Below are 113934 nucleotides of genomic sequence, written 5' to 3'. Positions count from 1 at the left end.
GAGCCGCACTGAGAAGCGGGTCAACGCCGACTATTTGACAGAGCTGATCCGGAAGGGTCCGTTCACTGAACGACTTCCGATCGGCTTGCGGGTTGTCGGCTTCAAGGACGTTCTTATCAGCGAGCCTGCCCCGAGGGCTGGAGCTGTGGCGATGAGTATCCGCTGGCCCCCGCCGCCTGAAAAGCCCTTCGATGACCCCGGGGAGGGTGAGGCTGACCCGAGTGCGCATTTCGAGATCTATGAGAATCCGGGTGACGCCGCCCGTCGTGCGGATTCACGGATGGCTCAGCTGAAGCGACAGTACAAAGAGTTCGATCCCCAGATACATGGTGACCGGAAGTCTTTCTTTAAATTCGGTAACAATGAAATTATCGCTGGTGGAGCTCGGGGGCATGTGTACGTAGAAGCCTATAGTTTCCCTCATGCCAACTTCTATATTTCCCTGGCGACCGGTACGGTGAATTCGATGCTGAAGTACGCGGGGAAAATGGAGAAGCTCGCCGCAACTGAAGGAAACTGATACCGCACATGGCTCACCACGGGGGCGAAGCACTGCGCTCTCCGTCCACGGCCGAGCGCCGTCCTCCGTCCTGCCCTGGCCAGGCAGGTCCGTATCGTAGGCGCGAAGGCTGTTCGCATGTTCGGGGGTTGGGTGCACATCGCAGGTCACGCCACGTGGGACCGGGACTTTCCGGTGAAGTACGTCCTGGTTCAGGAGGACGAGGACGGTGTGGAGCGGCTCTGGGGGAGGTGCGCGGGTGTCGAAGGGCTGTTCGTCGAGCCGGTCCCGCCGTCACGGGAGTTCCTCACCCTCCGCGGCTGCCGCCCCGACGGTCTCCTGAGCCAAGTCCTGGCCGAGCCCGACGTCTCACCGCGGAGTCTGGGCGACGTGTGCGTCGAGGTCTGGGACGGCGCGCGGCCCGTGCAGTGGTGGACTCTCGGTGATGCGGTCGTGGTGGCCTCTCAGCGTTGCTCGGCTGATCTGGCGCGGTACGACATCGTGCTCGGCGCCGACGTCAGGAGCGAGGAGAGCTTCTTCGAAGTGCCCGCGGCGCCGCGCTTCGAGCTCTTCGCGGGGACGGCGGCCGCCGCGGCACGTGCAGGGCGGTGCTCCGCCGTGGACGGCCTGTTCAAGCCGCGAGCGGATCCGGCCCCCGTTCCGATGGAGCTGATCGGCTGCGAGCCCGCGGAGCCCCTGCTCGCGGCGCTACGGCGACCGCGTCGGGTGGAGCGGGACTGGGCCTACCTCCTGATGCTGGATCGCCATGGTGCCGTGATGGCCTCCCGCATCGTGGGCCTGGCCATCACTGGAGCGCGCCCGTCCGTGCTCGGCGGCACGCTCGTCGACATCACCCTCACCGATGGCGGAGACGATCGGCCAGCGCCGTCGGCCCGCCCGATCTGGGCGCAGTGGTATCAGGGCCCGCCGACAGAGCCCAACCTATGGGCGCCGTATGACGCGCGGGGCAGAGCCGAGTGGCTGGACCTCACCACTCGCGCCTGGCGGGTGCCCGCGCCCCAGCCGGATCGGTCCGGCGGTGAGCACCATCTCGACGGCCGGTTCGTCACGGACGTTCCCGGTCTGCACTGCGCGATCGCCGAGGCCCTGCTCGGGCCCGGCCGTTACTTCGGCCGGGAGTGGAACGCGTTCAAGGACTGCCTGGCCGGTGGCTTCGGAGTGGCCCCGCCCTTCACCTTGACCTGGCACGACTCCGAGATCGCCCGCCGCGCGCTGGCGGGCGTCGTGGAGGATCCGAAGGACGGGCTCTCCTACTTCGAGGACATCGTGCGGCTCCTCGAACAGCGCGGCGTCACAGTCCGGCTCCGGTGAGCCGCAGGTGCCCGAGCGAATGACCTCTGGACAGGCTGAACGGGTTGCGGCGCCTGGTGTGTAGGGTGGCCCGCCATGACTGAACTCGGGTCCGTCCCCTGGCCGCCTGCCCCGATCAAGACCGATCGGCTCGTACTCCGCGAGCTCGAGGCCAGGGACCGTGCGACGTTCATCGAGCTGCTGGCGTCGCCGGAGGTGCACACCTACCTCGGCGGCCCTCGCCCGCGTGAAGGGCTTGAGCGCGAACTGCCCGGGGTTCCTGAGCGGCGGCCCGGGAGTTTCGTCGTTGACCTCGACGGGGCGATGATCGGCCAGATCCTCCTCAGGAGGGCACCGGAGCACGGTCGCCCGGCTGCCGTGGGGAAGGTGGACCTCGGCTACCTGTTCCTGCCGCGGGCCTGGGGCTTCGGGTACGCCGCCGAGGCGTGTGCGGCGGCACTGGACTGGTTCGGCGGCGCCCTTCCCGGCGAGCCGGTCGTGCTCCACACCCAGACCGCCAACGCAGGCTCGATGCGCCTCGCCGCGAAGCTGGGGTTCACCGAAGTAGAGCGGTTTCATGCCTGGAACGCCGAGCAATGGCTGGGCCTGCGGTCCCCGGGCACGCCCTCCGACGCGTGAGCGAAGAGCACTGCGGCGACGGGGAGCGGGTCTCTGGGGCCCGCGCGGTCGGGCCCCCAGAGAACCGGTCCCCGAATGGTCAGGCCAGGTCGAGGAAGCTCCACCGGGCGTCCGGCTGGGCGCCGCTCAGCCACTTGCCGCAGTTCTGGAGCACGACCGGGTTCGACGTGATGTGCTGCGTCCCCGTCCCGAGGTCGCGCAGGAAGCGGTCGATCGGGCCGCGGCGGATCGCCGCCGAGCCCGCCCATCGGTGTACGGTGCGGCCCACCTCGGACACGGTCGAGGTCGTGTGGTTCAGGACGAGACGGATGAGAGTGTCCTGCTCCGGGCTCGGCAACTCGCCCTGGTCCAGGGTGTGTTCGACGTTCCGCCAGACGTCGTACGCCCAGGCCCGGGCTGCCCGTAGCCTGGCCTCCGCCATCGCGTACTCGGCGTGGAACTGGGAGGTGTCGACCGGGGCGCCTCGTGAACCGGTCCGCGCCGCGGCGACCCGCTTCAGCTCGTCCAAGAGCCGTCGGCCGACGCCCAGGGCCCAGCCCGTGTGGCCGATCGCTGACATGTTGACCAGGCCGAGACGGTAGAGGGCACCGCCGTTGACCGGGGTGTCCGTGGTCGCGACGTAGGTGTACTCGTGCGGTACGTACACATCGGTGCAGTGGTAGTCGATGCTGTGTGTCGCGCGAAGGCCGAGCACGTCCCAGTTGCCGTCGAGGGTCACCTGCGACTTCGGCATCGCGAGGACCCGCAGCTCGCCGGTGTCCTCGACCTGGATCGCGCTGTGGATGTGGGTGGCATGTGCCATCCCGGAGGCGAACTGCCATTGGCCGCTGACCCGGTAGCCGCCCTCCACGGGGACGGCCCGGCCCGGTCGGGTGCCGTGCCCGGAGAGCAGCGCGTACTTGCCGTTTCGCACGTCGGGGAACAGTTCGGCCGCCGCGTCCGCGGCGAGGTACGCCGCGGTGGTCCCGGTCATCATCTGCAGCGCGAACGTGGTCCACCCGGCCGAGGCGTCGTGGTAGCTCGCCCGCTCGGCCGTCTCGATCAGCTGCCGCGGCGCGAACTCGTATCCGCCGAGGCTCAGCGGGAGTTCGGCCCGGATGATCCCGGTGTCAAGCAGCGCCCGCGCCGTGTCCTCCGGGAGCCGCCCCAACTCCTCGGCGGCGTCGGCCCGTTCGTCGAGCATTCCGCCGAGCGCGTCGATCCGCTCCAGTACCCCCGCCAGTTCCGCACTGACATGCAGCTGACCCGTGCCCCCCATGAGATCCCTCTCCCTGTGGTGTGTTTCCCGATCGTCTCACGCGCGTCTCACGCACCCGCCTTGAGGTCCGGTTGGCAGGGTCCAACCAGTCGCCTCAGAACGGGTGTTGAAGCCACTGCCGCCCGCACGTACCCGCGTGGCGGCGACTATGGCATCGACCCGCTCAAGGCTCCGTCTGGAGAACGGTCCCTCGCAGGCCACGGGCAGACACTCGTGCGCGTCGTCACCGTCCGGCCCGCCGGATCGAGGACCAGCGTGACCAGGCAGGGGCGGGCGGACAGGTCAGTGAGATACGGGGCCAGGCCCAGCAGCCCCTGAGGGTGGCCGGGGAACAGGGTGCGGGCGGTCACGAACAGCGCCAGTTCCAGCGGTCCTTCGGCGGCCCAGGCGATGCTGAGGCCGAGACGGCGGCCCGACAGGCGGCGCACTCCGTCGGGCAGGCCCTCCTCCAGCCCGCGCGGTGCCTCGATGTGGCCGGTCGAGCGGAGGAAGGGAAGCAGGTCGTCGAGCCCCGAGGCAGGCAGCCGGAAATACAGCTCGGTCCGCCGCCGGGTCGGCTCCACGCCGAGCAACCGGGGGATCGTTCCGTACGGCAGCCGTGCCAGCCCGGACACCACGCGCTCCGGCAGGGGCAGGCCGGGCGGCAGCACCGACAGAGGAACGCCGGGGTGGTCGGCCGTCGCGGCCGGTGACGTGCCGGACGGCCTGGGGGAGGCCCGGTCGCTTCGGGGGACGGCGGCGTCGGGAGCTGCGCGTTCGGTGGTGAGTTCCGCGTACACCTTGAGGCGCTCGCCGCGGCCCGCGATCCAGGCGCCGAAGCGCAGGTCCCGCCCGGCCTGGTGGGAGACCAGCGCCTGCCGGGTGGCGGCGGGGAGCGGGGGCCCGGTCCGCTCAAGCAGGCGCAGTGCCCGGTCGAGCCGGGCGGATTCCGGCAGTTCAGGCCCGGCCACCTCGGCGGCCCACTGCCACGTCCGGTCGGGCAGTACGGTCACCTCGACCGGGAAGCCCGACGGGGTGAGCCGACTCCACGATGCGGCCACGTCCGGCCACGCGCTCGCCTCAAGGCGGGCCACCGCTTCGTCCAGCGCCACGGGCAGCCGGGGCTCCGTCGGGCCGGACGAGCGGGCGGATCCCGGGGAAGGACCGGCGGCCCTCGCGCCCGCCAGCGGGGCGACCAGCGACTCCACGGCGGAACGGATACCGGGAGCGCGGACGTGGGCGGGTGTCATGCCAAGCCGATCCCGATGATGGTCTCCTCACCGTCCACAGGTGCGTGCTGGATGAGGCTGCCGTCGGCGGTGACGACGGTGACCCGGTGGCGGAAGGTGCGACGGGCCGGGTCGAGCAGCGCCAGGCGCAGGGTCACCGGTTCGGTGGCGGTGCCTGGAATGTCGATCCGTTCCGTGCGGGCGTAGGAGTGGGCCGGGTCGTGGTACTCGACGTCGAGGAAGGCCTCCCGGACCTCACCCGGTCCGAACAGCGGCACGGCACGGATGTCGAGCGCGTCGGTGAAGGGGTCGTCGACGGGCAGGAACGACGCTTCGCCGGTGAGCGGGGGACCGGAGCGGGAGGTGCCGTTCCTGAGGTGGTGGGTGAACCTCGCGCTCCAGACGCGTTGAGCCGGGTCGCTCAGCCGCAGCTGCCACAGCTGGGTGTCCCCGCCGGGGACCACCCGGAGGGTGTCGGTGTGGGCGAAGGACGCCCCGTCGTCGTAGTCGAGCTGTACGTCGATCGCCTCCACGATCCCGGCGTCGATCCGGCCCGGGAACACCCGCAGGGTGAGGAACCCCAGGTCGTCGCCCGGGTCCACGGTCAGTGTCCGGTCGACGCTGGCCCGCGGCGGCAGCTCGTAGCCGAGTTTCTCGCCGACCCAGCCGGAACCCGCGTCGAAGTGGTACTGCACTCCGACCCGGAAGCCGAGCTCGTAGGTGGCGTTGAGGAAGGTCTCGAACCGTTTCGGGCCGCGGTCGTTGGCGGTCAGCCGGAACTCCTCGTGCCGGAGGTGAGCGGCGTCGGCGGGATCGCCGTAGTCGATGGACACGTCGGCGGACGAGAGCCCGACGCGCTCGAAGTCGGCCGGCGAGACGATGTCGACGTTCAGCTTGCGGAAGAACGGGTCGTCCAGGTCCACGTCGATGAGATGGCTGTTCTTGTTGGGCAGTTGGTCGAGGAGCAGCCCGATGAAACCCTGCGGCGCGTAGGTGCGCTGCACGGCCTTCTTGCGGTCGTAGACGAGCTTGAGTGTCTTGCGCTCCTCCTGGCGGACGAATCTCAGCCGGAAGGACACCAGGGCGGGTGTGGAACCGCTCTGCGGGTTGGTGGGGTTGGTGGGATCAGTCGGGTTGGTGGGGTTGGTCGGATCGGTGGGGGTGGTGGTCGGGCGGGGTTCGCGGGAGAGCGTGGCCTGGAGGGAGACGGCCTGGCCCGGCGCTGCCACCAGGCTGGTGATCTCGGCGACCCGGTCCTGGACCCGCTGCTCCTCCGGCTTGACCCCGCCCGCGGCCCGCCCCCGGCTGAAGCCCGCGGCCTGCGCCGCCGTGACCGTCGCCCGGTTGGCGATGATCCCCTTGGCGACGGCGAGGCGGCGCTCGGAAAGACGCTGGTTCAGCGCGACGATGTGCGGCGCGTCGTTCCCGTCGTAGCTGGCGTGCGCGCTGACCGTCACCGCCTTGGCCCCGGACAGCCGGTCCAGCCAGGCGTGCAGGGCGGCCGCTCCGCCCGGTGGAGGGCTCTGGCCGGGCGCGGCGCTCTGGCTGAACTTGGGGTCGGGCGGGAGCGGGGAGTTGAGCAGGTAGGAGGAGTAGACGGGGTTCGAGGGGGAGGGGGAGAAGCCCTGCTCGTGCGGTTGGTCGAAGGTGAAGAGCAGCTTGAACGTCTCGGTGACCGGGGCCGGGGCGGGCCAGTGGACGGTGACGGGATGCGTGGTGCCCGGTTGTACGTCCACGGTGATGTTGCCGTTGGCGTCGGCGCTGCGGGGCTGGCCGTCCACGGTCACCACGGCGCCTGCCGGGCCCTGCACGCGCAGGGTCTCGGTGGTGCCGGTGGCCGCCGGGGTGTGGCTCAACGCGTGCCCGGCGGGCAGGGGGCTGGGGCTGGTCGTGGTGGTGACCAGTTTCGCGGCGGGCAGGGGGCCGGGGGTGCCGCCGCCTGCGGGGGAACCGGTCCCAGTGCCGGTCCCAGTCCCGCCGCCGCTCGGCGTACCGCCGCCCCCAGTGGTCCCGCCTCCCGCCGGAGTCCCGCCGCCCTGGAGTTTCTTCAGCCGCTCAAGGACCGCGTCCAGACCCTCCGGCGGATCCGCGCCCTTGAGCTTGCCCAGGTCCAGTGACGGCTCGAACCACTTCGACAGCAGCTCGCTCTTGAAGAAGTCGAGGGCCCACTTCTCCTTCTCCTGGCGGTCCTGCGCGGTGTCGTAGTCGATCACGTTGATCTTGATGGCGCCGTCTTGTACGAGCTTCTCGAACCCGGCGTCGATACCGGCCCGCAGCCAGTAGATCTGCGCCTCGAGACCGGCGGAGAAATGCGTGTAGACCCGCTCGAAGTCGGCGGTGATCTCCACGTGCAGGTCGGGGGTCAGCGCCGAGTACTGCAGCTCGTAGATCACCCCGACCGGCGTCGCGCCCTTCTCGAAGGCCTGCTTGAGGATGGTGGCGCCCTGCTGGGACAGGGCCAGCGAGAAGATGGCCGTCTCGTCACCGACCAGGGAGGGTTTGGTGGCGCCGAGGATCGTCGTGACGGGGACGAAGGCTCCGGGCGGGGGTTCGGTGGTGGTCCCGCCGGGGCCCGAGAGGTTGAGCGCGACGCAGCGCACGGTGCCGGTGTCCACCGGGGCCGGGGCCAGCCTCGGCTCGGCGCCACGGAGCAGACCGGACGCCCGCGCGAGGATCTTGGCCCGGGTGGCGGCGGGGAGCGTCACCACCGACTGGAACATGAGGAACCCGCCGCCGGTGATCCCGGCGTCGCCCACGGCGGGCCGGTAGCGGATGAACGTGAACGCGGGCGAGCCGTCCGGCAGGGTGCCCAGGGAGACCCTGGAGGGCAGGTACCAGAACTGGGTGGGATCGGCGGAGTCCCTGAGGACCTGGACGCCGTCCTCTTCGAAGGTGTCGTTGCCGAGTTGCAGCACGGAGGCCTCCCGGGTCAGGTGGTCGCGGGGACGGTCACCACGTCGTCGTCGAAGCGGGTCCAGTCCTGCTGTTCGGACAGGCCGTTGCGGAAGAACCTGCGGACCTTCAGGTCGTAGGAATCCCGCGCCGGATCGACGAAGTCGAACTCGAACACGCCGGTGGTGCCGGGGCCGGTGAAGTCGAAGGCGTCGGCGAACGAAAGGCCGGAGAGCGGATCCTGCGCCCGTGCCTCGACGTGGATGCGCTCAAGGCCCTTGGTGGCGAAGTCGGCCGGTGAGCGCAGGGTCACCGCGCGGTGGCCGCGCAGGTCAGCCCGGACGAAGACGCGTGGCCGCAGCGTGGTCGACCACGGGCCCTCGAACACGGTGGAGTCGCGCATCAGCAGCGTCATCCGGTAGCGGACCAGAGCGGCCCGCGGATCGACCCGGTCCACGACGAACGGCCGGACGACGGGGGTGTCCTCGCTGATCTCCACGGTGTCCTCGGCGTGGACGCCGTGTGCCGCGTCGTCGTAGGAGAAGTCCACCCACGCCCGTTCCACCTGCGTGAAGTCGAGTGCCGACACCACCGTCACCCTGAGCCGCGCCGGGAACGGGTCGGCCACGTCCACCTGGGGCGCGGCCAACGGGGCCGACGGCAGGACGTGGTCCCGCTGGTCCGCGCCCCGGTAGGTGATCTCGGCGAGCACCGGGCCCGCGGGCTCACCCACGAGGAACCTGTGCCAGGTCGCGTCCGGTCGCTGGGCGCTGAGGCGGACGACGTCGTCCTGGCGGATGCGGTGGCCGGGGTCGTCGTAGCGCAGTCGTACGTCGATGTGCGGGTACCGGTCGAACGGGAAGCCGGGGCGGGTCAGCAGGGGGATGGGCTCCTGGGAGAACAGGTCGCGCGGCTCCAGGGCCACCGTGTCGCCAAGGACCTGGACCGGCGGGGATGACAGTCTGCCGGGCCGTTCCCCGCCGTCCGCGGGCACCAGGTCCACGGTGAACGTGAGGTCCACCGGCTGGACCATCGCCCCGCCGGAGAGCGTGGAAGGCCAGCTGAGTTCGTCCTCGGTGTGCTGGGCGTCCAGGCGCACCGTCTTGACGGTGCCGCCGTACGTCGCGGACGCGGTGAGGGCGCGTACGGGGTCGCGGACGAAGTCGGCCTGGGAGACGACCTTGAGCCGGCGGCGCTTGAACCAGGGGTCGTCGGCGTCGACGCTGATGATCAGCCGGTCCGGATCGAGGCCCGCGCCGAACTCCCGGAACAGGCCGCTGAGATGGCCCTGCGGATAGATGGTGCGGCGCACGGTCGTCCGCTCCGACAGGTCCACGTCGAGGCGCTTCTTGTCGACCCGGTTGTAGTGCGTGCGCTTGTAGGTGAACGCGCCGGACGGGGTGCTGCGGCTCGGGGCGAACGCGCTGACCACCTCGCGGGCCCGGTCCCACCCGTCGGGCTCCTCGCGCAGCGGCGCGAGCGAGCTCTCGAAGAACGCGTCGGTGATCATGTCGCGGGCGCGGGCCGCGGCCGCGTCACGGCGCTGGGTGAACGTTCCGGTCTCGTCGTCCTCCGGGATGAACGTGTCGACCTCGTAGACGATCGCGCGCTCCTCCTCGAGGCGCTCCATCACGTCCTGGATCTGCAGCGAGTCGAACAGGCCCTCATGGCCGAAGGACGTGTCCAGGATGTCCTGCACCCGGTCCCAGTCGATGCTGAGCTTGACGTGGTAGGCCGGGCGCAGCGCCAGGTAGTCGAGGCTGTACACGACCCCGATGGGGGAGAGCTCACCGCGCATCGCGCGGTCCAGGATGGTCGTGCCGCGTTCGTCCAGCTCGACGGAGAACGCGGCCCTGTTGTCCCCGTACAGCGAGGGTTTCGCGGCGTGCAGGGCGGTCCGTACGAAGATGGGATCGCCGCCCGCGCCCCCACCGCCCTCGTCGCTGTGACCGAACAGCATCAGCGACACCGACCCGTCGATGACCGGCAGCGGCGACACCAGCGGAGTCTGCGACAGGCCGGACAAGCTCTTCAACGCGGCTGTCACGTCCGCCTGTTCGGCCGCGGTCATGCCCAGGTGCACGTCGAAGTCGGCGAAGCCGCCGCTGAGGGTCTCCGACCGGAACTTGATGAGCTGGAACGACGGCACCTCCATGGCGCCGTCCGCGCGGGTCACGAAGCGCGGTGCCAGCGGCATGGAGTAGAACTGCCGGGGGTCGGCGTGGTCACCGAGGATCAGCTTGTCGTCGATCCGGTAGTACGGGGGCTTCTCCTGGAGCATGTGCGCGGCCCTCTCAGGCGGGGTTCTCGAGGATGAGGACCTCGTCGGTGCCGGTGCCCTGGGTGTGGTGGGGGGTGCCGCCGTCGAGCGGGAAGTAGTCGGCCTGCCACTCGTAGCGCTTCAACGTCCGGTCCAGGACGACCCGTTCGTACGTCTTCTCCGTGTCGCCCTTGCGGAAGACGAAGGTCTGCGTGTCGTCGATCTGGTTGCCGGGGTCGGTGTAGTGGAGCGTCACCTTCGCCAGCTTGGTGGCCGTCCAGTCGACGAGGTCGGGCACCACGGTGACCGTCAGGGTGTCCGAGGCGGGGCCCACGAGCAGCAGGGAGCCGGTGAGCGTCTGCTCGCCCGAGTCCTTGTCACTGCCGTCGCGGAACGTGGTGACGGTGCGCCAGACGACCTTTCCGCCCCGCTCGTCGATCACCGGGAAGCGCCAGTCCAGGAACCGCTTGTCCTTCGACAGCGCGACCGATTCGGTCTGCCGGTAGCCGTTGACCTGGTCGTCGTAGGACAGGTCCAGGAAGATGGTGTCCACCGACCGTTCGAAGTCGCCCCGGGTGCGCACCTGGACCGTGCGGTTGGCGGAGAACGGGTCGTCCACGTAGAACCGCTGGCCGGTCAGGGCGCTCAGGTTCCTGACGAACTCGCGGCCGTCCTGCATGAAGTACTTGACCGACCCGCCGTAGGGCTGCACGGGCTGGAGCAGCACCTCCTTGATGGCCAGCTTGGTCGTCTGCGCGTCGATCTGGAAGCGCTGGACGAGCGGCGCGCCGTTCACCGCCGGGTGCTCCAGGGTCAGCACGGCCCGCTTGACCTGGTCGAAGTTCATGTCGCCGAGCTCCACGTCGACCAGCCAAAGGCCCAGCTCGTCGATGTTGATGATCAGGTCGGTGGTGGTGTCGGTGACCCACGGCGAGGTGAACGTCCGGCTCTCGCCGACGTAGTTGACCACGTACTGGTACGTGAACTCGGTCGATCCGCCGTCGATGAACGCCGTGAACTTGCCCACGTCCTCGGGCCCCCGGAACGTGAACGTCTGGATGCCGTGCCGCGCGGTGTGCGGAGGGTAGTCGATCTTCACTTCGACGCTGAAGATCGGCAGTTCCGCGAAGTCGGCGTTGACCAGGATGTTCAGGTTGAGCTGGCGGAAGAACGGATCGTCGGTGTCCACCTCCTGCATGTAATCCGGCCAGTTGTAGCCCTGGCTGGGCAGGGACTGCATGTTGCCCTGGGGGTACACGTCGATGCCGAACACCTGGTTCCGGCTGACCTCGATCCGCACGTCGGCGATCTTGTTGGTGGTGACCGAGCGGTGGATGTTCTCGAAGTCCTCGTCGCGGATCTTGGAGAAGTCGCGGTTCTCCGGCGGGATCGTCTCCAGCAGGTTCCGCTTGACCGCGTCGTCGAGCTGCTGGCCGACCGAGGCCTCCAGCGCGGTCAGCATCTTGGCGACCTCGGGGTCGTTGGTCTCCAGGGCGCCGGGATCGGTGCGCACGATACGGGACTCGGAGTTGACGAAGAGCTCGGAGACCGTCTCGCTGAAGTCGTCCTCGGACCAGAAGTTCTCCTCGAAGTCCACGTCCTGGACGAAGCTGTAGAACTTCTGGGCGGTCCAGGTGCCGGTCACCGTGACCGGCGGCATCCGGCCCGCGAAGCGCAGGTGGTACACGACCCGGACGCCCCCGGCGCCCTGGCCGCTCATCGCCGCCTCGAAGACGGGCACGCCCAGCTGGCTCAGCTCGGCGGAGATCGCCACGACGTTGTTGCCGTACATCGACGGTGTCCCGGCGTGGTTGACCTTCTGCACCAGCGCGCCGCTGCTCGCCAGGATGTCCACGACGACATCCGCCTTGGTGACCGTGGGCTTGGAGAGGGTGACCTGCTCGGGTGCGACCGGTGGGGCGCCTGGCCCGCGGCGCGCGGTGACGTGCTGGGCGAACCGCACCCGGACGGCCTGGTCCTGTTCCGGGGTCAGGGACAGCTCGACGTCCATGAAGACCAGCCCGGCCCCGACGTCGCCGTTGGGCATCGGCCTGGTCGTGCGGTACTTGAGGAACTTGAACACGGCCTTGCCGCCGGTGTCTCTGCGCAGCACCACGTTCTTGGGCAGGACGTAGCCCAGCGTGTCGTCACTGTCGTCCAGGTAGACGGTGGCCTCGGGGAGGTCCAGGGCTCCGAGGAACTGCAGCATGTCGATCTCCTCAGTCGTGTGAGTCGTGTGAGTCGCGTCAGCCGTGTCAGTCGTGGGGGGTGTCGATGAGTGCGGCGATGTCCCGGGTCCGGCGGACGGGCCGCCCGGAGACGGTCAGCTCGGCGACGAGTGCCATCCACCCCGCCGTCCCGCCAAGGGCGGCCCGGGCCGCGGTGCGCCGGTCGCCGTCGAGCGACGCGGACAGGGCGGTGGTCCAGGGCGGGATGCCGGAGCTGGTGCCCTCGGCGACAGCCGTCCAGACGCCGTCCGGTGACTTCGTCTCGACGCTGACCCGGGTGACCCGGACCTCGGCCGGGTGGATGTCGATGCCGGGTCCCAGGCCGCGCCGGACCGCGTCCCGTCGCTCGTCCGGCAGGTCGATGCGGCTGGTGACCTGCAGGAACGAGGCCGGGCCCGCGTCGATGAGACTGATGGCGTTCGGGTGGTCGAGGAACGGCCCGGGCGGGACGTAGGTCCAGCTGCCCGGCCGGTCGGGATCGGGCCGCAGCTCGATGCCGTCCACGACGATCGGCGGGTCGACGTCGATGACGAGGAAGTCCCGGGGAGCCACCGGGGCGGACCAGTCCGCCGAGCCGGTCCGCCAGAGCACACCCGGCTGGAACGGTGAGGTCGCCGTCCAGCGGATGTCCGCCTGCGGCCGGTCGGCGTCGAGGCGTACGGTCCCCGGCTCCGCCTCGCCGCCCTCCGGTCGCCACTGCACGGTCAGCGGGCCGCTCACCGGTGCGTGCCGCAGCCGGGCCAGGTGGGTGCCGAAGCCGGGCAGCGTGGCCGGGTCCAGCTCGATCCGCCGCCGGTCCACCGGCACCTGGACCGCCTGGCCGGGGCCGAGCGGCCGTACCGTGATCGTCGCCGGGGGGTCGTTCTCCGTGACCGGGACAGCGAGCACGGGGCCCGCGGCGTCCACCCGCCCGAGTGTCGTGCCACCGGCCGTGCGCACCTCGGCGACGGCGAGGGCGGTGAGCGCGCGGGTGGCGCGGACCACGGTCAAGGGGACGGGGAACGCGTCGGGGGCGAGCGTCAGGAGGGTGGTGTGCGCGGGCCGCCAGGGGCCTTCCAGCTCGCCGATGCCGTCAAGGACCGCCCGCAGGCGTACCTCGCCCTTGAGCCGTTCCCCGGGCGCGAGGGTGATCGTCGTGGAGGTCACGCCGCCGGGTGCGGTCAGGGGCACGCTCGCGGTGACCTCCTGGGGCCGCGCGGCGGTCGGCGGGACCCGTAGGTCGGCGAGGAGCAGGGCGAGGCCCGCCACCGGGGCGGGCAGGTTCGCCGCGAACGTCACCGCGGTCCGGCCGGTGGGCAGTGCGGGCGCGTCGACCTCGCGGACGTAGCGCTCCGGATCGCTGGCGGCCAGCGCGCGGGCCGCCGCGTCGAGGTCGAGGGTGAGGACCTGGTCCATGTCGACGGCCGTGGCGTCGGCCAGGTCCAGGGTGAGGGCGGCCGCCGGGACCTGGTCGAGGAGCCGGTGCAGCGGCCTGGCGACCGGCTCCGGCCGGGACACGGCGGGCCGCAGCCGCAGGGCGAGCGCCGCCGCCCGGTCGGGTTGCGAGGGGGCGCCGAACACGGCCTCGTCGAGGGCGGCGGTGAGGCTGTCGAAGGGGACCGTCGCCCCTGGGCCGAAGCGCCTGGTCAAGGTGGCGAGCAGGGCCTGGGGATCGACGGTCGCCCGCAGCGGCAGCGTCGGCGCGACGGCCTGGAAGGTGAGCCGCAGCGCCGCGTCCACCGGCACGGTTCCCTCGCGCACCAGGCGGGCGGCCAACACCGCGGGATCGGCGGGGAGTTCGGCGACGACCCGCGTGGTGGTCAGCGTGTGCGGGCCCAGGGCGAGGGGCGGGGCCAGCGCCGCGCCGGGGGTACCGAACCTGGCGGACACCTCCAGGACTCCGCGCAGCGGTTCGGCCGCCGAAAGGAGCAGAGGGGTTCCGCTGGTGGCGGCGACGTCACCGGCTTCGGTCAAGGGGGTCCCGACGGCGAACCCCGCCTCGATCCGGCCGCTGGCCTTGAGCCCTTGGCGCAGGAGGGTGACAAGGAGGGCGACGCCGCCCTCCGGCAGGGGCTCCAGGGTGAGCGCGGAGGGCAGGAGCACCCCGAGGCCGAGACGGTCACGTGCCTGGTAGGCGGCGCCCGGCAGGGTGTCGAGGGGTCGGCCGAGATCCGGGAGGCCGGTGAGCTGCGTCATGGCGTCGGCACCGACCGCACCGGCACGAGGATGGTCGCGGACGTCTGTCTCCACGCGCTCTCCCCGACGCCGCCGCTCTGCCACCAGGTCTCGGTCCGGTAGCGCAGCGGCGGCACCGGTACACCGGTCAGCAGCGGCTGGATCGGCGTACGCACGGTGGTCGCCGCCGCCAGCTCCGACTCGGTCAGCCGTACCGTGCCGCCGTTCTCCACCATCACGACGAACGCGGCCACCCGGTCCGCGGGCCGGTCCGGGGCGGTGAACATCGACGCCACCGCCTCCACCTGGATCTTCCGGGTGAGCTGCGGGTTGGCCGTGCGGTCGAAGACCCGGTCCCACACGGCTTGCCGGTCGGGCTCCGTCACCACACCGCTCTGGTCGAGGACGATCCGGTCGGGTCCGCCCGCGGGCAGCGTCTCGCCGGGCACCAGAACGATCTCCGCCCGCTCTGCCGCGGCCAGCCTGCGGCCTGCCGCAAGGCCGTCGACGCGCAGCGGCACCTCCCGCTCACCGAGTACGGCGCTCACGCCGAGCCGGTCGACGCGGGCCGGGCTCTCGGTGTCGTTGGCGAGGGTGCCGGTGATCCGGTCCGGCTGCACGTCACCGAGGGTGAGGCTGAGGGCGTCGCCCACCATGTTCTCCAGGCGCAGCTCCAGCGGAATGTCCTCGGGCTGGTCGCCGCCCGCTCCGATGCGCACCTCGCCGCGCAGCAGGCTGAGCGAGGAGCCGAGCAGCGCTTCGTAGACGAGCCGGAAGTCGTCGTACTTCAGCGTCTCGGCGTGTGTCACGCCCAGCTCCAGGTCGATCAGCGCGCCGGGCCGGTACGTCAGCGCCGAGGGCGCGGCGCCGCCCTCGGGCAGGGCGAGCCGGAGCACGGGCTGTGCCTCCGACAGCACCTCCAGGCGGACCGGGGCGGTCGCCCCGTCGGTCCTGGCCCGCTCCTCCAGGGTCGGACGGGCCTGCTGCAGCCTTCGTGGGTCGGTCACGGCGCGGGCGAAGAACTCCGCCGTGATCCGGATGTCCTCCTCGCTCTCGGCGTCGGCGGCACGCACCCGCAGCGCGGGCCCGGTGGGGGTCCGGGCCAGCAGGAACCGGTCGGGTACGAAGTAGAACTGCTCGGGGCGGACCGGGTCCTGCCAGTAGGGGTGTCCGCGTCCGTTGAAGGAGATCCGCAGCCGCCGCATCGGGGACACCGGGCCCGCCGCGCCGCCGAGCCGCTCCAGCTGGGCCGCGGAGAGCACCAGGGGCGTCGGCGGTGAGACGTAGTCGAGCCGCAGGACCTGTTCCAGATAGCCGATCTCGCCGGTCTGTTCGAACCGGTAGTCGGTGGGGACTCCCACGGCGATCCTGCGGATCACCACCAGGTTCACGTGGTGACGCGGCGACGACATCGCCGCCAGGAGCTGTTCGCGCAGCCCCGGGGCGGTGAGGGGCATCTCGGCGATCACCCGCGGGCCGTCCCAGGTGACCTTGGTGAACTCCAGCTCGTGCGTCATCTCGCCGCCGCCTCCGGTCACCGGCAGCAGGTAGGTGAGCGCGACGACGATGGAGTGCGACAGCGTGCCGATGCCCCATCCCGCCGAGGGCGGAATGGTCATCAAGGTCACCAGGAGGGTGTCCACGCCCTCGCGGTCGGTGATGCTGATCCGGGGTTCGTCGGCCTCGCCGACCCGGTCGTAGACCAGCACGTAGCCGGGCAGGGCCAACCGGAGCTGGCCGTCCGGGCTCTCGAAGACGTCGCTGTCGGTGGGGGCGGCGTTCGGCGCGACCGGCACGGTCAGCTCGGCCCGGCGCAGGTACGGGAACGGTTCGAAGACGAGGTCCGGGTGCCACCGCTTGATCTTCGGTCCGGCCCACGTGGGAAGCAGGTCCTTCGGCACGATCCGCGGGCGCGGGGGCACCGGTTGGGGACCCGGCCGACGAAAGGGGGCCCGGAAGACATCGCGGAACCGCAGCCCGTCCGGCGGGTCGACGAACTCGTCGCTCACGTCCACCACACCTTCGTCCCGCCACGGGATCCGCCGCTCCGATTTCCGCAAGTCGGACTTGCAGAAATTTAAGGCCATTTCTCAACATACAGCGCACGGGCGTGGGGTGCCCGGTGACATGGTGAGGAAGACCCCTTTAGGGGAATGGGCGGTGTCGGGGGAGGCGAACGGGGCGCCAGAGCTTCGGTGTTGCTCCAGGTGCTGCCCGGACCATTGACACGCAACGGACCGTTGACACGCAAGGGGTTCGATTCCGCGGCCCGTCCGAAGCTCTGGTCGTTGATCGTGATACTCGCCAGTAGTTCGAGGGTTTCGCCAGGAGGCCCGCGGGATCGCGCCTACTGCCGAGCAGCCGCCCGGCAGGTCAGGTCCTTGGCGGGGAGCCTGCCCGTGGTCAGGTAGAGCGTGGTGCTCCTGTCCGCGCAGGAGTTGGTGCCGTGGACGATGTGCCCCTCTCCTCCGGCGACCGTGACCATCCGGGAGCCGCGCAGGGCCCGGTGCAGGGCCAGGGCGGCGGCCAGGGGCGTCTGGGAGTCCCACTCGTTCTGCACGATCAGCGCTCTGCCGCTGTTGTTGACCGTGGTCGCGGGCTCGCTGCCGGGCGTCCAGAAGGCGCACGGCTTGATGGTGGACGCGAAGTCGCCGTACAGCGGATACCGGGCCTTGTCGCGGATGGCGTCGCGGCGGTACCGCTCGGGATCGCGTGGCCACGACGCACGGGTGTCGGCGCACAAGATGGCCCAGGTGCTCGCGGTCCCGTTGTCCGGGGGAACGTCGCGGGCGAACGCCGACGGGGCGGGAGCCGGGGCCGACCGGGGCGTGCCAGACGGGTCCGGCCTCCCGCGCGCGGCCGCCCGCTTCAGCCCGGCGACCCATGCGGCGGCCTTCCGGACGCGGAAGAACGTGGCGCGCCCGGCGCGGATGCCGTCCCCGGTGAGGAGAGTCCCGTTGTCGTCGATGGGCCTGCGGTCGGCCCGGGCGACCAGGTCCCAGAAGGTCGCGCGGACCTCGGCCGGGGTGCGGCCCAGGTGGTACGTCGTGTGCCGCCGGGCGGTCCACTCGCTCCACCGCGTGAAGGCGGGCTCGGTCGCCCGCGCCATGCTCAGGAACATGCCCCGCCCGTACCGCGCCGGGTCCGCCGCGCTGTCCAGTACGAACCGGTCGGCGCGCCGGGGGAACATCCGCGCGTAGACGGCGCCGAGGTAGGTGCCGTACGAGAAGCCCAGGTAGGAGATCTTCTCCTCGCCCAGCACGGCACGGATGACGTCCATGTCGCGCGCGGTGTTGCGGGTGGTGAGGTGCCGCAGCCTGTCGCCCTGCCGGGCCCGGCACTTGGCGGCCACCGCGCGTGCCCACCGCACGTCCTTGGCGAAGGTCTCGGCCCGGTACGCGGGCTCCGCGTCCTGCTCCTCGCGCGTCAGACCGCAGCCGACGGGGGAGCTCTGGCCGACCCCCCTCGGGTCGAATCCGATGAGGTCGTACTGCCTCTTCACGGCCCGGGAGAGGCTCAGCTCCGGCCCGACCGGCAGATTCAGTCCCGGCCCGCCGGGGCCGCCGGGGTTGAGCAGCAGAACACCGCGACGCTCCTGCGCGCTGCCCGCCCTCAGCCGGGATATCGCGATGCCGATGCTTTTGCCGTCGGGATCGGCGTAGTCCAGGGGCACTTGGACGGTCGCGCACTGAAAGGCGGCGGGGTTTTTCGCGTGGCAGCGCTGCCAATGGGGCTTCTGGCGCGTGTATTTCCGCAGCGTGTCCTTGGACGCGGAGGCTCGAGCCAAGGAAGGCGAAGAAGCCGGGGGAAAGGTCGTTTGGGGTGTCAGCGTTGAGATGAAAGTCGCCGCGATGCCTATGGCCAGGAAGGCAGCTGATCGCCCATTTCGCAGATTTCGCACAGTGGTCCTCGTCCTCGTCCTCGTCCTCGTCGCCGGTTGCCGGTCACTCACCGGAGAGCTGCTGGCGGACGCACTGCGTGTACTGGTGGAAGCTGTCGGGCTGGTAGCACTCCTGTGTCTGGTTGGCGTACCAGGCCATGAAGACGACGACCAGTACGGCCACCACGATCGCCAGGGCCGACGCCACCAGGCCGGCGATGGCCTTGCCCCGGCCAGTACCGGCTGGTCCCGCCTTCGCCAGGGCGACGATGCTCAGGACCAGGCCGATCACGCCGAGCACACCGCCGATGAAGAAGACCGAGGTGCTCAGGCTGATGATGCCGAGGACCACGGCGGGCCCGGCCGCGCCGTTCCGGCCGGCCGGGGGCCGTACGGCAGGGGTGGAGCCCAGCGGGCCGGGGAAATACGGGTCCGCCGTGTGATTCGGCTGCGTCGACATGGTCTGTGTCCCCCGCGTGTTCAACGGCTGCGTGTTCATCAGCTGTCCTCCGGTCAACTGGGCAGGCCACGATCCTGACTTCCGGAGCCCGGTACGCACATCGCGGTAAGGCGGGAAAAGGGCCTCCCTCGATCGGGGGAGGCCCTCGGAGAGACACCCGGTGATACTGGTCGACTCATGATCAGGGGAATCCGGCCGCTGCTGAGCGGCTCCACGTATTCGGGCACGCTGTTCGCCTATTGCGGCGCATTGGCGAGCCTGCCGCTGCTGCCCGCGCACTGCTGAGCGGACTGCTGCTCTTCGAGGGCCTGTCCCTGCCGCTCGACGCCGAGGCGGGGCTGAGTCTCTTCGGCCGGTCGGTGCGGGTGGACGGGGCCTGGAGCGGGGTGGCGGCGCGGGCCGCCTTGCGCAGCATCGAGGAGTCGTCCCGGGCCGCGTACCGAATCCTCCAGGAGGGTCTGACGAACGCGTTGCGGCACGGGACGGGCGGGCCGATCAAGGTCCGGGTGGCGGTCGCGCCGGACGGGCTGGAGCTGGGTGTGGTCAATGAGGCGAGCGCGGGCCCGGGCTCGGGGGCCTTCCCGACGTCCGGGCACGGCCTGCCCGGCCTCGCCGAGCGGGTGCGGCCGCTGCATGGCGCGTTCGAGGCCGGGCCGGACGGGCCGCGGCACTGGCGGCTTGCGGTCCGGCTGCCGGTAGGGAGGTCGACATGACCGGCTCCGAGGCGGACCCAGCCGCCATGACGGTCGCCAGCTCGGCCCCGCGGCCACGCTAGTGCTGCATCAGCCCATGTCCGCCCTGTAGTGACTCAGATCGGCGATGGCGCAGGTCTCGACGAACTCGACGTCGGAAATCCGCCAGCATGCTCGCGGCCGTGCGGTCGAGAATCCGCTCATGATCGCTGAAACGCAGGGAATCCTTATCCGGCATCGCGGGCATGAACCGCAGGTCCATCCCACCGCCTACGTCGCCCCGACGGCCACGCTGGTCGGTGATGTCCGCGTGGGGCCAAGGGCGCGGGTGATGTACGGCGCGGTGCTCGATGCCGAGGGGTCCCGGATCGAGGTCGGGGAGGCGGCGGTGATCTGCGAGAACGCGGTGCTGCGCGGGTCTGCGGTCGCCGGTGATCAGCCGGTGCTCGTAGGCGACCACGTTTTCGTGGGGCCGCATGCCACGCTGCTGGGCTGTGAGGTCGGCAGGTGCGTCTACGTGGCGACCGCGGCGACGGTCCTGCAATGCGCGCGGTTGGGGGCCGGATCCGTGGTCGCTGTCGGCGCGCTCGTCCATGCGCGCACCGTTGTGCCGGACGAGTACTTCGTGCCGCCGCACACCGTGGCGCTTGGCGCGCCGGTGCGGCTGCTGGCCGCTGGCGATCCGGGCCTGGCCGAGGCCGTCGGCCGGGTGGGCTTCGCGCAGGTGGCGTTCGGTGTCGAGGCGGAGTGGACCGACCGCATCAACCGGTACGAGCACATCGCGGAGGTACGCGTCGCCGAGTTCGGCGCGCATGCGGACGACGAGGTTCTGAGATCCGGATCGCGATCGTGCTCGACCACTTCTCCCCAGCCTGACCACGCTCAATAGACCGCCCACATCGCCCACATCACCCGGGCCCCTAGTACCGGGCCCCTAGTCCCGGCTCACATTCACCCGCCCCCCACTCGCCAGCTCCGGAGTCAGGTCGACCTGGACCTGATGGGTGGCCTGCCGGTCGACGTTGCCGCCGAGTTCGGCCGTCACCACGCCGATGCGGATTCCGCCGCGCCCCGTTCCGGAGTGGTGGACCTGGACGGTGAAGGTGAGGCTCACGTTCTCCACGGTGAAGCCCAGGTCCTCGCCCTGGCTCTCCAGGCGGGCCGCCTCCAGCTCGCCCCTGATCTGACGGATCACATCGGCCAGTCCCACGAACCCCGGTTCGTTCGACAACTCGCCTCCCCAGAAGGCCCGTTGATCTCGTATCGCATCAGTATGCGACAGGGGCAGGCGCCCGTATAGTTGCGAAGTATGGCTGCTGGCGGGGGAGTCCAAGCCGCCTCGTCGACGGAGACGCCGAGCTGGGCCGTGCGGATCCGAGGCGCTGACGGGGAGATCGCGGGGGCCGGCATACTGCTGAGCCCCGACCAGGTCCTCACCTGTGCCCATGTGGTGGACCGGGCGGCGGCCCGGGTCACCGCGGAGTTCGTGGGCGCCGCCGGCCACCGCGTGCCCGCGGTCACCGCCTGGGTGGACGGGGACGCGTACGCACCGGAGACACGGGACGCGGACGGCGACCCCAGCGGGGATGTCGCGCTGCTGCGCCTCGAGCGGCCCCGGCCCGTCGAGGAGGCGGTCCGGCTGCACCGGCTCTCCGCGCCGGGCCGCGCGGTGCGGATGTACGGCTTCCCGTACGACCACAACGGCGGCATCTGGTTCCGCGCCACCGTCGTCGGCGGCTGCGGACGCGACGGGCAGGTGCAGCTCAGCCCCACCAGCCCCGGCGAACTGGCCAGCCCCGGCTGCAGCGGCGCGGGCGTCGCCGACAGCGCCACCGGTGAGGTCATCGGCATGGTGCTCACCGGGCAGAAGGACCAGCACGGCAACCGGTTCTCCTTCATGAGCCCCGCCGAGACAGTGGTCCGGCACCTGCCCCAGGTCGAGCCGTTCCTCGAGGGGCCCACCGCCGTCGACGACCGGCTGCGCTCCACCGAGGACGACGCCGCGGAGGCGCTGCTCGACGAGCCGTTCGCCCAGCGTCTCGCCGCCTGGCTCCGGGACGACGGCCGACAGGTGAAGATCAGCGTCGTCCGGCACGTCGACGCCGCCCGCGGTGCCACGCTGCGCCGCGCCATCACCCTCGCCGACCGGGAGTTACGCACCGCGGCATCCGTCGGCCGTGCCTCCCTCGACCCGCCGGGCACCGTCCCGTCGGCAGGCGGCCACGATCTCGCCGTGCACGCGGGCGGACTCACCTCCGCGGAGATCGCCGAGCGGATCGCCGAACGCATGGGCCTGTGGCCGGGGCCCGGGGACTCGGTCCTCGACCGGATCCGGGCCGCGAAGGTCACCCTCAACCTGGTCGTGGTCGGCGTCGACGAGGCACTCGACCCGCCCGCCCTGCTCGACCTCCTTGAGGTGCTGCACGCCGGGGGCAGCAGGCTGCTGCTGGTCTTCCGCACGACGGACAGCTGCTATCACCGCGCCCGCCGCGAACTCCTCGTGCGGCCCGCGCGCGAGCGCGGGGAACGGCTCGTCGCACGGCTGCGAGAGATCACCGGGCCGCTCGCCGGGGCCCTGAGCGAACGCCGGGCGGCCGTGGTGCCGTACGGCGTCCGGCCCGTCGACTCGGACCTGGTGGCCGCCCACGCCGCCCTGGCCGACCTGCTCCGGGCGGAAGGCCGCGCCCCGGACCGCGATCCAGCCCCCGACCGCGGCCCCGACCTGGCCCGCTACGAGCGCCTCGCGGAACGCGTCGCCGCCCGCCTCACCCGCCACCTCGCCCGGCTCGACCGCCTGCGCGAACGCCGCGACGAACTCGCGGGCCGCCTGCGCAGCTACCACGTCCTGCACCAGCACGCCATCCAAGGCGAGGAGGACCCGGCGGTGGACGCCCTCTATCTCCGGGCACACGACCTGCTCCAGGCCCGCCCCTGCGACGTACCCGCGGCCGAGGCGGCGGTCGACGCCTACACCCACCACGTCGACACCCACCGCGGCCGCCCCGGCCAGGACAGAGGCCCGGCATGAGCGGGACCGCCTGCGTCCGAGCCGACTGCCAGGGCGGCTCGATCATGGTGACCGGGTTCTGCGACACCTGCCTGCGGCGGGCCGTCGCCCCCGACCCTCCGGCGCCGGACGCGCCGGAACGGGACGCCGAGGAGAGCGGGACACCGACCGGTACGGGCGAGGGCGCGCGGCTTCCCTCCGGGCCGACCGCCGGTGAACTGGACCGCGACGGGCTCCTCGTGCTGCCGCATCTGCCCGCCCCGGAGCCCTCGGAGGCCGCCGACACCGCGGCCCGGCCGCCCACCGGGGGCAGACGCTGCGGGGTCGACAACTGCCCGGGCACGATCGGGGTCTCCTACGACGGCGGCCCGGCACCGGACCACGGCTACTGCCCGGGGTGCGGCACGGAGTACTCCTTCCACCCGAAACTGAACCCCGGCGACCGGATCGCCGGGCACTACGAGGTGCTCGGCTATCTCGCGGTCGGCGGCCACGGCTGGGTCTACCTCGCCGAGGACACCCGCGTGCCCGGCCTGCGGGTCGTCCTCAAAGGCCTGATCAACACCGGGGACGCCGTGGCCCGGCGGGCCGCCGTCGAGGAACGCCGCTCGCTCACCACGCTGCACCACCGGGACATCGTCCGCATCGTGACGTACGTACAGCACCAGGCGCCCGGCGACAGCGAGCCGACCGGCTACATCGTGATGGAGTACGTCGGCGGCCGCTCCCTCGCCTGGATCCGGTTCGCCGCGGAAGAGGACCTGGCCCGGCTCTTCGGGCCCGGCGGCTTCGCGTTCGGGCACGTCATCACGTACGGCTGCAAGATCCTCGGCGCCTTGGAGTACCTGCACGAGCAGGGGCTGCTCTACTGCGACATGAAGCCCGAGAACGTCATCCACTACGGCCGCGAGATCAAGGTCATCGACCTGGGTGCCATCCGCCGGATCGACGACCGCTCCTCCGGCCTTGTGTACACCCTCGGCTACGCCCCGCCGAAGCAGGAACGCGACGCGCGCGGCCTCGACGTCGACAGCGACCTGTACGCCGTCGGCCGCACCCTGAAGGTCCTCGCCGAGCGGGCCGGTACGCCCGCCGGTCTCGCCGCCCGCTCCTTCGACGCGCTGATCCGCCGCGCCACCCACCCCGAACCCGCCGCCCGCTTCAGCTCGGCCGCCGCCATGGCCCGCCAGCTGTGGGAGGTGCTGCGCGAGCACCAGGCGCTGAGCGGCCACGAGCCGTATCCGGAGCGGTCCACCCGGTTCGAGCCGACCGCCGCGCTCTTCGGCGCCGCCCTCGGCACGGTCCCCGCGCTTGAGCACTTCACCCACCGCCCCGCGACCGCCCCGCCCGAGCTGCCCGTCGGAGCTCCCGACCCCCGGGAGACCGCCCGCGCCCTGCCCGTGCCCCTCCCCGACGCCGACGACGCCGCCGCCGTACTGCTCGGCGGACTCGCCGCCGACACCCCCGACCGCATCGCCGCGCGGGCGGAAAGCGACCCGGCGCTGCGCACCGCGGAGACGGCGCTGTGGCTGTGCCGCGCCTATCTGGAGGCGGGGGACGCCGACCGGGCCGCGGCGTGGGTGCGGACGGCCAAGGAGCGCGGCGGCGACTACGACTGGCGGATCTTCTGGCACCAGGGCCTCGTCCATCTGACCCGGGGCCAAGTGGAGTCGGCGGAGAGCGAGTTCGTGGCCGCCTACGCCGCCCTGCCGGGCGAGGCCGCGCCGAAGCTGGCCCTCGGATACTGCGCCGAGTACCTGGCCGAGCGGCTGCGGGACCCGGCCGGGCAGGAGGCCACGACACCCGGGTCCGGGTCGGCCCTGGCCCGGATGCGGCGCGCCGAGGCCCGCGAACGGCAGGCCGAGGAGTACTACGAGGCCGTACGGCGCCGGGACCGCACCCAGGGCAGCGCCGCCTTCGGGCTCGCCCGCGTCCAGCTGCGCCGCGGCGACCGGCACCGGGCCGTCGCCGTCCTGGACGAGGTGCCGACCACGTCGCGGCACTACGACGCCGCGCGCGTCGCCGCGATCCGGGTCCTCGCCGGGCGGCTTCCCGGCGGATCGGCGCCCGGCGCCGCCGAGTTGCGCGAGGCGGCCGAACGCCTCGCGGGGCTGCACCTGGACGGCAGCGGCTCCTGGGACCGCCTGGCCACCGAACTGAGAGAGCACGCGCTCGGCTGCCGTCCGCCCGACGGCTGGGGGAGCGGCCTGCCCACCGGCGAGCTGTTCGGCCCGGCGGACACCGAGGAGGCGCTGGCCGACCTGCTGTCCCGGTCGCTGAAGCGGCTCGCGGACCAGGCGGGCAGCGTCGGTGAGCGCGGCGACCTGCTCGACCGGGCGTACGCGGTGCTCCCCGAGCCGGTCGCCGTCCGCGATCTGCTGCGGGTCCGACGACGTACGGCGTGAGCGAGCGGCGGCGAGGGCGACCGACGACGAGGTCGAGGAGGCGCACGGACATGGTGGAGACAGGAGCGCCGGGGGCGGGCGGGGCGGCCGGGCAGGTCACCGTCGGCCTCGAGGTCAGCCAGTGGAAGTACCTCTCCGGCGAGGCGAGCGACCCGCAGATGCACGCCATCCTCAGCGTGCGCGTGGACGGCGCTGAGGGCGGCGGCCCGGTGCTCGCGCAGGTCCTCGCCCTGGACTGCTCCAGCTCGATGACCTGGCCGCCGGAGAAGCTGCACGCCGCCCAGGAGGCGGCCGTCGCCGCGATCCGCGAACTGCCCGACGGCACGCCGTTCGCGGTGGTGCGGGGCAACGAGCGGGCGACCATGGTGTACCCCGACACCCCGAACATGGCCCGCGCCTCGGACGAGACCCGGGAGCGCGCGCAGCGGGCGGTGCACGGCCTGGTCGCGGGCGGCGGCACCTGCATCGGCGCCTGGCTGGACCTCGCCCGCTGGCTGCTGACCGAACAGGACGCCCCCATCGGGCACGTCCTGCTGCTCACCGACGGAAAGAACCAGCACGACGAGCAGATGCCGCTGGCGGGCGTCCTGGAGGCGTGCACCGGCCGGTTCGTCTGCGACGCGTGGGGGATCGGCGACGGCTGGGACGCCCGCGAACTCCTCGGCATCACCCGCCGACTGCACGGCTCCGCCGCCTCGGTGCGGGAGGCGCGGGCCCTTCCCGCGGCGTACGAGAAGCTGGTGGCCCGTCTGCTCACCAAGACCGTCCCCGAGCTGGCGATCACGGTGACCCTGATGCCCGGGGCCGAGGTGCGCTACCTCAAGCAGGTCTTCCCGACCGAGGCGGAGCTGACCCCCGAGGACGGGACCGGGCGGTTCGTCACCCGTGCCTGGGGCGACGAGACCCGCCGCTACCAGCTGTGCCTGTCCGCCGACCCGGGCGGGCGCCCGCGCCGCGAGGACCTGCAGCTCGCCGTCGTCGCCGTCGACGTGCCCGGCGCGCGGGGGGCACGGCTGCCGACGCCGCAGCCCTGCCTGGTGCACTGGACCGACAACCCGGCCCTGTCCCGGCACACCGACGCTCAGGTCGAGCACTTCGAGCAGCACCAGCGGCTCGGCGAGGCCGTCGCCGCCGCGACCGACGCCCACCGCCGCGGCGAACGCGACCTCGCCGAGCACCAGCTGGGCCGGGCGGCGCAGCTGGCCCAGGCGATGGGCGCCGACGAGCAGCTGGACCGCCTCGCCCTGCTGGTGCGGATCGACGACGCGAGCACCGGACGGGTCACCCTGCGCCCCGACGTCACGGCCGTCGACTTCGAGCACCTGATCACCGCCAGCAGCCACAGCAGCTACGGCCCCGCGTCCGGCACCGGCGGCGACGACGCGGCCGAGGGCACGGCCGCCAGGGGGCCGGGCCGGGCCACCGTGCCCTGCCCGGCCTGCTCCCACCAGGCACCGGCGGCGGCCCGGTTCTGCCCCTCCTGCGGGCATCGCTTCGAGGCCCGGCCGTGAGCACCACCGGCCGGGACCTGCGGCGAAGACTCAGGCTGCTCCTTGCCCTCGGGGCCGCCACCACCCTCGTGCTGTTCCTCGCCTACCGGGGCGTGCACGACGACACCGTGCCGCTGTCGTCGTCGAGCACCCCCGGGATACTGGCCGTCGACACCGCGCAGAGCGCGATGCGCAAGGCCCACGAGGCGGTCCGCGACAGCGGGCCCGAGGGCGACATGAGCGGTGAGTTCCACACCCAGACCTCGGTCGCCCACCAGAGCCTCGCGCTCGCCGCCTCGGAGAACGTCACCGGCCGCGAGGGCCGCCACGACCTGCAGACCATCACCGGTCTGATCGCCGTGTACTCCGGCTGGGTGGAGCGCTGGGGCCAGGAGCCGGACGACTCCCCGCTGCGCGCGGCCTACCTGTTCTACGCCGAGCAGGTGCTCGGCCTCCAGGCAGAACCCGGCGCCGACGGCGACATCATGAGCCGCCTCGACGCCCTGCGCGGCCGACAGCTCGACGAGGCCGGACAGCAGGCGGCCTTCCCGTGGGAGCTGTGGCTCGGCTGGAGCACGGTCGCCGTGCTGTACGTCGCGCTGTGCGCCGCGCTCCTTGAGACCCAGCGGTACGTACGGCGTCGCTTCCGGCGGCCGGTCCAGGTGCGGCTGCTCGCCGCGACCGTCGTGTGCGCGGTCGGTGTGCCGCTCCTCGCGTGGGTGACCTTCGAGGCGCACGGCGCGATGACCGACTCCGTCGCCGCGATCCGCGTACCGAAGGACAACCCGGACGACGTCCCCGAGGTCGCGGAGCAGGTGCGCGACGCGCTGACGCACGCCGGGCTCTGGGCGTCGCTGTCGGACTTCGTACTGTTGGGAGGGGCTGTGGTGATGGCGTTGACGGCGTGGGGGCTGTGGCCGCGGATCGCCGAGTACCGGTTCAGGGCGCCGCGATGAGGACCGGGACGCGTACGGGGATGCGTACGGGGATGAGCGCCGTGCCGCGCCGCGCTCGTCCCCGTACCCTCTCCGTCTTCGTCATCTGCCTGGTCCTGCTCGGCGCGGGTGTGGTCGCCGGGGTGCGCTGGGCGCGGGACGCGACGGGCTCCGTCACCCTGCTCGCCAACTGGAGCGGCGCGGAGCGCGAGGAGTTCGAGGAGGACGTCATCGAGCCGTTCGAAAGGAAGTACCGGATCGACGTCGCCTACCAGGGCAGTTCCGCACTCAGCCAGGTCCTCGCCGCCGACATGGCGGCCGGGAACCCACCCGACGTGGCGATCCTGCCGGGACCGGGCGAACTGCTGTCCTACGCGGTCGACGGCAGGCTCAAGCCCTTGGACGGCCTGTTCGACGCCCGGCAGTACGACGGCATCTGGGCGCCCGAGGTGACGGTCCCGGGCCGGGGCAGCCACTCCTACTGGCTCCCCGTCAAGATCGGCCTCAAGAGCATGGTGTGGTACGAGGGCCAGCGGCCCGACGTACGGTCGGCGGGCACGCCCGAACGGTGGTGCCTGGGCATGGAGTCCGGCGCGACCTCCGGCTGGCCGGGCACCGACTGGGTGGAGGACATCCTGCTCCAGCAGGCCGGACCCCGGCTGTACGAGGACTGGGCCAACGGCGAACTCCCCTGGACCCACAACGCCGTACGCAAGGCCTGGACCACCTTCGGCGAACTGGTCGGCGCCGGTGGGAACCGCCGTGTCGAGCAGGCTCTGACCACCGGCTTCGGCGCGGACTGCGGCCCTGGCCGCCTGGAGCACCAGGGCTCCTTCCGCGCCGACCACTGGCAGCGGGCGGGCGGCTCTTACGTCCACTCCGCCGACGTCGTCCCCGACGCGGCCCTGGGCGCCGGGGCCTGGGAGGTCTCCGGCGACCTCGCGGCCCTGCTCAACCCCTCGCCGGAGGCCGAACAGCTCATCCGCTACCTGGCCGACCCCGACACGGCACTGCCGGGGACCACCGCCAACAAGGAGGCCGCGCCGGACGGTCCACCGGACAGCACGGAGCGGGAGATCGGAGAGAGCCTGCGCGAACCGGGGAAGCTCCGCTGCTGGGACGCCTCCGACGCCATGCCCCGCACCACCCGTGACGCCTTCCACCAGGCGGTGCTGCGCTTCCTCGTCGCCCCGACGCAACTGGAGGCCCGGCTGACGGAACTGGAGGCGGTGCGCGCCGAGCAGGACCTGCCGGTGTGCGGTGACGGGTGACCTGCCTCTCGTACTCCAGTCAGATGAGCGTCGGCGCCGAGCCCTTGGCGGCGTGGTCGACCGCTGCCGCGGCCAGCGCCTGGATGATCGGGTGGGGCCGGGTGCCGTCTCCCGCGAGCTCCGGCTGGAACAAGGTGGCGAGGAAGAACGGGTGGTCCGGCAGCTCGGCGATGCGCACCTCGCCCGCCTCGTCGGCGCCGCTGAAGCGCAGTCCGTGCGCACGCAGCACATCCAGATAGGCCGGGCTGGGGCCGTACGAGCAGTGGTACCGCTCGACGGTCCGCTCGGCTCCCAGGACGCGCTCCGCCAACGATCCCGCCTCTACGTTGACCGCGCCTTCGTGACCGACCAGGGAGCATGCCAGCGGGACGATCAGCAAGTCGTCCGCCTCCGGCTGGTTCTCCGCGTGGTCAACACCGGAGAGCCCGCACACGTCGCGCGCGAACTCCAGGACCGCGTGCTGGAAGCCACCACAGGTACCCAGAAACGGGATCCCCCGCTCACGCGCGGTGCGCACCGCCGCGATCGCCCCGGCTTCACTGCGGTACGGGCTGCCGGGCACCAACCAGATGGCATCGAATCCGATGAGGGCGTCGGCGGATTCCGCGTCCTGTGTCGGGATCCAGTACGCGTCCAGGACCAGCTGGTCGCGCTGGGTGAGTGCGTCGAGAAGGCCGGGGATACGGGCGTGGGCTCGCACGCTGGGCGAGCGGTCGCCCACCAGGGCGACACGGGCTGTCGACATGTTCAAGGTCTCAGGCATGCGGACATCCTGTCCCGGCGACCGAGTCCAGCACCAACGATGATCTGTGGCCCTTCCATTAGCGATACTGATGGGCATGGATCCGCACCTTCTCCGCACGTTCGTCGCCGTGGCACGCTGCGGTTCCTTCTCCGAGGCGGCCCGCGAACTGGGCTACACGCAGTCGGCGGTGTCCCAGCACATCGCCGCGCTCGAAAGCGACCTCGGGGCAGTCCTGCTGCGGCGGCGCCCGGTCTCTCCCACAGGCGTCGGCGCCCGGCTGCTGGAGCACGCCGGGCCGCTGCTGCTGCGGCTGGACGCCGCCCGCGCGGACATCGCGCGCCTGACCGCGGCACCCGCCGCCCGCATCGTCATCGGCGTCTCCCCGCTGGCCATGACGCCACAGCTCACCGGAACACTCGCCGACATGCGCCAAAAGCAGCCCCTTTGGAATGTGACGGTGCGTGTCCTTGGCCGCGAGGCCATCGTTCGCGAAGTCGCGAGCGCAGCCCTGGACCTCGGCCTGGTCGATGGCATGGCCGCTCCCAACGACCCACTCCACCTCCCCGACGTCGGCCCACTCACGGCGATGGCCATCACTGAGCAGCCGCTGGCTCTCGCGCTGCCCGCTCAGCACCCGCTGGCCGGCCGGGCCAGCCTCCGCCTGGTTGATCTCGCCGACGCCCGATGGATCGACGCACCCGACACGGCCATCCCGCTGGCGCAGTTGAGCACCGCGAGCGGAACCGGCGGCTACCGGGCATCCCTGCGCTACGAAGGAACCGACGTGCGCGGACTCCTCGCCCTGACCGCCGCCGGACAGGGACTCGCCCTACTGCCCCAGTCAACGATCGCCAACACGCCCGGCATCAACGCCGTCCCCCTCTCCGCACCACGACTGGTACACCGCACCGAGGCCCTGCACAGCAGCACGCTGGACGGTCCCCCCGCGCTCCTCGCCGCAGCCCTCACGGCGGCCACCGAATGACGGGCCCGCGCTTCAGCCCCTCGTCCAGTGACGGAGTTTCTCGGGGTTGCGTACGACCCAGATGTGCTGGATCCGATCGCCCGTGACCTCGAACGCGAACACGGTCACCACGGCGCCGTCCTGCTCGGCCACCACACCAGGTCGGCCGTTGACCGTGCGTTCTAGGAAGGCCATGGTGGTGGGCCTGCGGCGGGCGATCTCGATCCAGGCGCGGGCGATCCGCTCACCGCCTTCGATGGGGTGCGGGAAGGTGGTGGCCAGGCCGCCGCCGTCGGCGATGGCGGTGGCGTCGGGGTCGAGCAGAGCGATCAGGGCGTTGATGTCCTGTGCCTCCCAGGCCCGCTTGAAGTCCCTGATGACACGGGCGCTCTGGGCCACCGACGACGCGGTGGCGGAAGGCCGCGCGGCCCGGACGCGGCGGCGGGCCGAGGAGGCCAGCTGGCGGCATGCTGCCGGGGTGCGGCCGACGATCTCGGCCACTTCCGCGAAGGAGTGGCAGAAGACATCGTGCAGGATGAACGCGACGCGTTCGGCCGGGGTCATCGATTCGAGTAAGACCAGGAAGGCCAGGCTGACCGACTCGTCCAGGGTGATCCGGTCGGCCGGGTCGGCGGCGGCGCCCACGCGTCCGTTGGCCCACTCCGTGGGCCCGGGCAGCGGCTCGGGGATCCACGCGCCCACGTAGGTCTCCCGCCTGGCCCGTGCCGAGCCGAGCAGGTTGAGACAGATCCGGCTGGCGACCGTCGTCAGCCAGGCGCCGGGGGACTCGATGGCGTCCTGCCGGGTCCGGGACATGGCGTACCAGCGGGTGTATGTCTCCTGCACGGCGTCCTCGGCCTCGGCCAGCGAACCCAGCATCCGGTACGCGAGGTTGAGCAGCCGACGCCGCTCGCTCATGACCGCGTCCAGGCCCGGGTCGCGCTGGTCGTCCCACACTCGCTCGGATCGGTTGTCCATCGTGTCGAGACTCCCCTTGGCCGCATCTGTTCTACCGGTTCGACAGCACAGCCCGGCGGAATGTCAGGCCGCCGCCTCGGCCTGACATTCCGCCGGGCCGCACTGTCGAACCACTGAAACGAACGTTCCATCCAGCGAACAGGAAGCCCATCATGACCACCTTGTCGACGACGCCGTTCACCGACCCGGCGCCCGCGCGGCGACTGGAGCGGGCCGCCACGGCGCTCGCCGCCCGCGGTTTCACCGTGGAGATCCTCGACGGAGCCGCCGCCGCGCGGACCCGCGTCAAGGATCTGATACCGCAGGGCGCCAGCGTGCTCACCGGCGCCAGCGAGACCCTCCGCTTGTGCGGCATCGCCGACGACATCAACGACAGCGGGCGCTACGACGCCATCAAGCCACGCATCCTCGCCATGGACCGCGTCACCGAAGGCGACCAGATCCGGCGGCTGACGGCCAGCCCCGACATCATCGTGGGCAGCGTTCACGCGGTCACCGAAACAGGCTCCCTCGTGATCGCCTCGGGCAGCGGAACCCAGCTGCCCGGCAATGCCGGCGGCGCCGCCCACGCGATCTGGGTCGTCGGGGCGCAGAAGGTGGTCGCCGACCTGGACACCGCACTGCGGCGCGTCCACGACCACTGCCTGCCCTTGGAAAGCGCCCGCACCCAGGAAGCCTACGGGTGGCCCAGCGCGGTCAACCGGGTGCTCATCCTCAACGCGGAACACCTCCCTGAGCGCGGCACCGTCCTGCTGCTCCGCGAGGCGATCGGTTTCTGAACCCCGACGGCACCCCGGCGGCCGACTCGACATCAACCGCGTCGGCGTCCACGGACCTGCACGAAGGGCGCCCTGTCCCCGCCCATTCGCTGCGGTGCCGCGGGAAACCGATTGACGCTGGGGTGCCGTTCGTGAACCAATCCGGCCCGTGACGATGAACACCGATCATGACCGGCCTGCCCACGGGCAAGGCGCTTCGGCAGACCGTCCGCTCGCTCTGATCACCGGGGTGGGCCGCACCATCGGCATCGGCGCGGGCATCGCCCGTCAACTCGCCGCATCAGGCTGGGACATCGCCTTCACCTACTGGAGTCCCTACGACGACCGGATGAGCTGGGGCCGCGAGGCGGGCGCGGCCCAAGCGATCAGTCAATCCCTGTCCGAACGCGGTGCCTCCGTCCTCGCGATCGAGACGGATCTCGCCGACCCGGACGCCCCGGCACGCGTCTTCGACCAGGTCGAACAGCAGGCGCGCGGCGTCACCGCGCTGGTGATGAGCCACTGCGAGTCCGTCGACTCCGGGCTGCTCGACACCACCGTCGAGAGTTTCGACCGGCACTTCGCGGTCAACGCGCGCGCCACCTGGCTGCTCATCCGCGAGTTCGGACGCCGCTTCGCCGGGGAACGGGGAACCGGCCGGATCATTAGCCTCACCAGTGATCACACCGTCGGCAACCTTCCCTACGGGGCCAGCAAGGGAGCCCTGGACCGCATCACTCTGGCCGCCGCCCACGAGCTCGCCCACTTCGGCGTGACCGCCAACGCGATCAACCCCGGGCCGATCGACACCGGTTGGATGCCCGAAGACCTGCGGGAACACTGCGTCCGCAACACCCCGCTCGGCCGCCTCGGCACTCCACGGGACACCGCGCACCTCGTGGACTTCCTGTGCTCCAAGGAGGGTGAGTGGATCAACGGTCAGCTGCTGATGAGCAACGGCGGCCTCGCGTAGGCGCCCCAAGTCCGCGATGACGGGGCCGCGGGCGAGGTGAAGGGGCGGAGGCCGTCAGTGGGCCCTCCCTGTGGCGCGAGATGCGTGGGAATCGTGAAGAGATCACGTGCGATTCTTGGGATTCGGTCACAAGAGCGGAAAACTCAGAGGGCTCACTCGGCGCTTTCGAACAGGTCGGGCGCCGACCCATGCGATGGGAGACCGATCAACGATGTTCACTCTGGTACGGAGCAGAGCGCGGACGGCCGCACTCGCGCTCTCGGCAGTCGCGGCCCTCGCCTTCGGCGCGACCACCTCGACCGGCGCGGTGGCGGCGCCCGCTCCGGCTCCCGCGAAACAAGGACCGACCTCGGTGGCGTACGTCGAGGTGAACGACAACAGCATGCTGAACGTCGGCAAGTACACCCTCGCCAAGGGCGGCGCCAACGTCTTCGACGTCGCCGTGATCTTCGCGGCGAACATCAACTACGACACCAGCAAGAAGGCCGCGTACCTGCACTTCAACGAGAACGTGCAGCGCGTCCTCGACAACGCCGCCACCCAGATACGGCCGTTGCAGCAGAAGGGCATCAAGGTCGTCCTCTCGGTGCTCGGCAACCACCAGGGCGCGGGCTTCGCCAACTTCCCCAACCAGCGGGCGGCGTCGGCGTTCGCGAAGCAGCTGTCGGACACCGTCGCCAAGTACAACCTCGACGGCATCGACTTCGACGACGAGTACGCCGAGTACGGCAACAACGGCACCGGCCAGCCCAACGCCAGTTCGTTCGTGCACCTCGTGACCGCGCTGCGCGCGAACATGCCGAACAAGATCATCAGCCTCTACAACATCGGCCCGGCCGCCTCGCGCCTCTCCTACGGCGGCGTCAACATCTCGTCCAAGTTCGACTACGCCTGGAACCCGTACTACGGCACCTGGCAGGTCCCCGGCATCGCCCTGCCCAAGTCGAAGCTCTCACCGGCGGCCGTCGAGATCGGCCGCACCTCGCAGAGCACGGCCGCCAACCTCGCCCGCCGCACCGTCAGCGAGGGCTACGGCGTCTATTTGACGTACAACCTCAACGGCACCGACCGCAGCGCCGACGTCTCCGCGTTCACCAGGGAGCTGTACGGCAGTGACGCCGTCTACACGCCGTAACGCGACCATGCGCCCCGGCGTGCGGTGCTCCCTCGGGGCAGCCCGCATTCCGTAGGCCGCGACCACGCACGCCGCGCCTTTGACAACGATGTCGGAGGCGCGGTGTGCCCGGCCGGACTGGACGCGGCACTGCGCGGGAACAGGGACTCCGCATACGCGGCGAGCGCGGCCTCGGTGTCGTCCGGGTGCGCGGCGAGTGCCGTGCCGAGTTCGGCGCCGTCGTACATGGCGAGGTTGGCGCCTTCTCCGGCGAACGGGGACATCAGGTGCGCGAGGCGGAGACGAGAGGGCGGAGCGGCTGTCACAGACCGGGCCGCTGTCCGGTCATAGGGGAATGACCGGACGGCGTACCCCATGGCGCCGTCGGTGTCTTCGGTCGACGCCCTTCACGAGGAGAACACCATGAAGCTCGCACACCCGCACGCGCCGGTGCACGACGAACTGGTGCCGTCCCGCTACGCCTTGAACGTCGGCGACATCGGCGTGACGGTGATCAGCGACGGGACGATGCAGATCGACGCCGAGACGTTAGCCACCAACGCCGCCAAGGCCGATCTGTCCGCCTGGCTCGGCGAGAACTTCCTGCCGGAGATGCTCGTCTATCCCATCAACGTGGCCGTCGTACGCAGCGGTGGCCGGACCATCCTCATCGACTCCGGCCTTGGCACGGAGTTCCCGGGCTTCCCACGGGTCGGTCAGCTGGCCACGCGACTGGACGCGGCCGGGGTCGACCCCGCATCCGTGACCGACGTGGTGCTCACCCACTTGCACATGGACCACATCGGCGGGCTGCTCGTCGAAGGGCTGAGGGGCCGGTTGCGCACGGACGTGCGGGTCCACCTGGCCTCCGCCGAGGCCGAGTTCTGGGAGGCGCCCGACTTCTCCCGAACCGCCATGCCGGAAGCGGTACCGGCGGTGCTGCGTGCGACCGCCTTGAAGTTCCTGGAGCTGTACCGCGGCCAGTTGAGGCCGTTCGAGAAGGAGCAGGAGGTGGCGCCGGGAGTGACGATCATTCGCACCGGCGGTCACACCCCCGGTCACAGCGTCGTCCGCTTGGAGTCCGGCGGCGACCGGCTCACCTTCGCCGGCGATGCCGTGTTCCAGTGCGGGTTCGACAACCCCGGCTGGTTCAACGGCTTCGAGCACGACCCCGAGGACTCAGCCCGCGTCCGGGTCCGTCTTTTGACGGAGATGGCGGCGAGCGGAGAGCAATTGCTGGCGACTCATCTGCCGTTCCCCTCCGTCTGTCACGTGGCGGCCGCCGGCAACGCCTTCCGTTTCGTGCCGACCGTCTGGGACTACTGACCGACTCTGGCCCGTAGCCGACGTGCGACATGACATGTTGATCAGCTGGGAAGGCAGGAGATTTTGGACGTCTACGAGGCGGTCATGAGCCGACGGGCAGTGCGCGGATTTGCCGACCAGCCCATTCCGAACGAGGCACTGAAGCGCGTGCTGTCCGCTGCGGCTTGGGCGCCATCCGGATCGAACCTCCAGCCGTGGCACACCTACCTGCTGACTGGTGACCCGCTGGCAGAGCTGAAGAAGCGCGCAGGCGAGCGCCTCGCCGCGGGCGATCCCTGGGACGAGTCGGAGTACGAGATGTACCCGACCACACTGAAATCCCCGTACCACGAGCGCCGGTCCGACTTCGGCAAGGAACGCTACGGCTCACTCGGTATCTCGCGCGAGGACGTAGAAGCGCGCCAGAGGGCCGCCGCCGAGAACTGGGACTGTTTCGGCGCACCCGCCGCCCTGTTCTGCTACATCGACCGCAACTTGGGCCGACCCCAATGGTCCGACCTCGGCATGTATGTGCAGACCGTGATGCTGCTCCTGCGCGCCGAAGGGCTGCATAGTTGCGCACAGATGGCGTGGTCGAAGTTTCACCGTACCGTCGCCGAGATCCTGTCACCCCCGGACGAACTCATGCTCTTCTGCGGAATGTCGATCGGATTCGAGGACGTCACGGTAAGTCACCCTCGCACCGGCCGGGCGTCGCTCGACGAGACGGTCAGGTTCGTTGAGGTGTAGAAGTTGTCGCTCTCCCCGTCATGGTGAGCGCGGTTTCCCGGCCTGGGGGTTTTCGGGCAGGTATGCATCATCAAGCGGGGCCTCCTGTGCGGCACGGCAAGCTGACCGGTTCGTGCCACAACGCGCACACGTTCGAGGAGACGGCCACACTTGGCTGGAGGTCGCCCACACTCTCGCGAGACAGCGAGGCCCCGGTGACCGGTGAAAGGCTTGCTGGAGATTCCTCGTGTCACAACCCGCGGGGCTGGCCGGTCTTAGCTCTCAGACCCATTCCTCAGGAAGCTGGCAAGAAAGGGCGAAAAGATGAAGATCGCTGTCATCGGTGGGACCGGGCTGATCGGATCGCAGGTCGTCAAGATCCTTAACGCGAACGGGCATGAGGCAGTGCCGCAGTCCCCGTCCACCGGCCTGGACCTGCTCAGCGGGAAGGGCCTGGCGGAGGCGCTGACCGGGGCCGACGTCGTCGTCAACCTGACGAACTCGCCGACCTTCGACGAAGCCTCACCCGCGTTCTTCCAGCAGACCATGGACAACATGCTGACAACCGCTGAGGCTGCCGGCGTCGGCCACGCGGTCATCCTCTCGATCGTGGGCGCCGACCGGGTGCCGGATCTGGTCTACTACCGCGCCAAGGTGCTGCAGGAGAACATCCTCAAGGCCGGCCCCGTGCCGTACTCGATCGTCCGCGCCACGCAGTTCTTCGAGTTCGTCGACTCGGTGCTGGCCTGGACTTCTGACGAGCACACCGTCCGCCTGCCCGGCACGCTCGTCCAGCCCATGGCCTCGGCTGACGTCGCCCAGGCCGTGGCCGAGGTCAGCGTGGGTGCCCCGCTGCGGGGCACCCGTAACGTCGCCGGTCCCGAGGTCTTCAGGCTCGACGAACTGGGCAGGATCACTCTCGCCGCCCATGGCGACCAGCACACCGTCGTCACTGACGACACGGCCGGCATGTTCGCCGCCGCCCCGGGCGAGGCCCTCATCGCCGAGGACGGCGCCGTCATCGCCAAGACGGCCTATCAGGACTGGGTCGCGCGCTGACGCGACGGGCCCGCGCGGCAGATGTCGCGCGGGCCCGTCACTGGCACGTCGATGGTATGGCCAGTCGTGCGGTGTGGCCGGATTGAGCACGATCCACAGACTGATACCCCTGGCGCTGGCCTGTCCGACGCCGACCATCACGATGGCACGGCGTCCGCGGCGCACTGCCAGGCCGGTACGTCCGTTGACGGACGCGACGGTCGACTGACGGACGCGATGGTCGACTCGGTGCCCGGCCCACCCGGCAGGATCGCGGCCAAGTCGGCCGACGTCCTCGGCGCCGTGAACAGTACCCATCACGGCGGGCAGGACCCCGCCGCCGCACACGGCGACGACTTCAGCATCCAGAGCGGCCCGGCCCGCGACCGCGTCGCCTCGCGGGCCCGCATCGGCAAACCCGCGTGCGGCGTGCTCAAGCCGGTTGGGTGTCCTCAGCCCTTTCGCGCCCCGCGCCGGTGACCGGGTACCACGTCGGTTTGGGACGTCGACGACTCAGCCGGGTGGGACACCGTCGCGATCTTCTCGGGGTTGAGCATCCACAGCACCCGGTCGATGCCCTCGGCGGTGGCGCTGACCGTGAGCAGGCCGAACTCGGCGCCGTTGCGCAGTAGCACAGCGGACGTCTGCCCGTTCGTGCTCGCCCACCGCACGTCGAGGTTGTCCCAGAACCAGGTGGAGATCGCGTTCATGAACTGCGTCACCTGCGGCACGCCCACGATCGGCCGGCGGGCGACCCTCCGTCTGCCGTTGCCGTCGGACAGGCTGGCCACGTCCGCTGCGAAGAGCTGCTCCAGCGCGGTCATGTCGCCGGAGCGGGCAGCCGTGATGAAGGTGGCCAGCAGCTGCCGCTGTGCGGCGGCGGGCGCGGGCGTGCGCCGTTCGCCCGTCATGTGCTTGCGGGCCCGGCTGACCAGCTGACGCGCCGCGGGCTCCGTCGACTGGAGGACGTCGGCGATCTTCCCGTAGCTGTAGTCGAACGCCTCGCGCAGCACGTAGGCGGCTCTTTCGTGGGGTGTGAGCTTCTCCATCAACATCAGCGCCGCGAACTCCAGGGCCTCACCGCGCTCGGCGCCCAGGTACGGGTCCGCGCTCGTGTCGACGGGTTCGGGTAACCACGGCCCGACGTACGTCTCGCGCCGCACCCGCGCGGACTGGAGTGCGTTGATGGCCAGCCGGGTCGTCGTCGCCGCCAGGAACGCGCCCGGATTGAGCACCGTACTGCGGTCGCACATCTGCCACCGCAGCCAGACCTCCTGCACCAGGTCCTCGGCCTCAATGGCGCTGCTCAACATGCGGTACGCGATCCCGAACAGGCGCGGCCGCACGCTCGTGAAAACCGCCAGGGCCTGCCCGAGACCATCCGTCCCACCCGGCTCGAGATCCACACCGGAATCCGCCACACCCTGCCTCCGGTCAGATCGTGTCCCCACCGCCACTTCCCGTCTTCGCCCGAACAGGCGTGGAAGATTACTACCGCTGGTCGTCCACTGCCATCAACACGTCGATTGAGCGCGGCATTTCGGGCCGTATTCGGGCTCTACGGCCACGCATCACCTCGCCGACGCGCCTTGTCGAGCCGTCTTGGAGACGTGATGTGAGTGGGCTGGAGCTCCTTCTGCGCCTGAGAGCCGTCCCGCAATGGGTGTGTCAGGTTGGCGTGTTGTCCAGGCGGTATTGGTGGTGGATGACGTCGTGGGCGACGTCGAGTATGGGGCGGTCGTGGGTGTAGGCGTAGGCGCGTAGCCGGAGCAGGGCTTGGTCGAGGGGGATGTCGAGGAGGACGGTGAGGGCGCCGGTTGCCTGGTGGATGAGGGCGCGGTGCAGGGGCAGTGGGTCGTTGTGGCTGATGTCGTGGGTGCCGTCCGGGGTGAGGAGCATGGTGGTGGCGGCTTCGGCGAGGGCGTAGGCGGCGGAGACTTGGGGGCGGGTAGGGGGGCCGGGGGTGGCGCGGTGGCCGGTGAGGGCTCCGAGCCGGAGGACGCCCAGGTGCAGCGGCAGGGCGAGTACGGCGCGTGGGGGGTGGGTGCGGAGGGCGGGCAGCAGGGCGGGCCAGCGGTGTTCGGGTTCGGCGTGCAGGTCGGCTATGAGGACGGGTTCGCCGGTGCGGGCGGCATCCAGGGTGGGGCCTTCGCCGATGGTGTACTGCAGGTCTTCGAGGGTGGTGCTGGCGGAGTCGGCGGGGTCGTGCCAGATCAGTTCCAGTCCGCGGGGGTTGGTCAGGGAGATGGTCAGGGCGTCCAGGCCCAGGGCGGCCGCGCACTGCGCGGGTGGCAGGCCGGTGAGGCCCTTTCCGGCTGCCGAGGCGGCGGCCAGTAGGGATCGGATGTCGTGGACGTCTGCGGACACCTGGGGCCCCTTGGGGTGTGAGTGCGGTGGAGCGCCGACGGCGCGGGCCGTGCCGGGGCTGATCGCAGCGCGTCAGTCGGGGTTAGGGGGGTGGGGCGGATTCGGACCACAGATCGGTGTGTGCGGTGCCCTCGACGACGTGCTGGCACACCCCGGTGAGTGATGTCCGGTGGGCGCGGGCGTAGGCCCGTAGCCGTTGGAAGGCGGCATCCGGCGAGATGCCAAGGCGTACCCCGAGAGCTCCTTTGGCCTGCTCGATAGTGATCCGGCTGTTGAGCGCGGTCTGCAGCTGGCCCACCCGCTGGGCCTGGTCGTGCGACAGGCGCTGGTGCAGGATGCCGATGGTCGCCGCGTCCGTCAGTGCCTGGCCCAGGCGCAGGTCGGCTGCCTGCAGGGCCCGGGGCCGGGTATGGAAGAGGTTCACTGCCCCGATGGTTTCCTCGCGCAGGCGCAGTGGGAGCGCGGCCACGGTGGCGAAGCCGCCTGCGCGCGCTGCTTTGGTGAAACGCGGCCAGCGGGCGGCGACCGCGGCCTCGGCCAGGTCCACCGGACCGATGCGCCTGTGCTGCTCGCAGCTGTCCCGGCATGGGCCCTCGTCGCACTCGACCTGTGTCTCTTCCAGTTGGTGGGCGGCGTGAGTGGAGGCCGTCACGCCCACCAGCCGCCCCTGGGCATCGACCATGATCACACCGGCGGCCGTCACGTCCAGCAGGGCGGTCAGGTGATCGGTCAGCACGTGTAGGAAGTCGATCAGATGGAAGCCGTCGACCAGGGTGTCCGCCAACTCCAGAAAGGCCCGCGCGAGCCGCTCGTCCCGCTCTGCCTGCGCCACGCGCCCACCTCCTCCTCTGCCTCCCCGGACGCCCCGCAGAGAGCGACCCGGGCGTGCGGTCGCTGTCGGGACAATGTCCCACCGCACGCCACGCCGCGGAAGCGATACCGCCACATTCCCGGCCACCGGTCCCCGTTGCCGGCGCGGAGGGCGGGCCGCCCGGTGGGGTGCGATCACCGCGCCGTGAACTGGTGTGATCGCCGCAGCGCAACCGTCCTGGACGGGCCTGTTCAGCGGACTGAGCCCCCGCCGTTTCGACAAGCTGGTCGCCGCGGTACCGCCGCTCGCCGGGCAGGCCGAACTCCCCACCTGCAAAGCAGCCGACAACCGCTCACATCGCGAGATCCACGCTCGGGTCGAGCACACCTTCGCCCGGATGAAGGACTCGCCCGGACGAAGGACTGGAAGGTCCTCCGTGACTGCCGCCTCAGGGGCGACGGTGTTCATCGCGCGGTACTGGGCATCGCACGCCATCACAACCTCGCCCTCGCCGGATAGCCCGTGCTCTCGACTCGTCACGGCCAGCCAGTCGACCATTGAGTCCTGAACTCGGCTTGCTGGCTTGACAGGTTGAGGCACACGCGGAATGCTAACGGCGTTAGATTATCTAACGTCGTTAGGGGTTTGTGGTGGGGAAGCGGGAAGAGGTACGTCAGCGGACGTTCGCCGAGATCCTGGAGGCAGCGGGCCGGATGGCCGAGGCGGAGGGCTGGCAGGCGGTGACCATCCGGCGGATCGCCGCCGAGATCGGCTACAGCGCGCCGGTGATCTACCAGCACTTCCCGAGTAAAGAGGCCGTGCTGCACACGCTGCTGCAGCGGGTCAACGGTGAGTTGGCGCAGCGGATGCGAGCCGCGGTAGCCGGTGAACCGGCGTCACGGGGGCCGCACCTGGCGGCGGTCGAGTACCTGGAGTTCGCCCGGTCGCGGCCCGGCCTGTACCAGCTCATGTCGGGCGCACCCGGCACGGACGTCGATGCCTCAGCCCGCCGCGCCGCGGCCCATGACGTGATCGCCTTCACCAGGCAGCTCATCGGCGCGTGGGCGGCCGAGACCGCAGCCGAGTCCCTCAGTGTCGAGGACGCCTGCGACCTGCTGTGGGGCACGCTGCACGGCCTCGCGTGCATCGGATCCATCGAGGACATCGGCTTCGACCGCGCCCTGCACCTCGCCGACCAGGCGGTGACGGCGCTGCTCGGCTACTGGTCAGCCCCGACCGCGAACCCCGAAGGTCGCCCGCAGGCCATCAAGGGAGAGAAATGATCTATCACCACAACCGCTTCACCTTCAAGACGACCGTCACCGCCCGACAGCGTGAGGAGGCCCTTGCCAGCCTGCGCAACCAGGGCGAGTCGATCGACGCGGTCATACGGTATGTCGTCGGCGCGGACATCGGCGGAGAGTTCCAGTACGGCGCCGTCTTCGTCCTCGAGGACCTCGACGGGTACTGGGAGTATCTGATGGCGCCCTCACACGCCCACACCGACCGGATCGGCCTGCCGCTGCTGGAGTCCTTCGTGTCCTACGACACCACCGACAGCGACGACCCGGACATCGCCCAGAAGATCGCCGATCTCCACGCGCGACGCTACGCGGGCAACCCGGCCCTCACCAAGCTGGTGGCCGACCTCCCCTCCTACACCGGCAGCAGCGCGCCGACCCCCACCAATCCCGGCAGCGCTCACGAGCCCTCCGAGGGTCCGAAACCCCGTCCACGGCTCTGACTGACGAGTCCGGGCACCGATCCACCGAATCGCCGGAACGCTCGACAAGACGCTTCCTGAGCTGTTCGCGCCTGACTATGACCAGCAGTTGGAGGCCGCTCGTCAGCGGCTTCGGCCGGAGGGCTGATCGAGGGGTCTGGACTCACCCTGCACTGGGGCTCCGGCGGTACCGAAGGCGCCGTGAACCGCACCATTCTGCGGAATGAGCGATGTCAAGCCGTGTGCTTGTGCATCACGTCGAGGTAGTGCCGATCACGGTGCGGCACATGGTTGTCCCGGCCGGGCAGACTGAAGACAGCGCAGACCTCGGCGGGCCCGGTGAGGATGCTCGACTGCTCGCCGAAGGTGAGGGCGGGGTTGACCTCGTGGTGGCAGCCTGCGGTGTCGAGGGCCGTGATCAGTTCCTCGCGGAGAACGGTCGCCTCGAGCGACTCGGAATCAGGCAGGACGAGTGGTGGGAGACTCGTCGTTGATCCGGGCCAGAGGTTGATCCAGATGCCGCTGACGGCCTTCTGGGTGACGACCAGTCGAAGGCCTCCCCACGCATAGGGATAGCCGTCGATGTCGGGACCTTTCATGAGGATGGCGGGGTGCGGGCGCCCTTGACCGAGGAGATCCTCGGCCTCGGTCAGGGGCATGCCGCAGTGAAGCGGGCCGATCCGGCCGGTTCGGGCGAAGTCGACGAGCACGTTCATCAAGGTCACGGCAGTGACTGTGACACTCTCCCGGGCCTGTGCGCACTCCGATATCAGCGCGACGCGGAGCCTGCCCCGCCCTGTCGGACGTTGACGAGCGGCAGGAGGCGGGTCGTCGCTGGCACGTCCAGTTCGTGTGGTGTCGGGCCAGCCGGAGTGGGCGTGTCGGCGAGGCGGTCAGGCAGCCGGTCCAGGGCCGCCTGGCCGTCCTCGACAGCTGCCTGCTCGTCGTCGGTCAGCGGGATAGACACGGCCATCGTCCTCAAGTTGCTTTTGGTGTCCAGGAGGTGGGCCTTCATGGAGTCCTTCGGCGTGTAGAAGTCGCAGCGTGCGCAAGCCATGTGGTGCTGGCACTGCTCGAGGAAGGTGTAGCTGCAGTAGCCGTGTCCGAGGTCGTAGTGCTGCCAGGGTTCGTCGGCCGCGGCGGCGCCGGAGGCGACGGCGTCACGGTCGACCAGGACCTCGATGGTGCGCACGTTGCGCGCGAAGTAGCCGGCTTCGGAGTGGGCGTTGGGCAGGGTGTTGGGCGTGATCTTCGCGTCGTACTGGGTGGATTGCGGATCGCGGATTGCGGATCGCGGATTGCGGATTGCGGATTGCGGACTGCGGACTGCGGTGTCCGAGCCAGGCCTGCAGCTCGAACAGGGGTCATCGGTTCTTTGGCGTTATAGAGCTGGCTGGCGATGGTGGACCGGGCGAGGTGGCTGGTGATGTTGCCGCGGATGTCGGCGGCCGGGACTCCGGCCTTGCGGCAGAGCATGGGGATGATCGTGTTGTTGATGTAGCTGGTGGAGACGCGGCGGGCCCGGACGGCGAACAGCAGGTCGACGAGCTCGCCGGAGCGGCGGTCGGTCCAAGGTGTGGCCACGGCTCGATGGGGGTGCCTGAATGGTGCCTGCGGCAGCTGGGAGAGGAACAAAGCAGCGTTGTACGGCGCCCGCCCCGGCATCGACGTCCGACCCGCCCAACGCCCGCTGGGCGCGCGGGGGTTTGGGGGTTGGGGGGGGCGCCATCATCCCCAGACGCCGGACGATCGAGCGCAGTATCAGCTGGCTCATGCACACCGGAGACCAGCCCGCGACCACCAAACCCACCCCCCACCGGTCCGAAGCCGGCATCCACCTCACGATGATCGACCTCATGGCCCACCGCCACCGCCACCGCCTCGGCGGCGAAGCCAGCCCGAACTGAAGCAATCTGACCTGGGCTCAGACACACTCCATAGGGCGAAACGCCCAGTCACAGGCTGGGAGATACAGCACAAGCTAAGGGCTGGCCCTGAGGCATCCCCTGAGGTGTCCCCTGAGTCGCTTCAGGGCCATCCCCGATGCCGGGGCAGCCGGTCTGGTGGTGAGCTTGATCCATGAGTCGACACTCGCAGTTCTCGCCATCTCCACGCGTCCTGGGTGCCCTTGGCGCCGCGGTGGGACTGCTTGGCCTCGCGGCGGCTCCTCCGTCCCTCGCCGACGAGCGCCATCCGCCCCCGCGCCAGCACGTCCGGCTCCAGGCTGCCCTCGACCGGATCGTCGAGGAAGGCACACCGGGCGTCGTGGCCCAGGTCAGAGACGCTCACGGCGTGTGGAGCGGCCGGGCGGGCGTGGGCGACCTCGACGACGGGCGGCCGCGGAGTGTCCACGACAAGTTCCGCGTCGCCAGCGTGACCAAGCCGTTCACCGCCGCCGTCCTGCTCCGCCTCGAAGCGCGGGGGCGGCTCTCACTCGACGACAGCGTCGAGCGATGGCTGCCAGAAGTGGTGCGCGGCAAGGGCTACCGCCCGCGGCACATCACCGTCCGGCACCTGCTCAACCACACGAGCGGCATCTTCGACTACAACATGGACGACGCCTTCCGCGCCCGGTACGCGGGCGACGCGTTCGACAAGAACCGCTACCGCAAGTGCACCCCCGAGCAGTTGGTGGACATCGCGCTCGCCCACCGTCCGAACTTCCAGCCGGAGCAGGGCAGCAGGCCCGGCAAGCCCGGTAGGTGGGATTACTCGGACACCAACTACATCCTCGCCGGAATGATCATTGAGAAGGCCTCGGGCGTCTCGTACAAGAAGGCGGTCGAGCGGCTGGTGATCGAGCCGCTCGGCCTGCGCGACACCAGCGTGCCCGACACCTCACCCCGGCTGCCCGGCCCGAACGCGAAGCACTACTCCACGCTGTTCGAGGAGGGGCCGGGTGCGAGGGTGCGCGATGTCACTGAGTTCAGCCCCACGGTGGCGTTCTCGGCAGGGCAGCTGATATCGACCGTCCGTGACGTCAACACCTTCATGGCTGAGCTGCTGGGCGGCGAACTGCTCCCCGCCGCCCAGCGCCGGGAGTTGCTCGACGCCGTGCCCGTCGACGGCGACAAGGGGCACGGCGGCCCGGAGGACGTCTACGGCCTCGGTCTCCGCCACTTCAAGCTCGCGCCGGGCTGCTGGGCCTGGGGCCACGGCGGCATGATCCCGGGCTCGGCCACCCGGACGGTGGTGTCGGACGACGGACGGCACGCGCTGACCATGAACAGGAACGGCGACTGGGGTGAGCAGGAACTGGAGGACTCGGCGGTGCGCACGGAGTTCTGCGACGGCTGACAGGGCCCGGTTGCGGCAGGCTCCGCAGCGATCAGGGACCCCGTGGGGTGTGCTTCATCCCAGGTCGCGTTGGGCGCCAGTTCGGGGTGGCTTCGCTGGTGAGGCGGCGGTCGGTGGCGCTATGACTCGCCGGTGATCCTGGCCGAGCCGAGCGTCGCCGCGGCGATGGCTCTGGCGGCGGTCTGGGTCGACGAGCTGGAGTTCAGGTTGGTCAGCGATGCCTGGTTGAGCGCGTGGACGACGAACTCGTAGGTGTTCACCGTCGAGGGCGAGCACGGTCCCTGATAGCCGTAGAGGCTCGCGCTGCCACGGTAGTAGACCTGCCTGGCTCCCGCCGGGGTCGAGGGCCGGTATGCATGGTCGACGTTCTGGGGGAGCGAGGTCGTGCTCGCTGGAATGTCGTAGATGACCCAGTGGATGAGGTTGGAGTTGTCAAGGTCCCGCATGACGATCGCGTAGCTCTTGGCGGTGGTCGGAGCGCCGGACCAGGTCAAGGGAGGGGATTCGTTGCGCTTGGCGGGGTCGCTTCCTCCTCCGCTGGTGCACTCGTGGACCTTGGGGATGGTGCCGCCGTTAGCGAATGCGGGGCTGGACAGGGCGAACGCGCTGCGGGGTGCCGACGGCGCCGACGAGGTCGACGATGCGGTGGTCGGCGAGAGGACGGCGGCCCCGGTGATGAGCAGAGCGCATAGCGCGATTCTTGCACTTCTCACTGGAGGCTCCCGAGGTACTTGTGGTCACTTGAGGCGTCAGTGGTGCGAAAGTGGCATTCGTGCGCTGGAACCAGCCTATGCGCCCTGTGTTCTGACGTCATGTCACTTACCGAGCCGATCGATGTACTTTTCTCGCTTTCGGCTGCGTCGTCTGGTGCGGGACTGTCGATTCGACGGACCTGGCGCGCATGCGGCCGCGACGGACAAGGGCTACCCCGCAATGGGGTCCCGTCGGGTGGAGGTGCCGATGTGATCGTCCGGCTCCTGGGTGGCCCGCTCGCCGGACACGTGCGGGAGACCGCATACGCCTCGTGGGCCGGAGGCTGGCTCATGGCCGGTGACGCCGACTGGGGTTGGTTGGTACGCGCCGGTGCACCGCGACCCGGTGAGCGGCGTCGTCCTGGTGGAGACCCGGGCAGCTGCCCCACACCGCCGATAGCAGTCGGGGTGCTGCAGGAGGTGACAAGCGCTGCGTGGCGTCAAACTCTGACGTTGAAGCGGCCGGACGTGTCCGGGATGAAGCCGAACATGTCCGGGATGAAGTGGAGGCGCAGCTTCTTGACGACCTCGGGCCGTTTCCAGGACCAGGAAATGATGTGCGTCGCCGCGGGTCCTGCAGTTTGGCGGTGAAGTCCTCCAGCGCGGCCGCGGTGGTCGGCGGCATGCCCAGGGTGCGCCGGGCGGTGTTGCCGGTGTCGAACCCGCAGATGATCGCCCCGGTGCCAGGGCGTTGAGGCTGGCGAGCCCGCTCGCGGCGGCGGGAGCCGCGGAACTCCCAGGGCGTCGGCGTGCCCCCTGCCATCCAGCCTAGGGCAGTGGCGTCTGGCGGACGAAGGACATGCCGTACCGGCCACCCTGCCAGATGTCCGCGCCGCTCACGTACATGGGGTTCCAGGAGTGCCAGTACAGGGACTCGATGTTCTTCGGTTCGAGGCCGGGGCGAACCGGTTTCATCGTGGCCCCGGCGAGCGGGTTGCGCTGGCGGTTCATGCTCCAGCTGCCGAAGTCCACGCCCAGGAACGTGGCCGTGTAGGCACTTTCGCGGTCCAAGTCGGTCAACGTGAACTGGGTCTGGGACGTGCCGCCGACCATGTACTTCAAGACTTCCAGTTTCGCCCGTCGGCCGTCGATGTTGCCCGCGTACACAGCGTGGCCGTTGGGCGGCGAGTACCAGTCCCCGTGGCCCCGGAACGGTCGGCCCGCTGCGAAGGGCGGCGCGACGGTGGAGCGGGTGAAGGACATGGGGAAACCCGCACCGTTCCAGCTGCTCGTGCCGGAGAGGTAGTCAGTGCTCCACGTGTGTAGGAGCAGGCTCTGCCAGGTGATTGCGCTGGGGCCGCTGAGCGTGAGGTGGTGGATTTCGTGCGCGCCCACGGGGATGTTCTGGACTTCCCCCGAGTACGTCTCGTTCCGTTCTAGCTCGGTGAACTTGAGGAAGAGCGTGTAGTAGCCGCTGGGTGACTGTTGCTGTGCCACGACCTCCAGCTTGGCGTGCCGGCCGTCGTACGACCCCAGCCAGGTGCCGTGAAACGCCCGTGCGTCGCGGGTACGGAGCGTGCCCGCGACCGCGGCGGGAGCGAACGCCCCACCGGCGGCCGACACCGTGCCGACGGCGAGCGCGGCCCCGGCGGCTCCCTTGAGTGCCGTACGACGTGATACCGGCTGGCGTGCGGTCATGAACACCTCCCCTGTCGGCAGGCCCCCATCATGACGGTGCCGACGCGCACACGGCGCCCCTCAAATGCGCCACCTGTGACGCGCGCTTGTGGCGAGGTTGAAGGGGATGAAGTCACACAGATGAGGTCACACAAGGGTTCCCAGATGTGCCGAGCCCGCCCTGGGATGGTCCTGGAATCTGCCCTTCCGCGACCGCGACCCGCCAGTTGGCATGTTCAGTCATGTTCACTCATTGGGGTGAGTCGTTCTACGGGGACGTCGTCCACCAACCGTGCCCTGGCATCGTGAGCCTCTGGTGTTCGCACACGTAGTCACGCATGAGCAGGCTAGGGACCGAGGACGGGCGCGCTACCGGGGGAGGGGGCCTATGTCCGATCGAGGGACACCGGACACCTCGGCGGGTGAACCTCGCCCGTCCGGCTTCTACCCTGACCCGAGCATCCCCGGGTACGTCCGGTACTGGAACGGTCACGCGTGGGTGCCGGGTACGAGTCGGCCACCGCGGCAGGACGGTGAGGTGCTCGCCCCGCCGCAGCGGTCCGGGGCCGCGTTTGTCCCGCCTATGTTCCCGTGGACCCCACCCTCCCAGGACGTCTTCAGGGCTACGACGACTGTGCGGCCAGCGCCCCTCGCGCGGCGGCTCGCGGCGCGAGCGGTGGACACGGTACTCAAAGCCATGGTGGTCATGGGATCCACCGCAGTGTTGTGGCTGGACGCGTTCGACCACGTGAGGCAGCAGATCGAGGATGCTGAAGCGTCCGGGCAGAGCACCACGGTGTGGCTGATCGACCAGACCACCGGCGTGCTGCTAGGGCAGATCGCCGCGGTCGCACTGATCGTCGGAGCGCTCTACGAAGTGCTGTCCACGGCCACGTGGGGTCGGACGATCGGCAAGTGTCTCTTCGGGATCAGGGTCGTCGACGTCGAGACGGGGCAAACTCCCGGCATTGGCCGGGCGGCCCGTCGTTATCTGACGAGGCTGGCCTTGAACATGATGATCGTCGGCCTCTTGGTGGGGTCGTTGTGGCCCATCGTCGACCGCCCCTGGCGGCAGGGCTGGCACGACAAGGCTGCCCGCACGTTCGTGCTCGTGACCGACCGCCCGGGCTACCGGCCGCAGCCACTGAGGAGCCGCGGCCGGAGACTGACCGGCACCCTCACGCGGTGGTTGCGCCGCCCAGCCGCCCAGCGACTGGAGAAGAGCCGGACGGAGACCACAGCCGAGCAGCGGCTCGATCTGGTGGGGCTGACCGACCGACCGGAAACCGCGACGGCTGTCGGCTCGATCGAAACCACGCTAGAACGAGTGTTCCAGACCTTGGGGCCACCCCCTGAAGGCCTGTGCCAAGACAAGGAACCCCTAGTCCACGGTGGTGGAGGGAACACACAGTGAGCCAGCAGCCGCCACCTGCCGCCGGACGATCGACCGGGCTCGAAATCGTCCTCCAGTGGGCCCAACTCCCACCGGAGCACCTGGAGATCGCCCTGAAGGCGATCGAACCGGAGCTTGCCAGGGAACACGAATGGCGCATGGAGCAGGCCAGGCTTGAGGCGCTCGACACCAAGGACCGCCGAGCCCATGCGCTCTATCTCGGCGGCTTGGCCGCTGGCTTCATCCTCGCGGGCGGAATGCTGGCGGGAGCGGTCTTCGTCGGCATGAACGGCTCTCCATGGCTGGCCGCGCTGCTCTCCGGACCCAGTCTGATTTCGCTCGCGGGGCTCTTTTTGTTGCGGCGCATCGACCCTGCCCACGCTCGCGAAGCGGGTCGCGCACAGCGCGCCGCCCTGACAGGCCTGATGGCACAGCAGCCAGCCCCGGTTGATCCGGCGGCGCAGATCCCGCAGCCATAGAGCTACGCATCTGCCCGGGGTGAAATCACCGTGTGGTCAGTACCGCCTTGGCTCGCCACCTCTATGCGGTGCTCCGGCAGCGGACCAAGCAATCTGCCCTGCGACGAGCATGTCGTCAGATGGATGAGTGTCGCGACGTGCCTCATCGGCCGCAGGGGGAAAGCGTGTTGAAGCACGAGGTGCGGTTCAATCCGCTGCAGGTCATGTGTCAAACGGCCGATGGGCGCGTGTTCGCCAGCGAGGTCGTCTCGTCCTGGATCAACCCGGCCGTCGCGGTCTCTGTTGCGGGCACGGTCGTGTTCACGGCAGGTGCTGTTGCGCGGGCGAACCGGCGAGCGTCGATCCGCACGGCGCGCGGTCTGAGTAGCCGCTGAGCAGGCGGGCCCCGCGATCAGGCGGTGAGGTCGTAGTCTGCTGGTGGGCCACCGTTACAGATGCTGGTGCTCCCGGAGACGGCCGTCGTGCAGGTGATGACCCGCACACGACCCGCCTGACGGTCGAGAGTGCCCAGTCGGTGGGGGCGGCCGAGCACTGCTGCGCTGCTTTGGATCAAGCCCCGATACTCTGCCTGGATGGACGGTGCGGATGAGGTACGGGGTGGTCCCGACTGGCGGGTGCTCGTCGTCGGGGGCGCGTCAGGGATGGGGAAGACCGGTGTCAGCCGGGCATTGGCGCGGCGGTACGGCGTCCCGGTCGTGGAGGTTGACGACATCGTGGAGGCCCTCCTGGCGGTGACACGGCCCGAGCACCTGCCGGAGGTCCACTTCTGGCGCATTCATCCGGAGGCCGCTGGCCAGTCACCCGAGTCGGTGGTCAAGCAGCAGATCGTGATCGCTGAGGCGCTGGTGCCGGCGGTGGAGGCGGTCGTGGCCAACCATGTGGACACCGACACCCCGGTGATCCTGGAAGGGGACTACGTCCTGCCCGTACCGGTGAGGCCCGATGGCCCGGTCCGTGCCGTCTTCCTCCACGAGGACGACGAGGCACAGGTGACAGCCAACTACCTGCGCCGGGAACCGGAGGCCGGACCGCAGCAGCACCGCGCACGCGTCAGCGTGCTCTACGGGCGGTGGCTCGCCGCGCAGGCGCGGGCGGTTGGCGTGCCGGTCGTCGCTCCGCGTCCGTGGGACGACCTGGTCGATCGTGTCGCCGAGGCGGTAGCGGCCACGGGCACGGGCACGGGGCGCCATGGTCTCCCGCTGGCTGACTGAGGCGGGATACGAGATACGGGATATGGGCTTCTGCCGTCGCTGACGCAGGGGGCCGACCGGTTCCTCGTACACACGGAGTGCACCCGCGATGACGAGGTCCGCCGCCGTTCCCTGCTCGGCTCGCGCGAGCCCCTGGCTCTGTGACTCCTGACAAAAGTGGTGGGCTTGGACCTGGTGCGAGGTCGGTGTCGTGGACGAGGCCGCGTGGTAGGCGGGACCCGGTCGGCCGCGTAACCGCACGTGAGAAACCTGGCGACGTCGGCGATCATCCCCGGGATACTGGTCGCCCATGGATGAGGTGAAAGTCGTCGTCGCTCATTCCGAGCGCGCGACCCTGCGCGTCGGCGATGTGTTTCTGAAGGTGGATGCCGATCAGGCGCGCGTCGACGCCGAGGTCGAGGCGATGTCCCTCGCGCCAGTGCCAACCCCGGAGATCCTGTGGCGCAAGCCACCCGTGCTCGCGATCGCCGCACTCCCAGGGACGACGCTTGGACGCCTCGGCGGGCCGTCGACCGGATCGCCGACGGCATGGGCCGCGGCGGGCGCCGCCATTCGGAAGCTGCACGACGCGCCGCTGCCGCCCCGCCCCGGCCGGGCTGGCCGGAGCGTCGTCGCGCTGGCGGCGGAACTCGACGACGAGTGCGAGTTGCTCGTGGCGAACGGCGTGCTGCCGCCCGACCTGGTCACCCGCAACCGCCAGGTCGCCGAGGCCGCGCTGCGGCCGTGGACGGCGGCGTTCACGCATGGCGACCTGCAGATCGCGCACGTCTTCGTCGACGGCGACGAGGTCACGGGCATCATCGACTGGTCCGAGGCGGGCCAGGGCGATGCCCTGTACGACCTCGCCACCTTCACGCTCGGACACGAGGGGCACCTTGACGACGTCATCGCCGGGTACGGCACTGACATCGACCTCGATGTGATCCACGCATGGTGGTCGTTGCGCAGCCTGCTGGCGGTTCGCTGGCTGGTCGAGCACGGCTTCGACCCGTTCGCGCCGGGCTGTGAGGTCGACGTGCTGAGGGCCCGCATGTGAGGCCACGCGGGCCCGGTAGTGCCGCGTATACGTTCTGACGCATCGAGACGGTCCACGCCCGAGGTGTACGTCGTGCCCTCACCTCCGACGCAGTACGGTGCGCAGTCGTCACCAGCAAACGACGGCGCGGCCGAGGGCGACGGATGCGCGGGGATGTCGTCGTGGGTCTCCCAACGGCTGCGCAAGCGGCAAGCCAGGGCCGCGGCGCGAGCGCTCCTTCCACACCCCAGCGGTACACCCCGAGTCCGGACGCGGAATCCGGCCACCGAACAGGCCCCGCGCTTGATGCCCCGTCAAAACGCCCACCCCCGCGGAGGCAAGGGAGCGATGGCCAAAAGCCGTTGCTGATGTGCGGCCCGAACGCGAGTGGGAATTCGAGGCGTTCTCCATGCGGTAATCTTCTGGGCGCAGTCCGTGACACCGGCGGGCCGTCCGTGACGAAAGCTCCGGACAGGCCCCGGCAGACGGGCGCCACCCAACCACACCAGGCGAACTCTCCCACAGGGATGTCGCCGCCTTCGTATGCCGCAAAGCAGGAATTTGATGCCCGTTCAACCATTGACGGAACTCATACGCTACGTTCGCCGTCACTCCCCGTTCTACGCCGAGCTCTATGCGGGACTCCCGGACCGCGTCACCGATCTGACGCAGCTTCCGGTCGTGCCCCAGGCCGCTTTCTGGCAGGCCAATACGCCCCGGGACAATCAACTCCTGACCGGCCCTCTCGATGAGGCCGTCGTCTTCAAGAGTGGTGGCACGACCGGCTCGCCCAAATTCTCCTTCTACACCCGTGAGGAATGGCGGGACTTCACCACCGCCTTCGGCGCCGGGCTCGTGGAGTGCGGGCTGCGCCCCGGCCACCGGGTTGCCGACCTCTTCTACGCCGGTGAGCTGTACGCCAGCTTCACCTTCATCCTCGACTCGCTGCACCGCTGCCCCGTCGCCAACGTCAGGCTGCCCATCGGCGGCGCCGCGCCGCTGGAGTCGACCGTGCACACCCTGGAGCAGTTCGACGTGGAGGTGGTCGCGGGCACTCCGACCACGCTGTGCGCCCTGGCCGACCACCTCGTCACCGCCGGGCGGCAGCTCCCACAGGTGGAGCTGCTGCTCTTCGGCGGGGAGAGCCTGTACGCGGACCAAGAGCCGCTGCTCGCCCGCGCGTTCCCCAACGCCCGGCCCCGCTCGGTGGGGTACGCCAGCGTCGACGCCGGACTCCTCGGGTGCGCCGTGCCCGGCCCCGACCCGCGGGTCCACCGCGCCTTCACCCCGTACAGCGTCGTGGAAATCCTCGATGAGGAGACCGGCGAGCCGATCACCGAAGCCGGTATTCCCGGGAAGGTCGTGGTGAGCGACCTGCGTCGGCGCCTGATGCCCGTCTTGCGCTACCCGGCGGGCGACCGCGCCGAGTGGACCGGCAGCCAGGACGGTCACTTCCGGATCCTGGGCCGCTCGCAGGAAGGCGTGCGCGTCGGGCCGGTCTCGCTCTACACCCAGGACGTGCAGGACCTCGTGCGACGAGCCGACGTGGCGGGCCGGGTGACCGGAGTGCAACTGGTCCTGCGCCACTGGGAGGGACGCGACGGTCTGCTGCTGCGCCTGGCGGCCGACGCCGATTCCGCCGGACGCGACCACCTCGCCGAGGCGATCGGCAAGGAACTCCTGACACAGCGCCCGCTCTTCGACGAGGCCGTGCGATCCCGGCACATCCATCCGCTGTCGGTGGAGTGGGTGCGCCACGGCGACCTGGCCGTCAACACGCGCTCGGGCAAGCTGATCCGCGTCGTGGACGAACGGCTGGGCTCATGACCGCGACCACGAGAGCGGGCGGCAGACTACCCGTCGTCCTGCGCAACCGTTCCTTCGGAGCGGTGTGGACCGCGCAGGTCCTCACCCAGGCGGCGGCCCGGATGTTCCAGGTCGGCGTGGTGTGGTGGCTGATCAGCCAGGCGGCGGGCGCCGACCGCGGCGTCGCCTCGGGGGCGTTCCTCGCCGTCAGCACGCTGCCTCCGGTGCTCCTGGTGCCGCTGGTCGCCCGAGTCATCGCCCGCTGCCCGCACCGCACCGTCCTCGCGGGCGCTGCGGCCGTGGCGGGCCTGGTCGCCACCGCGACCGCCACCTGGACGTACGCGGACCAGCTGCCCACCGCCGCCGTCTACGCCGCGGCACTTCTGCTCGCGGGCTGCCAGGCCCTGTTCGACCCGTGCCTGACCACCTCGGTCCCCGAACTCGTCGAGGACGCCGACATCGAGGCCGCGACCGGCTTCGAGCTGTCCACGCAGTCCCTGGCCGGGCTCGCGGGCGGCCTCCTCGGCCCGCTCCTTGTCGACGCCTGGGACCTGGCGGGCATCGTCGCCGGGTGCGCGGCCGCCTACCTCATGGCGGCCCTGCTCATCGCGCTGACCCGCTTCCCCAGGGCCGCCACCGGCACCGATGCCAGCGCACCGGAGCGCCGGACGCTGCGGCAGATCCTGGCCGACCTGCCCTTCATCCGGCGGGCCCTGCTCTGCTTCGCCGTGGCGAACGTCTTCACCACGGCCGTGTACGTCGTCATGCCGCTCTACACCCGCTCGGTCCTGCACGGCCAGGGCTCGACCGTCGCCGCCCTGGAAGCGGCCCTCGGCGCGGGAACCCTGCTGGGATCCTTCACCGGAGGGCGCCTGCCCGGCGCGCCGACCACGGTCGGCGGCAGCTGCCTGGCCCTGATGGCGCTCGCCCTCGCCCTGCCCGGCATCGCGCCGAGCGCGTCGGTGGCCCTGGCGGCGCTCGCCCTCGCGGGCTGGTGCCTCGGCACCATCGGCGTACGCTTCGTCGCCCTGTTCCAGCGGTCGGTACCGGCCGCCGACAAACCGGGGTTCTTCGCGGTGATGCAGGCGCTGCTCGGCGCCACCTTCCCGCTGTCCTCCCTGCTGTTCGGAGCGCTCGGCGACCACCTGGATCCACGCTGGCTGTGTCTGATCCAGGGGGTGGGCCTGCTGCCCGTCGCAGCCGCCCTGTTCCTGCTCGGACGACAGCACGGACACGTGCAGGCGCCTGACGTTCCCGACGCGGCCCCCGTCGTCGCGGAGGCCGTGCGATGACCGCCACCCTCGCCCCCGCGACGCTCCAGGACATCGCGGACCTGCGACAGCTGTACTTCGACGTGTACGGCCACGGCTACCCCGTACCGCTCGGCAGCGACCCCGCGGTGATGCGGCGGCTGATCACCGACCCGCACACGCACTGGCTCACCGCCCGGCTCGCCGACAGCGGCGCCCTTGCGGGCTCGGCGGTCGTGCAGACCGACCCGGGCAGCCGCATCGGCAAGCTCGTCGGCCTCGCGGTCCACCCCGAGCGCCGCCGGGGCGGCCTCGCCGGGCGCCTGACCGGCGCCGTGTGCGACGCGGCCTTCGCCGCCGAGCGCCTGGACTCCGTCTACGCCACCGTGCGCATGGTCACCGAAGGCCCCCAGCAGGTCGTGGTCCGCAACGGCTTCAAGCCGCTCGGCCTGCTGCCCAACGCCGCCGAAGTGGCGGGCTGCGAGAGCCTGGGCCTGTTCGCCCGCTTCGCCGACGGCGTCCTCGCCCGCCGCGAGAGCGTGCCCAGCGCGCCCGCCGCGCTCGGGCCGCTGCTCACCGCCGCCGAATCCAGCACCGGCGTCCCGTACGCGGTGCTGCCCGCGGACACCGGGGGCCTCGTCGGCCCCGAAGGCCCGGCCCAGCCGCCGACCGCGGACCTGGAAGTGATCAGCGCGCCCGGGTTCGTGCGCCGCCGCTTCCTCGAACTCTTCCCCGACCCGGCCGGACGCTACTACCCGCTGCACGCGCCCACCGCCGTCCTGGTGCCGCCGGACGGTTCGTTCGAGGCGTACGTGGACCTCGACCCCGTCGCCGGGAGCTGCGCCCTGATCGCCGTGCACCCCCATCCGGCGGCGGTCACCCACGCCTTGGAACCCCTGATGAGGACGGTCTCGCGGTCCGGCGCCGACTATGTGGAGACGCTGCTTCCGCTGTCGGACACCGCCAGCCTGACCGCGTTCCTGGCCCAGGGCTTCGTCCCCAGCGCCGTCTACCCGGCCATGCGCCGCATCGGCGACACCTTCCACGACTACGTGGTGCTCTCCCGCACCAGCCGCCAGATCGACTTTCGGACCATCGCCGTCAGCGGACCGCTCCAACCGTATGTGAGCGCCTACTTGACGGCCTGGACCGCCACCTACCTGCCCCTGCACGAGGTTGCTCAGTGAACACACCTGCCCTGGAAACTCCGGCCGTTCCGCATGCCCCGGACGCTCCGGTCACCCCCCATCTCGCGCCCGTGCGCGTCCCGGACGCCCACGCCCTCGCCCACGTCCAGCGCCTGTGCGACCTGCCGGAGCCGTACGCCCACGGGCCCGCCACCGACGCGCTGTTCGCGGCCGCCATGGCGGAGGCCAACGACTGGCACGCCGCCCGCTCGCCGTTCTTCCGCTCGCTGCTCGCCGACGCACCCGAGGCCGCTGCGGCGACGGTGGGCGCCAACGTCCGCACCCCGCTGGTCCATGCCAACTTCTTCAAGCGGCACGAAGTGCTTTCCATTCCGCGCGAGGACGTCTTTCTTCATCTGACCTCCTCCGGCACCACCGGCCAGAAGTCACAGATGTTCTTCGACGAGTGGACCATCCGCTCCGCGCAGCGCATGGTGGCCCGGATCTTCGACCATTACGGCTGGATCACCCCCGACCAGCCCGTCAACTACCTGCTCTACAGCTATGAACCCGCCCCGAGCATGAAGCTCGGCACTTCCTTCACCGACAACTACCTGTGCGACTTCGCCCCGGCCAAGGACGTCACCCACGCCCTGCGCCACACCGGCGACGGCCACGAGTTCGACGTGCACGGCTGTATCGCCGCGCTGCGGCGCTACGCGGAGGAGGGCCTGCCGGTCCGCATCCTCGGCTTCCCCGCGTTCTTGCATTTCACCCTGGAGAGGATGCGCGCCCAGGGCACGCCGCCGATCCAGCTGCCCGCGGGATCGCTGGTGGTGCTCGGCGGTGGCTGGAAGGGCCACGCCGACAAACGGATCGGCAAGGAGGAGTTCTACGCGCAGGTCACCGAGCTCCTCGGCGTCGAACCGGAGCGCATCCGTGACACCTTCGGCTCCGTGGAGCACTGCGTGCCCTACATCGAGTGTGCCCGCCATCGGCTGCACGTGCCGGTGTGGTCCCGCGCCGCCGTGCGCGACACACGGACCCTGCGACCGCTGCCGTACGGCGAGCGCGGCTTCCTGCACCTGGTCTCCCCGTACATCACCTCCGTACCGGCCCAGAGCGTCGTCATGGGCGACCTCGCCTCCCTGCACCCCGCAGAGGAGTGCGGCTGCCCGCTGCCCACACCGTGGTTCACCATCCACGGCCGCGCGGGCGTGAGCCGCAACCGCAGCTGCGCGGTGGCCGCCGCCGAACTGCTGAAGGGACGGGCATGAACACCCCGACGACGACGCCTGGGACGACGACGCCCGAGATAACGGTCCCCGAGACAACGACCATGGAAGCACCCCTCAAAGTGACCCCCGCAACGACCGAAGCCGTCCATTACTGGCAGGGCGAGTTCCTCGACGACACCGAGGCCGCCGCCCGCCTGGCGGACCTTCCGGACCTGGTCGACAAGGCCCTGGCCCAGCCCCTTCCCACCGAGACCGTACTGAGCGCGTGCGCCGCGCTCAGCGCCGCGCTGAGCGATCCCGCAAGCGCGGTCCGGGAGCGACTCACCCCCCACTTCGCCGACCCGGCCGATGCCGAGGGGACGCTCACCGAACTGGCCGCCGCGCTCGCCCGGCCGGCCCTGGAGCGCAAGCTGCGGCGCGAGCTCGGCGGTACCGCCCCGGAGCGGCTGACCCGCCCCGACGCCCGCGAAACCGTCTTCGAGGCCTGGGCCCCGGTCGGCCTCCTTGTACACATAGCCCCCGGCAACGCCGCGGCCGTCGCCCCGCTGAGCGTCGTCGAAGGCCTGCTCACCGGCAACGTCAACGTCCTCAAGACCAGCAGCGGCGACACCCTGCTCGCCCAGTACCTGCTCGCCGAACTGGCCGCCGCCGACCCCACCGGCGCGCTCGCCCGCCGCATCGTCGCGCTGCGCTTCTCCTCCGGCCGCCAGGACTGGCTGCGCCTGCTGTGCGCGCCCGCCGACGCCATCGCCGTATGGGGCGGCGAGGACGCGGTGGCGGGCATCGCCGAACTCGCCCCGCCCGGCTGCCGACTGGTCGAGTGGGGCCACAAGATCTCCTTCGCCTACCTCACCCGTGACGCCTGGCAGGACCCGACGACCCTGGACGCGCTCGCCGCGGACGTCTGCCGCCTCGATCAGCAGGCGTGCTCCAGCCCTCAGGTGGTCTACCTCGACACCGAGGACGCCGAGGACGTCTTCGCCTTCGCCGAGGCCTTCGCCCCCGTCCTGGCCAAGGCCTCCGCGGCCGCCGCCCCGGCCACGCACCCGGACACCGCGGAAGAGGCCGAGATCACCACCACCGAACTGCTCGCCCGCCTGGAACAGCACCTGGGCCTGACCAAGGTCATCGCCGCCGACGACGGCACCTGGCGGGTCCTCGCCGACACCCGACCCGCGCTCACCGCCTCCCCGCTGCACCGCAGCATCTGGGTCAAGCCGCTGCCCGCCCAGGACATCACTGCCACCCTGCGCCCCATGCGCCGCTACCTCCAGACCGCCGCCGTCGGCGGCAGCCGCACCGACATCGCCCGGCTCTCGCGCACCCTGTTCACCGCGGGCGCGCTGCGCGTCACTCCCGTCGGCGGCATGCTGGACAGCTACGACGGCGAGCCGCACGACGGGGTCTACGCGCTCCCGCGCTACAGCCGCCGCGTCAGCGTCCAGACGGCCGAGGACTTCACGACCACCGCCTGCCTGGACGACCTGGTCGCGCCCCTGCCCACCCCCGCCCCGCCGACCGGCGACCTGCTCGACAAGGCAGCCGTGCAGCGGCAGTTGGCGACGCTGGCGCCCGAGCACGCCCAGCTGTACTTCCGCAGCGGCGGCACGACCGGCGCCCCGGCCCTGTCCCTGTTCACCCACCACGACTACGACACCCAGATGCGGGCCGCCGCGCACGGCCTGCTCGCCGCCGGGTTCGACCCCGCCCGCGACCGGGCCGCCAACCTCTTCTTCTGCGGCGACATGTACGGCGGGTTCATCAGCTTCTTCTCCATCCTGGAGCGCCTGAACGCCACCCAGATCCCGATGGCGGCGAGCACCGACCACGAGGCGGTCGCCAAGGCCCTGGTCACCCACCGCGTCGACACCCTCTTCGGCATGCCCTCCTACCTGTGGCAGCTGTTCCACTCCCAGGGCGAGGCGCTGCACTCCTACGGCGGCATCCGCAAGGTGTTCTACGGCGGCGAACACTTCACCGCCGAGCAGCGCCGCACCCTCACCGACACCTTCGGCGTCGAGGTCATCCGCTCCGCCTCCTACGGCAGCACGGACCTGGGCCCGCTGGGCTACCAGTGCACGCGTGCCGAGGGTTCGGTGCACCACGTCCTGACCGAGCTGCACACCGTGGAGATCCTCGACCCGCAGGAGGACCGCCCGGTGGCGCCCGGACAGACGGGCCGCCTCGTCTTCACCAGCCGTCACCGCTCGGGCCAGCGCCTGGAGCGCTACCAGATCGGCGACCTCGGCCGCGCGGTGGCGGGCGTCTGCCCCTGCGGCAGCCACGCCCCGCGCATCGAACTCCTGGGTCGCCACGGCGACGTGATCCGCATTGGCACGTACTTCTACAACTACCGCCGCTTCGTGGAGATCGCCCAGGAACACCTGGGCTACAGCGGCGAACTCCAGCTGGTCCTGACCACCGAAGCCGCCCGCGAACACCTCGTCGTACGCCTGGAACGGCAGTACGCCACCGACCCGCACCAGGCGCGCACCGCGTTCCTGGCGGCCATCCCCGACCTTGCGGCCGCCGTCACCGAGGAGCTCCTGCTGACCTGCTCGGTCGAACTCGTCGACGGCCCGAGCCTCGAGCGCACGGCGGGCAGCGGCAAGCTGCGCACGGTGATCGACCTGAGGAGGATCACGGCGTAAGGCGGAGGGGGCCGGGGCGGCACACCGCCCCGGCCGTCCTCACCCCGGCCGGATCGACCGCCGGGCAACTCGCGCCCTGGGCCGGGACCTTCAGCGATATCAGATAGTCGTCTATGGCCTTCTGTGCGCAGGGGCTGCTGCTGTACGTGCCGTGGCCCCAGCCCTGGTAGGTGTGCAATACCGCGTTGTCGCCCAGCTGGTCGGCGACATTGGTGGCCCAGCCGTAGTCAGACGCCGGGTCGTGGAGCGAGTTGGACAGCAGAATCGGCCGACTCTTGCGCACCTTCAGGCGATGCTGCGGGTTGTCCGGCTCCGGGGCGCCCAGGCAGGCCGAGACGGCCATCAGGGCACGGGGGTACTTCATGTCCGGCGCGATCCTGGCGACGCGGCGCAACTTCCGTGCGTAGTCCTCGTAGTCACGGACCGGCAGGCTCCAGTCCTGGCAGAAGATTTCAAACGGGTTGGCCTCGAGGGCGGGTTCCGGCTTGCCCGGGGGCTTCCTCTCTGCCCCCGTGGCGGCCAGTCCCCGCGTCCCCGCCTCACTCTCGCTCAAGCCGCGCAGGAACTCGCCTAGCCTCGCCCACTCGGGGTCGTACAGCAGCTTCATCACGCGGACGTTGAGGTCGAACGGGGTCAGCGCTCTGCCGTTGTCCCGGAGCTCCCCACGCTCGGCCCGGTCCAACAGGTCACCCCAGAGGGCCCGCACGTCCGAACCGTGCAGGGCGCAGCTGTCGTTCCGTCCGCACCACGCCACGAACTCGTTGAAGGAGTCCTGCAGCGTGGCGGCTTGAGTGGTGAGGAAGCCTCTTGTGCCCAGGCTGTGATCCACCACTGACTCCAGGGCCAGGGCGCGCACCCGCTTCGGGTACCGCTCCGCGTACTGCTCGCCGAGCAGCGTGCCGTACGAACTGCCGTGGAAGGTGAGGGACTGCTCGCCGAGTGCTGCCCTGATGGCGTCGAGGTCTTTGACCATGCTGAGGGTGTCGACGTGGTCGAAGAGGCCCTTCTCGGTGTTCTTCCCGCAGTCCTCGCGCAGCTCACGGTTGTACTTCACCGTGGCGTCGAACGCGGCCTGGCTCTTGATGACCGTCGGCGGACGCCTGCCGAGGAGCTCCCGCGAGCAGCGGACCGGGTTGCTGATCCCCACGCCGCGCGGATCGAAGCTGACGATGTCGAACCGGCTGCGGAGGCGGTCGCTGAACCGGCGCATGGCGTCCTTGTCCACGATCCGTCTCACTCCTGAGTCCCCGGGCCCGCCGGGCCCGAACACCATGGAGCCCACGCGCGCACCGGCGTCGGTGGCCGTGCGCCGGGCCAGCTGGAGGTCGAACTTCTCTCCGTCCGGCTTGCTCCAGTCCACTGGCACGGAGAGTGCGCCGCACTCCGCTGAGGCGTCCTCCTTGCACGGCTTCCACGCGATGCGCGAGCTCGCTCCCGCTGGCCCCGGGGCCCGCTCCTCGGGCGCTTCTCCGCCCTCCCGTCCGTCGGGCACCCCGGTCGCGGCCTCGGCACCCGCGAAGCCGACCAGCACGGCGAGCGCTGCGCCCCAGACGAGGGGCAACCGCCTTCTCCAACGGCGGCCGCGCCGCTCAGCCGATGCGTGGCTGTCGACCATAGTGACTGCTCCTTCGGTTGGTCTCAGGTCTCGATCTTCGCTCGCTTCGCGCTCCGCCCGACATCCGGCAAGACCCTGAATTGCCCCGTAAGGGATGGAGGTCAACCAGCCCTGATTGCCCCCGAGTTGATGTCATCCGATTGGTTCATCGCATGAAGGCGGCGGCTGGATGACGTCTTCATGGTCGCCGCCGCAGAGGCCGACCCCGGGGGTGAAGCTGTCGCGGGCGGTGAGCACGGGGGCGGCCGTTTGCGGCGTGTTGTGCTGAGAGGTGGCGCCTGGCGGCGACAGGTCGGCTGGGGTCCGCTGACGCTCACGCTCCTTCTCGGGGCGGGGCCGCTGGTTGCGGCCGGGCGATTCACCGGGGTTGGCCGGTCTGATGATGGCCGTGCAGCGGCGGGTCGATCCCGTATGCGGCGACCAGGTCGAGCAGCCGCTGGGTCCGGTCGGGGTAGGGGCGGGCCCGGATGTCGCCGTGATTCGGCCCCGGCGTCCTAGCTCAGACACGGGCCGCAAAGCAGCGGGTGGCCGCATCCGCGCCGCAGCGGTCTGCGCGGTCTGCTCGTCGCTCACCTAATAAATGAACAGCCATTTATTAACGTGCTACAGTCGACTCAGAGAGGAGGAAGTCATGCCACGACCACGCGTCACCAGCGACACCCAGATCCTCGCCGCCACGGCGCGCGCCATCGGCGCCCACGGCCCTGGCAAGCTCACCCTGGCGCACGTCGGCGCCGAAGCGGGAGTCTCCCCGGCGACACTGTCGCAGCGCTTCGGGTCCAAGCGGGGTCTGCTGCTGGCCTTCGCCGCAGGTGCCGCAGCGGACGCCGCCGCGCCCTACCGCAGGGCCCGGGCCGCGCACGAATCACCCCTGGCGGCCCTGCACGCCGTCGCCGACGAGTTCGCCGGTCACATGTCCACCCCCGAGGAGATGGCCAACCACCTGGCCATGCTCCAGCTCGACCTCGCCGATCCAGAGTTCCGCGTCCATGCCGCCGAGCACACCCACGCGGTCGACGCGGCCCTGCGAGAGCTGCTCGCCGACGCCGTCGCCAGCGGCGAACTCCCCTCCGGCACGGACGTGCCGCGCCTGGCGCGCGCTGTCCAGATCACCACCGACGGGTCCCTTCTGCGGTGGGCCCTGACCGGCGACGGCGACCCCGCCGCCCTCCTCCACGACGACCTCGACCACCTGCTCAGGAGCACCCCGTGACCTTCACCGCCACCGTCTTCATCGGCACCAGCCTCGACGGCTACATCGCCCGCCCCGACGACGACATCGAATGGCTGACCTCGCGCGGCGAACAGGCCGGCGACATGGGCTTCTTCGAGTTCCTCGGCTCGGTCGACGCCGTGATCATGGGCCGCAACACCTACGACAAGGTCATCGGCTTCGGCGAGGAGAACTGGCACTACGGCGACCGCCATGTCGGCGTCCTGAGCACCACCCTTCCCGAGGATGTCGACCCGCGCGTTACCGTCTACCGCGACATGGACAGCCTCGTCGCCGACCTCGACAAGCGCGGAATCAAGCACGTCTACCCCGACGGCGGACGCCTCGTCCAGAGCTTCATCGGCGCCGGACGCGTCGACGCGTTCATCATCAGCGTCGCCCCCGTCCTGATCGGCGCCGGTCACCGCCTCTTCGGCGAGCTGACCGAGGACGTCCCGCTCCGCCTGGACTCGGCCACCGACGTCGGCGGCTTCGCGCAGCTGCGCTACACCGTGGAGAAGTAGCGACGAAATCGGGCGGGCCGGTGATGCCGCAGGCGATCTCTGTGTGACGCAAGGTGGCCAAGTGCCCTGCGGGCTCTGCCGGTCTTCCGGGCCCCTTCTCGATGAGGGCCGAAGGGGCCGCGGATGCCGTGCCGTCCACAATGTGCCTCGGACCGCCGCGAATTGAGCGCGCGGGCCCGCACGCACGAGAGCGCGCGGGCCCGCAGCGTGCGCCGCTTTCGACGACACAGTCAACGTACCCGCAGTGGGATCGCCGTCGAGCAGGGCCAAGGAGCGCCGCGCAGCCGAGCGGCACGCGGGCGATCGCGTGCCGCTGCCGTACGTTCACGGCACGCGCGTTCACACCAGGCGCGTTCACGGCACGCGCGTTCACAGCAGCAGCCGCAACGGCTCTTCCAACAGCGCCGTGAACTCCCGCATCCAGCGCGCCGCCACCACCCCGTCCACCGGGCGGTGGTCCACCGACAGCGTCGCCCGCAGCACCGGCTCGGCCCGGACCTCGCCGTCGGCCACGACCGCTTCGGGTCGGGCCGCGCCCACCGCGAGGATCGCCGTCTGGGGCGGGTTGATGATCGCGGTGAACTCTTCGGTGCCATAGGTGCCGAGGTTCGACAACGTGAGGGTGCCGCCCTCGAGTTCGGCCTGGCGCAGTTCGCCCGCACGGGCCCGGGCCGTGAGGTCGGCCGTCGCTGATGCGAGTGCGGTAAGCGGCAGCTGGTCCGCGTCGCGTAGTACGGGCGTGAGGAGCCCGTGCTCGGTCGCCACGGCGATCGCGACGTCCACGGTGTCATACGTCCGTACGCCGTCCTCGGCCCAGCGCACATTCAGTTCCGGGACCGCCCGGTGCGTGCGGGCGGCCGCGCGTATGAGGAGGTCGTTGAGGGAGATGCGCGGGGCGCCCTCCAGGGCGGTGAGGCGCTGGCGCAGCTCAAGGAGCTCTCCGACGCGGGCTGAGCCGCGCAAGTAGAAGTGGGGCGCGTCGTGCTTGCTGTGGGTGAGGCGGGTGGCGGTGGCGCGGCGGGCGCGGGTGTGGGGCACCAGGTGGCCCGCCCGGCCGTCGACGGCAGCCGCAGGGGGAGCGGGCGGCTGCTGGCTGCGTTGGCGGGCGATGGCGGCGAGGATGTCCGCGCGCACGACGCGGCCGCTGGGCCCGGTGCCGGGGATGTCCTGGTAGGTGAGGCCGGCTTCCCGTGCGAGGCGGCGGGCCAGGGGGCTGCTGAAGACCGGGGAGGAGGCGGGGGAGGCGGCGGAGGCGCGGGTGGCGGGAGCGGCGGGTGGCGGGCCACCTGCGGACCCCTCCGGTCGGGGGCCGCCATCGGGCCGAGGGCCGCGGTCGCCGCCGCGGCCCTTGCCGTCGTCGTTGCCGCCGACCTCGTTGCTACCGCTACCGCTACCGCTACCGCTACCGCTGTCGCCGCCGACCTCGTCGCTGTCGCCGCGGCTGTCACCGCCGCCGTCCTCGCCGTCCCCGCCGCCAGGCACGCCCGCGCCGGCGTCACCCACCCCAAGGGCATCGTCAGCCGCCCCAGCCGACTCTCCTGGCGCGCCCAGGACCGCCACCGCCGCCCCCACCCCGACCACCGCCCCCTCGGCGACGAGCTGACGCAGCAGCACCCCGTCGGACTCCGCCTCGATGTCCACGGCCGCCTTGTCGGTCTCCACCGTGGCCAGCACGTCGCCCGCGGCGAACGCGGTGCCCGGTGCCAGTGGCCAGGCGCGCAGCACCGCCTCCGTGGTGCCCGCGGCCACTTCGGGGATGCGCAGGATGCGGGCCATGTCAGCACCCCGCCATCTCGGTGAGCTTGGCGGCGACGTCCGTCTCGTCGGCGATCGCCGCGCGTTCCAGGACCTTGCTGATCGCGGGGGAGGCCTCGCCGCCGGTGAGCCGCTGAACGGGATGGTCGAGCCAGTCGAAGAAGCGGCGCTGGATCTCGTCAGCCAGCCAGCCGCCGTAGGAGGTGCCCACCGCGCCCTCCTCGGCGATGAGGACGTGTCCGGTCTTGCGCACGCTCGCGCCGATGGTGTCCCAGTCGACGCTCGCCCGGTCCAGCCAGCGCAGGTCGATCACCTCGGCGTCCACCCCTGTGGTGGCGACGGCGCGCAGCACGCGGCCGGTCATCGCCAGATAGGACAGGACGCTCAGCCGCGCACCCGGCCGCCGGACGGCCGCCCGGCCCACCGGCAGACAGTAGTCCCAGTCGTCGACGGGGGCGGGGCCGCGCGTCCCGTACAGGCCGGTGTGTTCCAGCACGAGGACCGGGTCCTGGCAGCGCAGCGCGCTGTTCATCAGGCCGACGTAGTCAAAGGGCGTGGACGGCGCGGCGACGCGCCAGCCGGGCGCGGTGGCGAACACCCCGGCGGGGTCCATGGAGTGCTGGGCGCCGTAACCGGTCCCGGCGGCGACCTTGCTGCGGACGACGAGGGGGACGGCCGCGCTGCCGCCGTACAGGTGGCGTACCTTGCCGATCTGGTTGAACAGCTGGTCGGCGGCCACCCACAGGAAGTCGGCGTACATGAATTCCACCACCGGCCGGAACCGCCCGTCGAGCGCGATGCCCCCGGCTGTGCCGGTGAAGGCGTTCTCGCAGATCGGGGTGGCCAGAACCCGGTCGGGGAAGGCCTCTTTGAGGCCGCGTGTCGCGCCGTTGGTGCCGCCTTTGAGGCGGTGGACGTCCTCGCCGAGAACGACCACCGACGGGTCGGTCTCCATGCGGCGGGCCATGACGGTGGCGACGGCGTCGATGAACGGGGTGTCGGTGAGCGCGCCGGTGAAGGTGTCGGCCTCCGCGTACCGGGCGCCGTCGAACTCCGCCAGGTCGCCGCGCACCCCCACGTCCACGAACGCCGCGTCCGGCCATTCGGCGGGCCGCACCTGCCGCTGGCCCGCGCGGCCGCCGGGCACCGGCTCCAGGAGGTCCTCGCCGAGCCCGGCCATGAGCGCGGCGGCCCGCTCGGCGCACTCGGCCAGCTGCTCGGGTGTGAAAAGGGCGCGCCGCTGGAGGTGGCGGGCGACCAGGTCGATGGGGTCCCGTGCCCGCCAGGCCCGCTCCTCCTCCTTGGTGCGGTAGCCGAAGGCGCTGCCGGGGAAGGCCCCGTTCTGGTGGAAGTAGCGGTAGACGTCCGCCTCGATGAGGACCGGCCCGCGCCCGGCGCGCAGCTCCGCGAGCGCGGCCCGTGTCGTCAGGTACACCGCGAGCGGGTCCATGCCGTCGGTCTTCCAGCTCGCGATGCCGAAACCGGGGCCGCGCGCGGACAGCCGCGGCTCCCCGGTGGCCTCCTCCACGGACGTCGACACCGCGTAGCGGTTGTTCTCGACGAAGAAGCACAGCGGCAGGCGCCACGCCGCGGCCAGGTTGAACGTCTCCAGGGTCGAGCCGATGTTGACCGCGCCGTCGCCGAAGTACGTCACCGCCACCGCGTCCGTGCCCGCCTGCCGGTGCGCCCACGCCGAGCCCGCCGCGAACGGGACGCCGCCGCCGACGATCGCGTTCGTGCCAAGGGCGCCCGCCGGTGGCCAGCGCAGATGCATCGAGCCGCCCCGGCCGTGACTGAAACCCCGGTCGAGGCCGCAGATCTCGGCGAGGGTACGCGAGAGCAGCGTCCGCACCTCGGCGCACACCTCGGTACGCGGGTCAAAGCCCTTGGGCTCGAGGTGGCCCAAGGCCTTGGCGAGGAACTGGTGGTGGCCGCGGTGCGACCCGTTGACCGTGTCCGTGCCGCGCAGCGCGAGCACGGAACCGACCGCACCGCCCTCCTGCCCGATGCTGGAGTGCGCGGGCCCGTGCACAAGGCCGGCCCCGGCGAGCTCAAGGACGTACTCCTCGAAGGCGCGGATCAGCAGCAGCCGCCCGTACATGGTGGTGAGCAGCGCGGGATCGGCCGCGTCCCAGTCGGCGGCCGTCGTGGTGAGCTCCGTCCAGGGCGCCGCGTGCTCCAGCGGGCGTTGAGCGGTCATGGCATTCTCCACAGTCGGTTGCGCGGGACGGGATGTGGGCGCGAACGTACTTGCGTGGAAAGAGAGTTGGCGTCTACGGCAAGGAGAGCGCGGCATGAGTGAGGGCATCCCGGGCCTGGCCCGACTGGACCACATCGGCTTCACCGTCCCCGACCTCGAAGAGGCGACGGAGTTCCTCGTGAACGTCCTGGGCTGCGAGTACCTGTACTCGCTCGGCCCTTTCCGCGACGACGACGGTGACTGGATGGCCCGGCACCTGAACGTCGACCCGCGTGCGGTGATACGGAAGCTGCACTTCTTCAGCTGCGGCGGACAGGCTGTGTTCGAGGTGTTCGCCTACGAGGCGCCCGAGCGCGCCGAGCGCGTGCCGCGCAACAGCGACGTGGGCGGCCACCACGTCGCCTTGTACGTCGAGGACCTGGACGCGGCGGTCGCCTACCTGCGGGCCAAAGGAGTACGGGTGCTCGGCGAGCCGACGACCAGCCAGGGGCCGAGCGGTGGGCAGCGCTGGGTGTACTTCCTGGCCCCGTGGGGCATGCAGTTCGAGCTGGTCTCCTACCCCGGCGGCAAGGCGTTCTTCCGCGCCTAGACCCTGGAGTGGGGCGCGGCCGCGCTCACCAGTCCACGGCGACATAGGTGGGCTCCAAGTAGTCGAGCAGCCCCTCATGCCCGCCCTCCCGGCCGATCCCGCTCTGCTTGACGCCGCCGAACGGCGCGGCCGGATCACTCACCAGACCCCGGTTCACCCCGACCATGCCGCACTCCAGACGGTCCGCGAGACGCAGGCCGCGCCCGAGGTCACCGGTGTACACATAGCCGACCAGGCCCATGTCGGTGGCGTTGGCATGGCGCACCGCCTCCTCTTCGGTCTCGAAGGACACCACCGGCGCGATGGGCGCGAAGATCTCCTCACCGAGCACTTCGGCGTCAGGACGCACCCCGGACAGGACGGTGGGCGGATAGAAGCATCCGGCTCCGGGCAGTGGCGCCCCGCCCGTCAGCGGCTCGGCGCCAGCGCCGATGGCGGCGCGCACCAGACGGTCCGCCTTGGCGACGGCCGCCGCGTTGACGAGCGGCCCCACCTCCGTGCCCGGCGCGCCACCAGGCCCCACCGTCAGCGCCGCCATCCGCCCGGCCAGGCGGCGGCCGAACTCCTCAGCAACTGGTGCTTGTACGTAGAACCGGTTGGCCGCGGTGCACGCCTGACCGGCGTTGCGCATCTTGGCCACGAGGGCGCCCGCCACGGCCGCGTCCAGATCGGCGTCCGCGAACACCAAGAACGGCGCGTTGCCGCCCAGCTCCATCGACGTGTTCAGGACCCGGCCCGCGGCCTGACGCAGCAGCATCCGGCCCACCTCGGTCGAGCCGGTGAACGACAGCTTGCGCACGCGCGCATCGCGCAGCAGCGCCGCCACCACGGCACCCGCCTCCTGTGTGGGCACGACGTTGACCACCCCCGCGGGCGCCCCGGCTGCCTCCAGGAGCGCGGCGACATACAGCGCGGTCAGCGGGGTCTCACGCGCCGGTTTCAGGACCGTCGTACACCCCGCGGCGAGGGCGGGGGCGAGCTTGCGGGTGGCCATGGCGGCGGGGAAGTTCCACGGCGTGACGAGGACGCACACGCCGACGGGCCGGTGCTGGACGAGGATGCGATGGCCCCCGCCGGGCGCGCGGGTCACCGAACCGGTGGCCCGCACGGCCTCTTCGGCGTACCAGCGGAAGAACTCGGCGGCATAAGCCACCTCGGCGCGCGCCTCGGACAGTGCCTTGCCGCTCTCCCTGGTGATCAGCGCGGCGAGCTCCGCCGTCTGATCCACCATCAAACGGTAGGCGGCGCCGAGGATTTCCGAGCGGGCGCGCGGCGCCATCGCGGCCCAGGCCGGGGCCGCGTCATGCGCGGCGGCCACGGCCCGCAGCGCGTCCTCGGGGCCGCCGTCGGCGACCTCGGCGATGACATCACCGGTGGTCGGGTCGGACACGGGAAAGCGTGCCCGGCGCGCGGCGGGGGCGGCGCGGCCGCCGATGTGGAGGCCGGTGTGCAAAGCCTGCGGGGCAGGCGGGGCGGGCATGGCAGCCATAGCGAAACCTCGATCTGCGGGGAGGGGAGTGGTGGTACGAGGTGTCAGCAGGAGGCCGCCACGATCAGGTCCTGCGCCGGGAACAGCGTGAGGACCCGCGCGCCCTCCTCGGTGACCACGACCTCCTCCTCGATCCGCGCCGCCGAGAAGCCGTCGGCGGCCGGGCAGTACGTCTCCAGGGCGAAGACCATGCCGCAGGTGAGCTCCACCGGCGCGCGCAGACTGGTCAGCCGGGAGATGACGGGCCGCTCATGCAGACCCAGCCCCAGACCGTGCCCGAACTGCAGGCCGAACGCGGCCATTTCGTCGGCGAAGCCGAACGCGGTCGCCTCCGGCCACAGCCGCGCGATCGCGTCCGTGCCCACGCCTGGCTTGACCGCGGCGATCGCCCTGTCCATCCACTCCCGCGCCCGCGCGTAGGCGTCCCGCTGCGCGGCCGTGGCACTGCCCACCCCGAAGGTGCGGTAGTAGCAGGTCCGATAGCCGTTGTAGGCGTGGATGATGTCGAAGAAGGCCTGGTCGCCGGGGCGTATCAGGCGGTCGGAGAAATTGTGCGGATGCGGGTTGCAGCGCTCGCCACTGACCGCGTTGACGGCCTCCACCTGCTCCGAACCCAGCGCGTACAGGCGCTGGTTGACCAGCGCCACGATGTCACTCTCGCGCACACCGGGCCGCAGCGCTTGGAGGACGTCGTGGTACACGCCGTCGACCATCGCCGCGGCCTGGCCGAGCAGGGTGATCTCGTCACACGACTTGATCCCGCGGGCGTCGAGGAGGTGCTGCTGGGCGTCCACGACCCGCAGCCCCTGGCGCTGCATCTCGAACAGCAACGGCGGCTCGACGATGTCGACACCCACCGGCTCCCCGGCCGTGCCCGCCTCCTCGAGCAGTCCCTTGATCTCCCGCACCGCGTCCCGCATCAGCCCCGCCTGCGGCGCGACGGCCCCGCGCAGCCCCAGCATCCCGGCCCGGCAGCGCTCCGGGTCCAGCCAGGGGCTGTACCTGCGGTGGTGGCGGGCGGCGGAGCCGAAGTCCCACAGATGCGGTTCGCCGTCACGGGTGAGCAGGGCATAGCGGGTCATCTTGTCGCCGAGCCCCCCGCCGATCCACGTCGACGTCGTATAGCGGATGTTGTAGAAGTCGAAGAGCAGGAAGGACCCGCAGTCGGCGGCGTCGAGGGCCGCGCGGGCGCGGGCGAGGCGGTAGCGGCGCAACCGGTCCACATCGACGCGCTGCTCATAGTCGACACTCATGTGGCCGGGCGCGGGCAGCGGTGCCCGCGGGGCCGGGGGAGTGGTCATGGCTCGGGAGCCTCCTCGGTGGTGGCGGCGGTCGTACGGGGCGTGACGTCCAGGCCGTCGTCCACGGGGCCCTCCTCGGGGACCAGCGTGAGCCCGGATGCGGCGGCCTGGAGGTCGAGCAGGACGGCGAAGTCCTCCTCGGCGCGGCCGGAGCCGACGCAGGCCTGGACGAGCTGCGCGGTCGCCGCGGCGAGTGGCAGCGGGACCTCCAGGGCGCGCCCGGCGGCGAGCCCCAGGTCGAAGTCCTTGCGCAGCAGCACGGGCGTGAACGTCGGCGTGTAGTCGAGGTGTACGAACGCCGGGGTCTTGTAGCGCGTGAACGCCGAGCCGAGGACGCTGTCGTTGAGGAACTCCAGATACGCCCGGCGCGGCACGCCGCCCTTCTCGGCGAGCACCGCCGTCTCGGCGAGGGCTTGGGTGATGACGCCGAGCATCAGGTTGTGGGCGATCTTCACCAGGCGCGCGCCCTCGCCGTCCCCGGCATAGGTCACCGAGCGGCCGAGGAGCCGCAGCAGCGGGGCGGCTTGGTCGTACGCGGCCCGCTCGCCGGAGACCACAAGGCTGAGGCCGCCCGCCGCGACCACCTTGGCGTTGCCGCTGACCGGCGCGGCGAGGAAGTGCGTGCCGTGCTCGGCGCAGGCGGCCCGCAGCGCGGCCGATGCCTCCGGCGAGACGGTGGAGCAGTCCACGACGGCAGCGGGCGTGTCGTCCGCGTCCGCGAGGAGCCCGCCCTCGCCCAGGAGCAGCTCCGTGAGCGCGCGCTCGTCGGCCACCATCGTGAACACCACGTCGCGGCAGCGGAGTTCGGCCAGCTCACCCACGACGGTCGCACCGTGCGCGGCCAGCGGCGCGGCCCGCGCGGCGGTGCGGTTCCACACCGCGACCCCCACACCCGCCTCGGCGAGCCGCCGGGCCATCGCGAAACCCATGCGGCCCGTACCGGCCCAGCCGACCGCCAGGCCCTCGGCGCTTCCAGCAAGGGCGCTCCCGGCGACACCGCCGAGGTCACCACTGGCGTCACCGCCGTGTTCACCGCTGGAGTCACCTCTGCGCGGGACACGCTCCGCCACGCTCTCCTCACTCGACGACAACGGCGTCCTCCTTCGATGGCAATCGGTTGCGGCCCACTTCAGCCTTCTCCCACATCTGCCCCTTGTCACAGCCGAGTTGAAATCGCCACAATCGATTGCACACGAATGGCTCCACAGCATTGCGTGAACTCTCCCGAGCCCAGGAGCGCGCTCATGCGCCATCGCTCACTGACCGCCGGTGTGTTCAGCCCGTACGTCGTGCAGTACGTGTCCCGCGCGGTCGGCGGCTTCCTCCACGAGCACGGACCCACCGGCACCGACGTCGATGTGCCCGTCGCTTCCTCGCCTGCCCCGTTCCATGACCGGCTCGACGGGGCCATGGCCCCCACCCACGGCCCGCTCACCCCCCACGCATGCTGAGGCCGCGCCCCATCCGCCTGCGTGACGTGGCCGACACCGCGGGCGTGCACCCCGCCACCGCCTCCCGTGCCCTCAACCCCGCCACCCGGGCCCGCGTCAGCGCGGACACAGCCCGCCGCGTTCTGCGCGCCGCCAAAGACCTCGGCTACCGGCCCAACCCCATTGCCCGCAGCCTGAAGACGACGCACTCGCACACCGTGGGCCTGGTCATCCCCGACCTCGCCAATCCCTACTTCCCGCCCATCGCACGCGGCGTCGAGAGCGCCCTGGAACCAGCGGGCTACCACACCTGGATCGTCGACACCCACAACGACCCACGGCGCGAGCGCGCCCAGATCGAGTCACTGCGCTCCCGGCAGATCGACGGCCTCATCGTCGCCACCGCCCTGCGCGACCACCCCCACCTGCGCGCCCTGCACACGGACAACGTCCCCATGGTCCTCATCAACCGCCGCGTCGACGCCCTCGACCTGCCCTGCGTGACCCCCGACGACGCCGACGGCATCACCCAGGCCGTCACCCACCTGGCCGCCCTCGGCCACACCCGCGTCGCCCACGTGGGCGGCCCCGCCACCACCTCCACCGGCGCCACCCGCACCCACGCCTTCCGGCACGCCGTACGCGACCTGGGGCTCGCCGACGACCCCGCGCTGCGCACCGAGGCCGCCCAGTGGAGCGAGGCCGCGGGCGCGCACGCCCTGCGCGCGCTCCTCGACACGGGCACCCCCTGCACCGCCGTCGTCGCCGCCAACGACCTGCTCGCCCTCGGCTGCTACGACACCCTCACCGAACGAGGACTGCGCTGCCCGGCCGACCTCAGCGTCGTCGGCTTCAACGACATGCCCTTCCTCACTCACCTCCACCCCGCCCTCACCACCGTGCGCGTACCCCACCACGAGGTAGGCACCGAGGCCGCCCACATGCTCATCGACTGCATGACCGACCCCACACGCCCCGCCCGTTCGCTGCTGCTCCCGGTCTCGCTGGTCATCCGCGAGTCCACCGCCCCGCCCCACCGGCACCCGCCCGCTGCTTCCAGGAGGTGACCCATGGACGCCCCGCACGCGCCGTACCAAACCCCACCGCCCCTGGACGACCCGCCCCACGTCACCGACGCCCCGAACCCGACGCCACCGGCGGACCCGTACGCGGCTGTGCCGCTCCTGGCGGGCCTGCCGACGCCCGCCCGCACCGACTTCGACGAGATCGCCACGCACGGAACCTTCCGGCGCGGGTCACCGGTGTTCGTCGAGGGCGAGGACGGCGACCGCGTGTACGTCGTCCTGAGCGGCAAGGTGCGAGTGACCAGGCCCGACCAGGACGGCAAGGAGGTGCTGTTCACCATGGTCGGCCCCGGACAACTCCTCGGCGAACTCTGCGTCTTCGACGGCGGCACACGGCACTCGACAGCGACAGCCGTGCGCGACACCGAGGCCTGCTGGGTCACCGCGGCCGCCATGCGCGGCTGGCTCGCACGCCACCCCGAGGCCTCACTGCGCATGATGCGCCTGCTCGCGACCCGCATCCGCAGCATCAACGACCGCCTGGAAGACATCACCGGCGTCGACGTGGCCACGCGCGTGGCACGCGCCCTAGTGGAGCAGGCCAGCCGCTTCGGGCGCCGCACCCCGCTCGGGCCGCGCTTCAGCCTCGACCTCAGCCAGGACGAACTGGCCCGTCACGTACGCGCCTCCCGCGAACGCGTCAACCAGGTCCTGATGGACTTCTCCCGACGCGGCTGGGTGCTGCGCGAGGGCAGCGAATGGATCGTCCTCAACCCGCCCGCACTCACCCGACGCGCCCGCTACCGCCCCCAGACAGCAGCCCGCCGCCCGTCGATCGCCCCGACCGGATCCACCCGCAGGCTCAGACACTCCCGCTCCGGGTAGCCCCAGGCATCCCCTCCCGGCAGCCCGAGATGGCCGGGCTCAGCCGCTGCGCCGCACCCGGGCCGCCTTGCGGGCCTCCGCGAGCTTGCGGGCCTCGCTGCTCTTGCGCGACGGCTTGCCGCCGGATTCGCCCTTGGCGTCCTTGGCGGCTTTGGTGCTGCCCAGGCCACGGAAGGGGGCGTTGTGGTTCTTGGTACGTGGTGTGCCCGACCCGGTGTCGAGGGGCTTTCCGGAGGGGGCTTTGGCGCCGGTGATCCGGCTCAGCTCGGCCTCGCCGGACCGCACTTTGCTGACCGTGGGGGCGACGTCGGCGTCCGCCATGACCTGGCTCGTCTCGCGGCGCTGTCCCGACAGGACGAGGGTCACGACGGTGCCGGAGCGCCCGGCGCGGGCGGTGCGGCCCGCGCGGTGCAGGTAGTCCTTGGGGTCGGTGGCGGGGTCGACGTTGACCACGAGGTCGAGGTCGTCGATGTGCAGGCCACGCGCGGCGACGTTCGTCGCCACCAGACAGGTGACCTGCCCGTTCTTGAACTGGGTCAGGGTGTGGGTGCGCTGCGGCTGGGACTTCCCGCTGTGCAGCGCGGCGGCGGCCACGCCGCTGGCCCGCAGATGCCGGGTGAGCTGGTCGACGCCGTGCTTGGTGTCCAGGAACAGCAGGACACGCCCGTCCCGCGCGGCGATCTCCGTGGCCACGGCATACCGGTCCGGGCCGTGGACGACGAAGACGTGGTGCTCGATCGCGGAGACCGCACTGGAGGAGGGATCCACGGAGTGGACGGCCGGGTCGCGCAGGTAGCGCTGCACCAGCTGGTCGACATCGCGGTCGAGGGTGGCGGAGAACAGCATGCGCTGCCCATCGGTACGCACCTGGTCCAGGGCTTCGGTGACCTGCGGCATGAACCCCATGTCACACATCTGGTCGGCCTCGTCCAGGACCACGATGCGCACCCGCCCCAACCGGCAGTCCTTGCGCTCGATGAGGTCGTGCAACCGGCCGGGCGTGGCGATGACGATCTCGGCGCCGTCCCGCAGCGCGGCGGCCTGCCGTCCGATGGACACACCGCCCACCACGGTCGCGAGGCGCAGCCGCAGCGCCTCGGCGTACGGGGTGAGCGCCTCAGCGACCTGCTGAGCCAGCTCCCTGGTGGGCACCAGAACCAGCGCCAGGGGTTCCTTGGGCTGTGCACGCCGCCCCGCGGTCCGGGTGAGCATTCCCAGGCCGAAAGCGAGCGTCTTCCCGGAACCCGTGCGGCCCCGGCCCAGCACATCCCGCCCCGCGAGGGCGTCCGGCAGCGCCGCGGCCTGGATGGGGAAAGGCACCGTCACACCGTGCTCATCGAGCACCCTCAGCACTCCGGCCGGCAGCCCCAGCTCCGCGAAGGACGACACCGCCACGGGCTGCCCCTCAGCCCTCTCGGGTACGCCGTCCTGCCGCCCACCGCCATCGCCACGTGCTGATCCGCTCACGCGAAGCCTTCCTCAAAGGGGAACCGAACCGAGAAAGGCGCGGCACGAACACGGCCGCCAGCCAGCAACACCGAACAGAACACCAGCACAGCGACACCACAAACACTCCACGCTAGCACGCGGCACACCACCCAGATCGCCCGTGACCACGCCACCCAGCTGAGGAAACCCCCGCCCCCACCCGACCAAGCACGAACCGGTGCGAGCCGGGGCGCGCGGCCGCGCTACTGGTGATCAGCAGCCCGACCGGATCTGCGTATCGGCACGCCCAGGATCTCGTCGACCTGGGCTGCGACGGTGTCGAGGAGTGTCTGCCCGAACAGGCACAGTGAGTTCTCCCAGGGGTGTCCGAAGCTGCCGAGCAGGAAGTCTTCCGTGAGATAGATGTAGTAGTCGCCGTCGGGGTACGGGCTCAAAGGCCACCGCGCCTGCCCAGGGCCCCCGACCAAGTGGGGCGAGAACCGGAACGAGGCGTGCTGCCAGTCCAGTGCGTACAGCCCGCCGAGCGGCGGAACGCATGCCGCCAGTCCCTGCTCGACCACCTCCACGAGCCGGTCGAGACGCTCATAGCCCGGATCGTCGTCCAGCGCCGCCAGGCTCCAGGTGAGCGAGGCGGAGGGCTCTTTGATGCCCGGCCATCGCGCTGCGTACACGCTTGGCTGGAACGCGAACTCCGCGTAGAACCGGTCCCACACGCGGCGGTACTCGGCTTCCGAAAGCTCAACAACTGGCTCGTCCGTCACCCACCGATGCTACCGACCAGTTCCCCCGCTGGTCCGTGCCCTGCACCAGCGTTCAGGGCCTGCTGCCGCCCTCCGCGCCGTGCCCAGCCCCTGAACTCAGGCGCGGTGGAGGGCAACGTCACGGGGATCGAGTTCCTCAAGCGCCAGCAAGGTGGTCGGCTGGCTTCGATCTACTCGGCAGACGCATCCTCCTCGCTCGCTGCCCCCATTCCGCCGCTGCTTCCTGTCGCCACTCGGTGAGCCCCTTCGGGCCGCAGCTGGACGACACCGACCCAGGGGAATTCGCCTGTCGAGTGGACCGCGCGGACTCGCCATCGGCCAGGCGGCAGCGCAACCGGAGCCTGCTCTGGCTGGCCTCCGTCTGGGTAGTTCTCGTTGAGTTCGGCGCCCGGCGTGGTGGAGTCCATGAGCACGGCCGGTCCGTCCGTCTCCCAGACGCCGACGTCTTCCCACTCGGTGTCGGGATCGGTGAGGACGGCCCGCGCCGCAGCGAGCAGTTCGTCTTCCGAGTCGGCGGCCAGCCAGCGCACGAACGCCTGCTGGTCGGGCAGGTAGCGGCTGGTAGCGGGCTCGTCGGCGAGGACCAGGGCCTGCGCGCCGCCGGTGCCCACGTCAAGCAGTCCGGCCCAGTCCTCGACAGCGCAGGCCCGGTCGTAGTCCTCCACGTTGCCTGATTCCTCGCCCCAGTGCTCCGAACAGCCACCCCATTCCGCAAGAACGGACACTGGCACAGCAATCAACGGACCGCCCAGGGACTCCACCCAGTCCGCAGATCTCCGGCTTGAACGAGACGCAATGCGCAACGAGTGATCCATGCGAGCAGTGTGCCTCCAGCCACTGACAACGGGCCGGGGAGCACCTGCCGGCGTGGATCGCTGCAGTTCACGACGACGATCTACCGAGTGATCATTGTCAGCGGTACCTGGAAGGCTGCGACAGCCACAACAACCCGACACCACGAGGCAAGCATGGGAACGTGGGGCACAGGCCCATTCGACAGTGATCTGGCCGACGACTTCATCGATGGGCTCCAAGGGCTCCCGCCCGACCGGATCATCAAGGCACTCCAGGGCACCTTGCAGCGAGTCGTGGATTCCGGGGCCCGAGTGGATGGTGTAGACGGCGCGGAGGCCGTCGCGGCGGCTGCCCTGATCGCCGCTCAGGTGCCTGGCAGCGCAGTGGTGATTGATCTAGAGGATGCCGTGGAAGGCCTGCTTCCACAGCTGCCGGTCTCGCTTCGACCACTGGCCGCTGAAGCCCTTCACCGTGTCCTGAGTGAAGGATCGGAGCTGGCGCGGGGCTGGGTAGACAGCAGCGAGGCCGTGGAATGGCGCCAGGAGGTGCACCGGATCCTCCGCATGCTGGAGTAGCGGCGAAAATCTTGCCAAGGAGACGTTCATGTGTACGCCGACACCATATGATCCGGACCCCGAACAGCTCCGAGTGCGCCCATCAGGCAGCCCGCGCACGTGCCATACGTGGCGGCGCCCGATCCTGGAGGAATCCAGCGGTGTCAGGAGTCCGGCTGCACACCGCTGGTGAGGATTTCAGCAGAGCGAGAAATTCGACCGAATTGGCAGTGTCCCGACTTCAGGAAAGGGGTGTACGGCTGATTTGAGTTCCCCGCGGGAGGAATCCGCGGACTTGTCGCGGTGGCCGGTGGAACAGGCGCCGGTCCAGCATGCGAGGAGCGACTACAGCTCGCGGATGACTCGACGTGGTGATGCCAGCCGGGACAGGATTGCCTTCGCAGCGGAGCTTCGCGGCGCGGAACCAGGGCGGGCGGCGGGGTGCGGAGGGCCTGACCCGCGGCCCGGAACTTCCAGGCGAGATGAAACCGCGCGGCACTCAATCGCCCTCGCGGCGGACCCGTTATGGCGGCAACCCATCTAGTGGCTCAGCCTGCGGACGAATTGTGCAAACCATATCTTTGCGGCCCTAATGTCAGCAAATTAGGTGCTGCATGGTGATATGCGGGCAGTTGAAGAGGCAAGATCAGCCATAAGTGATTACTCCATGGCTAGGCCACGGGTATATGACGTACGCTCGTCCAGGTGTTCACTGAACGGCCTTGTCAAAGGGGGAGAGCCGCGATGGTGTCGCAGAGCGAGGCTGCCAGCCGCGCCCGTATGGGTCAGTGTGATTCAGCACTCGATCCCGGTCACGACAGTAGCGTTGTCACTCTGGAAATCAAAGACATCCTACCGGCGGACTCGCCGCGCCTGGACGGGGTGAACGAGGAGCACACGCGGCTCATTGCGGAGATCGAAGGAGAATTACCCCCCATTACAGTCCACAGCGTCACTCGCCGAGTCGTCGACGGAATGCACCGACTGCATGCGGCAAAGCAACGAGGCGACCGGACGATACAGGCGATTCTGTTCACCGGAAGCGTGGACGAGGCCTTCCTCCACGCCGTCGAGGCCAACATCGCCCATGGACTTCCGCTGACGACCGCCGACCGCCGAGCGGCGGCCTTACGGGTGCTTCAGACGCACCCTGCGTGGTCAGATCGGGCCATAGCCTCCACCGTCGGGATCTCCGCGCACACGGTGGCCAAGCTCCGGGACGCCGCTGGGGGCCCCGGTGAACTGGCCGCCCGCGTGGGAAGGGACGGGCGGATCCGTCCGCTGAGCACGGCGGCCGGGCGGCAGCGGGCCGGTGAGCTGATGACCGCCCGGCCGGACGCACCGCTCCGCGAGATCGCCCGCCAGGTCGGCCTGTCGCTGGGCACGGTCAGTGATGTGCGACGACGCCTCCGGCAGGGCGAAGACGTCGTGATCCCCACGGCATCGGAGAGGGCTTCGAAGGGCAAGGACGCCGGTCCGGCGCCGGACCGGACCTCGGTGCTCTCCAGCCAGGAACTCAAGCTGACGTGGCAACAGTTGAGCAAGGACCCGTCGCTCCACATGAACGAGCGCGGGCGCACTCTGCTGGTACTCATGAGGGCGTTCTGCTTGGACGACGACCTCGCCGATGAACTGCCTCCCCACTTAGCGGAAAAGATCTCCCTGGTGGCGAGGAACTGCTCCGCCGTCTGGCAGAAACTCGCGGAGACCCTGGAGAGCCGCACTGAGTCGACCTGACGGGCAGACGGACAGGTCACTCCGGCGTGTGCCGTGCGCAGTCGCACCCTCGATGCGGCTGCGCGAACACGTGCGCCAGAGGGTCCGGTCCACCGCTTCCGCCGGTCGGAGCGGACTGCGCTCGTAACTCCGGGCGGGGTGAACCCACGGTCGAGTGCCGAAAGCGGGCGGCGAGGACGCCCAGGTGTTCAACTGCCTGTATCCCACAGTTGAACGCTCCGGCTCCCGCTCCGGCTCCCGCTCCGGCTCCCGCTGCCGGGACGAGACGGGACTCCTTCGCTGGCGCGGCAATCACGCGCTAGAGCAGCCGAGTTGCACCGGACAGGTTCGGGTGGCCGCTCACGGTTCGAAGCGCTGCCGCGCAGGCCGCAATACGCCCGCGGCGAGCACGATGGCGCAGGCCAGCGCGGTGACCAGGCCGAAAGACACGGTGAGCGAGGTCGCGTGCGCGATGGACCCCATGGCCGAGGGGGCGATGAGCCCCGAGGTGTAGGTGATCGTCGCGACGCCCGCGATCGACTGACTGGGCGCGGGCCCGCCCGCGGAGCTTTGCCTGGGGGCGGCGCCGTCTGCCGTCGCTCGGCCGGCGGCCGCGAAGGCCAGCGGCACGACGAGCGCGACGCCAAGGCCGATCAGCGCGAACCCGCCCATCGCCGCGGCGGGATGAACGGCGGTCACCACCATCGCCCCGCCGAGCGTGGCGAGCACACCGCCGGTGCGTACGGCCCGTACCGGCCCGAATCGCTCCACCAACGCGTCACCGGCCAGCCGGGCTATGGCCATGGTGCAGGCGAAGGCGGTGGTGCAGGCCGCGGCGGCTCCGGGCGAGGAACCGAGCGCGTCGCGCAGATAGACCGCCGCCCAGTCCAGGCTCGCGCCCTCGGCGAAGACCGCGCAGAACCCGATCGCGCCGATCGCAAGCGCGGAGCGCGGCGGCACGGCGAAGCGGGGCGGCGGCTGGTCGCCGGGGGTGCTGCGCAGGTCCAAGACGCCCCGGCAGGCCAGGATGCCGAGCACGGTCAGGAGCCCGGCCGCCAGCGGCAGGTGCAGCCGGGCGTCGAGATCCGTGTGGGCGGCGGCGGTGCCCACCGCGGAACCGGCCAGGACGCCGACGCTCCACATGCCGTGCAGGCCGGACATGATGGACCGGCCGAGGCGCTGCTCGGTCTCGACCCCGAGGGCGTTCATCGCCACGTCCGCCATTCCGGACATGGCGCCGTAGCCGAACAGGGCGAGGCACAGCGTGGACAGGCCGGGGGAGAAGGCGGGCGGGGCAAGGGAGAGGCACCACAGTGCGAGGAGGAGACGCAACGCCGCCCGCGCCCCGAGGCGGTGGCTGATCCGCCCGGCCAGCGGCATGGCCAGCGCGGCGCCGATCGCGGGGAAGGCCAGAGCGAGCCCGAGCTGTCCGGAGCTGAGGCCCGCGTGCTCCTGGATCCAGGGGATGCGGGTGGCGAAGCTGCCGGTGACCGCGCCGTGTACGGCGAACACCAGCGCGATGGCCCACCGTGCCCGCCGCAGCTGCGGCTGTGTCCAGCCGTGTCCTCTCGTGTCGCAGGCTGTGTCCATGCCGCTGTCCCCTCCCCGAACCGCCGTGCGCGGCTTCGCCGACGCGAAGATCCACAGCGTACGGGCGAAGTCCGATCCGCAGGGGTGTCCACTTCTTCCCGGGCTTCGGGCTTTCGGGCGACGGGGCTTGGGCCTCTTCATCACCCCGTCGAAGATCACTCGTGGGCCGTCGCACGTCGATCAGGCCGTCCCGGGCGATGACCGCGTCGTTGGCCAGGACGCCCGACCTGTCGAGGTCCGCCGGGATCTTGTGGCCGTGGGGTGCGTCAGCGCGCGCCTCCTGCGCCGTCGGCACCTCGCATGGCTGGTATCCGAACTCGAGCGGCGACCGGCAAGTTTGCTTTACGCACTGCGTGTTAACGTCAAAGACCGTCTTCGGCCCGACCGGCCGCGGCGGGCTCGGGGGCCGATGATGAGCGACCGCCTCAAGGAAGGCAGGGAGAAAGCCGCTGTGGACGCGAGCCGGAACGACAAGATGAGCGCAGACGCCGCCGAGGGAGGTGACTTAGACCCATCGCAGCCCCGCCCGAGAGACACGGGCAGGGAGGAACAGCCAGGTGGTCGGGGTGTACTTGGCAAGGCCATGGCGCACCCCGTGCTCGCGTCACTGGCCGTGGCGGCGACCCTGCACCTGGTGTGGCTGTTTCTCATCGCGAACAGCGGTGGCGACCTTGCCGCGCAGGACGCGTGGGCGGAGTTCGCGCGCCAGCACCCGGGCTCGGCCTACAACCTCGCCTGGTACGGCGGCATGCACCCGGTCTCCTACAGCGTCATCTCGCCATACCTGATGGCGGCCGTCGGGGTCCGGACGACGATGGCGATCGTGGGCACGATCTCCGCCGGGCTCCTCGCGCTGATCCTGACGCGCAGCCGCGCCGTGCGCCGCCCGCTGTGGCCCGCGCTGTACGGCACCCTCGCACTGGTCGGCAACGCGATCTCGGGCCGGGTGAGCTTCGGGACCGGTGTGATGTTCGGGCTCGCGGCCGTGGCTGTGGTCTTCTCCTGGCCGACGGAATGGCGTTCGCCGCGGTGGTTCAACCGGCTCGGGCGGGCTGGGCTCGTCGCCCTGCTCTCGGGGCTCGCCACCGCGTCAAGCCCGGTGGCGGGACTTTACGTCGGGCTCGTGGCCGTGGCGCTGTGGCTGACCGGACGGCGCCCCGCCGCCTACGCTCTCGGCGGCACGCCGGTGCTGGTGGTCGGGCTCTCGCACTGGCTCTTTCCCTTCTCCGGGACGATGCCGATGACGCTCGCGAAGACGATCCTGCCGATCCTGTGCTCCGCTGCGGTCTTCGTCTTCATCCCGAAGGAATGGCGCACGGTCCGGATCGTCTCCGTCTTCTACGCGGTCGGAATCGCACTGGTCTGGCTGATCCCCTCGCAAATCGGCTCCAACATGACCCGCTTCGGCATGATCTTCGGTGGCGTGGCGCTGATCGCCGCGGTGCCGAAGATCAAGGTTCCGCGCCTCGCCATGTTGCGCCTCATCGGCTACCGCTGGGCCGTCCTCGCCATGGCCATCGTGATCGTGACGGTGTGGCAGGGATCGCAGGCCGCCAACGACATCATCGCGAACCGGCCCGCCAATTCCTGGACGCGCCAACTGCCTCCGTTGCTGCGCCAGTTGGACCGGTTCGAGGCGGACCGCGGACGGGTCGAGGTGGTCCCGGTGCGCAGCCACCGCGAGGCCTCGGCACTCGCCCCGCACGTCAATCTGGCCCGCGGCTGGAACCGGCAGGCGGACAAGGAACGCAACCCGCTCTTCTACCGTGCGGACAATTCGCTGTCTCCGGCGGAATACCGCCAGTGGCTGCGCCGCTGGGCGGTGCAATTCGTCGTGCTGCCCAAGGAGAACCCGGACAACGCGGGCGAGGCGGAGGCGAAGCTGGTGGCTGGCGGCCTGCCCTATCTGGAGCAGGTGTGGTCCAACACCAACTGGAAGCTCTACAAGGTACGTGACCCGCAGCCGCTGGCGGCACCGGCGGCCACGGTGAAGCGCCTGCAGGCCGAGGAAGTGGTGCTCCAGGTCCACAAGCCAGGCAAGGTGTTCGTCCGCATCCCGTACTCGCCTTGGCTCGGCTTGATAGACCGCTACGGCAGCAATGTGGAGAAGCCGCAGAAGGGGGACGAGGGAACTCCCGCGGTGAACGTCGACGGCTGCCTGAGCAAGATGGAGCAGGAGGAGAAGGAAGGCCAGCCGCACGACGAGTGGACGGTGCTGCACGCGCCGCGTGCCGGTGAGTACCGGATAGGGGCACGCTACAAACTGCCGCGCGGCACACCGTGCCCTGACGAATTGCGGTAATAGCCCCGAGGCGGCAACTCGCCGCACAGAGCCGTCCACCTTCTTGGCCATCTCGCCAAGGGGGTGGACGGCGGCGAAGTCGGCCAAGGCCCGCGCGGCACCCAAGTCCGCCCTCCAGCACGCGGCAGGACCGGCCATGCCGTTTGAGCAGTCCACAGCCATCGGCCCCGGCTGACGCGAGTGCCGCCGTCCCCCACACCGCCAGGCCGCCCACCAGCGACGTACCGACCTCCAGGGCACGCACCCGTCTCCGTTTGCACGTGAGATCTACGTGTAGGTGCCTACGGTATGGGCTGGTCGATATCTGCGGTAGGTGGGTTCGATTGCCGCGACCAGCCCATACGTATCGCTGGACGGAGAGCTGCGAGCCATGGAACTGGCCGCGGTGGCTACGGCTTCACTCAGGCGGGTCGCCGACAGGCGCCGATCGCGGGGTAGATGAGTGGACGGTCACCTTGTGGACCCGCCCGCCATCCCGCCAGCGGCGTGACCAGGGTCGTGAAGCCGAAGCCCCTTGAACCGCCAGGGCGGTCCGCGGACGGAACCATCACCGCCGGGCGCAGGCCGCGGGACGTGCGGGAGGCCTGACGTACCTCGTGCCCGGCCGAGCGGCAGCGGACACCGGCCGTGCGCACGCGCTCACGGTGATCAACCCCCTCTGTTGACGACGATGCAGTGCGCACGCAGGATGTGTTGCAGCTGCACATCGGCGAATTCGCCGGGTTCCTCGGAGGGAAGAAGGCGGATCTCGAAGTGGCGGCAGGATCACGGGAGTCGGTCGTGGAAACCGTCAACGCAGTCTGGAATACCGGTGCGACGACGGTCAGGTTCCCTCTCTTCAGGGGGCGACCCAGTACGCGGCGCTGAACGTGCCCTTGCGGGACGTCACTGCTCATGGAGCGGATACCCCACGATCACTCATGGCCAGCAAACCTACCCACCACCGTCTTTAGGGATACGTGGCATGTCTGATTCATCGCCTTTAAACCACCCGGAAAACCAGGAAAGGGTACTGGTCACCGGCGCCGGCGGATATCTGGGCGCGGTACTCGTCCCGCTGCTCTTGGAATCGGGATACCAGGTGACCGCGGTCGACACGTACTACTTCGGCACCGAGGTACTGAAGCCAGTGCTCGACCACCCGGCACTGGACGTCGTCCACGCCGATGTGCGCGATCTCGACTACTCGCTGGTGGACGGAGTGGACGCGGTCATCGCCCTGGCGGCCCTCAGCAACGACCCCGCCGGTGACCTCGACCCGGACTGGACGGAGTCGGTCAACCGCGACGCGGTGATCGAACTGGCCGAAGCCGCTAAGGAGCGTGGGGTCGGCCGATTCCTCTTCGCCTCCTCGTGCAGTGTCTACGGTCCCTCCGGCGACGAGCGGCGGACCGAGGACGACGCCGTGAGCCCGCTGACCGTGTACGCGCGGACCAAGCTGGAAACGGAGAAGGCCCTGCTCGCTCTGGCGACGGACACCTTCCACACGGTGTCGTTGCGCAAGGCGACTCTCTTCGGCCTCTCACCTCGCATGCGCTTTGACCTGGTCGCCAACATCATGACGATGTCCGGCGCGACCAACGGCTATGTACAGGTGCATGGCAACGGCGAACAGTGGCGCCCCCTCCTGCACGTCGCGGACGCGGCGAGCGCCTACCTCCAGTGCCTCCGGCTGCCGCGGGAGCGCATCGGCGGCGGTCGGATCTTCAACGTGGCCGGTTCCAACTACCGGGTCAGCGAGATCGCCCAGCAGGTGATCGACGCGTTCGACAACGTGGAACTGCGTCTCATACCCGACCAGATCGACCGGCGCAGCTACCAGGTCTCCGGGGAGCGGTTCGAGCAAGCGACCGGGTTCGGCCCGCTCTACACCGTTCGCGACGGCATCGTCGAGATCCAAAAGGCGCTGGCCGACGGCATGTTCCCGGATGCCGATGACTCGCGCTTCCACACCGTCGCCGCGCTGCGGGAGCTGCTGGCGAAGCCGGCGCTGTACGGCGGGGAACCGGTGCGCCGCTCCTTCCTGCCCCTGGCGCTGCCGGACCTGGGCAAGGCGGAGGAGGACGAGGTCCTCGACACGCTGCGGTCCGGCTGGCTGACCACGGGCCCCAAGACCAAGCGGTTCGAGGAGCTGTGCGCTTCCTACCTCGGGGTCAAGCACGCCGTCGCCCTCAACTCCTGCACAGGGGCCCTGCACGTGGGGCTCGCGGCCGCGGGGGTGGGCCCCGGTGACGAGGTGATCACCACTCCGGTCTCCTGGCCCGCGACCGCGAACGTCGTCATCCATCTCGGTGCCACCCCGGTCTTCGTCGACATCGAACCCGACACCCTGAACATCGACGCCTCCCTCATCGAGGCGGCCATCACCCCGCGAACCAAGGTCATCCTGCCCGTCCACATGGCAGGCCAGCCGTGCGACATGACGGCGATCAACGACATCGCGAAGCGGCACGGACTGACCGTCATCGAGGACGCGGCGCACGCCCTGGGGGCCGCGTACCAAGGCGTGAAGGTGGGGAAGCTCAGCACGGCCGCGGCATTCAGCTTCTACCCCACCAAGAACATGACCACGATCGAAGGCGGCCTGCTCGTCACGGACGACGACGAGCTGGCGGAGCGGGCCAGAGTCTTGAGCCTGCACGGCATCACCAAGGACGCGTGGAAGAGGCACGCGCGCGACGGCTCCCCGCACTGGCAGCTCGTCGAGCCGGGCTACAAGTACAACATGACGGACGTGCAGGCATCCGTGGGCCTTCACCAGCTGCCCAAACTGGCGGACTTCGTCGCCATCCGGGAGCGCTACACCCACCGCTACAACGAGGCGTTCGCCGATCTGCCCTGCCTGCGCCCGCTCGCCACTCGGCCCGGCATACACCATGTCCACCATCTGTACGTGCTCGAGCTGCGCACCGACCTGCTGACGATCACTCGCGACGAGTTCATGGCCGCGCTCAAGGCCGAAGGCATCGGGACCGGAGTCCACTTCGTCTCCATGCACCTGCAGCCCTACTACCGCGAGGAGTTGGGGGTGCGCCCCGACGACCTGCCGGTGGCTCGAGACATGTCGGAGCGCATCGTGTCACTGCCGCTCTTCCCGAAGATGACCCCCGCGGACGTGGAGAGTGTCATCACGGCGGTCCGCAAGACGGCCCTGGCCACACAGCGTTGAAAGGCCAGAAACCGAGATGCCTGAGATGACCAACGGCACCAACATCATTCTGGTGAATGGCCGCGGCGAGATCCTGCTGTATCTGCGTGACGACAAGCCCTCGATCCCCTTCCCGAACCAGTGGTGCCTGCCCGGAGGGCATCTGGAGGCGGGGGAGACACCCGAGGACTGCGTACGAAGGGAGATCGAAGAGGAGCTGGGCGTCGCCCTGGCCCCGTCCGAGATCCATCCGCACTGCTCCGCCGTACGCTTCTACGGAACCGAGCACACCTTCTGGGCCAAGGCGGCGTTCGAGCTCGAGGAGATCGTCTTGACAGAGGGACAGGACATCAGATGGTTCACCCCTCTCGAAGCGGCCGGTCGTGAGTTGGCATACGAGGACAACGTCGTCTTGCGGGACTTCACCGCGCGACACGGGGAGCTCTTCGCGCAGCACACGCCCGGCGCCCGATAGGAGCGGAGAGTGCACGACTTCATGGCGGACGTCGCGCGCAGGGCCGGAGCGGTCCTGGCCGACCTCTTCCACAGCGGTGCCTACCAGCAGCAGAGCAAGTCAAGCTGGGACCTGGTCACCGCGGCGGACCTCCAGTCCGAGCACCTCATCATCGAGGCCATCGCAGCGCGCTTCCCCGGCCACGGCATCCTGGCCGAGGAGAGCGGCGAACACGGCTCCTCGGACGAGCACCTGTGGTTGATCGACCCCCTCGACGGCACCATCAACTTCGCGCGCGGGCTCGGCCCGTGGGGTGTGAGCATCGCCTATGCCCATCGCGGCGAGGTGCAGCGGGGCATGTTCTACGCCCCCCAGACGGACGAGTTGTACCACGCACGGCTCGGCGGGGGCGCGTACCTGGACGGCTCTCCCCTGCGCACCAGCGGAGAAGAACGGCTGTCCGCCGCCCTCGTCGAGTGCTCCGCCTCCCATGAACCCTGGCAGGAAGAGGCCCAGCGCATCGCCCTGGCACTGTGGCCGCACGCCCGGTCCCTGCGCATGACTGGCTGCGGGGTCGGCGCCCTGTGCGCGCTGGCCGCGGGAAAGACGGACGCGATGGTCGAAGTGGACGGGGGACCCTGGGACTACGCGGCCGGCGCACTCATCGTGCGCGAGGCCGGAGGCGTGGCGACCACCATCGAAGGCAAGGCGATGGCTGCCCGGTCCCCATCGATCCTCGCGGCGGCGACAGGCCGACTGCACACGCATCTGACCGACGCGCTACGAGGAGCCCACACCTCAAGCCCATGGCAGCCGCGCGGGACACCAAGGGAGAAAGGGGGAGAGGGAGAAGACGGCGAGTCCGAGGGCTGACGACGCCGGGGGAGTGGGAGCCGAAGCCTCCCGCCGATGATTGGTCGGGTGCTGGTGTGGGCGGCCTCGTTCGAAGCGGCTGGGGCCCGGCACCTGCGGTGAGGTGCGCCGTGTGCCGGGCGGACGGATCCAGGTGGCGGGGGCGCCCACGCACACGGCTGTGCCTGACTCGGAAATTCAGGAGACCACCGACGGTCGGTGTACCAAGATTTGAGAATGGAGATGCACGACGTTACGCGTGCGATGGCGGCTGCGACTTCGGTCGCCGCGTCGCTCGGCCTGCCAGTCAGCGGCGCGATGGTGCTCCACAACTCGAACAAACTGGCACTCCGGCTGACGCCATGCGACGTCTTTGCCCGGGTCGCCCCCGTGGGACACGAGGTTGCACAGTTCGAAGTCGAGCTCGCTGAGCGGCTCGCCGAGGTCGGATGCCCGGTGTGTCCCTTGGAGCCCCGGGCGGACCGGCGCGTGCACACGCGCGATGGCTTCACTGTGACGCTGTGGACCTACTACGAGCCCGTGACACCTCACATCTCACCAGTCGACTGCGCCAAGGCGCTGGAACGGCTGCACGTCGGCATGCGCAAGGTCGATGTGCCGAGCCCACGGTTCACGGACCGGATCACGGAGGCGGAAGAAATCGTCGCCGACCCGCACCGCTCGCCAGAGCTAGCCGACGCGGACCGGGTCTTCCTCGGCAGCAGACTGGCAAGCCTGCGACGAGCGATCGAGGAACGCGGCGCCGTGGAGCAGTTGCTCCACGGCGAGCCGCATCCAGGCAATGTGCTCAGCACGAAAGACGGCCCGTTGTTCATCGACCTTGAGACGTGCTGCCGTGGACCCATCGAGTTCGACCTCGCCCATGTGCCCGAGGCGGTCTGCGAGCACTACCCGAACATCGACCAAGGGCTGTTGGACGAGTGCCGACAGCTCGTCCTCGCGATGGTCGCAGCGTGGCGATGGGAGCGTGGCGACGAGTTCCCGAACGGGAGGCTCTTCGGAGAAGAACTCCTGCGCGCGCTGCACCACGGTCCTCCTTGGCCGACACTCGACACGATGAACAAGAATCGGAACGTCGGTTTCGTGTGACGGAGTGGCCCTTTCACGTAGCGCTGCTCTGGCATGATCCGAGCATGACGGCGCCCATATCCGAGTCCTGGACTCGCATCGAATCGTGGCTCGACGCGCACGCTCCGCGAACGTTCGCCGCGCTCGAACCCCCAGCGGAGCGGTCGGCGATCGCGGCAGCGGAACGGGCCATTGGCCAGCCATTCCCCGAACCTTTGACGGAATCCCTGCTGCGCCACAACGGCACGGGCGACGACGACCTGCTGCCGCCGTTCTGGCAGCTGCTCAGTGTGCAGAACATCGCGAAGGACTGGCAGATACGCACGAGGATCTACGGCGAAGAACTGGCTGACTCCGAGGAGGGCGACCCGGACGGAGACTACGGGCCGTGGTGGCATGCCCTATGGGTGCCCTTCGCCGCTGATGGCGCGGGGGACAACCTCATCATCGACCAGCGTCAGTATCGCCGCCGCGGACGGATCGGCAACGCCGATCACGAAACCGGGTGTTCGTTCCGCTCACACCCCATGTGGTCATCTCTTCCAGCTCTCTTGGACGCCACCGCTACCGCCCTGGAGACCGGCGAGGCTGTGAACGGGTATCTGCCCGTAGCAGTCGATGAGACCGAATTGGACTGGGAGATCATGTAAGCGACAAGGCTGACTCGGCGCATCGGCGCCGGTCACCGTCCGTCCTGCAGCGCCGGTCACCGCCTCCCACACGGCTGGCGTGACGTCGTCGATATCAGCAGCCCGCCTCACGATCGAGTCTCGGCGGGCGGTTCTGGTGGCAGCTGGGGCGCCGTTCAGAGAGGGCGCGGCCTGGACCGGATTCCGGTGCGGATCTCTCGGATGATGGCGGTGATGTAGTACGTGAGGAATCCAGAGCTGACCAGAGCGCCGGTGAGAAGGAGTCCGGTGATGCCCGCCGCCGTGTCGGAGCGGGGGAACGCCCACGACCCGTACGCCCGCGCCGTTCCGGTGTAGACGGGTCGGTCGAGGGACTTGCCGATGTCCTCGAAGTCGGCGTACAGCGTGCCTGTATGGGTCACACCGCTGACCTTCCACCGAGCGCCCTCACAGGTCACAACGACCTTAGAGGCGCCGCTGGTTCCGACGCGCCTTCCCGTACAGGGGCGGCTCAGCTCGACTGCGACAGTGTCGCCAAAGACTGTGGCGACGGCGGGCTCCCAGAGGCCGTTGTCTCGGTCGGGGACCATCAGTGCCGCGATGCAGACGCCGAGCGCGACGAGGCTGCCGAACGCCCGACTGATCGGATTGGAATCCTCCACGGCCCGCAGTCTGGTACCCGCTTGGTGCAAGCTGAACGGATTTCTAGAATCTTGTTCCAGTCTTAGCTCCGGGGCCTGCTCAACAACCACTAACTAAATGACCTTTGAGATGGTGGGATCACTTCCCGCCGCTCGAAGCCGTTCCACCGGCGCGAGGGCAAGCGCGGTCGGCCTCGGCGCCGCCCGGACATCGTGCTCGGTGACGGAGGCTACGACCACGACAAGTACCCCCGCCTCGTCTGGGCCCTCGGCGTGAAGCCGGTGATCGCCCGCCGCGGCACCGAGAACGGCTCCGGCCTGGGCACCCAACGCTGGGTCGTAGTGCGTGCGGGGGCGAGAAGACGCCGACGGTCTACTTCGGCAGCAGCTGACGAAAGCGCTCCAGGCGCCCGTGCTGCTCTTCGCCCCAGCCGTCCGATAGGTCCACGGGTACGGCCATGTCGGCCAGGGCCAGGCCTCGGGCTGTCGTCGCGGACCACGTACGGGATCTTGAGGCCACGAGCAGCCCGTGGCAGGCTCGTGCCGCATGATCGATGAATTCGCGAAAGGCACCCTGCACGGGAGACTGCGGCGGGACCGCGAAGCGCTGCTCTGGAAACTCGACGGCTTGTCCGAGTACGACGCCCGCCGACCTTTGACAGCGACCGGGACCAACCTCCTCGGCCTGGTCAAACACGTGGCCACCGTCGAAGCCAGGTACTTTGGCGAGGTCTTCGACCGCCCTTCCCCGGAACCGCTGTCCCGGTGGCAGGACTCTGACGGCAGCGATCAGTGGGCGGCCGAGGGCGAGACCCGCGATCAGATCATCGGGTTCTACCGGCGTACATGGGAACACTCGGACGCGACGATCAGCGAGCTTCCCCTCGACGCCCCCGGCCACGTGCCGTGGTGGCCGGAGCCTTATCCCAACACCAACCTGTTCGCCGTCATCGTCCATGTCCTCGGCGAGTCCATCCGGCATGCCGGGCACGCCGACATACTGCGCGAGGGCCTCGACGGCCGGACCGGGGTGCGCGCCGAACACGAGCAGCCGATCGACGAAATAGCGCGTGCGGCCCACTGCGCGAGGATCGAGCAGGCCGCTAGGTCGGCCGCACCGATCAGGGCTTAGGGGTTGTCTCACGTGACGTGACGCGATGTTCAGTCCGGTGGTCAGGGCGCCTGCCACCACTCTTCGTGAAGCTCCCGGTCGCTTCCTGCCGCGCCCTTGCTTCGCTTGGAGGTTTTGGGCTGACGGTGAGGAGAAGCCCTGGAAACGGCCAGGGCCGCTCGTCGCTCCACGCGGTCCGGCGTTGAACGGGGTGGGGAGTTTCAGCGAGAGTCGCGCAGCGTTGTGGCCGGGGGCGGCGGAAGCTTCTTAGGATCTTGCGCATGGCAACAAGACTCGTACAGATCAATATGAAGGCCCAGGATGACTCCGCGCTCGGTCGGTTCTGGGCGGAGGCACTGGGCTGGGGTGTGGACAGCGAGGCACCCGGGGTGACCAACCTCGAACCTGTGGGCTTCGCCTACCCCGACCCCGTGGCCGTGTGCATCGACATCGTGGCCCGCCCGGAACCGAAAACGGTGAAGAACCGGGTGCATCTTGATCTGGCCACCACCTCGACCGCCCATCAGGCGGAGCTGGTCGCTCGGCTGAAGGGCCTCGGCGCGACGCTCGCCGACGTGGGTCAGGGCGACGTCCCCTGGACGGTCATGGCCGACCCGGAGGGCAACGAGTTCTGTGTCCTGGAGCCCCGCCCGATCTACCGGGACACCGGGCCGGTCGCCGCGGTGGTGGTCGACTGCGCCGACCCTCGGGCGATGGCCCGGTTCTGGGGCGAGGCAATGGACTGGACGCTGCACGAGGTCACCGACAACCAGGCGACCATGCGCTCCGCCCAGGGCGTCGGCCCCTACCTGGAGTTCATCCGCACCCCCGACACCAAGCGCGTGTGGAACCGCGTCCACCTCGACGTCTGCCCCTACCCCGGTGACGACCTGGCGGCTGAGGAGACCCGACTGCGCGCCCTGGGCGCCACCGACCCCGGCATCGACCAGTCCGCGATCGCCTGGACGGTTCTGGCCGACCCGGAGGGCAACGAGTTCTGCCTCCTCACCCCTCGCTGACCTCGAGCAACGGCTCCGGCCGTGTGCGGGTCAGCGGCACGGACCGCCTGGCGTCAGCGAACGCTGCTGGAGACGGGGATGGTGGTCGGTGGTGCAGCGGGGCAGGGCCTCGTGGGTGGGTACGGCGAAATCCTCCAGGACGCACGAAGCCCCCGGCCGGTGGGCCGGGGGCGTTGGTGCCGTCAGCGACAGCTCCACCGCCGCTCGCGTCGGCGTAGACGCACGCAGCGGCACGTCGGTGAGCTCGGGGAAGGGGTCGGGCTTCCCTCGTGTGCCGTGGGCCAAGGACGCGCATGGCCAGGTGATCTATGCTCCGGTCGTGATCTTCTTCCTGATCGTCCTGATCCTTGCCGTCAGCTGGTTGAGCTCCTCCATAGCCCTCAAAATCCGCGGACTTGAGCGCAAGGTGGACCGGCTCGACCGCCGGGTCGGCCTTGTCCTCGACCACTTGGGCATCGTCGAGCCCGAGCCGGACGGCCTGAGCGAGGTGCGGGCGCTGGTGCTGCAGGGCAAGGAGATCGAGGCGATCAAGGTGTACCGCCGTATCACCGGGGCGGGTCTGAAGGAGGCCAAGGACGCGGTGACCGCGCTGAAGCTCTAGCAGGGCAAGGCGGCGGGCGCGAGGCGGACGGCCGGGTAGGTGCCCCGGGTCAGGCTGCCTGGGGCATCACGCAGCGGTGGGCGACGTCGCGGCGTTCGGCGGGAGAGGCCTTGCGGCGAGGGCGCGGCGACGTAGGTCGCTGCGGCCGCCGACGAGGTCAGCTGTTGCAGCGGACCACCAGGTCGTCGAGACGTACGGCCCTGAAGGCTCCGTCGGAGCCGAGGATCGCCTCGACGAAGGCGTTGTTGTTGGCTTCCGCGGTCCAAGTGACCTGGACGAGTTGGTACTTGCCGTTGGCCACGAGCCAAGGCGCGTTGGACGCGAGCTTGACGCCCTGAGGGTTCCAGACCCTGAGTTCGAACTGGAGGTCCTGGACGGGTTTGACGTAGATATCGGCTGTGCACACCGTCGTGGGCCAGAAGACGTTCGTGCCGAACCGCGCTCAGGCGCCCTCGCGGGCCCATCCCTGAGTGGTGGACAGCCAGCCGTTGACCCGGCCGTTTCGGGCGGTGCCTTCGCCATTCTCGAAACCGGCCACGCCGTCACCGCCTGTCAGGCGGTCCCATCCCTGGATGTCATAGCCTTCGAAGCCGTTGGTTATCACCCGCTCCTCGGCGTGCGCCGACGGGGACACCGTCAGGGATGCCAGGGATATCAGGGCGAGGACGGCCGATCTAGCCGTGACGCGGACGTACTTCCGCATGGTTCCCTCCAAGATCGCCACAGTGGATGTCCGGTTCAGGATCGCGCACGCTCTCCGGGACTGACTACGCCGCACTCGAAGGGTGGCTGTATCAGGTTGTCCGTGCTCGGCGGAGGCGGTGAAGTGGTGAAGTTCGCTGCCGTCCTTCGCTGTCGGGCAGGGGCGAGGTGGCACACATCGATGTTGGCCGGCAGCTGACTTCGCCTCAGCTTCTTGGCGCGGGCCCGGCCCACGTCCGGCCCGCGGCCCCGACTGTGCTCCAGTCGCCCATGACGCTCCGCGTCACCAGGCGTGCCACGCCTAGAACCCGAACCGCCACCGCTGGTCAACGTTGCCGTGGCAGTCCCAGATGACGAGCCGGGTGCCGTTGGCGGTGCTGCCGTTGTTCGCGAGCCCCACGCACTTCTCGGAACCGGCGAGGCTGCGCCAGAGGGGGACCGCGGTCGACGCGGCGGATCTGTCGTGGCTCTGTGCCGTGCCGGTCGCCGTCGCGGTGGCGGCGAGAACCGCCGCGGCGATCAGAACGGGGATACGGATGGATCTCATCTCAACCTCCGTGTGTCGCGTGGGCCAGGACCCGCGAGGAGGTGCCTACGAGCACCCGTGGGCAAGAATGTCGCCCTCCGGGTGAGGCGGCGACAGTCCGTTCCGCTGAACGGAACGATCCGCACGGTCTGTCCGGAACCCACTGACCGGGCTCGGACACTGGTGGGCGGGCATGAACTGCGGCGCTGCTGGCTGGAGGTGTCAACATTCCCTCGTTCGCCGCCGCGAGAGCGCCGCTGGCGACCTGGAGGGGACCCCGCGGGCATCCGTAAACGAACGGGCCCCGCTGGGACAGCGCGGCCTCCGGGCAACGCTCCCCAGCGCATCCTGGACGGGCCTCCCACTGCTCCGGCCCATGGCCAGAGACACGGTCTGTCCCCCCGTAGACACGGTCTGTCTCCCCGTTGGAGGCGACCTTCAGATCCGCAGCATCCCTCAGTAAGGGGGCCCGGAAGCCAGGGTTCGGCTTCCGGGCCGCTTGGTGCGGGGCGCTTAGTACCAGTACCAGCGCCTTGCGGGCCTGTTCTTGCTGCTGAAGACGCGTTGCATCTTTGCTGCCATGGGCGATCACCTCCTTTCAGCGTCGTGTCCGGACTTCGATGGCATGGGTGTCCGGCGCAGAGTGAACGGGCGCGGGACGTTGCCCTCCGCCATGGCCGCGCGGGTGTCACCGCCGGTGACACTCATTCGGGCGTCGCGGGTGAGGGCGGTCAGCGACTCGGTGAGCAGTGTCTGGGCCACCGCCGCGCCGGCGCAGGTGAAGGGGCCCGCGCCGAACGTGATGAAGCAGCCGTGGTCGCCGGACTCCTGCCAGCGTTCGGGCCGGAACGAGTCGGGTTCGCTCCACTGTCGCTCGTCGTGGTGTGTCAGATACGGGCTGACGGAGAGGAGGTCCCCGGCCTGGAAGGCCACCCCGCCGACCTCGGCGGGGTGCGGGACGCTACGGGCCAGCATCCAGGGCATCGGACGGTGCCGGAGCGCCTCACGCACCACCTGGTCGGCGGGCCAGGGCCACGGCGAGTCCGCCGTGTGGTGCAGGCAGGCCAGCAGTACCGACCAGGCCAGCGAGGCGCTGAGAGGCACCACGATCGCCCGGTGCATCATCACATGCAGCTCGGCCACCGCCCGGTCGCTCACGCCCGTCGGCGGGCAGGCGCCGAGCACGGCGTCCAGCACATCGCGCGCTTGGCCCACGGGGCGTTCCCGGCGTTGCCGTACCTCCTCGGTGAGGGCGGCGACCAGCCTGGCGCGCCAGACCTCCGCTCGGACGCGCTGCCACATGTGCGGTGCGTGGAACACCACGCCCTTGCGCGCGGCCTGGTCCGCCAGGTGACGGGTCGCGGCGGGAGTGGAGGCGGGGTGCAGCAGCAGGCCCGCCACACACCGGTGCACGAGAGTGTTCCCGCTCTCCGGCCACCGGCTGGTCGAGGCCAGCTCGGAAACGGCTCGGACCAGCTCATCCTGGTACTGCGGTACGCCCGCCCGCAGCACGTCCCTCACCGCGTGACCGACCGCGACCTGGGCTTCTCGTGTGGGCAGCAGGTCGCCAAAGAAGTCCGACTTCCCGGTGTGGAAATCCGGGTCGCGCAGCAGGCTGCGCGCCACGTCCGCGTCGCTGACACAGTGCTCACCCCAGGGCAGTCGGATGATTCCCGTCGTGCTGTGGCGACGGAGGCTGTCGATGTACTCAAGCGGATCCCGCCGGAAGCGGCGCTTGTCTCCCATGCTCATCGGAGCATCTCCTCAGTGAGCGTCTCGATGAAGGTGCCGAACTACGTGTACGGGGTGGGACTGCCATGACAGGGGCGGCGGCGCGACCGGGCTCGTCTACGTGATGTCACCCTGTACACCGCACACATGCTGATGAGCTCGAAGGCGTACGCGCCCGCCGGAGGTCACAACGCCACCGGCCAGAGCGTGTGGCAAGCACGGCGACCGCCCTCATCTCGGCGTACGCCCATCACCTTGTACGGACGGCTCAGCGCGCGCAGCGGTACCGCAGGCACCGCGCGGCGTGCGTCGGCGGATGCGTGGTAGCACCAGTGACTGCCTTGCCGCGTGGAACCGGGCCGGGCTCAGCCCACGCGAACCTGATGGCGATGGCGATGGCGACGGCCCACGAAGTGATCGAGGCCGCATCGGCGACCATGTGGCCCCTGGATGACGCGGTCACGAGCTGTAGGCCGCGGTCGACCTACGGATACGGACGCACGTCCCACAACAGGCTGCCCGCGCCGGGGGCCGTGGCGGTGTTGCCCTGCCCGTCCAGTGCACCTGGAGCCCTCCACCAGGCGACATGCATCGGTCGGACACAAGGCGGACGGTCACCTGCGGGGCGGACTCGGGCGGGGATTGGCCCGGCGGCCGCCGCACGATGTGACCAGGAGCGCGATTGGTCTCTGCTCACGCCGTCGATCTTCACGCCGATCGCGTAGCCGGTGAGCTCTTCGGACTGACCGGCGTTCACACAGTCCTCGTCGCGGTATCCGCCCACCTCGACCCAGCGCGCTCCGTGGTGTCGGGGCGGGTGGGCGTCCGCCGTGGCCGGGCTGCTCAGCAGGGCACTGAGCAGGGCCAGCAGGCTGCCCGATGTGGACAGCGGCTTTGGTACGTCGCATGGCTCTCCCTCCGGGTGTCAAGAGGAGTGTGCGAACCACGAGCATGATGGCCCGGGCCGGACCGGCCGTTCAATGCAGGTTCCACTGAACGGAACAGGAGACACGGTTTCTCGCTGCCGCCGGTGTCCCGCATCTCGTGGGAAGAACCGGTCGTACTTGCCATTCGTGGCGAGGCAGGCGGTGTTGTAGGGGTAGTTGTCGACCCCGGCGAATAGCGGAGGCGTCCCCCGGAGCGTGGAGACTGGGTTCATGCTGTCCCTGTGAGCCTACGTCGTCGGTGCTGCTGTTCGAATTCGGTTGGCGAGAGGTAGTTCACCACACCACGCCCACTGAGGACGGCCCCGCCGTGGGACCGGCTCGATCCGGTGCCAGGGCGGGACCAGCCCTGATCCTGGACCGGGCGCCCTGACGTTGACCGTTCGCTCTCTCTGAGGTCGTGCTCCGCGCCCGCCAGCGCCGACCTGGCGGCCGTCCGGACCGGCGGACGGGGCGACGTCACGCAGGGGCGCCGAGCGGCGGGTGCTCGAGCACGCGCGGCTTGTACTCGACCAGCTGGATGCGGCCGTCGAAGGTGCGGTGCCCGATCATCTCGAGGGCGACGTCCGGATAGCCGTCGTAGATGCGTTCCTCGCCCGTGGCCCCGGTGATCACCGGGAACATCACGACCCGGAAGCGGTCGACGAGTCCGGCTCGTAGCAGGGACCGGCACAGGCTGAGGCTGCCGATCGTGCTGAGGAGCCCCGAGCCACTCGACTTCATGGCGCGGACCGCCTCGACGGCGTCGTCGCGGACGAGCGTGGAGTTGGCCCACGTCAGTGGCTCTTTGAGTGAGGAGGAGAACACCACCTTGGACGCTCGCGTGAGCTCGTCGACGGACGCCTCTTCTTCGGGCCTGAACTCGTCTTGGCCATCCGGGACCTCGCCTGCGGCGAAGCCCGACATCAGGCGGTAGGTGTTCGCTCCCATCAGGTAGGTGACCTCGGGCTGCTCGCCGAGCCACGCGAGGTACTCCGGGCCCTCGAGGCCCCAGAAGCCGGGCCATCCCTCTCCCGACGCGTAGCCGTCGAGGGAGGTGATGAAGTCGACGAGAAGCTCCGACATAGCGGTGTCCTTTCCTGGAGTGTCACCAGCTTGGACCGGCCGGGAGCCACAAACTCATCGGCCGCGCTGTGGAGTAACGAGAAAACCCGTGAGGCTGCTCGAGTTCGCCGCCAGGCGGCGACGTGCCCGCCCTCGCGGGTCCAGCAGGTCGGCGGCGTCGCTCGGGAGCGGCTGGCAGCAGCGGGGCAACCCGCTCCCGCAAGTCGTCCGGAACAAGATCAGCACGCAGCCGGACACCCTGCCGCCCAAGATCGTCTAGAACAAGAGCCGCAGTTCAACTCATTCTGACAAGATCAGTAAGGGGGCGTACTGGGTGCTGGAGCAGGTCATGTCAAGATGAGACCCATGCAGAACGTTTATTTCGACATCACCATTGACGGCAAGGACGCCGGCCGCATCGTCTTCCGGCTCTTCGACGACGTCGTGCCGGAGACCGCACGCAATTTCCGTGAGCTCGCCACGGGCGAGAACGGCTACGGCTACGCCGGTTCGGCCTTCCACCGTGTCATTCCGGAGTTCATGCTTCAGGGCGGCGACTTCACGCACGGCAACGGCACCGGAGGCAGGAGCATCTTCGGCGCGACGTTCGCCGACGAGAACTTCTCCCGTAAGCACGACCGGCCGTTCCTGCTGTCGATGGCCAACCGCGGCCCGAACACCAACAGCTCTCAGTTCTTCGTGACGACTGTCGTCACGCCCTGGCTCGATGGCAAGCACGTCGTCTTCGGCGAGGTCGTCGAGGGTGAGGACCTCGTCAAGCAGGTCGAGGCCCTCGGTTCTCACAGCGGCGCCCTGAGCTCCGACGTCGTCATCAAGGAGAGCGGCACCGTCGCCTGAGGTCTGGGCTCAGGCAGGAGACCCGGCGGGCCGTGCGGCTAGCACAGCAGACGGCGTCGTGTCCGCGTGTACGGCTGAGTGTGTGCTGGCGACGCCGGTACGTAGCGCGGCGTCGTCACTCTCGTCGGCCGGGCGAGAGCGCGCTGGGTGCGAGGGCAGTTCCGCCTGCTCTCCTAGCGTGGGCAGCCGGGGCCGGAGCCGAGTCGTGGCTGCGATCGTGCTCCGCGCGCCCCGCCCGGGCGCCGGGCCTCGTGTCGCTGGGTGTGTAGCCCCCCGCCGTGAAGCTCTTACGGGCCCTGTCTCGGCGGGGGGCCAGGTCGTCGGCTATGCGGGGCAGAGCGCGGTCGGCCGGATTGGGGGGGGCACTGCGGTCGAGGCCGGAGCGGACGTAGGCGGCGGCCCAGGCGTGGGGCGCGACGGCGGGCTGCACCAGGGCCCACGAGGAGCGGCCCGCAACGGCCCCGGCCTCGAACACGACGGTGGGTCCGTCCGGCCGCGTTCCGGGCCGGACTATCGCGGAGAACTGTCGGCCGTCCGGCACGGTCACTCACTCGGGGGGCATGTGGATGTGTGCTCCGCGGACGGAGGCGGTCATTGGGCCGTCTTGAGGGTGAAGAGGTTCATCCGGTACGTGTTGACGGCGGGAGGGATGAGGCGCGCCAGCAGGGGTACGCCGTAGCGGTGGCGCCATGGCCAGGTCCGGGCCACGTCCGGTTGCGGGGTGGCGAAGGTCCTGCTCTCGCGCAGCTTCAGCCCCCAGCCCTCCAGGGTTTTCGGGTCGTCGCAGGTCCAGGTCATGCGCGCGTCGACGGTCTTGAACACCGGGTTGCGGTCCTGGTTGCGCATCATGGCGCGGCCGCCGGTGTCGAAGCTCAGCCCGGCCCCGGGGAAGCGGCCCGCCAGAGCCCGGATCACGGAGCGGACCTGGCCCTCATCGAGGTAGAGGAGGACAGCCTCGCTGACGAAGAAGTACGGTCCGCCGCTCTGCGCGACAGCCTCGAACCAGTCGGTGTCCAGCACCGAAGCCGAAAGGGTCGTGGTCCGCTCGGAGTCGGTGAAGAACCGTCGCCGCAGCGCCACGGTGTCCGGCAGATCGAGGTCGAACCAGCGTGCCCGCCCGTTGTCGAGGCGGTGTGAACGGGTGCTGAGTCCGGCTCCGAGTTCGACGACCGTGCCGTCGGGGTGTTCGGCGAGGAAGCGGCGCACCCACTCGTCGAAGATGGCGCTGCGCAGCACGGAGCCGCTCAGTGACGGCCCGCGGAACTTCGCGAAGTCGTAGTCGATGCGTTCGACCATCCTCGGTGCCTCTGCGTCCCCCAGGATCGGGCGGCGGGCCCGCGCGTCGAGCGCGCGCCCGTACAACGGGATGAGCAGCGTCTCCTGTACGGTGCCCAGCCGCACGCTTTCCTTGGCCACCCGATCACCACCCACGCGAAGTTAGGCTTGCCTAACTGATCGTAGGGTGATGTCGACGGAACCTCAACTGCCCGGCACCTACCGACACTTCCGCACCTACACTCGAAGGGACCGGCACCCACCCGGCCAGACGAACACTAGAGCTTTCCCGACATGCTGGGAGTGTCGGCCAGGAGCTTGGCGATCGGCTGAGCTAGCGCTTCGCCGTGTTCGTGGGACTGGCGGATCAAGGTCGGCTTGCGCCACGAGCCCCGCCTGAGCCAGTACGGGTGGTAGGTCAACGGCGCCTCAGGCGGGGCCAGTCGGGTCGACAAGGTGCACGGGCAGGCGCTTGGCGTGCTGCTCTCTGGATGTGCTACGTCGATCCGAGGGCTCGCTGTAGCGCATCAGCCCCACAGGTGCCGGAAGTTGCCTGGTGACCGTCTCCTGCCCGCTAGCCAGTGCCGGAATACCCCCGCCCCGGACAGCGCTGGTGATGGCAGTCGCGCTGAGCCTTCTGGGCGGGGTGGCCGCGCCGGTGGGGGCCGCGGTGGCAAGCGAGGACGCATCCACGGCGTACGAGGCCATCAATCGCACGGGAGTGCAGGGGAAACAGCCTCCGATGGCCCCGCGAAACTGAACGGTGCGAATCTTACGGCTCGCTCCGCGCCCCCGCGGGCGCCAACGCGCAGCACGGTACCGACCGCGGCAGCGAAGGCGACGGTCTGCTGACATCATCCACGAATCTGCCGCAGACCGACGCAGCCGCGCAGTTCCTCAAGCACGGCGTGCGGTTGATGACGGTCATCAAGGGCCCGCAGGCGCCGACCCGCACGCAGGACAAGCTGACCCTCCCCGACGGCGCCCGCCTGGTGGAGGCATCGCCGAGCTACTCGGCCGAGCAGCCGATGCCCGAGGGAGACGTCCCCATGACGGGCTACGTCATCGTCTCCGCCGATGACACCGTGCTGGGCGGCATCGAAGCACTCTGGGCGGTCGACGCAGGCGGCAAGCAGGTCCCGACGCACTACGAACTGGACGGCGACAACCTCATCCAGGTGGTCGACCATGCCGGTGCCGCCTACCCCGTTCTCAGCGCACGCTTCCTTTTGGCGGTGGGTGCGGGGCGTCCAGGACGGATGGGGCTGGCGCGGCTGGTGTAACGCAGTGCATCGTGCGGTGGTGCACATATCTTCCTTCACTGAGCTTGACGACCGTTGGCTGTTGGGTCTTCAGAGCCTCGATGTGACCAGGATCAGCGTCGACTATCAGCTGTCGCTTCTACTGGGGTCGGAGGTCTGGGTTGTTCTGGAGGGTCCGTGTCGGCTATCGCAGGGGCCTGCCGCGGGGGATGGTCGGGACGAGATGCTGGTCCCGGGGCAGCAGAGTGTGGCGGCGGCTCTGGCCTTGTTCGGTGCCGAGGTTGTGTCGGCAGTAGCCTTCAAGACAGGGTCACTGCGGATGGTCTTCGATAACGGGCTGCATCTCAGTTGCCGGGCGGATCCGTCGTCTGAGGCCTGGCAGGTGACAGGGCCGGGAGAGTGGCGGTTTTTGTCGTTGCCGGGTGGTGATCTTGCGGTGTGGCCCGGCGCTGAGGCAGCCGAAAGTAGCGAAGTCGGTCAACTGTTGGCCGTCCGGCCCGGTCGTTGGCTCCGCGCGCGGAGGTGATCCGAGGTTCTCCGGGCGGCTACTCGTCGACGCCCCGTACCGGCTGGCCGGGTTCGCCACTTCCTCGCCATGATGCGGAAGCGGGCAGGACGGGCCCGGCATCCCGTCGACGTACGGGATGCCGGGCCGCCGGGGCCGCCGCCCGTCAGGGCGACTGCTTCGACGTCTGCGGGGTGCCGGAACTCGGCGCCCGCGTCAGGTCAGGGTGACCGAGCTCGCTCGGTCGTTCATCGCGTCGCCGACATAGGGTGTGGAGCTGCGGTACCCCTGCTCCGTGCCGTTGAAGTAGATGTCCGAGTACAGCGAGACCCAGCAGTTGTTCGCGGGGATCAGGGAGCTGGCCCTGTCGTTCCAGTCGTCGAGGGCGTTGTATTCCCAGTCCCGACCCCCATTGTCCTCGCACGCTGAGGGGATCCTGAGCGTGAGGGACCCGCCGCCGTAGTTCCAGTCCTCGTAGAGGATGGCGCCCACCATATTGCTCTGGGCGGCAGCGGTCTTGGCACGTGCGGGGGAGCTGGCCGGGGCGTTGAGCTTGGCGAGGAACTTCTTGTCCTTCGCAGCCTGCTGCGGGGTCGCCGGAGCATCGGTGACCCGGCCGCCGGTCGCCGCGGCGATCACCTCGCGAAAGCTGTCGTAGCACGTGGTCTTGTGCGTGGAGAGGTCGGCCGCGCAGTGGGAGCCGGCCTTGGCCTTGGGCGTCGCCTGGGCGGTGGCAGTGGTCCCGGCGAGGGCCATGCTCAACGAGGCGACGATGATGGCTGTGCGTCTGACGGAGGGCATGAGTGTCTCCTGTGAAGGTGGACTGTCCGGTGCATGTCTCGGTCACATCGACCGCAGTCAGTGCATCGTTCAACACTCCATGCGCCGTGAACGTTCGATAAATGCAGGCACCCGGTCGCCGCCCTCTGGCCGCCGTTCCGGCTCGCCGAGGATGAGCGGCCTGCCGCTGGCCTGCTCGGCGCCGCTGACGAGGCCGGGCTCACCGTCGCGGCGAAGACCATGGGGCCCTCCAACCTCGGCAACCCGCCAGCAGGGGAGGGTATCTCGGCTGCGGCCGACTTCGGCGTGCCCTACGAAGGACTGCACGGTATCGACGAGCGTGCCCACCTCGCGGAGCTGCCCATGGTCTACGCGGTCTGGGTATTGAGCGAACCTGTGATCACCGTAGGGCAGGCCGTGCTCCTCTCCGCGGTCGGGCTGTCAGAGCGTCCACTAGATGCGGGAGATCGTGAACACGCCCTGGCGCCAGAACCACACCGGCTGCCTGGGGGACTTCCTGCCGTACGAGTTCACGCGGGCCGCCGTGTGGCTGGGAAAGGTCGTCGGGGGGCCGCCCTGTTCCACTCAGTGGACCAGCCGCTGGACGGTCGGCCCCGGCCTGAGTCACCGTCATGCCTGCATCGTTCACGTACGCCTCATGTGAAAGGGCAGTCGCATGCGCAAGAGATCATGCACATGGCACGAACGCATCGGTCAGTTGGTGAGGACTCTCGGGGCAAGTCTGGTGGCCGTTGCAGCGGTCGCGGCACTCCTGGTCGCGGTGCCCGGCACCGCCACGGCCGCGTCCCAGCAAGATGTCGGCCGCTTCGGCTCCTCGATTGCCGCGGCTCGCAATCCGGACGGCCGACTGGAGTTGTTCGGAGTCAATAGCGCCGGGAACATGTACCACCGCTGGCAGACCTCTCCCGGTCGCGACTGGTCCGGCTGGGCCAACTTCGGCGGCCCCTTCGTGGCAGTCGCTGCCGAGACCAATGCCGATGGGCGGGTGGAGGTCTTCGCCGTCAACAACGCTGGCGATGTGTACCACCGATGGCAGCAGCGCCCCGGAGCCGACTGGTCAGGCTGGGACCAGTTCCTCGACGGCGCGCTCACGTCAGTGGCCGTGGCCCGAAACGCGGACGGGCGACTGGAGCTGTTCGGCACCGACAAGACCCAAGGCGTGTGGCACCGCTGGCAGACCCAACCCGGCGGCGGCTGGTCCGGCTGGGACAAGTTCGACGGCGGCCTGTCCCAGGTTGCCGCTGAGACCAATGCCGATGGGCGGGTGGAGCTGTTCGGCGTCGACAAAACCGAGGGCGTGTGGCATCGCTGGCAGAGGCAACCCGGCGGTGACTGGTCCGGTTGGGACAAGTTCGACGGCGCGCTCACATCAGTGGGCGCGGCCCGTAACGCGGACGGGCGACTGGAGCTGTTCGGCACCGATCGCACCAGGGGTGTGTGGCACCGCTGGCAGGCTTTCCCCAACGGCGGGTTTGACCAGTGGGTGAAACTCGACGGCGGACTGACCCAGGTTGCCGCTGAGACCAATGCCGATGGGCGGGTGGAGCTGTTCGGCGTCGATCACACCGGGGGTGTGTGGCACCGCTGGCAGCGCAGCCCCGGCGGCGCCTATCTCGCCTGGGAGAAGTTCGACGGCGTGTTGAGGCCCTGACCTCGCTGTCATCGAGTGCGGTGTTCCGCGGACCGGAAGGATGCCTGGGGGACAAGGGCCTTCCCCGGGTTGTTGGGCCCTCAAGTTCCCAGGTCACGCAACCCAGGCTGCGCCCAGCACCCACCTCTCCGATGCTGTCGCATACGCACGCCAAAGCGGCGCTCACGTACGGCTTCCTCATCGCTTTGACATGTCTCTTCGACATGTCTCTTCGACACGTGAGGAACTCTCATGGCAAGGGCTCTGAATCGATCCATAACCGTCTTCGTAGCCGTGATGCTCGCCAGCGTCTCCACAGTCGCCGTCGCGAGCGCCTACGAGTTACGCAACGAGAACACCGAGATGTGCCTCGGCATCGACCAGAACAGCACCGCGTGGGGAACCCGGGCCGTCCAGTGGCCGTGCAACGGAAACGAAGACCAGCAATGGAGCTTCGTCAGCAACGGGAGCCCTCCTGTCGACGCCTACTACCTTCGCAACAAGCACGGACTGTGCCTCGGCATCGACAACGGCAGCACTGCCTGGGGCGCCCGGGCTGTTCAATGGGAGTGCAACGGAAACAGCGACCAGAAGTGGCGCCTCGATTGGGTAGCCCCGACCGGACAGCGGGCTCGCCTCGTCAACGTCAGATCAAATCTGTGCCTGGGCATCACCAACGCAAGTCACGACTGGAACGCCACGGCAGTCCAGTGGGAATGCAACGGCAATGCCGACCAGACCTGGCACTTCTAGCTCGTCCTGCCGTATCTGAAACGGGGTCGACGTCTCCTCGTTGCGGAACGTCGGCCCCAGCTCGTCCCGGTCCCGGATCGCAAGACTCCCTCTTCGGGAACGCGACCCGCGCAACCCGCACGGTCTCCACCGGAATCTCACCCGGCCCCACCCGGCCGCATGGACATCCGCACCACACCCACACGGCACCGTCGGCCTTCACGACCACCATCAGGTCGTGGAGGCCGACGTCACGCGCGGGACCGAATAGGCCAACGGCAGCCCGGTGGCGGCACTCAGTATCCCGGCGGACGGCGGAACCCGCCGATCACCTCCGCGAGGCACCGTACGAACTGGACCGCGGTGCGGTCGTGCAGGTAGGGCGCGATCACCTGGATGCCGACCGGAAGCCCGTCCCGGGTCGCGCCGACAGGCGCCACCGCCGCGGGCAGATGGTTGACCGCCGACGGCGCCATCCACGTGAGCATGTCGCGATACGGCCGGTCGGCGCCGTCGACCCGCAGGGTTCGGACCGACCAGCCGGGATCGGGTCGATGGTCGTGCGGGAAGGCGGCCGTAGGGCTGACCGGGCAGAGGAGCACATCGACGTGACGGAAGAAATCGGCCCAGCGACGGCGGGAGTGCTGCCGACGTTCGTCGAGCGCGTGCCAGTCACGGAAGCGGATCGTCAGGTCCGACGCGAACCCTCCCGCGGCCCCTTCCGCCGCGGCGAGTTCCACCAGCCCGGCGTAGGACTCGTCCGACTCGACCAGCCCGCTCTGCGCCATCAACAACGGCTGATAGAGAGCCATCGTCTCTTCGAGCCCGACCGGCCCCCTGCCCTCGACCACGACGGCGCCCTCGGCCCGCACCGCCTCCAGCGCTTCCTGCATGATCGCGGCCAACTCGCTGTCGACGGGGCAGAACGGGTCGTCGAGCCATGCCGCGACCCGGAACTCCCGCAGCGTGCTCGACCTGGCGGCGGGCAGCTCGAGGCGCCACGCCGCAGCGCGGTCGTGGTCCGCTCCCGCGAGGACGTCGAGACCCAGGTTGAGGTCGTCGGCGTGCCTGCCGAGCGGGCCGAGTACCGCCATATCGAAATCCGCCAGCGTCCCCGGAGCATGCCCCGAGACGCTCCCGTACCTCGGCACGATGCCGAACGACGGGCGCAGCCCGTACACGCCGCAGAAGTGGGCGGGCACGCGGATGGAGCCTGCCGTGTCGCCGCCGAGCTCCAGGCCGGTCAGCCCCGCGGCGAGGGCCGCGGCGGACCCGGACCGGAGACGAGGCCGGTCAGCCGGGAGCGCAGGCTCGCGGCCGTGTCCTGGGTGTCGGGGTGGCCGAGGGCCTGGAAGAGGGCGGGATGGGTGAAGCCGGGCCTCACGCCGAGCAGGTCGCACATCAGTGCCGTCAGATCCAGGGCGCTGGTCACGGAGCGGGCCAGCTGCGCGACGGCAAGACCGGCGGCGGCCGCCGTGACGGGGGTGCCGTTGACCAGACCGAGCGCGTCGCGTCCGGACAGCTCGATGGGGCGCAGCCCGGCCTCGTGGAGAACCTGGCTGGCGGGCAGGTACCGGCCGTCGAGGTAGGCGTGCCCGCGGCCCTGCAGGGCACGCACCGCGTGGGCGAGCGGGGCCAGGTCTCCGCTCGCGCCCAGGGAGCCCAGTTCGGGGATGGCGGGGGCGAAGCCGGTGGCCAGCGCGGCGGCGAGGGAGTCGAGGATGCGGGGATGGACTCCGCTGTGGCCGCGTGCCAGCGTCCACAGGCGCACCAGCAGCGCCGCTCGGGCCAACCCGGGCTCCAGGTCCGGGCCCTGGCCGACTTCGAGGTGGGCGAGCGCGTTCTCGCACTGGGCCGCCCCGTCCTCCTGCCCGGGGTGGGTGACCAGCGGGCCGAAACCCGTGGTGGAGCCGTAGACCTCCCGGCCCTTCGCCAGCGCGGTCAGCAGGAACTCATGGCTGCGCTCGGCCGCCGCACGCACCGTGAGGGTGAGCGTCACGGTCACCGGTTCGGCGGCGGCCTCCAGGTGCTCCGGAGCCAGGAGGGCGGGCGGTGCCGGCAGTGTGGAGGCCGGAGACGACACGGGTGGCCGGGCGGTCACCGGAGTGATCCGGAGCGGTCGGGGTGCCAGCCACCGGGCGGGAAGGTCAGGGTGAAGGCGCCGCTGCTGAAGCTCAGCCCGAAGGCGACAGTGAGTCCTTCACCGGCCGGGCGGTGCACGGGGTCGGCCAGCATCAGGGGCACCGAGCAGCCCAGCGTGTTGCCGTAACCGCGCAGCACCCGGTAGGAGGAGGCCACGGGCTCTCCCGCTCGGTCGGCCCCGAACTCCTCGCACAGCGCGTCCAGGATGCGGGCACTGCCGGTGTGCATGAGCAGGGCGGTGGCCTGGCCGGGCGCGGTCAGGCGGCAAGCGCCGGAGGCCAGCAGCGTCTTCACGGTCGAGGCGGCGTAGAACGTGCCGCGGTCGGTGACGTCTGGGCTGAGTGTGTACAGCCTGCGCCCGTACACCAGGGGCTCGTCGGAGCCGCCGTCCGGGACGGTGCCCAGTTCCGCGTCCTTAGGCCGCTCGTTCGTCAGGTCCGTCACGGGGCCGAACTCCGGCCCCGTGCCCTCGGCGGCCAACACCATCGCCACCGCGGCGTCGGCGAACAGCCGTGCATCGCGTTCACTGTCTCCTGTCGCCGCTCGACCGGCACCTCGTCGAAGTGGGCGTAACGGCCCGGCAGGTCCGGAGACAGCGGAGTGATCGCCTCCATGAAGCACACCAGCACCAGCCGGTCGGGGTGGCAGGCCAAGTACCAGCGCGCGGTCCGCACCGCCTTCGCGATCGCCGAGCACCCCATGTAGGCGATGCTCAGGTTCGCCGCGTCCCGCGGCAGCCACGGCAGCAGGGCGAACAGATCACACACCAGGCTCGGCAGCAGCCGCCCCGGGCTGCTGGTCACACCCAGGACCAGGCCGATGCGCTCCGGCCTCGCTCCGGCCTCGCTCCGGACTTCTCCATACACTCGGTGGCCGCCTGCGCGGCCAACTCCGATGCCCGCACGGCGCGTTGGGGAGCCGCCCCGTCGAACAGCACCTGTGGGTAGTTCGACAGCACCGAATGCCGCCGCTCCACCCCCAGGCCCCGCAGCATCACCTCCAGCCGCGGAGACAGCCTGCCGCCCGCCGAGGCCACTAACTCATCGGTCGTCCAGCACGGTTGTGGCAGTCTCGCCGACACCGCCACCATCCGAGGGTTCAGCACATCCCCCCGCCCTTCGTGACTCGGCGTTTTCCTCAAGACGGATGAGTCCCGCCGCCGACCTCGCTCCAGAAGGAGTGCACCCGTACGTTGAACAGGTCGGGGGACTCCTGGAACGGCTGGTGGGCTTCGCGTGGCATGACCTCGAAGCGGGCGCCCGGAACGGCATCGGCCACGATCTGCCCGAGCCGTCGCGGCGTGGCGATGTCCAGCTCGCCCGCCAGGACGAGCGTCGGCGTGGCGATGGCGGACAGCCTATCGAGCGTGTTGTGCCGCATGAACGCCTCAAGCTGACGCTGGAAGGCCCCGGCGGACTGCGGGTGCGGGAAGGCGAGCGTTTCGTCGATGACCCGCCGCACCGTGCCGTCGTCGTGGGCGCGCGGCGAGTAGATCCAGAGGAAGAAGGCCTCCAGCGCCGCGCGCTCGTCGGGGGCCTCCGTCACCAGCCAGTGCCAGAAGCGGGTCATGGCGGCCACGTAGGCATCCGCCCGCGCCCAGGTGCTGACGAGAACGAGGCTGCGGACGACGTCCGGATGACGCAGCGCCAGCTCCTGCGCGATCGCGCTTCCGCCCGAGAAGCCGACCACATGCGCCCTGCCGGTATCCAGCGCCTTCAGCAGTTCCGCGCAGTCGTCGGCCAACATCGCCATGGTCAGGGGCTCGTCGGGCAAGGGAGTGCGCCCCGCGCCCCGATTGTCGAAGGCGATGAGCCGGTACTGGTCCGACAGCCCGTCGAGTTGCTCCTGCCACACCTCGGCGGGATCGCCAAGGCCCGCGATCAGCAGGACGTCGGGCCCTTGGCCACGGCTCACGGTCCAGATCGCGGTGCCGTTGGCGTCGACGTACTCACCCATGGACCGGACCACCCATCTCACTGTCGTTGCTCGGGCCGCGATCCGTCGTTGCTCAGGCCGCGATGCGTACCGACGATGCCCGACCGGGACCGTGGGCAGGGAGGCCGTGACAGTACTCGTATCGACAGGGAGACGTTGCTGTCCGCAGTGCTCGGGCCATAACTAACGGTCGTTATACGCCACTTGGCGCCCTGCGGCGGAGAAGGCGGGCTCCCGCAGCTGTCCTATCCGTATCTGGATTTGCTTTCCGAAGAAAGTAAAATGGCGTCATGACTGCCGAGCAGCCGAAGATCCCCCCGATGAACGCCGGGGAGGAAGCATTGGTCCGCTCGATCGACCGGATCGTCTACGTGCTGCCCAGGGCCCTGGACGCGACCATGCGGCAGGAGCAGCGCATATCCCTCACCGAGTACATGACGCTGTCCCGGCTGTCCGAGGCGCCGGAGCGGAGGATGCGGATGAGCGAGCTGGCCGAGGCCGCCTTCCTGTCGCTGAGCGGCATGACCCACGTGGTCACGCGGCTGCAGACACAGGAGTTGGTGGAGCGCGTGCGCGACGCGCAGGACCGCCGGGGCTGGCACGCGGTGCTCACCGACAAAGGCCTCGTCCGGCTGAGAGAGGCATGGCCGAGCAATCTGAGTGGTGTGCGCCGCTATCTCCTGGACCACCTTCAGGGCTTCGACCTGCACGCTCTGGCACGGGCGTTCACCACGATCGGCGGGCCCACGGACGAATGCCGAAGCGCTCCGTCGCCCGACGGGCACCGAGGCACTCCGTCGTCTTGAGGCAGCAGTCGCCGCGGGGTCGTGCGATTCCCGGCGGCAGCGGCCGGAAATCAGGGGGTTACTCTCGCATGACGGCACACGCAAGCAGCCTGGCCGCGTTTCTGCGTTCCCGCAGGGAGCGGCTCAAACCCGAGCAAGTGGGACTCGTTGCCCACGGCCGACGGCGCACGCCGGGGCTGCGCCGCGGTGAACTCGCCACACTCGCCGGGCTGAGCGTCGAGTACCTCGAACGCCTTGAACAGGGCAGGGACACCAACCCTTCCGGAGCGGTGCTCACCGCGCTCGCCGAGGCGCTGCGCCTGTCCCGTGACGAGAAGCGGCACCTCGCGCTCCTGGCCATGAGACAGCACAGCGCCACGCTCTTTCCCGCTCCCGATCCGGTGGGCGAGCACGCGCGCGCCGGCATGCGTGACCTCCTGGACCGTCTGGACCCCACCCCGGCGTGCCTGCTCGGGCCGACCTACGACGTCGTGGCGTACAACGACGCGTGGGCCACGGTGGCCGAGCCGCTGGGGGTCCTCGACACGGAGCCCCCCAATCTCGTGCGCTACCACTTCCTGCATCCCATGGCACACCGGATCTTCGACGAGGCGTCGTGGTCGGAGACGGCGGACGAGGTGGTCGGATGGCTGCGGGCCGCGGAGCCGGACTGGGGTTCCGGCGCCGCGTTCGAAGCCCTGGTCGAGGACGTGCACGCGGTGCCCGGGTTCGCGTCGCGGTGGGCGGCCCACCCCGTCGCCTCCAGGCAGCCCGCCATGAAGCGCTTCTGGCATCCCCGGGCCGGGCACCTGAACATCCGGCTCGAGGTCCTCTTCGTGGGAGAGGCCGACCACTGGCTCCAGCTCTGGCTGCCCAGCGACGAGCCGAGCACACAGGCCCTCGGCTCGCTCCTGCACGGGCAGGCGGCCGCAGCGTCTCCCTGACGCTAGGGCATCCCCGCGGCGTTCCTGCGCGGGTCCCCGGGCGTGCATCGTCGGGCCAGGAAGTCCGACGGAGCGAAAGGGAACCTGCCGATGGAACTCAGGCCGATGCGATCCTGGATCCACCACAGCCGGGGAAAGGTGCTGCGCCAAGCCGTGACCGGACGCGCCGAACTCGGTGGCCTGCACGAGGACATGCTCACGCGGCAAGGCTTCGAGGGACGCGACGCGTACTTGTACCGGCGCCACGAGCCGACCCGTTGGAAGCGCGCGGAGGCGAGCGCGGGAAACCGCACCTACGACGGGCAGTCACTGGAACCCGCCGACCTCACTCTCCCCGGCGGCGGCCCGCTGCGCCTGTTCGGCAACTCCGCTCTGACCATCTCGGTCAGCCGGCGCAGCGCGAACATGCCGTACTCGGCGCGGAACGTCGACGGGGACGAGCTGTACTTCGTCCATGAGGGAACCGGCACCTTCCACACCGAGTTCGGACCGATCCCGTACGAGCCAGGCGACTACGTCCTGCTGCCCAAGGGCGTCACCTACCGGATCCGGCCGGACGGACCGGTGAACTACTTCCTCGTCGTCGAGTCGACCGAAGAACTCGGCTTCGCCGACACCGGCGCGTTCGGCCGTCGTGCCCCCTTCGACCCCGGGCTGCTGTACGTACCGTCGCCGCAGCTGGACGAACTGGGCGACGGCCGCGACGAGGACGGCACCTGGCCGGTGCGACTCAAGATCCGCGGCGAGTACGCCACCGTCGTCTTCGACTCGGACTCGATCGACGTCGAAGGCTGGTCGGGCGACCTGTTCCCGTTCAAGATGAACATCCGCGACTACCGGCCGGTCATGAGCGACCGCATCCACGTCATGCCGTCCGCTTACGCCGTCTTCGCCACGTCGACCTTCATGGTGGGCAACTTCCTGCCGCGCCCCTTCGAATCGGCGCCGGACGCGGAGGCCTTCCCGCCCTATCACCGCAACGCGGACTACGACGAGTTCACGTTCTTCCACAAGGGAACGGTGCTCGGCATGCCCATCGCCCCGGCCACCATGTCCCTCGTCCCGCAGGGGCTGCACCACGGCCTTCCCGCCGAACTCCAGGAGCGGGTGTCGAAGAACCTGAAGCCGGGGGACCGGATCGACAGTGAGGTCATCTTCGTGGACACGAAGGTGCCCCTGATCCCCACACCGGAGGCCGAGTCCACGCGTACGAGCCAGGACTCCGGTCAAGGGGCCCAGTGAACCCCTTTCATCCTGAATAGCTGCAGGTGAGGAGGGTGTGGAGAGCGGCGACGATCCGGCCAAAGCGGTTGGTCGAGCACCGGATCCGGCGAAGGATGCGCCAGGACTTCAGCTGGGCGAAGGCGCGTTCTCCGGGGGCTCGGAGGCGGGCGTGGACACGGTTGAACCGCTGGTAGTGCGGCGGCTGTTCACGGTGGTGGTAGTACGGGGTGCGGACGGTGGCGCCGGCACCCTGGTAGGCACGATCCGCCAGGACAAGGATTTGTCTCGTCAGACAGGCCTGGACTATTCCGTGAGCGCGGGCCGCGGTCAGGTCATGGGTCCGGCCCGGCATCGCGCGGGAGAACCAGAGCGGGGTGCCGTCCGGTCGGGCAATGACCTGCACGTTCATGCCGTGCTTCCTGTGTTTCTGCGAGTAGTACGGTTTATCCGCGCCGATCCGGTCGATCGGGATCAGCGTCCCGTCGACGATGAGGAAGTCGCCCTCGCCCAGGCCCACCAGGGCTTCGCGCAGTCCCGGAGCCCACGCCGCCAGGACCTCAACCGTCTCGTCCACGTACCGCCACGCGGTCGCCTCCGATACCCCGAATCCTGCCGCGAGCTGCGCGAACGTCTCGTTCTTCCGGAGATGTGCCAGCGTGAGCAGGGCCTGCTTGTAGCACCCCAACTTCCGCCAGGGGGAGCCGATTTCACACCTTCGGGCATAGATGAGCCACGAGACATGCTCAACCAGCTCGTACGGGACATCAAGCGTGGAAGGATACGGAACCAACAGGGCCCCTCGGTCGCCGGTGTGATGAGTGAGATCACCACGCCAACGACGAGGGGCCCTGCCGTGTCACCACCCTCGCTCACCAGCCCATTTCACCCCTGCGCCACAGGATGAAAGAGGTTCAATGACATTAGCGTAGCATCCATGAATTTCGACGCAACACCAGCGGAACGAAACCAGGACTCTTGTCACTTCTGCACCCCTGACAGAAAATCCCTTAGCCTTACGACTAGCGGAAGAGTACCAGCCGCTCCCGTCCATCTACTGTCGAAGTAGCTACGCCCCGATGTCCTCGCTCCACAGGTCAGGATGGGCCTTTATGAAGTCCGTCATCAGTGCCACACATTCGGGGTCATTCAGCACCACAATCTCTACCCCCAGTTCAGCCAGCCACGCATGGCCGCCGTAGAACGTTTGCGCCTCTCCGACGACCACGCGCGAGATGCCGAACTGACGCACTAGGCCGCTGCAGTACCAGCAGGGCGATAGCGTCGTCGCCATCGTCGTGCCGCGGTACGTACGTCGCCGCCCGGCCGCCCGGAAAGCGACGGTTTCCGCGTGCAGGGACGGGTCGCCGTCCTGCACGCGACGGTTATGCCCGCGACCGAGGAGGGTCGTCCCGTCCGGCGCGTAGAGCGCAGCTCCGATCGGGATCCCTCCCTCGGCCAATCCAGCTTGCGCCTCCTCCACCGCGCTGCGGAGCATAAGTTGATCGGATTCCCACGACACGAGCTTGCCCTCCCTGGACGCAGTCGAATGCTTCATTCCGCGCCTGACACGCCGCTTTGCGCTGGTCATCTGCCTGGACAGGACTCCTCCGGCGTGGTGCATTGAGATCTGTGATTTATCTCCCAGGGAGTGGAGGGACCGTGCGACGCCCTAGTGAACTGCTGCCTTGGTTCTTCCAGGGCATCTATCGAGAGGAGGATCGTCGACCGCACCTGACAGCAGTGAGGCGACTGGAATCGCATCGAAACAAGGCTTACGAGTACATGTACCAGTGCCTCGGCATCATCGACGCCAAGGCACAAGCGCTGCTCGCATATGATGCCATCCTCCTGACGGCCGCTTCAATCACTCTCTCGGTGTCACATGGATTCACCCCAGGCACCGCTATCACATTGTCCGCTCTGTTCACCAGTGGACTCTCGGCGGTGTTCTGCCTCAGCGTGATCTGGGTGCACTGGACCGGTACTGCGGAGTTCGGCCAAGCAGAGGACTCATTCATGAAACTGCTGTCGATTCGGAACCGACGCACCCTCAGTTACAGAACTTCTTGGCTGGTAGCACAGATCGCCACTCTGCTCATGGTTGCCGGAATCCTTATTCAAAGAACTTCCGAGTGAACCTCTTTCGTCCTGGGGTTGGAGGAGTGAAACAGGCTGGTCAGCAGGGTGGTGACATGGCGAAGCCCCTCGTCGTTGGTGTGGTGATTCC

Annotated in this window: 102 protein-coding genes and 5 pseudogenes (2 of these 107 running past the window's edge); 61 read left to right on the top strand and 46 right to left on the bottom strand. The window is 70.0% G+C overall.

The genetic code is table 11. The features are described 5' to 3' along the window. The 3 genes from AC07A4_RS11890 to AC07A4_RS11880 form a co-directional block, all read left to right on the top strand. Positions 1–520: the 3' portion of a hypothetical protein gene (locus AC07A4_RS11890; protein ID WP_478596380.1), read on the top strand. The gene continues 230 nt to the left of window position 1, outside the view; the window shows 520 of its 750 coding nt (coding positions 231–750); its start codon lies beyond the left edge, outside the window; the stop codon is at positions 518–520. Positions 521–652: 132 nt separating this feature from the next. Beyond that, the gene (locus AC07A4_RS11885; protein ID WP_478596377.1) at positions 653–1831 is read left to right on the top strand and encodes a barstar family protein; all 1179 of its coding nucleotides are present in this window, start codon (positions 653–655) and stop codon (positions 1829–1831) included. A gap of 75 nt (positions 1832–1906) precedes the next feature. Then, complete coding sequence (locus AC07A4_RS11880) at positions 1907–2449, top strand: GNAT family N-acetyltransferase (protein ID WP_478596375.1); 543 nt, start codon at positions 1907–1909, stop codon at positions 2447–2449. A gap of 79 nt (positions 2450–2528) precedes the next feature. Here AC07A4_RS11880 and AC07A4_RS11875 read toward each other — a convergent pair whose 3' ends face one another. The 9 genes from AC07A4_RS11875 to AC07A4_RS11835 all read right to left on the bottom strand — a co-directional run bounded on the left by AC07A4_RS11875 (position 2529) and on the right by AC07A4_RS11835 (position 18789). Beyond that, a complete protein-coding gene (locus AC07A4_RS11875) occupies positions 2529–3707 on the bottom strand; it encodes an acyl-CoA dehydrogenase family protein (RefSeq protein WP_478596372.1) in 1179 nt (392 codons plus the stop codon). A gap of 146 nt (positions 3708–3853) precedes the next feature. Continuing rightward, complete coding sequence (locus AC07A4_RS11870) at positions 3854–4936, bottom strand: hypothetical protein (RefSeq protein WP_478596369.1); 1083 nt, start codon at positions 4934–4936, stop codon at positions 3854–3856. Next, positions 4933–7830 carry a hypothetical protein gene (locus AC07A4_RS11865; protein ID WP_478596366.1) on the bottom strand — a complete coding sequence of 966 codons (2898 nt, stop codon included), beginning with the start codon at positions 7828–7830 and terminating at the stop codon, positions 4933–4935. Before AC07A4_RS11865 ends, AC07A4_RS11870 begins: the two co-directional genes overlap by 4 nt. A gap of 14 nt (positions 7831–7844) precedes the next feature. After that, positions 7845–10088 (bottom strand): hypothetical protein, encoded by a 2244-nt coding sequence (locus tag AC07A4_RS11860; RefSeq protein WP_478596364.1) that lies wholly within the window; start codon positions 10086–10088, stop codon positions 7845–7847. A gap of 13 nt (positions 10089–10101) precedes the next feature. Beyond that, positions 10102–12276 carry a hypothetical protein gene (locus AC07A4_RS11855; RefSeq protein WP_478596362.1) on the bottom strand — a complete coding sequence of 725 codons (2175 nt, stop codon included), beginning with the start codon at positions 12274–12276 and terminating at the stop codon, positions 10102–10104. Positions 12277–12322: 46 nt separating this feature from the next. Next, positions 12323–14524: a hypothetical protein gene (locus AC07A4_RS11850; RefSeq protein ID WP_478596360.1), complete on the bottom strand. Its 2202-nt coding sequence runs from the start codon at positions 14522–14524 to the stop codon at positions 12323–12325. Continuing rightward, positions 14467–16458, bottom strand: a complete 1992-nt coding sequence (locus tag AC07A4_RS11845) for a hypothetical protein (protein WP_478596358.1) — start codon at positions 16456–16458, stop codon at positions 14467–14469. The genes AC07A4_RS11850 and AC07A4_RS11845 overlap by 58 nt, the downstream gene beginning before the upstream one ends. A 338-nt stretch (positions 16459–16796) precedes the next feature. Next, positions 16797–18341 carry an alpha/beta fold hydrolase gene (locus AC07A4_RS11840; protein WP_478597496.1) on the bottom strand — a complete coding sequence of 515 codons (1545 nt, stop codon included), beginning with the start codon at positions 18339–18341 and terminating at the stop codon, positions 16797–16799. A gap of 52 nt (positions 18342–18393) precedes the next feature. Beyond that, positions 18394–18789, bottom strand: coding sequence for a DUF4190 domain-containing protein (locus AC07A4_RS11835; protein ID WP_478596356.1), 396 nt, complete (start codon positions 18787–18789; stop codon positions 18394–18396). Between the two features lie 239 nt (positions 18790–19028). On the opposite strand from AC07A4_RS11835, the gene AC07A4_RS11830 reads away from it, so the two are divergent. After that, on the top strand, positions 19029–19502 hold the full coding sequence (locus AC07A4_RS11830) for an ATP-binding protein (RefSeq protein ID WP_478596354.1): 474 nt from the start codon (positions 19029–19031) through the stop codon (positions 19500–19502). Between the two features lie 106 nt (positions 19503–19608). Then, positions 19609–20370: a gamma carbonic anhydrase family protein gene (locus tag AC07A4_RS11825; RefSeq protein WP_478596352.1), complete on the top strand. Its 762-nt coding sequence runs from the start codon at positions 19609–19611 to the stop codon at positions 20368–20370. Between the two features lie 45 nt (positions 20371–20415). Here the strand turns inward: AC07A4_RS11825 and AC07A4_RS11820 are convergent, their stop codons facing one another. Continuing rightward, positions 20416–20712 (bottom strand): trypco2 family protein, encoded by a 297-nt coding sequence (locus AC07A4_RS11820; protein ID WP_478596349.1) that lies wholly within the window; start codon positions 20710–20712, stop codon positions 20416–20418. Positions 20713–20790: 78 nt separating this feature from the next. Between AC07A4_RS11820 and AC07A4_RS11815 the strand changes: the two genes are divergently transcribed. Genes AC07A4_RS11815 through AC07A4_RS11795 form a run of 5 tightly spaced genes read left to right on the top strand, consistent with a single transcriptional unit; the run spans position 20791 to position 28589 of the window. After that, a complete protein-coding gene (locus AC07A4_RS11815; protein ID WP_478596348.1) occupies positions 20791–22509 on the top strand; it encodes a S1 family peptidase in 1719 nt (572 codons plus the stop codon). Beyond that, on the top strand, positions 22506–24893 hold the full coding sequence (locus AC07A4_RS11810) for a serine/threonine-protein kinase (RefSeq protein WP_478596346.1): 2388 nt from the start codon (positions 22506–22508) through the stop codon (positions 24891–24893). The genes AC07A4_RS11815 and AC07A4_RS11810 overlap by 4 nt, the downstream gene beginning before the upstream one ends. Before the next feature lie 50 nt (positions 24894–24943). Then, a complete protein-coding gene (locus tag AC07A4_RS11805; protein WP_478596345.1) occupies positions 24944–26404 on the top strand; it encodes a VWA domain-containing protein in 1461 nt (486 codons plus the stop codon). Further along, the gene (locus AC07A4_RS11800) at positions 26401–27339 is read left to right on the top strand and encodes a hypothetical protein (RefSeq protein WP_478596343.1); all 939 of its coding nucleotides are present in this window, start codon (positions 26401–26403) and stop codon (positions 27337–27339) included. Before AC07A4_RS11805 ends, AC07A4_RS11800 begins: the two co-directional genes overlap by 4 nt. Before the next feature lie 32 nt (positions 27340–27371). Continuing rightward, positions 27372–28589 (top strand): extracellular solute-binding protein, encoded by a 1218-nt coding sequence (locus AC07A4_RS11795; protein WP_478596341.1) that lies wholly within the window; start codon positions 27372–27374, stop codon positions 28587–28589. A 19-nt stretch (positions 28590–28608) separates the two neighbouring features. Here the strand turns inward: AC07A4_RS11795 and AC07A4_RS11790 are convergent, their stop codons facing one another. Beyond that, a complete protein-coding gene (locus AC07A4_RS11790; protein WP_478597493.1) occupies positions 28609–29334 on the bottom strand; it encodes a CTP synthase C-terminal region-related (seleno)protein in 726 nt (241 codons plus the stop codon). A gap of 94 nt (positions 29335–29428) precedes the next feature. Between AC07A4_RS11790 and AC07A4_RS11785 the strand changes: the two genes are divergently transcribed. Further along, a complete protein-coding gene (locus AC07A4_RS11785; RefSeq protein ID WP_478596338.1) occupies positions 29429–30319 on the top strand; it encodes a LysR family transcriptional regulator in 891 nt (296 codons plus the stop codon). A gap of 12 nt (positions 30320–30331) precedes the next feature. Here AC07A4_RS11785 and sigJ read toward each other — a convergent pair whose 3' ends face one another. Further along, on the bottom strand, positions 30332–31276 hold the full coding sequence (gene sigJ, locus AC07A4_RS11780; protein ID WP_478596336.1) for an RNA polymerase sigma factor SigJ: 945 nt from the start codon (positions 31274–31276) through the stop codon (positions 30332–30334). 152 nt (positions 31277–31428) lie between these two features. On the opposite strand from sigJ, the gene AC07A4_RS11775 reads away from it, so the two are divergent. The 3 genes from AC07A4_RS11775 (at position 31429) to AC07A4_RS11765 (ending at position 34142) form a co-directional block, all read left to right on the top strand. Beyond that, entirely contained in the window at positions 31429–32055 is a 627-nt protein-coding gene (locus tag AC07A4_RS11775; protein ID WP_478596334.1) for an LUD domain-containing protein, read from the top strand. A gap of 154 nt (positions 32056–32209) precedes the next feature. Then, the gene (locus AC07A4_RS11770; RefSeq protein WP_478597490.1) at positions 32210–33007 is read left to right on the top strand and encodes an SDR family oxidoreductase; all 798 of its coding nucleotides are present in this window, start codon (positions 32210–32212) and stop codon (positions 33005–33007) included. A gap of 211 nt (positions 33008–33218) precedes the next feature. Further along, on the top strand, positions 33219–34142 hold the full coding sequence (locus AC07A4_RS11765; protein ID WP_478596331.1) for an endo-beta-N-acetylglucosaminidase H: 924 nt from the start codon (positions 33219–33221) through the stop codon (positions 34140–34142). 116 nt (positions 34143–34258) lie between these two features. Here the strand turns inward: AC07A4_RS11765 and AC07A4_RS11760 are convergent. Beyond that, a pseudogene (locus AC07A4_RS11760) lies at positions 34259–34414 on the bottom strand (FAD-dependent monooxygenase); the annotation flags it as partial. A gap of 130 nt (positions 34415–34544) precedes the next feature. Here AC07A4_RS11760 and AC07A4_RS11755 point away from each other — a divergent pair. From AC07A4_RS11755 to AC07A4_RS11740, 4 genes are all read left to right on the top strand, one after another. Further along, entirely contained in the window at positions 34545–35447 is a 903-nt protein-coding gene (locus AC07A4_RS11755; RefSeq protein ID WP_478596329.1) for an MBL fold metallo-hydrolase, read from the top strand. A gap of 63 nt (positions 35448–35510) precedes the next feature. Next, the gene (locus tag AC07A4_RS11750) at positions 35511–36176 is read left to right on the top strand and encodes a nitroreductase (RefSeq protein WP_478596326.1); all 666 of its coding nucleotides are present in this window, start codon (positions 35511–35513) and stop codon (positions 36174–36176) included. A 303-nt stretch (positions 36177–36479) separates the two neighbouring features. Then, entirely contained in the window at positions 36480–37214 is a 735-nt protein-coding gene (locus AC07A4_RS11745) for an SDR family oxidoreductase (protein WP_478596325.1), read from the top strand. Between the two features lie 228 nt (positions 37215–37442). Then, on the top strand, positions 37443–37673 hold the full coding sequence (locus tag AC07A4_RS11740; RefSeq protein WP_478596322.1) for a hypothetical protein: 231 nt from the start codon (positions 37443–37445) through the stop codon (positions 37671–37673). Here the strand turns inward: AC07A4_RS11740 and AC07A4_RS11735 are convergent. The 3 genes from AC07A4_RS11735 to AC07A4_RS11725 form a co-directional block, all read right to left on the bottom strand. Further along, entirely contained in the window at positions 37646–38506 is an 861-nt protein-coding gene (locus AC07A4_RS11735) for a sigma factor-like helix-turn-helix DNA-binding protein (RefSeq protein WP_478596320.1), read from the bottom strand. The two genes, AC07A4_RS11740 and AC07A4_RS11735, sit on opposite strands and share 28 nt — an antisense overlap. 355 nt (positions 38507–38861) lie before the next feature. After that, positions 38862–39560 (bottom strand): GAF and ANTAR domain-containing protein, encoded by a 699-nt coding sequence (locus tag AC07A4_RS11730; RefSeq protein ID WP_478596317.1) that lies wholly within the window; start codon positions 39558–39560, stop codon positions 38862–38864. Positions 39561–39642: 82 nt separating this feature from the next. Next, positions 39643–40392, bottom strand: coding sequence for a GAF and ANTAR domain-containing protein (locus AC07A4_RS11725; protein WP_478596315.1), 750 nt, complete (start codon positions 40390–40392; stop codon positions 39643–39645). A 289-nt stretch (positions 40393–40681) separates the two neighbouring features. Between AC07A4_RS11725 and AC07A4_RS11720 the strand changes: the two are divergent. The 3 genes and pseudogenes from AC07A4_RS11720 to AC07A4_RS11710 all read left to right on the top strand — a co-directional run. After that, positions 40682–40890 (top strand): annotated as a pseudogene (locus AC07A4_RS11720) (IS5/IS1182 family transposase); the annotation flags it as partial. 131 nt (positions 40891–41021) lie between these two features. After that, complete coding sequence (locus tag AC07A4_RS11715) at positions 41022–41654, top strand: TetR/AcrR family transcriptional regulator (protein ID WP_478596312.1); 633 nt, start codon at positions 41022–41024, stop codon at positions 41652–41654. Then, a complete protein-coding gene (locus AC07A4_RS11710) occupies positions 41651–42115 on the top strand; it encodes a Dabb family protein (protein WP_478596310.1) in 465 nt (154 codons plus the stop codon). Before AC07A4_RS11715 ends, AC07A4_RS11710 begins: the two co-directional genes overlap by 4 nt. A gap of 212 nt (positions 42116–42327) precedes the next feature. On the opposite strand, the gene AC07A4_RS11705 is transcribed toward AC07A4_RS11710, so the two are convergent. Both AC07A4_RS11705 and AC07A4_RS11700 read right to left on the bottom strand, forming a co-directional pair. Further along, complete coding sequence (locus AC07A4_RS11705) at positions 42328–42819, bottom strand: hypothetical protein (protein ID WP_478596307.1); 492 nt, start codon at positions 42817–42819, stop codon at positions 42328–42330. Positions 42820–42863: 44 nt separating this feature from the next. Next, the gene (locus tag AC07A4_RS11700; RefSeq protein ID WP_478596305.1) at positions 42864–43286 is read right to left on the bottom strand and encodes a hypothetical protein; all 423 of its coding nucleotides are present in this window, start codon (positions 43284–43286) and stop codon (positions 42864–42866) included. Positions 43287–43866: 580 nt separating this feature from the next. Here AC07A4_RS11700 and AC07A4_RS11695 point away from each other — a divergent pair. Both AC07A4_RS11695 and AC07A4_RS11690 read left to right on the top strand, forming a co-directional pair. Then, positions 43867–44001 carry a hypothetical protein gene (locus tag AC07A4_RS11695; RefSeq protein ID WP_478596303.1) on the top strand — a complete coding sequence of 45 codons (135 nt, stop codon included), beginning with the start codon at positions 43867–43869 and terminating at the stop codon, positions 43999–44001. Between the two features lie 172 nt (positions 44002–44173). Continuing rightward, positions 44174–45391: a serine hydrolase domain-containing protein gene (locus tag AC07A4_RS11690; protein WP_478596300.1), complete on the top strand. Its 1218-nt coding sequence runs from the start codon at positions 44174–44176 to the stop codon at positions 45389–45391. Between the two features lie 119 nt (positions 45392–45510). Here AC07A4_RS11690 and AC07A4_RS11685 read toward each other — a convergent pair whose 3' ends face one another. From AC07A4_RS11685 to AC07A4_RS11675, 3 genes and pseudogenes are all read right to left on the bottom strand, one after another. Further along, positions 45511–46104 (bottom strand): YbhB/YbcL family Raf kinase inhibitor-like protein, encoded by a 594-nt coding sequence (locus tag AC07A4_RS11685; RefSeq protein WP_478596298.1) that lies wholly within the window; start codon positions 46102–46104, stop codon positions 45511–45513. Between the two features lie 610 nt (positions 46105–46714). After that, positions 46715–46884: pseudogene (locus AC07A4_RS11680) on the bottom strand (LLM class flavin-dependent oxidoreductase); the annotation flags it as partial. 27 nt (positions 46885–46911) lie between these two features. Then, on the bottom strand, positions 46912–47781 hold the full coding sequence (locus AC07A4_RS11675; RefSeq protein ID WP_478596295.1) for a hypothetical protein: 870 nt from the start codon (positions 47779–47781) through the stop codon (positions 46912–46914). A 367-nt stretch (positions 47782–48148) separates the two neighbouring features. Between AC07A4_RS11675 and AC07A4_RS11670 the strand changes: the two genes are divergently transcribed. From AC07A4_RS11670 to AC07A4_RS11625, 10 genes are all read left to right on the top strand, one after another. After that, the gene (locus AC07A4_RS11670; RefSeq protein WP_478596292.1) at positions 48149–49174 is read left to right on the top strand and encodes an RDD family protein; all 1026 of its coding nucleotides are present in this window, start codon (positions 48149–48151) and stop codon (positions 49172–49174) included. After that, the gene (locus tag AC07A4_RS11665) at positions 49171–49632 is read left to right on the top strand and encodes a hypothetical protein (RefSeq protein ID WP_478596290.1); all 462 of its coding nucleotides are present in this window, start codon (positions 49171–49173) and stop codon (positions 49630–49632) included. Before AC07A4_RS11670 ends, AC07A4_RS11665 begins: the two co-directional genes overlap by 4 nt. Before the next feature lie 164 nt (positions 49633–49796). Continuing rightward, complete coding sequence (locus AC07A4_RS11660) at positions 49797–50006, top strand: hypothetical protein (protein WP_478596287.1); 210 nt, start codon at positions 49797–49799, stop codon at positions 50004–50006. A gap of 198 nt (positions 50007–50204) precedes the next feature. Next, a complete protein-coding gene (locus AC07A4_RS11655) occupies positions 50205–50843 on the top strand; it encodes a hypothetical protein (RefSeq protein WP_478596285.1) in 639 nt (212 codons plus the stop codon). Between the two features lie 289 nt (positions 50844–51132). After that, the gene (locus AC07A4_RS11650; protein ID WP_478596282.1) at positions 51133–51879 is read left to right on the top strand and encodes a phosphotransferase family protein; all 747 of its coding nucleotides are present in this window, start codon (positions 51133–51135) and stop codon (positions 51877–51879) included. Positions 51880–52422: 543 nt separating this feature from the next. Then, the gene (locus AC07A4_RS11645) at positions 52423–53685 is read left to right on the top strand and encodes a phenylacetate--CoA ligase family protein (protein ID WP_478596279.1); all 1263 of its coding nucleotides are present in this window, start codon (positions 52423–52425) and stop codon (positions 53683–53685) included. Further along, complete coding sequence (locus AC07A4_RS11640) at positions 53682–54956, top strand: MFS transporter (RefSeq protein ID WP_478596277.1); 1275 nt, start codon at positions 53682–53684, stop codon at positions 54954–54956. Before AC07A4_RS11645 ends, AC07A4_RS11640 begins: the two co-directional genes overlap by 4 nt. Then, entirely contained in the window at positions 54953–56101 is a 1149-nt protein-coding gene (locus AC07A4_RS11635; RefSeq protein ID WP_478596274.1) for a GNAT family N-acetyltransferase, read from the top strand. The genes AC07A4_RS11640 and AC07A4_RS11635 overlap by 4 nt, the downstream gene beginning before the upstream one ends. Next, on the top strand, positions 56098–57318 hold the full coding sequence (locus AC07A4_RS11630; RefSeq protein ID WP_478596272.1) for a LuxE/PaaK family acyltransferase: 1221 nt from the start codon (positions 56098–56100) through the stop codon (positions 57316–57318). The genes AC07A4_RS11635 and AC07A4_RS11630 overlap by 4 nt, the downstream gene beginning before the upstream one ends. Positions 57319–57398: 80 nt before the next feature. Then, on the top strand, positions 57399–59930 hold the full coding sequence (locus tag AC07A4_RS11625) for an acyl-CoA reductase (protein WP_478596270.1): 2532 nt from the start codon (positions 57399–57401) through the stop codon (positions 59928–59930). Here AC07A4_RS11625 and AC07A4_RS11620 read toward each other — a convergent pair. Beyond that, the gene (locus AC07A4_RS11620) at positions 59920–61491 is read right to left on the bottom strand and encodes an alpha/beta hydrolase (protein WP_478596267.1); all 1572 of its coding nucleotides are present in this window, start codon (positions 61489–61491) and stop codon (positions 59920–59922) included. The two genes, AC07A4_RS11625 and AC07A4_RS11620, sit on opposite strands and share 11 nt — an antisense overlap. Before the next feature lie 685 nt (positions 61492–62176). On the opposite strand from AC07A4_RS11620, the gene AC07A4_RS11615 reads away from it, so the two are divergent. Together AC07A4_RS11615 and AC07A4_RS11610 are read left to right on the top strand one after the other, a co-directional pair. Then, positions 62177–62758 carry a TetR/AcrR family transcriptional regulator gene (locus AC07A4_RS11615; RefSeq protein ID WP_478596264.1) on the top strand — a complete coding sequence of 194 codons (582 nt, stop codon included), beginning with the start codon at positions 62177–62179 and terminating at the stop codon, positions 62756–62758. After that, the gene (locus tag AC07A4_RS11610; RefSeq protein ID WP_478596261.1) at positions 62755–63282 is read left to right on the top strand and encodes a dihydrofolate reductase family protein; all 528 of its coding nucleotides are present in this window, start codon (positions 62755–62757) and stop codon (positions 63280–63282) included. The genes AC07A4_RS11615 and AC07A4_RS11610 overlap by 4 nt, the downstream gene beginning before the upstream one ends. Positions 63283–63651: 369 nt before the next feature. Here the strand turns inward: AC07A4_RS11610 and AC07A4_RS11605 are convergent, their stop codons facing one another. Together AC07A4_RS11605 and AC07A4_RS11600 are read right to left on the bottom strand one after the other, a co-directional pair. After that, a complete protein-coding gene (locus AC07A4_RS11605; RefSeq protein WP_478596259.1) occupies positions 63652–65058 on the bottom strand; it encodes a dihydrolipoamide acetyltransferase family protein in 1407 nt (468 codons plus the stop codon). A 1-nt stretch (position 65059) separates the two neighbouring features. After that, positions 65060–67237, bottom strand: coding sequence for an alpha-ketoacid dehydrogenase subunit alpha/beta (locus AC07A4_RS11600; protein ID WP_478596256.1), 2178 nt, complete (start codon positions 67235–67237; stop codon positions 65060–65062). Between the two features lie 94 nt (positions 67238–67331). Between AC07A4_RS11600 and AC07A4_RS11595 the strand changes: the two genes are divergently transcribed. Then, a complete protein-coding gene (locus AC07A4_RS11595) occupies positions 67332–67826 on the top strand; it encodes a VOC family protein (RefSeq protein ID WP_478596253.1) in 495 nt (164 codons plus the stop codon). A gap of 25 nt (positions 67827–67851) precedes the next feature. Here the strand turns inward: AC07A4_RS11595 and AC07A4_RS11590 are convergent, their stop codons facing one another. The 3 genes from AC07A4_RS11590 to AC07A4_RS11580 are packed head-to-tail and all read right to left on the bottom strand — an operon-like array spanning position 67852 to position 71707. Beyond that, on the bottom strand, positions 67852–69306 hold the full coding sequence (locus AC07A4_RS11590; RefSeq protein WP_478597487.1) for an NAD-dependent succinate-semialdehyde dehydrogenase: 1455 nt from the start codon (positions 69304–69306) through the stop codon (positions 67852–67854). Between the two features lie 53 nt (positions 69307–69359). After that, positions 69360–70616, bottom strand: a complete 1257-nt coding sequence (locus AC07A4_RS11585; RefSeq protein WP_478596250.1) for a M24 family metallopeptidase — start codon at positions 70614–70616, stop codon at positions 69360–69362. Next, the gene (locus tag AC07A4_RS11580) at positions 70613–71707 is read right to left on the bottom strand and encodes an NAD(P)-dependent oxidoreductase (protein ID WP_478596248.1); all 1095 of its coding nucleotides are present in this window, start codon (positions 71705–71707) and stop codon (positions 70613–70615) included. The genes AC07A4_RS11585 and AC07A4_RS11580 overlap by 4 nt, the downstream gene beginning before the upstream one ends. Before the next feature lie 153 nt (positions 71708–71860). Between AC07A4_RS11580 and AC07A4_RS11575 the strand changes: the two genes are divergently transcribed. Genes AC07A4_RS11575 through AC07A4_RS11565 form a run of 3 tightly spaced genes read left to right on the top strand, consistent with a single transcriptional unit; the run spans position 71861 to position 73956 of the window. Then, the gene (locus AC07A4_RS11575; RefSeq protein ID WP_478596245.1) at positions 71861–72067 is read left to right on the top strand and encodes a hypothetical protein; all 207 of its coding nucleotides are present in this window, start codon (positions 71861–71863) and stop codon (positions 72065–72067) included. Beyond that, the gene (locus tag AC07A4_RS11570) at positions 72061–73113 is read left to right on the top strand and encodes a LacI family DNA-binding transcriptional regulator (RefSeq protein WP_478596243.1); all 1053 of its coding nucleotides are present in this window, start codon (positions 72061–72063) and stop codon (positions 73111–73113) included. The genes AC07A4_RS11575 and AC07A4_RS11570 overlap by 7 nt, the downstream gene beginning before the upstream one ends. A gap of 3 nt (positions 73114–73116) precedes the next feature. After that, on the top strand, positions 73117–73956 hold the full coding sequence (locus AC07A4_RS11565) for a Crp/Fnr family transcriptional regulator (protein ID WP_478596241.1): 840 nt from the start codon (positions 73117–73119) through the stop codon (positions 73954–73956). Between the two features lie 39 nt (positions 73957–73995). On the opposite strand, the gene AC07A4_RS11560 is transcribed toward AC07A4_RS11565, so the two are convergent. From AC07A4_RS11560 to AC07A4_RS11550, 3 genes are all read right to left on the bottom strand, one after another. Beyond that, positions 73996–75351 carry a DEAD/DEAH box helicase gene (locus AC07A4_RS11560; protein ID WP_478596239.1) on the bottom strand — a complete coding sequence of 452 codons (1356 nt, stop codon included), beginning with the start codon at positions 75349–75351 and terminating at the stop codon, positions 73996–73998. Positions 75352–75647: 296 nt separating this feature from the next. Then, on the bottom strand, positions 75648–76166 hold the full coding sequence (locus AC07A4_RS11555; protein ID WP_478596236.1) for a DUF2716 domain-containing protein: 519 nt from the start codon (positions 76164–76166) through the stop codon (positions 75648–75650). Between the two features lie 170 nt (positions 76167–76336). Next, positions 76337–76981, bottom strand: coding sequence for an Imm21 family immunity protein (locus AC07A4_RS11550; RefSeq protein WP_478596234.1), 645 nt, complete (start codon positions 76979–76981; stop codon positions 76337–76339). Between the two features lie 87 nt (positions 76982–77068). Here AC07A4_RS11550 and AC07A4_RS11545 point away from each other — a divergent pair, with 87 nt between their 5' ends. After that, positions 77069–77536, top strand: coding sequence for a DUF4259 domain-containing protein (locus AC07A4_RS11545; RefSeq protein WP_478596231.1), 468 nt, complete (start codon positions 77069–77071; stop codon positions 77534–77536). Positions 77537–78259: 723 nt separating this feature from the next. Further along, the gene (locus AC07A4_RS11540) at positions 78260–79252 is read left to right on the top strand and encodes a ParB/RepB/Spo0J family partition protein (RefSeq protein WP_478596228.1); all 993 of its coding nucleotides are present in this window, start codon (positions 78260–78262) and stop codon (positions 79250–79252) included. 339 nt (positions 79253–79591) lie between these two features. Here the strand turns inward: AC07A4_RS11540 and AC07A4_RS11535 are convergent, their stop codons facing one another. Next, on the bottom strand, positions 79592–80821 hold the full coding sequence (locus AC07A4_RS11535) for an MFS transporter (protein WP_478596226.1): 1230 nt from the start codon (positions 80819–80821) through the stop codon (positions 79592–79594). Here AC07A4_RS11535 and AC07A4_RS11530 point away from each other — a divergent pair. From AC07A4_RS11530 to AC07A4_RS11505, 6 genes are all read left to right on the top strand, one after another. Next, complete coding sequence (locus AC07A4_RS11530) at positions 80820–83123, top strand: MFS transporter (RefSeq protein WP_478596223.1); 2304 nt, start codon at positions 80820–80822, stop codon at positions 83121–83123. The genes AC07A4_RS11535 and AC07A4_RS11530 overlap by 2 nt on opposite strands. A gap of 964 nt (positions 83124–84087) precedes the next feature. Continuing rightward, the gene (locus AC07A4_RS11525) at positions 84088–86292 is read left to right on the top strand and encodes an aminotransferase class I/II-fold pyridoxal phosphate-dependent enzyme (protein WP_478596220.1); all 2205 of its coding nucleotides are present in this window, start codon (positions 84088–84090) and stop codon (positions 86290–86292) included. Positions 86293–86308: 16 nt separating this feature from the next. Continuing rightward, positions 86309–86746, top strand: a complete 438-nt coding sequence (locus AC07A4_RS11520) for an NUDIX hydrolase (protein ID WP_478596218.1) — start codon at positions 86309–86311, stop codon at positions 86744–86746. Between the two features lie 9 nt (positions 86747–86755). Next, positions 86756–87598, top strand: coding sequence for an inositol monophosphatase family protein (locus tag AC07A4_RS11515; protein ID WP_478596215.1), 843 nt, complete (start codon positions 86756–86758; stop codon positions 87596–87598). 216 nt (positions 87599–87814) lie between these two features. Continuing rightward, positions 87815–88687 (top strand): phosphotransferase enzyme family protein, encoded by an 873-nt coding sequence (locus AC07A4_RS11510; protein WP_478596213.1) that lies wholly within the window; start codon positions 87815–87817, stop codon positions 88685–88687. Between the two features lie 44 nt (positions 88688–88731). Further along, entirely contained in the window at positions 88732–89316 is a 585-nt protein-coding gene (locus AC07A4_RS11505) for an SMI1/KNR4 family protein (protein ID WP_478596211.1), read from the top strand. A 155-nt stretch (positions 89317–89471) separates the two neighbouring features. On the opposite strand, the gene AC07A4_RS11500 is transcribed toward AC07A4_RS11505, so the two are convergent. Further along, positions 89472–89957: a hypothetical protein gene (locus tag AC07A4_RS11500; protein WP_478596209.1), complete on the bottom strand. Its 486-nt coding sequence runs from the start codon at positions 89955–89957 to the stop codon at positions 89472–89474. Between the two features lie 526 nt (positions 89958–90483). On the opposite strand from AC07A4_RS11500, the gene AC07A4_RS11495 reads away from it, so the two are divergent. The 3 genes from AC07A4_RS11495 to AC07A4_RS11485 all read left to right on the top strand — a co-directional run bounded on the left by AC07A4_RS11495 (position 90484) and on the right by AC07A4_RS11485 (position 92667). Continuing rightward, positions 90484–91068, top strand: coding sequence for a DinB family protein (locus AC07A4_RS11495; protein ID WP_478596206.1), 585 nt, complete (start codon positions 90484–90486; stop codon positions 91066–91068). Between the two features lie 260 nt (positions 91069–91328). Next, entirely contained in the window at positions 91329–92066 is a 738-nt protein-coding gene (locus AC07A4_RS11490) for a VOC family protein (protein WP_478596203.1), read from the top strand. 319 nt (positions 92067–92385) lie between these two features. Beyond that, a complete protein-coding gene (locus tag AC07A4_RS11485; protein WP_478596200.1) occupies positions 92386–92667 on the top strand; it encodes a ribosomal protein L7/L12 in 282 nt (93 codons plus the stop codon). Between the two features lie 157 nt (positions 92668–92824). Here AC07A4_RS11485 and AC07A4_RS11480 read toward each other — a convergent pair whose 3' ends face one another. The 5 genes from AC07A4_RS11480 to AC07A4_RS11460 all read right to left on the bottom strand — a co-directional run bounded on the left by AC07A4_RS11480 (position 92825) and on the right by AC07A4_RS11460 (position 97635). Then, on the bottom strand, positions 92825–93073 hold the full coding sequence (locus AC07A4_RS11480) for a hypothetical protein (protein ID WP_478596197.1): 249 nt from the start codon (positions 93071–93073) through the stop codon (positions 92825–92827). A gap of 36 nt (positions 93074–93109) precedes the next feature. Continuing rightward, the gene (locus tag AC07A4_RS11475; protein WP_478596195.1) at positions 93110–93370 is read right to left on the bottom strand and encodes a hypothetical protein; all 261 of its coding nucleotides are present in this window, start codon (positions 93368–93370) and stop codon (positions 93110–93112) included. A gap of 300 nt (positions 93371–93670) precedes the next feature. Beyond that, the gene (locus AC07A4_RS11470) at positions 93671–93916 is read right to left on the bottom strand and encodes an RICIN domain-containing protein (RefSeq protein WP_478596193.1); all 246 of its coding nucleotides are present in this window, start codon (positions 93914–93916) and stop codon (positions 93671–93673) included. A 567-nt stretch (positions 93917–94483) separates the two neighbouring features. After that, positions 94484–95647 carry a cytochrome P450 gene (locus AC07A4_RS11465; RefSeq protein ID WP_478596191.1) on the bottom strand — a complete coding sequence of 388 codons (1164 nt, stop codon included), beginning with the start codon at positions 95645–95647 and terminating at the stop codon, positions 94484–94486. A 1382-nt stretch (positions 95648–97029) separates the two neighbouring features. After that, on the bottom strand, positions 97030–97635 hold the full coding sequence (locus AC07A4_RS11460; RefSeq protein ID WP_478596190.1) for a dihydrofolate reductase family protein: 606 nt from the start codon (positions 97633–97635) through the stop codon (positions 97030–97032). Positions 97636–97723: 88 nt separating this feature from the next. Between AC07A4_RS11460 and AC07A4_RS11455 the strand changes: the two genes are divergently transcribed. Both AC07A4_RS11455 and AC07A4_RS11450 read left to right on the top strand, forming a co-directional pair. Next, on the top strand, positions 97724–97894 hold the full coding sequence (locus AC07A4_RS11455; RefSeq protein WP_478596188.1) for a hypothetical protein: 171 nt from the start codon (positions 97724–97726) through the stop codon (positions 97892–97894). A gap of 86 nt (positions 97895–97980) precedes the next feature. Beyond that, a complete protein-coding gene (locus tag AC07A4_RS11450) occupies positions 97981–98472 on the top strand; it encodes a peptidylprolyl isomerase (RefSeq protein WP_478596186.1) in 492 nt (163 codons plus the stop codon). Positions 98473–99063: 591 nt separating this feature from the next. Here AC07A4_RS11450 and AC07A4_RS11445 read toward each other — a convergent pair. After that, positions 99064–99888 carry a class I SAM-dependent methyltransferase gene (locus tag AC07A4_RS11445; RefSeq protein WP_478596184.1) on the bottom strand — a complete coding sequence of 275 codons (825 nt, stop codon included), beginning with the start codon at positions 99886–99888 and terminating at the stop codon, positions 99064–99066. Between the two features lie 776 nt (positions 99889–100664). Between AC07A4_RS11445 and AC07A4_RS11440 the strand changes: the two genes are divergently transcribed. Continuing rightward, entirely contained in the window at positions 100665–101030 is a 366-nt protein-coding gene (locus AC07A4_RS11440) for a hypothetical protein (protein WP_478596182.1), read from the top strand. Next, a complete protein-coding gene (locus AC07A4_RS11435; protein ID WP_478596180.1) occupies positions 100936–101535 on the top strand; it encodes a DUF6188 family protein in 600 nt (199 codons plus the stop codon). Before AC07A4_RS11440 ends, AC07A4_RS11435 begins: the two co-directional genes overlap by 95 nt. A gap of 195 nt (positions 101536–101730) precedes the next feature. Here AC07A4_RS11435 and AC07A4_RS11430 read toward each other — a convergent pair whose 3' ends face one another. Next, positions 101731–102315 (bottom strand): peptidase inhibitor family I36 protein, encoded by a 585-nt coding sequence (locus tag AC07A4_RS11430; protein WP_478596178.1) that lies wholly within the window; start codon positions 102313–102315, stop codon positions 101731–101733. 655 nt (positions 102316–102970) lie between these two features. Between AC07A4_RS11430 and AC07A4_RS11425 the strand changes: the two genes are divergently transcribed. After that, complete coding sequence (locus tag AC07A4_RS11425) at positions 102971–103966, top strand: PLL family lectin (RefSeq protein WP_478596176.1); 996 nt, start codon at positions 102971–102973, stop codon at positions 103964–103966. A 231-nt stretch (positions 103967–104197) separates the two neighbouring features. Continuing rightward, positions 104198–104698, top strand: a complete 501-nt coding sequence (locus AC07A4_RS11420; protein WP_478596173.1) for an RICIN domain-containing protein — start codon at positions 104198–104200, stop codon at positions 104696–104698. Between the two features lie 275 nt (positions 104699–104973). On the opposite strand, the gene AC07A4_RS11415 is transcribed toward AC07A4_RS11420, so the two are convergent. From AC07A4_RS11415 to AC07A4_RS11395, 5 genes are all read right to left on the bottom strand, one after another. Continuing rightward, complete coding sequence (locus tag AC07A4_RS11415; RefSeq protein ID WP_478597484.1) at positions 104974–105915, bottom strand: amidase family protein; 942 nt, start codon at positions 105913–105915, stop codon at positions 104974–104976. A 5-nt stretch (positions 105916–105920) separates the two neighbouring features. Then, positions 105921–106778: an aromatic amino acid lyase gene (locus AC07A4_RS11410; RefSeq protein ID WP_478596171.1), complete on the bottom strand. Its 858-nt coding sequence runs from the start codon at positions 106776–106778 to the stop codon at positions 105921–105923. Next, positions 106775–107263, bottom strand: coding sequence for a 3-oxoacyl-[acyl-carrier-protein] synthase III C-terminal domain-containing protein (locus AC07A4_RS11405; protein WP_478596169.1), 489 nt, complete (start codon positions 107261–107263; stop codon positions 106775–106777). Before AC07A4_RS11405 ends, AC07A4_RS11410 begins: the two co-directional genes overlap by 4 nt. After that, a complete protein-coding gene (locus AC07A4_RS11400) occupies positions 107260–107622 on the bottom strand; it encodes a hypothetical protein (protein WP_478596167.1) in 363 nt (120 codons plus the stop codon). The genes AC07A4_RS11405 and AC07A4_RS11400 overlap by 4 nt, the downstream gene beginning before the upstream one ends. A gap of 334 nt (positions 107623–107956) precedes the next feature. Beyond that, the gene (locus tag AC07A4_RS11395) at positions 107957–108775 is read right to left on the bottom strand and encodes an alpha/beta fold hydrolase (RefSeq protein WP_478596166.1); all 819 of its coding nucleotides are present in this window, start codon (positions 108773–108775) and stop codon (positions 107957–107959) included. A gap of 269 nt (positions 108776–109044) precedes the next feature. Between AC07A4_RS11395 and AC07A4_RS11390 the strand changes: the two genes are divergently transcribed. From AC07A4_RS11390 to AC07A4_RS11380, 3 genes are all read left to right on the top strand, one after another. Next, entirely contained in the window at positions 109045–109560 is a 516-nt protein-coding gene (locus AC07A4_RS11390; RefSeq protein ID WP_478596164.1) for a MarR family winged helix-turn-helix transcriptional regulator, read from the top strand. 68 nt (positions 109561–109628) lie between these two features. Next, entirely contained in the window at positions 109629–110483 is an 855-nt protein-coding gene (locus AC07A4_RS11385; RefSeq protein WP_478596162.1) for a helix-turn-helix transcriptional regulator, read from the top strand. 105 nt (positions 110484–110588) lie between these two features. Beyond that, positions 110589–111725: a homogentisate 1,2-dioxygenase gene (locus tag AC07A4_RS11380; RefSeq protein ID WP_478596159.1), complete on the top strand. Its 1137-nt coding sequence runs from the start codon at positions 110589–110591 to the stop codon at positions 111723–111725. A 7-nt stretch (positions 111726–111732) separates the two neighbouring features. Here the strand turns inward: AC07A4_RS11380 and AC07A4_RS11375 are convergent. After that, a pseudogene (locus AC07A4_RS11375) lies at positions 111733–112538 on the bottom strand (transposase family protein). Between the two features lie 235 nt (positions 112539–112773). Next, a complete protein-coding gene (locus tag AC07A4_RS11370) occupies positions 112774–113262 on the bottom strand; it encodes a nucleoside deaminase (RefSeq protein ID WP_478597482.1) in 489 nt (162 codons plus the stop codon). 104 nt (positions 113263–113366) lie between these two features. Here AC07A4_RS11370 and AC07A4_RS11365 point away from each other — a divergent pair, with 104 nt between their 5' ends. After that, positions 113367–113843 (top strand): hypothetical protein, encoded by a 477-nt coding sequence (locus AC07A4_RS11365; protein WP_478596157.1) that lies wholly within the window; start codon positions 113367–113369, stop codon positions 113841–113843. A gap of 80 nt (positions 113844–113923) precedes the next feature. Continuing rightward, positions 113924–113934 (top strand): annotated as a pseudogene (locus AC07A4_RS11360) (transposase family protein) (it continues 795 nt past the right edge of the window).

The organism is Streptomyces sp. NPDC043996 (genome assembly GCF_056435225.1).
Note: the sequence above shows the minus strand (reverse complement) of the source record. Positions and strands in the feature narration are given on the sequence as shown.

Bases quoted from the DNA above. Each gene is read 5' to 3' on its own strand.
- AC07A4_RS11880 (WP_478596375.1), top strand. From the start codon at position 1,907: ATGACTGAACTCGGGTCCGTCCCCTGGCCGCCTGCCCCGATCAAGACC.
- AC07A4_RS11875 (WP_478596372.1), bottom strand. From the start codon at position 3,707: ATGGGGGGCACGGGTCAGCTGCATGTCAGTGCGGAACTGGCGGGGGTA.
- AC07A4_RS11870 (WP_478596369.1), bottom strand. From the start codon at position 4,936: ATGACACCCGCCCACGTCCGCGCTCCCGGTATCCGTTCCGCCGTGGAG.
- AC07A4_RS11860 (WP_478596364.1), bottom strand. From the start codon at position 10,088: ATGCTCCAGGAGAAGCCCCCGTACTACCGGATCGACGACAAGCTGATC.
- AC07A4_RS11855 (WP_478596362.1), bottom strand. From the start codon at position 12,276: ATGCTGCAGTTCCTCGGAGCCCTGGACCTCCCCGAGGCCACCGTCTAC.
- AC07A4_RS11835 (WP_478596356.1), bottom strand. From the start codon at position 18,789: ATGTCGACGCAGCCGAATCACACGGCGGACCCGTATTTCCCCGGCCCG.
- AC07A4_RS11825 (WP_478596352.1), top strand. From the start codon at position 19,609: ATGGCGCAGGTCTCGACGAACTCGACGTCGGAAATCCGCCAGCATGCT.
- AC07A4_RS11815 (WP_478596348.1), top strand. From the start codon at position 20,791: ATGGCTGCTGGCGGGGGAGTCCAAGCCGCCTCGTCGACGGAGACGCCG.
- AC07A4_RS11810 (WP_478596346.1), top strand. From the start codon at position 22,506: ATGAGCGGGACCGCCTGCGTCCGAGCCGACTGCCAGGGCGGCTCGATC.
- AC07A4_RS11805 (WP_478596345.1), top strand. From the start codon at position 24,944: ATGGTGGAGACAGGAGCGCCGGGGGCGGGCGGGGCGGCCGGGCAGGTC.
- AC07A4_RS11795 (WP_478596341.1), top strand. From the start codon at position 27,372: ATGAGCGCCGTGCCGCGCCGCGCTCGTCCCCGTACCCTCTCCGTCTTC.
- AC07A4_RS11790 (WP_478597493.1), bottom strand. From the start codon at position 29,334: ATGTCGACAGCCCGTGTCGCCCTGGTGGGCGACCGCTCGCCCAGCGTG.
- AC07A4_RS11785 (WP_478596338.1), top strand. From the start codon at position 29,429: ATGGATCCGCACCTTCTCCGCACGTTCGTCGCCGTGGCACGCTGCGGT.
- sigJ (WP_478596336.1), bottom strand. From the start codon at position 31,276: ATGGACAACCGATCCGAGCGAGTGTGGGACGACCAGCGCGACCCGGGC.
- AC07A4_RS11775 (WP_478596334.1), top strand. From the start codon at position 31,429: ATGACCACCTTGTCGACGACGCCGTTCACCGACCCGGCGCCCGCGCGG.
- AC07A4_RS11770 (WP_478597490.1), top strand. From the start codon at position 32,210: ATGAACACCGATCATGACCGGCCTGCCCACGGGCAAGGCGCTTCGGCA.
- AC07A4_RS11765 (WP_478596331.1), top strand. From the start codon at position 33,219: ATGTTCACTCTGGTACGGAGCAGAGCGCGGACGGCCGCACTCGCGCTC.
- AC07A4_RS11755 (WP_478596329.1), top strand. From the start codon at position 34,545: ATGAAGCTCGCACACCCGCACGCGCCGGTGCACGACGAACTGGTGCCG.
- AC07A4_RS11745 (WP_478596325.1), top strand. From the start codon at position 36,480: ATGAAGATCGCTGTCATCGGTGGGACCGGGCTGATCGGATCGCAGGTC.
- AC07A4_RS11735 (WP_478596320.1), bottom strand. From the start codon at position 38,506: ATGTTGAGCAGCGCCATTGAGGCCGAGGACCTGGTGCAGGAGGTCTGG.
- AC07A4_RS11710 (WP_478596310.1), top strand. From the start codon at position 41,651: ATGATCTATCACCACAACCGCTTCACCTTCAAGACGACCGTCACCGCC.
- AC07A4_RS11695 (WP_478596303.1), top strand. From the start codon at position 43,867: ATGCACACCGGAGACCAGCCCGCGACCACCAAACCCACCCCCCACCGG.
- AC07A4_RS11690 (WP_478596300.1), top strand. From the start codon at position 44,174: ATGAGTCGACACTCGCAGTTCTCGCCATCTCCACGCGTCCTGGGTGCC.
- AC07A4_RS11675 (WP_478596295.1), bottom strand. From the start codon at position 47,781: ATGACCGCACGCCAGCCGGTATCACGTCGTACGGCACTCAAGGGAGCC.
- AC07A4_RS11670 (WP_478596292.1), top strand. From the start codon at position 48,149: ATGTCCGATCGAGGGACACCGGACACCTCGGCGGGTGAACCTCGCCCG.
- AC07A4_RS11655 (WP_478596285.1), top strand. From the start codon at position 50,205: ATGGACGGTGCGGATGAGGTACGGGGTGGTCCCGACTGGCGGGTGCTC.
- AC07A4_RS11650 (WP_478596282.1), top strand. From the start codon at position 51,133: ATGGATGAGGTGAAAGTCGTCGTCGCTCATTCCGAGCGCGCGACCCTG.
- AC07A4_RS11645 (WP_478596279.1), top strand. From the start codon at position 52,423: ATGCCCGTTCAACCATTGACGGAACTCATACGCTACGTTCGCCGTCAC.
- AC07A4_RS11640 (WP_478596277.1), top strand. From the start codon at position 53,682: ATGACCGCGACCACGAGAGCGGGCGGCAGACTACCCGTCGTCCTGCGC.
- AC07A4_RS11635 (WP_478596274.1), top strand. From the start codon at position 54,953: ATGACCGCCACCCTCGCCCCCGCGACGCTCCAGGACATCGCGGACCTG.
- AC07A4_RS11615 (WP_478596264.1), top strand. From the start codon at position 62,177: ATGCCACGACCACGCGTCACCAGCGACACCCAGATCCTCGCCGCCACG.
- AC07A4_RS11605 (WP_478596259.1), bottom strand. From the start codon at position 65,058: ATGGCCCGCATCCTGCGCATCCCCGAAGTGGCCGCGGGCACCACGGAG.
- AC07A4_RS11600 (WP_478596256.1), bottom strand. From the start codon at position 67,237: ATGACCGCTCAACGCCCGCTGGAGCACGCGGCGCCCTGGACGGAGCTC.
- AC07A4_RS11595 (WP_478596253.1), top strand. From the start codon at position 67,332: ATGAGTGAGGGCATCCCGGGCCTGGCCCGACTGGACCACATCGGCTTC.
- AC07A4_RS11590 (WP_478597487.1), bottom strand. From the start codon at position 69,306: ATGCCCGCCCCGCCTGCCCCGCAGGCTTTGCACACCGGCCTCCACATC.
- AC07A4_RS11585 (WP_478596250.1), bottom strand. From the start codon at position 70,616: ATGACCACTCCCCCGGCCCCGCGGGCACCGCTGCCCGCGCCCGGCCAC.
- AC07A4_RS11575 (WP_478596245.1), top strand. From the start codon at position 71,861: ATGCGCCATCGCTCACTGACCGCCGGTGTGTTCAGCCCGTACGTCGTG.
- AC07A4_RS11570 (WP_478596243.1), top strand. From the start codon at position 72,061: ATGCTGAGGCCGCGCCCCATCCGCCTGCGTGACGTGGCCGACACCGCG.
- AC07A4_RS11565 (WP_478596241.1), top strand. From the start codon at position 73,117: ATGGACGCCCCGCACGCGCCGTACCAAACCCCACCGCCCCTGGACGAC.
- AC07A4_RS11550 (WP_478596234.1), bottom strand. From the start codon at position 76,981: ATGGATCACTCGTTGCGCATTGCGTCTCGTTCAAGCCGGAGATCTGCG.
- AC07A4_RS11540 (WP_478596228.1), top strand. From the start codon at position 78,260: ATGGTGTCGCAGAGCGAGGCTGCCAGCCGCGCCCGTATGGGTCAGTGT.
- AC07A4_RS11530 (WP_478596223.1), top strand. From the start codon at position 80,820: ATGCCGCTGTCCCCTCCCCGAACCGCCGTGCGCGGCTTCGCCGACGCG.
- AC07A4_RS11535 (WP_478596226.1), bottom strand. From the start codon at position 80,821: ATGGACACAGCCTGCGACACGAGAGGACACGGCTGGACACAGCCGCAG.
- AC07A4_RS11525 (WP_478596220.1), top strand. From the start codon at position 84,088: ATGTCTGATTCATCGCCTTTAAACCACCCGGAAAACCAGGAAAGGGTA.
- AC07A4_RS11520 (WP_478596218.1), top strand. From the start codon at position 86,309: ATGCCTGAGATGACCAACGGCACCAACATCATTCTGGTGAATGGCCGC.
- AC07A4_RS11510 (WP_478596213.1), top strand. From the start codon at position 87,815: ATGGAGATGCACGACGTTACGCGTGCGATGGCGGCTGCGACTTCGGTC.
- AC07A4_RS11505 (WP_478596211.1), top strand. From the start codon at position 88,732: ATGACGGCGCCCATATCCGAGTCCTGGACTCGCATCGAATCGTGGCTC.
- AC07A4_RS11495 (WP_478596206.1), top strand. From the start codon at position 90,484: ATGATCGATGAATTCGCGAAAGGCACCCTGCACGGGAGACTGCGGCGG.
- AC07A4_RS11490 (WP_478596203.1), top strand. From the start codon at position 91,329: ATGGCAACAAGACTCGTACAGATCAATATGAAGGCCCAGGATGACTCC.
- AC07A4_RS11475 (WP_478596195.1), bottom strand. From the start codon at position 93,370: ATGCGGAAGTACGTCCGCGTCACGGCTAGATCGGCCGTCCTCGCCCTG.
- AC07A4_RS11470 (WP_478596193.1), bottom strand. From the start codon at position 93,916: ATGAGATCCATCCGTATCCCCGTTCTGATCGCCGCGGCGGTTCTCGCC.
- AC07A4_RS11465 (WP_478596191.1), bottom strand. From the start codon at position 95,647: ATGAGCATGGGAGACAAGCGCCGCTTCCGGCGGGATCCGCTTGAGTAC.
- AC07A4_RS11460 (WP_478596190.1), bottom strand. From the start codon at position 97,635: ATGTCGGAGCTTCTCGTCGACTTCATCACCTCCCTCGACGGCTACGCG.
- AC07A4_RS11450 (WP_478596186.1), top strand. From the start codon at position 97,981: ATGCAGAACGTTTATTTCGACATCACCATTGACGGCAAGGACGCCGGC.
- AC07A4_RS11440 (WP_478596182.1), top strand. From the start codon at position 100,665: ATGACGGTCATCAAGGGCCCGCAGGCGCCGACCCGCACGCAGGACAAG.
- AC07A4_RS11435 (WP_478596180.1), top strand. From the start codon at position 100,936: ATGCCGGTGCCGCCTACCCCGTTCTCAGCGCACGCTTCCTTTTGGCGG.
- AC07A4_RS11430 (WP_478596178.1), bottom strand. From the start codon at position 102,315: ATGCCCTCCGTCAGACGCACAGCCATCATCGTCGCCTCGTTGAGCATG.
- AC07A4_RS11425 (WP_478596176.1), top strand. From the start codon at position 102,971: ATGCGCAAGAGATCATGCACATGGCACGAACGCATCGGTCAGTTGGTG.
- AC07A4_RS11420 (WP_478596173.1), top strand. From the start codon at position 104,198: ATGGCAAGGGCTCTGAATCGATCCATAACCGTCTTCGTAGCCGTGATG.
- AC07A4_RS11395 (WP_478596166.1), bottom strand. From the start codon at position 108,775: ATGGGTGAGTACGTCGACGCCAACGGCACCGCGATCTGGACCGTGAGC.
- AC07A4_RS11390 (WP_478596164.1), top strand. From the start codon at position 109,045: ATGACTGCCGAGCAGCCGAAGATCCCCCCGATGAACGCCGGGGAGGAA.
- AC07A4_RS11385 (WP_478596162.1), top strand. From the start codon at position 109,629: ATGACGGCACACGCAAGCAGCCTGGCCGCGTTTCTGCGTTCCCGCAGG.
- AC07A4_RS11380 (WP_478596159.1), top strand. From the start codon at position 110,589: ATGCGATCCTGGATCCACCACAGCCGGGGAAAGGTGCTGCGCCAAGCC.
- AC07A4_RS11370 (WP_478597482.1), bottom strand. From the start codon at position 113,262: ATGAAGCATTCGACTGCGTCCAGGGAGGGCAAGCTCGTGTCGTGGGAA.